At 58.0% G+C, this 108,312-nt stretch carries 90 protein-coding genes and 7 pseudogenes; 47 read left to right on the top strand and 50 right to left on the bottom strand.

Annotation, left to right across the window (positions count from 1 at the left end; genetic code table 11):
- Positions 1–281: 281 nt before the first annotated feature.
- Positions 282–509, bottom strand: a complete 228-nt coding sequence (locus C8K63_RS27555) for a hypothetical protein (RefSeq protein ID WP_108219561.1) — start codon at positions 507–509, stop codon at positions 282–284.
- A 95-nt stretch (positions 510–604) separates the two neighbouring features.
- Here C8K63_RS27555 and C8K63_RS27550 point away from each other — a divergent pair, with 95 nt between their 5' ends.
- From C8K63_RS27550 to C8K63_RS27535, 4 genes are all read left to right on the top strand, one after another.
- Positions 605–1,549 (top strand): chromate resistance protein ChrB domain-containing protein, encoded by a 945-nt coding sequence (locus tag C8K63_RS27550; protein WP_108219560.1) that lies wholly within the window; start codon positions 605–607, stop codon positions 1,547–1,549.
- Positions 1,542–2,900 (top strand): chromate efflux transporter, encoded by a 1,359-nt coding sequence (gene chrA / locus C8K63_RS27545; RefSeq protein WP_108219559.1) that lies wholly within the window; start codon positions 1,542–1,544, stop codon positions 2,898–2,900. The genes C8K63_RS27550 and chrA overlap by 8 nt, the downstream gene beginning before the upstream one ends.
- An 83-nt stretch (positions 2,901–2,983) precedes the next feature.
- A complete protein-coding gene (locus C8K63_RS27540; RefSeq protein ID WP_108219558.1) occupies positions 2,984–3,436 on the top strand; it encodes a chromate resistance protein ChrB domain-containing protein in 453 nt (150 codons plus the stop codon).
- Positions 3,437–3,753: 317 nt separating this feature from the next.
- On the top strand, positions 3,754–5,070 hold the full coding sequence (locus tag C8K63_RS27535) for an MFS transporter (RefSeq protein WP_108219557.1): 1,317 nt from the start codon (positions 3,754–3,756) through the stop codon (positions 5,068–5,070).
- A 78-nt stretch (positions 5,071–5,148) separates the two neighbouring features.
- Here C8K63_RS27535 and C8K63_RS27530 read toward each other — a convergent pair whose 3' ends face one another.
- The 3 genes from C8K63_RS27530 to C8K63_RS27520 form a co-directional block, all read right to left on the bottom strand.
- On the bottom strand, positions 5,149–5,451 hold the full coding sequence (locus tag C8K63_RS27530; RefSeq protein WP_108219565.1) for a metal-sensing transcriptional repressor: 303 nt from the start codon (positions 5,449–5,451) through the stop codon (positions 5,149–5,151).
- A 130-nt stretch (positions 5,452–5,581) separates the two neighbouring features.
- Complete coding sequence (locus C8K63_RS27525) at positions 5,582–5,974, bottom strand: YkvA family protein (RefSeq protein WP_108219556.1); 393 nt, start codon at positions 5,972–5,974, stop codon at positions 5,582–5,584.
- A gap of 102 nt (positions 5,975–6,076) precedes the next feature.
- Entirely contained in the window at positions 6,077–9,100 is a 3,024-nt protein-coding gene (locus C8K63_RS27520) for an FAD-binding and (Fe-S)-binding domain-containing protein (protein ID WP_108219555.1), read from the bottom strand.
- Between the two features lie 159 nt (positions 9,101–9,259).
- Here C8K63_RS27520 and C8K63_RS27515 point away from each other — a divergent pair, with 159 nt between their 5' ends.
- On the top strand, positions 9,260–10,144 hold the full coding sequence (locus C8K63_RS27515; RefSeq protein ID WP_108219554.1) for a LysR substrate-binding domain-containing protein: 885 nt from the start codon (positions 9,260–9,262) through the stop codon (positions 10,142–10,144).
- 3 nt (positions 10,145–10,147) lie between these two features.
- Here C8K63_RS27515 and C8K63_RS27510 read toward each other — a convergent pair whose 3' ends face one another.
- The 8 genes from C8K63_RS27510 to C8K63_RS27475 all read right to left on the bottom strand — a co-directional run bounded on the left by C8K63_RS27510 (position 10,148) and on the right by C8K63_RS27475 (position 18,548).
- Positions 10,148–11,692, bottom strand: coding sequence for an amidase family protein (locus tag C8K63_RS27510; protein WP_108219553.1), 1,545 nt, complete (start codon positions 11,690–11,692; stop codon positions 10,148–10,150).
- A 157-nt stretch (positions 11,693–11,849) separates the two neighbouring features.
- Positions 11,850–12,743: a glycine betaine ABC transporter substrate-binding protein gene (locus C8K63_RS27505; RefSeq protein ID WP_108219552.1), complete on the bottom strand. Its 894-nt coding sequence runs from the start codon at positions 12,741–12,743 to the stop codon at positions 11,850–11,852.
- 42 nt (positions 12,744–12,785) lie between these two features.
- Positions 12,786–13,454, bottom strand: coding sequence for an ABC transporter permease (locus tag C8K63_RS27500; protein WP_108219551.1), 669 nt, complete (start codon positions 13,452–13,454; stop codon positions 12,786–12,788).
- Between the two features lie 2 nt (positions 13,455–13,456).
- Positions 13,457–14,455 carry an ABC transporter ATP-binding protein gene (locus C8K63_RS27495; protein ID WP_108219550.1) on the bottom strand — a complete coding sequence of 333 codons (999 nt, stop codon included), beginning with the start codon at positions 14,453–14,455 and terminating at the stop codon, positions 13,457–13,459.
- Positions 14,452–15,141, bottom strand: a complete 690-nt coding sequence (locus C8K63_RS27490; protein WP_108219549.1) for an ABC transporter permease — start codon at positions 15,139–15,141, stop codon at positions 14,452–14,454. Before C8K63_RS27490 ends, C8K63_RS27495 begins: the two co-directional genes overlap by 4 nt.
- A 342-nt stretch (positions 15,142–15,483) precedes the next feature.
- The gene (locus tag C8K63_RS27485) at positions 15,484–16,479 is read right to left on the bottom strand and encodes a GlxA family transcriptional regulator (protein WP_108219548.1); all 996 of its coding nucleotides are present in this window, start codon (positions 16,477–16,479) and stop codon (positions 15,484–15,486) included.
- Positions 16,480–16,644: 165 nt separating this feature from the next.
- On the bottom strand, positions 16,645–17,619 hold the full coding sequence (locus C8K63_RS27480; RefSeq protein ID WP_108219547.1) for an alpha/beta fold hydrolase: 975 nt from the start codon (positions 17,617–17,619) through the stop codon (positions 16,645–16,647).
- A gap of 35 nt (positions 17,620–17,654) precedes the next feature.
- Positions 17,655–18,548 carry an amidohydrolase family protein gene (locus tag C8K63_RS27475; RefSeq protein WP_108219546.1) on the bottom strand — a complete coding sequence of 298 codons (894 nt, stop codon included), beginning with the start codon at positions 18,546–18,548 and terminating at the stop codon, positions 17,655–17,657.
- A gap of 253 nt (positions 18,549–18,801) precedes the next feature.
- On the opposite strand from C8K63_RS27475, the gene C8K63_RS27470 reads away from it, so the two are divergent.
- Complete coding sequence (locus C8K63_RS27470; protein ID WP_108219545.1) at positions 18,802–19,122, top strand: isochorismate lyase; 321 nt, start codon at positions 18,802–18,804, stop codon at positions 19,120–19,122.
- Positions 19,123–19,468: 346 nt separating this feature from the next.
- On the opposite strand, the gene C8K63_RS27460 is transcribed toward C8K63_RS27470, so the two are convergent.
- The 3 genes from C8K63_RS27460 to C8K63_RS27450 all read right to left on the bottom strand — a co-directional run bounded on the left by C8K63_RS27460 (position 19,469) and on the right by C8K63_RS27450 (position 20,625).
- Positions 19,469–19,798, bottom strand: a complete 330-nt coding sequence (locus C8K63_RS27460; RefSeq protein WP_108219543.1) for a DHCW motif cupin fold protein — start codon at positions 19,796–19,798, stop codon at positions 19,469–19,471.
- Positions 19,799–19,908: 110 nt separating this feature from the next.
- Positions 19,909–20,283 (bottom strand): tautomerase family protein, encoded by a 375-nt coding sequence (locus C8K63_RS27455; RefSeq protein WP_108219542.1) that lies wholly within the window; start codon positions 20,281–20,283, stop codon positions 19,909–19,911.
- Between the two features lie 6 nt (positions 20,284–20,289).
- A complete protein-coding gene (locus C8K63_RS27450; RefSeq protein WP_108219541.1) occupies positions 20,290–20,625 on the bottom strand; it encodes a carboxymuconolactone decarboxylase family protein in 336 nt (111 codons plus the stop codon).
- A gap of 109 nt (positions 20,626–20,734) precedes the next feature.
- Between C8K63_RS27450 and C8K63_RS27445 the strand changes: the two genes are divergently transcribed.
- A complete protein-coding gene (locus C8K63_RS27445) occupies positions 20,735–21,622 on the top strand; it encodes a LysR substrate-binding domain-containing protein (protein WP_108219540.1) in 888 nt (295 codons plus the stop codon).
- A gap of 352 nt (positions 21,623–21,974) precedes the next feature.
- On the opposite strand, the gene C8K63_RS27440 is transcribed toward C8K63_RS27445, so the two are convergent.
- Entirely contained in the window at positions 21,975–23,534 is a 1,560-nt protein-coding gene (locus C8K63_RS27440; RefSeq protein ID WP_108219539.1) for an MFS transporter, read from the bottom strand.
- Positions 23,535–23,677: 143 nt separating this feature from the next.
- Between C8K63_RS27440 and C8K63_RS27435 the strand changes: the two genes are divergently transcribed.
- On the top strand, positions 23,678–24,601 hold the full coding sequence (locus C8K63_RS27435; protein ID WP_108219538.1) for a LysR family transcriptional regulator: 924 nt from the start codon (positions 23,678–23,680) through the stop codon (positions 24,599–24,601).
- A 154-nt stretch (positions 24,602–24,755) separates the two neighbouring features.
- Entirely contained in the window at positions 24,756–25,244 is a 489-nt protein-coding gene (locus C8K63_RS27430; RefSeq protein ID WP_108219537.1) for a GNAT family N-acetyltransferase, read from the top strand.
- Positions 25,245–25,312: 68 nt separating this feature from the next.
- Here the strand turns inward: C8K63_RS27430 and C8K63_RS27425 are convergent, their stop codons facing one another.
- Positions 25,313–26,029, bottom strand: coding sequence for a class I SAM-dependent methyltransferase (locus C8K63_RS27425; RefSeq protein WP_108219536.1), 717 nt, complete (start codon positions 26,027–26,029; stop codon positions 25,313–25,315).
- Between the two features lie 276 nt (positions 26,030–26,305).
- Between C8K63_RS27425 and dapF the strand changes: the two genes are divergently transcribed.
- Entirely contained in the window at positions 26,306–27,112 is an 807-nt protein-coding gene (gene dapF / locus C8K63_RS27420; RefSeq protein ID WP_108219535.1) for a diaminopimelate epimerase, read from the top strand.
- A gap of 113 nt (positions 27,113–27,225) precedes the next feature.
- Positions 27,226–27,966 (top strand): Mut7-C RNAse domain-containing protein, encoded by a 741-nt coding sequence (locus C8K63_RS27415; RefSeq protein WP_108219534.1) that lies wholly within the window; start codon positions 27,226–27,228, stop codon positions 27,964–27,966.
- A gap of 7 nt (positions 27,967–27,973) precedes the next feature.
- Here C8K63_RS27415 and C8K63_RS31050 read toward each other — a convergent pair.
- The 3 genes and pseudogenes from C8K63_RS31050 to C8K63_RS27400 all read right to left on the bottom strand — a co-directional run.
- A pseudogene (locus C8K63_RS31050) lies at positions 27,974–28,081 on the bottom strand (histidine/lysine/arginine/ornithine ABC transporter ATP-binding protein); the annotation flags it as partial.
- A 42-nt stretch (positions 28,082–28,123) separates the two neighbouring features.
- A complete protein-coding gene (locus C8K63_RS27405) occupies positions 28,124–28,903 on the bottom strand; it encodes an ABC transporter substrate-binding protein (RefSeq protein ID WP_371920817.1) in 780 nt (259 codons plus the stop codon).
- A gap of 68 nt (positions 28,904–28,971) precedes the next feature.
- Entirely contained in the window at positions 28,972–30,141 is a 1,170-nt protein-coding gene (locus tag C8K63_RS27400) for a M20 aminoacylase family protein (protein WP_108219532.1), read from the bottom strand.
- Between the two features lie 96 nt (positions 30,142–30,237).
- Between C8K63_RS27400 and C8K63_RS27395 the strand changes: the two genes are divergently transcribed.
- Positions 30,238–31,227 (top strand): LysR substrate-binding domain-containing protein, encoded by a 990-nt coding sequence (locus tag C8K63_RS27395; protein WP_371920815.1) that lies wholly within the window; start codon positions 30,238–30,240, stop codon positions 31,225–31,227.
- Positions 31,228–31,430: 203 nt separating this feature from the next.
- Here the strand turns inward: C8K63_RS27395 and C8K63_RS27390 are convergent, their stop codons facing one another.
- Positions 31,431–32,300 (bottom strand): GyrI-like domain-containing protein, encoded by an 870-nt coding sequence (locus C8K63_RS27390; protein WP_108219530.1) that lies wholly within the window; start codon positions 32,298–32,300, stop codon positions 31,431–31,433.
- Between the two features lie 420 nt (positions 32,301–32,720).
- Positions 32,721–34,001, bottom strand: coding sequence for an HAD family hydrolase (locus C8K63_RS27385; protein WP_108219529.1), 1,281 nt, complete (start codon positions 33,999–34,001; stop codon positions 32,721–32,723).
- Positions 34,002–34,265: 264 nt separating this feature from the next.
- Here C8K63_RS27385 and C8K63_RS27380 point away from each other — a divergent pair, with 264 nt between their 5' ends.
- Together C8K63_RS27380 and C8K63_RS27375 are read left to right on the top strand one after the other, a co-directional pair.
- Positions 34,266–35,036, top strand: a complete 771-nt coding sequence (locus tag C8K63_RS27380; protein WP_108219528.1) for a DeoR/GlpR family DNA-binding transcription regulator — start codon at positions 34,266–34,268, stop codon at positions 35,034–35,036.
- A 291-nt stretch (positions 35,037–35,327) separates the two neighbouring features.
- Entirely contained in the window at positions 35,328–35,753 is a 426-nt protein-coding gene (locus tag C8K63_RS27375) for a GNAT family N-acetyltransferase (protein WP_108219527.1), read from the top strand.
- A gap of 68 nt (positions 35,754–35,821) precedes the next feature.
- Here C8K63_RS27375 and C8K63_RS27370 read toward each other — a convergent pair whose 3' ends face one another.
- A complete protein-coding gene (locus C8K63_RS27370) occupies positions 35,822–36,727 on the bottom strand; it encodes a hypothetical protein (RefSeq protein ID WP_108219526.1) in 906 nt (301 codons plus the stop codon).
- A 275-nt stretch (positions 36,728–37,002) separates the two neighbouring features.
- Between C8K63_RS27370 and C8K63_RS27365 the strand changes: the two are divergent.
- Positions 37,003–37,254: pseudogene (locus C8K63_RS27365) on the top strand (integrase); the annotation flags it as partial.
- A 174-nt stretch (positions 37,255–37,428) separates the two neighbouring features.
- Here C8K63_RS27365 and C8K63_RS27360 read toward each other — a convergent pair.
- The gene (locus C8K63_RS27360) at positions 37,429–37,818 is read right to left on the bottom strand and encodes a MerR family transcriptional regulator (protein ID WP_108219524.1); all 390 of its coding nucleotides are present in this window, start codon (positions 37,816–37,818) and stop codon (positions 37,429–37,431) included.
- A 73-nt stretch (positions 37,819–37,891) separates the two neighbouring features.
- Here C8K63_RS27360 and C8K63_RS27355 point away from each other — a divergent pair, with 73 nt between their 5' ends.
- Both C8K63_RS27355 and C8K63_RS27345 read left to right on the top strand, forming a co-directional pair.
- Positions 37,892–38,971, top strand: a complete 1,080-nt coding sequence (locus tag C8K63_RS27355; RefSeq protein ID WP_108219523.1) for an SDR family oxidoreductase — start codon at positions 37,892–37,894, stop codon at positions 38,969–38,971.
- 455 nt (positions 38,972–39,426) lie between these two features.
- Positions 39,427–40,326, top strand: coding sequence for a DMT family transporter (locus tag C8K63_RS27345; protein ID WP_108219522.1), 900 nt, complete (start codon positions 39,427–39,429; stop codon positions 40,324–40,326).
- Positions 40,327–40,759: 433 nt separating this feature from the next.
- On the opposite strand, the gene C8K63_RS27340 is transcribed toward C8K63_RS27345, so the two are convergent.
- Positions 40,760–41,653, bottom strand: a complete 894-nt coding sequence (locus tag C8K63_RS27340) for a LysR family transcriptional regulator (RefSeq protein ID WP_108219521.1) — start codon at positions 41,651–41,653, stop codon at positions 40,760–40,762.
- Between the two features lie 94 nt (positions 41,654–41,747).
- Between C8K63_RS27340 and C8K63_RS27335 the strand changes: the two genes are divergently transcribed.
- Positions 41,748–42,914 (top strand): MFS transporter, encoded by a 1,167-nt coding sequence (locus C8K63_RS27335; protein WP_108219520.1) that lies wholly within the window; start codon positions 41,748–41,750, stop codon positions 42,912–42,914.
- A 255-nt stretch (positions 42,915–43,169) separates the two neighbouring features.
- Here the strand turns inward: C8K63_RS27335 and C8K63_RS27330 are convergent, their stop codons facing one another.
- The 7 genes and pseudogenes from C8K63_RS27330 to C8K63_RS27295 all read right to left on the bottom strand — a co-directional run bounded on the left by C8K63_RS27330 (position 43,170) and on the right by C8K63_RS27295 (position 51,372).
- Positions 43,170–44,111: a bifunctional oligoribonuclease/PAP phosphatase NrnA gene (locus tag C8K63_RS27330; RefSeq protein WP_108219519.1), complete on the bottom strand. Its 942-nt coding sequence runs from the start codon at positions 44,109–44,111 to the stop codon at positions 43,170–43,172.
- Complete coding sequence (locus tag C8K63_RS27325) at positions 44,108–45,292, bottom strand: cysteine desulfurase family protein (protein ID WP_256595027.1); 1,185 nt, start codon at positions 45,290–45,292, stop codon at positions 44,108–44,110. Before C8K63_RS27325 ends, C8K63_RS27330 begins: the two co-directional genes overlap by 4 nt.
- Before the next feature lie 85 nt (positions 45,293–45,377).
- Positions 45,378–46,148, bottom strand: coding sequence for a sulfite exporter TauE/SafE family protein (locus C8K63_RS27320; protein ID WP_108219517.1), 771 nt, complete (start codon positions 46,146–46,148; stop codon positions 45,378–45,380).
- 1 nt (position 46,149) lies between these two features.
- The gene (gene selD / locus C8K63_RS27315; protein WP_108219516.1) at positions 46,150–47,199 is read right to left on the bottom strand and encodes a selenide, water dikinase SelD; all 1,050 of its coding nucleotides are present in this window, start codon (positions 47,197–47,199) and stop codon (positions 46,150–46,152) included.
- Between the two features lie 704 nt (positions 47,200–47,903).
- Positions 47,904–49,276: pseudogene (locus C8K63_RS27305) on the bottom strand (transposase).
- Between the two features lie 88 nt (positions 49,277–49,364).
- A complete protein-coding gene (fos, locus tag C8K63_RS27300; RefSeq protein ID WP_108219515.1) occupies positions 49,365–49,775 on the bottom strand; it encodes a fosfomycin resistance glutathione transferase in 411 nt (136 codons plus the stop codon).
- A 208-nt stretch (positions 49,776–49,983) separates the two neighbouring features.
- Entirely contained in the window at positions 49,984–51,372 is a 1,389-nt protein-coding gene (locus tag C8K63_RS27295) for an amino acid permease (RefSeq protein ID WP_108219514.1), read from the bottom strand.
- Between the two features lie 268 nt (positions 51,373–51,640).
- Between C8K63_RS27295 and C8K63_RS27290 the strand changes: the two genes are divergently transcribed.
- From C8K63_RS27290 to C8K63_RS31305, 3 genes and pseudogenes are all read left to right on the top strand, one after another.
- Positions 51,641–52,099 (top strand): Lrp/AsnC family transcriptional regulator, encoded by a 459-nt coding sequence (locus C8K63_RS27290; protein ID WP_030131065.1) that lies wholly within the window; start codon positions 51,641–51,643, stop codon positions 52,097–52,099.
- 141 nt (positions 52,100–52,240) lie between these two features.
- Positions 52,241–52,618: pseudogene (locus C8K63_RS27280) on the top strand (EamA family transporter); the annotation flags it as partial.
- A 215-nt stretch (positions 52,619–52,833) separates the two neighbouring features.
- Positions 52,834–53,304: an autoinducer binding domain-containing protein gene (locus C8K63_RS31305; protein ID WP_108219513.1), complete on the top strand. Its 471-nt coding sequence runs from the start codon at positions 52,834–52,836 to the stop codon at positions 53,302–53,304.
- 653 nt (positions 53,305–53,957) lie between these two features.
- On the opposite strand, the gene C8K63_RS27265 is transcribed toward C8K63_RS31305, so the two are convergent.
- The 4 genes from C8K63_RS27265 to C8K63_RS27250 form a co-directional block, all read right to left on the bottom strand.
- Positions 53,958–54,779, bottom strand: coding sequence for a DUF2092 domain-containing protein (locus C8K63_RS27265; protein ID WP_108219511.1), 822 nt, complete (start codon positions 54,777–54,779; stop codon positions 53,958–53,960).
- Positions 54,780–55,147: 368 nt separating this feature from the next.
- The gene (locus C8K63_RS27260; protein WP_223530233.1) at positions 55,148–55,366 is read right to left on the bottom strand and encodes a hypothetical protein; all 219 of its coding nucleotides are present in this window, start codon (positions 55,364–55,366) and stop codon (positions 55,148–55,150) included.
- Between the two features lie 290 nt (positions 55,367–55,656).
- Positions 55,657–57,111: a TrkH family potassium uptake protein gene (locus C8K63_RS27255; RefSeq protein ID WP_108219510.1), complete on the bottom strand. Its 1,455-nt coding sequence runs from the start codon at positions 57,109–57,111 to the stop codon at positions 55,657–55,659.
- 210 nt (positions 57,112–57,321) lie between these two features.
- Complete coding sequence (locus C8K63_RS27250; RefSeq protein ID WP_108219509.1) at positions 57,322–57,597, bottom strand: DUF2798 domain-containing protein; 276 nt, start codon at positions 57,595–57,597, stop codon at positions 57,322–57,324.
- A 131-nt stretch (positions 57,598–57,728) separates the two neighbouring features.
- Between C8K63_RS27250 and C8K63_RS27245 the strand changes: the two genes are divergently transcribed.
- From C8K63_RS27245 to lhpI, 8 genes are all read left to right on the top strand, one after another.
- Positions 57,729–58,670, top strand: a complete 942-nt coding sequence (locus C8K63_RS27245; protein ID WP_108219508.1) for a LysR family transcriptional regulator — start codon at positions 57,729–57,731, stop codon at positions 58,668–58,670.
- Positions 58,671–58,863: 193 nt separating this feature from the next.
- On the top strand, positions 58,864–59,739 hold the full coding sequence (locus tag C8K63_RS27240) for a MurR/RpiR family transcriptional regulator (RefSeq protein WP_108219507.1): 876 nt from the start codon (positions 58,864–58,866) through the stop codon (positions 59,737–59,739).
- A 13-nt stretch (positions 59,740–59,752) separates the two neighbouring features.
- Positions 59,753–60,508 (top strand): transporter substrate-binding domain-containing protein, encoded by a 756-nt coding sequence (locus tag C8K63_RS27235; protein ID WP_108219506.1) that lies wholly within the window; start codon positions 59,753–59,755, stop codon positions 60,506–60,508.
- A gap of 113 nt (positions 60,509–60,621) precedes the next feature.
- Positions 60,622–61,341 carry an ABC transporter permease gene (locus C8K63_RS27230; RefSeq protein WP_108219505.1) on the top strand — a complete coding sequence of 240 codons (720 nt, stop codon included), beginning with the start codon at positions 60,622–60,624 and terminating at the stop codon, positions 61,339–61,341.
- Positions 61,338–62,048, top strand: a complete 711-nt coding sequence (locus C8K63_RS27225; RefSeq protein ID WP_108219504.1) for an ABC transporter permease — start codon at positions 61,338–61,340, stop codon at positions 62,046–62,048. Before C8K63_RS27230 ends, C8K63_RS27225 begins: the two co-directional genes overlap by 4 nt.
- 49 nt (positions 62,049–62,097) lie before the next feature.
- Positions 62,098–63,339 (top strand): FAD-binding oxidoreductase, encoded by a 1,242-nt coding sequence (locus tag C8K63_RS27220; RefSeq protein WP_108219503.1) that lies wholly within the window; start codon positions 62,098–62,100, stop codon positions 63,337–63,339.
- A gap of 17 nt (positions 63,340–63,356) precedes the next feature.
- Complete coding sequence (locus C8K63_RS27215) at positions 63,357–64,145, top strand: amino acid ABC transporter ATP-binding protein (RefSeq protein ID WP_108219502.1); 789 nt, start codon at positions 63,357–63,359, stop codon at positions 64,143–64,145.
- A 138-nt stretch (positions 64,146–64,283) separates the two neighbouring features.
- Positions 64,284–65,231, top strand: a complete 948-nt coding sequence (gene lhpI, locus C8K63_RS27210; protein ID WP_108219501.1) for a bifunctional Delta(1)-pyrroline-2-carboxylate/Delta(1)-piperideine-2-carboxylate reductase — start codon at positions 64,284–64,286, stop codon at positions 65,229–65,231.
- A gap of 94 nt (positions 65,232–65,325) precedes the next feature.
- Here lhpI and arsN2 read toward each other — a convergent pair whose 3' ends face one another.
- Positions 65,326–65,775 carry an arsenic resistance N-acetyltransferase ArsN2 gene (arsN2, locus tag C8K63_RS27205; protein ID WP_108219500.1) on the bottom strand — a complete coding sequence of 150 codons (450 nt, stop codon included), beginning with the start codon at positions 65,773–65,775 and terminating at the stop codon, positions 65,326–65,328.
- Between the two features lie 351 nt (positions 65,776–66,126).
- Here arsN2 and C8K63_RS27200 point away from each other — a divergent pair, with 351 nt between their 5' ends.
- Entirely contained in the window at positions 66,127–66,942 is an 816-nt protein-coding gene (locus C8K63_RS27200) for a lytic transglycosylase domain-containing protein (protein WP_108219499.1), read from the top strand.
- Between the two features lie 247 nt (positions 66,943–67,189).
- Here C8K63_RS27200 and C8K63_RS27195 read toward each other — a convergent pair whose 3' ends face one another.
- Complete coding sequence (locus C8K63_RS27195) at positions 67,190–67,540, bottom strand: BON domain-containing protein (RefSeq protein WP_108219498.1); 351 nt, start codon at positions 67,538–67,540, stop codon at positions 67,190–67,192.
- Between the two features lie 480 nt (positions 67,541–68,020).
- Here C8K63_RS27195 and C8K63_RS27190 point away from each other — a divergent pair, with 480 nt between their 5' ends.
- Together C8K63_RS27190 and gfa are read left to right on the top strand one after the other, a co-directional pair.
- The gene (locus C8K63_RS27190) at positions 68,021–68,560 is read left to right on the top strand and encodes a hypothetical protein (RefSeq protein ID WP_108219497.1); all 540 of its coding nucleotides are present in this window, start codon (positions 68,021–68,023) and stop codon (positions 68,558–68,560) included.
- 320 nt (positions 68,561–68,880) lie between these two features.
- Positions 68,881–69,459 carry an S-(hydroxymethyl)glutathione synthase gene (gene gfa, locus C8K63_RS27185; protein WP_108219496.1) on the top strand — a complete coding sequence of 193 codons (579 nt, stop codon included), beginning with the start codon at positions 68,881–68,883 and terminating at the stop codon, positions 69,457–69,459.
- A 412-nt stretch (positions 69,460–69,871) separates the two neighbouring features.
- Here gfa and C8K63_RS27180 read toward each other — a convergent pair whose 3' ends face one another.
- The 5 genes from C8K63_RS27180 to C8K63_RS27160 form a co-directional block, all read right to left on the bottom strand.
- A complete protein-coding gene (locus tag C8K63_RS27180; RefSeq protein WP_223530247.1) occupies positions 69,872–70,591 on the bottom strand; it encodes an amino acid ABC transporter ATP-binding protein in 720 nt (239 codons plus the stop codon).
- Positions 70,592–70,659: 68 nt separating this feature from the next.
- On the bottom strand, positions 70,660–71,622 hold the full coding sequence (locus tag C8K63_RS27175; RefSeq protein WP_108219494.1) for an agmatinase: 963 nt from the start codon (positions 71,620–71,622) through the stop codon (positions 70,660–70,662).
- Between the two features lie 26 nt (positions 71,623–71,648).
- The gene (locus C8K63_RS27170) at positions 71,649–72,311 is read right to left on the bottom strand and encodes an amino acid ABC transporter permease (RefSeq protein ID WP_108219493.1); all 663 of its coding nucleotides are present in this window, start codon (positions 72,309–72,311) and stop codon (positions 71,649–71,651) included.
- Positions 72,301–72,981: an amino acid ABC transporter permease gene (locus C8K63_RS27165; protein ID WP_108219492.1), complete on the bottom strand. Its 681-nt coding sequence runs from the start codon at positions 72,979–72,981 to the stop codon at positions 72,301–72,303. The genes C8K63_RS27170 and C8K63_RS27165 overlap by 11 nt, the downstream gene beginning before the upstream one ends.
- Before the next feature lie 15 nt (positions 72,982–72,996).
- Positions 72,997–73,848: a transporter substrate-binding domain-containing protein gene (locus C8K63_RS27160; protein WP_108219491.1), complete on the bottom strand. Its 852-nt coding sequence runs from the start codon at positions 73,846–73,848 to the stop codon at positions 72,997–72,999.
- A gap of 128 nt (positions 73,849–73,976) precedes the next feature.
- On the opposite strand from C8K63_RS27160, the gene C8K63_RS27155 reads away from it, so the two are divergent.
- The 6 genes and pseudogenes from C8K63_RS27155 to C8K63_RS27135 form a co-directional block, all read left to right on the top strand.
- Positions 73,977–74,882 (top strand): LysR family transcriptional regulator, encoded by a 906-nt coding sequence (locus C8K63_RS27155; protein ID WP_108219490.1) that lies wholly within the window; start codon positions 73,977–73,979, stop codon positions 74,880–74,882.
- 118 nt (positions 74,883–75,000) lie between these two features.
- A complete protein-coding gene (locus C8K63_RS30410) occupies positions 75,001–75,177 on the top strand; it encodes a hypothetical protein (RefSeq protein WP_158273966.1) in 177 nt (58 codons plus the stop codon).
- Positions 75,178–75,215: 38 nt separating this feature from the next.
- Entirely contained in the window at positions 75,216–76,589 is a 1,374-nt protein-coding gene (locus C8K63_RS27150) for a sigma-54-dependent Fis family transcriptional regulator (RefSeq protein WP_108219489.1), read from the top strand.
- Positions 76,590–76,776: 187 nt separating this feature from the next.
- Positions 76,777–77,925 (top strand): iron-containing alcohol dehydrogenase, encoded by a 1,149-nt coding sequence (locus C8K63_RS27145; RefSeq protein WP_108219488.1) that lies wholly within the window; start codon positions 76,777–76,779, stop codon positions 77,923–77,925.
- A 79-nt stretch (positions 77,926–78,004) separates the two neighbouring features.
- The gene (locus C8K63_RS27140; protein ID WP_108219487.1) at positions 78,005–79,444 is read left to right on the top strand and encodes a hypothetical protein; all 1,440 of its coding nucleotides are present in this window, start codon (positions 78,005–78,007) and stop codon (positions 79,442–79,444) included.
- Between the two features lie 206 nt (positions 79,445–79,650).
- Positions 79,651–79,824, top strand: a pseudogene (locus C8K63_RS27135) (isochorismatase family protein); the annotation flags it as partial.
- Positions 79,825–79,839: 15 nt separating this feature from the next.
- Here the strand turns inward: C8K63_RS27135 and C8K63_RS27130 are convergent.
- Together C8K63_RS27130 and C8K63_RS27125 are read right to left on the bottom strand one after the other, a co-directional pair.
- Positions 79,840–82,350 carry a bifunctional diguanylate cyclase/phosphodiesterase gene (locus C8K63_RS27130; protein ID WP_108219486.1) on the bottom strand — a complete coding sequence of 837 codons (2,511 nt, stop codon included), beginning with the start codon at positions 82,348–82,350 and terminating at the stop codon, positions 79,840–79,842.
- Positions 82,351–82,805: 455 nt separating this feature from the next.
- Positions 82,806–83,711, bottom strand: a pseudogene (locus C8K63_RS27125) (LysR family transcriptional regulator).
- A gap of 116 nt (positions 83,712–83,827) precedes the next feature.
- On the opposite strand from C8K63_RS27125, the gene C8K63_RS27120 reads away from it, so the two are divergent.
- The 3 genes from C8K63_RS27120 (at position 83,828) to puuE (ending at position 86,652) form a co-directional block, all read left to right on the top strand.
- Entirely contained in the window at positions 83,828–84,670 is an 843-nt protein-coding gene (locus C8K63_RS27120) for a type 1 glutamine amidotransferase domain-containing protein (protein ID WP_108219485.1), read from the top strand.
- 213 nt (positions 84,671–84,883) lie between these two features.
- Entirely contained in the window at positions 84,884–85,756 is an 873-nt protein-coding gene (locus C8K63_RS27115; protein ID WP_108219484.1) for a GNAT family N-acetyltransferase, read from the top strand.
- The gene (puuE, locus tag C8K63_RS27110) at positions 85,756–86,652 is read left to right on the top strand and encodes an allantoinase PuuE (protein ID WP_108219483.1); all 897 of its coding nucleotides are present in this window, start codon (positions 85,756–85,758) and stop codon (positions 86,650–86,652) included. Before C8K63_RS27115 ends, puuE begins: the two co-directional genes overlap by 1 nt.
- 124 nt (positions 86,653–86,776) lie before the next feature.
- Here the strand turns inward: puuE and C8K63_RS27105 are convergent.
- Positions 86,777–86,911, bottom strand: a pseudogene (locus tag C8K63_RS27105) (MerR family DNA-binding transcriptional regulator); the annotation flags it as partial.
- 147 nt (positions 86,912–87,058) lie between these two features.
- On the opposite strand from C8K63_RS27105, the gene C8K63_RS27100 reads away from it, so the two are divergent.
- Positions 87,059–87,283 carry a GDCCVxC domain-containing (seleno)protein gene (locus C8K63_RS27100; protein WP_108219482.1) on the top strand — a complete coding sequence of 75 codons (225 nt, stop codon included), beginning with the start codon at positions 87,059–87,061 and terminating at the stop codon, positions 87,281–87,283.
- A 308-nt stretch (positions 87,284–87,591) separates the two neighbouring features.
- Here the strand turns inward: C8K63_RS27100 and C8K63_RS27095 are convergent, their stop codons facing one another.
- Positions 87,592–88,356 carry a tetratricopeptide repeat protein gene (locus C8K63_RS27095; RefSeq protein ID WP_108219564.1) on the bottom strand — a complete coding sequence of 255 codons (765 nt, stop codon included), beginning with the start codon at positions 88,354–88,356 and terminating at the stop codon, positions 87,592–87,594.
- Between the two features lie 454 nt (positions 88,357–88,810).
- Here C8K63_RS27095 and C8K63_RS27090 point away from each other — a divergent pair, with 454 nt between their 5' ends.
- The 4 genes from C8K63_RS27090 to C8K63_RS27075 all read left to right on the top strand — a co-directional run bounded on the left by C8K63_RS27090 (position 88,811) and on the right by C8K63_RS27075 (position 93,862).
- Positions 88,811–89,746 (top strand): LysR substrate-binding domain-containing protein, encoded by a 936-nt coding sequence (locus tag C8K63_RS27090; RefSeq protein WP_108219481.1) that lies wholly within the window; start codon positions 88,811–88,813, stop codon positions 89,744–89,746.
- Between the two features lie 168 nt (positions 89,747–89,914).
- Positions 89,915–91,369 (top strand): FAD-dependent tricarballylate dehydrogenase TcuA, encoded by a 1,455-nt coding sequence (tcuA, locus tag C8K63_RS27085; RefSeq protein WP_108219480.1) that lies wholly within the window; start codon positions 89,915–89,917, stop codon positions 91,367–91,369.
- A complete protein-coding gene (gene tcuB / locus C8K63_RS27080) occupies positions 91,356–92,513 on the top strand; it encodes a tricarballylate utilization 4Fe-4S protein TcuB (RefSeq protein ID WP_108219479.1) in 1,158 nt (385 codons plus the stop codon). The genes tcuA and tcuB overlap by 14 nt, the downstream gene beginning before the upstream one ends.
- Before the next feature lie 50 nt (positions 92,514–92,563).
- Positions 92,564–93,862 (top strand): MFS transporter, encoded by a 1,299-nt coding sequence (locus C8K63_RS27075; RefSeq protein WP_108219478.1) that lies wholly within the window; start codon positions 92,564–92,566, stop codon positions 93,860–93,862.
- Between the two features lie 482 nt (positions 93,863–94,344).
- On the opposite strand, the gene C8K63_RS27070 is transcribed toward C8K63_RS27075, so the two are convergent.
- A complete protein-coding gene (locus C8K63_RS27070; RefSeq protein WP_108219477.1) occupies positions 94,345–95,355 on the bottom strand; it encodes an NAD(P)-dependent alcohol dehydrogenase in 1,011 nt (336 codons plus the stop codon).
- A 151-nt stretch (positions 95,356–95,506) separates the two neighbouring features.
- On the opposite strand from C8K63_RS27070, the gene C8K63_RS27065 reads away from it, so the two are divergent.
- A complete protein-coding gene (locus tag C8K63_RS27065) occupies positions 95,507–96,421 on the top strand; it encodes a LysR family transcriptional regulator (protein ID WP_108219476.1) in 915 nt (304 codons plus the stop codon).
- A gap of 275 nt (positions 96,422–96,696) precedes the next feature.
- Here the strand turns inward: C8K63_RS27065 and C8K63_RS27055 are convergent, their stop codons facing one another.
- Together C8K63_RS27055 and C8K63_RS30245 are read right to left on the bottom strand one after the other, a co-directional pair.
- Positions 96,697–97,665 (bottom strand): tetratricopeptide repeat protein, encoded by a 969-nt coding sequence (locus tag C8K63_RS27055; RefSeq protein WP_371920816.1) that lies wholly within the window; start codon positions 97,663–97,665, stop codon positions 96,697–96,699.
- 69 nt (positions 97,666–97,734) lie between these two features.
- On the bottom strand, positions 97,735–108,279 hold the full coding sequence (locus tag C8K63_RS30245) for a VCBS domain-containing protein (protein ID WP_371920813.1): 10,545 nt from the start codon (positions 108,277–108,279) through the stop codon (positions 97,735–97,737).
- Positions 108,280–108,312 lie beyond the last annotated feature (33 nt).

Below are 108,312 nucleotides of genomic sequence, written 5' to 3'. Positions count from 1 at the left end.
AGGTTGCCCAGAAACAGAAGGCTGAAGCCGCTGTCGCCCAAAGCAAAGCCAAGGCGACCGACCGCAGCAACGGCTGATCGGTGTAGCGCGTCCCCGGGCCGACAGAAATGTGCGGCCTCAAGCCTCAAAAGCAGCACCCAAGGTGCTGCTTTTGCTTATCTAACCGAAATCCCGCTTACACAAAATCCAGTGTGTTGAATCCACGGTCGTCAGCAGCCTTTCGCGAAGGGCTGCTTTGGGGCCTGTTCTTCAGGTCTGTGCTCAGAAGCGATAGTTGGTGCTCAGCTCCAGCGACCGTGGGGCACCTGGCGCCCCAGCTCCGCACCATACAGCAGGTTATGGTTCATCCCGGCGAGCACGGTGCGCTGGTTGAGTTCGGTCTGGTTGAAATCGTCGTTGATGCGGTAATCGACACCGGCCGTGAACGAGAACACTTCACTGCGGGTGTAGTCGTCATCCCGGAAGGTATCACTGTTGTCCAGCGCGCCTATCCCAGCGTCGTCATCCATGCTTGCCAAAAATCCTCTGTTCTCAAGGACAGCTTTCCAAACATGTAAAACAGAGATAATGTAATTTTAATTACAAAATAAATTGCGATCTCTACATGAAAAATTGGCTGACTTTGATTCTAGGCCTGCCCACCGCGAATGCCACCGAACGCATGCGCGCTTGGCGTGCCTTGAAAGCCTCAGGTGCTGCGGTCTTGCGCGATGGCGCCTACCTGTTGCCTGACACCGGTTTGTGTCGTGAAGTGCTGGCGTCTGTAGAGCGTGACATCCTTGCCATCAAGGGCACCGCGTTCGTCCTGCCCGTCGTCGATCCTGATGGTGAGCGCTTTGTCGAGTGGTTCGACCGTAGCGGTGATTACGACAAGCTTCGTGCGCAGATCGAAGAATGCCGTGGACAGCTGAATGCTGAAAATGCGCTGGCGACGACCAAACAAATTCGTAAGCTGCGCAAAGCCTACGATCAACTGGCAAGCATCGATTACTTCCCAGGCAAGCCGAAGCAAAAGATCGATTCGGCGTTGCAGGAGCTAGAGACGGCGGTCAGTAGAGCCCTGTCGCCGGATGAGCCACACAGCAGCAACCACCCGATAACGGCACTCAATCCTGGCGATTATCAGGGCCGTATCTGGGCAACACGCAAGCGTCCCTGGGTCGACCGGCTGGCGTGCGCCTGGCTGATTCGCCGCTTCATTGACCCCCACGCTCGGATCCTCTGGCTCGAGCACCCCCAGGACTGCCCAGCCGACGCCCTTGGCTTTGATTTCGATGATGCGGTTTTCAGCCATGTCGGCAACCGCGTGACCTTCGAAACCCTGCAAGCCAGCTTTGAACTTCAGGAGCCAGGCCTGAACCGCATTGCGGCTTTGGTGCATTACCTCGATGTCGGAGGCATTCAACCGGTGGAGGCTGCCGGCATCGAGCGCGTGCTGGCGGGTCTGCGCGAAACCATTCTCCACGACGACCAACTGCTGGTTGCCGCGAGCGCCATCTTCGACGGCCTGCTCGCCGGGTTTGTAAAAGAGGAACAACCCAATGAATAAGGTTTTCGCACCAGCGGTTGAAGAGGATCTGTCGAAGCCAAAGCCGATCAGTTTGCGCGAGGCTTTCTGGTTCTGGTTGAAGCTGGGTTTCATCAGCTTCGGCGGGCCAGCCGGACAGATCTCGATCATGCACCAGGAACTGGTGGAGCGTCGGCGCTGGATCTCCGAACGACGCTTTCTGCATGCCCTCAATTACTGCATGTTGCTGCCTGGGCCAGAGGCTCAACAGTTGGCGACTTACATCGGCTGGCTGATGCATCGAACCTGGGGTGGAGTGATTGCGGGGGCGCTGTTTGTGCTGCCCTCACTGTTCATCCTGATCGCTCTGTCGTGGGTGTATATCGCGTTCGGCGAAGTGCCCGTGGTGGCCGGGCTCTTCTACGGGATCAAGCCTGCCGTGACCGCCATCGTGGTGCAGGCGGCCCATCGAATCGGCTCTCGGGCGTTGAAGAATAATTGGCTGTGGGCGATAGCGGCGGCATCATTTACCGCCATCTTCGCGTTCAATGTCCCATTCCCGCTGATCGTGTTGGGTGCAGCTTCAATCGGCTATGTCGGTGGACGCCTGGCGCCCGAGAAGTTCAGGACTGGCGGCCATAGCGCTGCCAAAAAGTCTTATGGTCCGGCGTTGATCGATGACGACACGCCCTCCCCTGAGCATGCCCGATTCAGTTGGTTGAAACTGGTGCCGCTCGCACTGATCTGTGCCGCACTGTGGGCGTTGCCAATGGGGATTTTGACCGCCCTCTTTGGCTGGGAAGGCACTTTGACCCAGATGAGCTGGTTCTTTACCAAGGCCGCGTTGCTGACCTTTGGTGGGGCCTACGCTGTCCTTCCGTATGTCTACCAAGGCGCAGTCGGTCACCATGGCTGGCTGACGCCGACGCAGATGATCGATGGCCTGGCGCTAGGAGAAACCACACCGGGGCCACTGATCATGGTGGTGGCTTTCGTCGGCTTTGTCGGCGCCTATGTCTTGCAAGTATTCGGTGCCGATCAAGTATTTCTGGCGGGAGCTGTGGCCGCCGCCCTGGTGACCTGGTTCACCTTCCTGCCCTCGTTCCTGTTCATCCTTGCGGGTGGCCCGCTGGTAGAGTCTACTCACAACGAACTCAAATTCACCGCACCGCTCACCGCCATTACGGCGGCCGTCGTCGGTGTGATCCTTAATCTGGCGTGTTTCTTCGGCTATCACGTGCTGTGGCCAAAGGGCTTCAGTGGCAACCTCGATTGGCCGTCTGCACTCATCGCCATTGCGGCGGCAATTGCCTTGTTCCGCTTCAAGCGGGGCGTCATCCAGGTGCTGATGGCCTGCGCGCTCGTCGGTTTGGCAGTCCATCTGCTGCGCTAGACCGCACGAGTGGATTAACAGTCTTTGGCGAGCATTGGGCTCGCCAGATCACCCAGCCTACCGAACCAGGCAGGAGGTGTTCCATGAGGTGGATTACACGTGAACGGCCCAAGATTGACCGCATCGCCTGTCCCTGGCTGATCGCGCGCTTTATCGATCCGCAGCCCGAGTTCTTATACGTGCCCAGTGGCGACGTACTGCGTCTGGCGGCGGAGAAAGACGCGGTGCCCTACGACATTCCCGGCGTAGAACTGACTCATGAGGGCGAGCTGTGCAGCTTCGACGCTTTTCTGAAAAAGTACCGGCTCAGTGAGCCCGCTTTGCAGCAGTTGGCCAGGATCGTCCGTGGAGCTGATACCTCCCGCCTCGATCTGACTGCGCAATCGGCTGGGTTGTACGCCATCTCACTGGGACTGTCGCAGCGATATTCCGATGATCATGAAATGCTTTCGCATGGACTGATCCTGTACGACGCACTCTATGCATGGTGCAAGGAATGCCAAGGTGAATCGCATAACTGGCCTCCACAAATGTGAGAAAGCCAGCTTGCATCAATGGTAGGAGCGAGTTGGCTCGCGATGGACTCAAGAGCGCCGCGTTTAGCCAGTAAATACGCGTTATCGTTAACGACCATCGCGAGCAAGCTCGCTCCTACAATTTCCTTAATCTCTCCCCGACATTAGATGAAAGGCTGGGCGCCTGTTTCTTGAGCTGTCCCTGCCTCTGGTTTAGGATAGCTTTATATCCCCCCAGGGGGGATATAAAGCATCTATAAACAACAAACTCTTCGCTGTCTTTTTCGAGTAAAGCCCGACAACCAGACAGGCGTTCGCCTCTTCCTGTGAGATTTCTCATGCTGACAATCCTGGCCAACCGAACCTACCGTCACCTCTTCCTGGCCCAGGTGATTGCACTGGTAGGGACTGGTCTTGCCACTGTCGCGCTAGGCCTGCTGGCATTCGATCTTGCAGGCGCCCAAGCGGGCGCTGTCCTCGGTACAGCGTTGGCGATCAAAATGACGGCCTACATTGGTGTTGCACCCATTGCAGCGGCTTTTGCAGAACGTCTACCCCGGCGAACAATGTTGGTCTCGCTGGATCTGGTGCGAGCCTTGGTCGCGTTGGCTCTGCCGTTCGTGACGGAGGTCTGGCAAATCTATGTGCTGATTTTCGTCCTTCAGTCGGCCTCGGCGGCGTTCACCCCGACGTTCCAGGCGACCATCCCTGACATCCTGCCGGATGAATACGACTACACCCGCGCCTTGTCGCTATCGCGTCTGGCCTACGATCTTGAAAGTGTCGCCAGCCCAATGCTCGCCGCCGCATTGCTGACGGTGATCAGCTTCCACAACCTGTTCGCAGGCACTGTCATTGGTTTCCTTGCCTCTGCAGCCCTGGTCGGCACAGTGCTATTGCCAAAAGCGAAGAAAACACCACGACGCAGCATCTACGAACGAACCACCCGTGGCATGCGCATATTCCTGGCAACGCCCCGGCTGCGAGGGCTGCTGGCTCTTAATCTGACGGTTGCGGCCGCCAGTGCCATGGTTATCGTCAACACAGTGGTGCTGGTACAGTCCCGCTTCGCACTGCCGCAAAGTTCTACGGCGTTGGCGCTGGCCGCGTTTGGAGGCGGCTCGATGATCGCGGCTTTGGTCTTGCCTCGGCTGTTGAAAGACATCAAAGACCGAACAGCCATGCTGTTTGGCGGAGCAATCCTGGTCGCAGGCTTGGCAATTGGCATCAACCTGACCACCTACAACTTCCTGTTACCTCTGTGGACGGTACTCGGCGTGGGCTATTCCCTGGCCCAGACCCCGAGCGGTCGGCTGTTGCGTCGCTCGGCACATGCCGAAGATCGCCCGGCACTGTTTGCCGCCCAATTTGCACTGTCCCATGCCTGCTGGTTGATTACCTACCCACTGGCGGGATGGCTGGGCGCCAACATCAGCCTCACGGCGTCGTTTGCCGGGCTCGCTGTCGTGGCAGGTGGCGCACTGGTGGTCAGTATCGTGATCTGGCGTCCTGCGCATGACCAAGAGTCGATCAAACACACCCATGAGAACCTGCCGGTCGATCACACTCACCTCGACGGGCAGGATGGTGTGGATCACGAACACCCGTACGTGATCGATGATCAGCATCGCCGATGGCCAGACAGACGACCGTAAGTTCCCAGGATTTGCCAAGGCTGGCTGGTCAGTCTTCAGACCAGAAACCGTAGCGCTTGCAGCGCGGGCATGGCAGGCCTAGAGGTACTTGGTGATCTGCTTGAAGGCTTCCAGTGGTGCGCGCTCACCATTGTTCAACGCCGAGACGGTGTCTTCCAGGCAGTGATCGATGTGATCCTGAATGAGCGTGCGCTTGGCCTGACACACCGCTTTTTCAACAGCGTGCAGCTGCTGGGCGATGTCCACGCACTGACGCCCATCTTCGATCATGGTGATGATGCTGCGTAAGTGGCCGTCCGCCCGCTTGAGTCGCTTGATGATCGCTTCGTGACTTTGGTGGGTGTGGGGGGTGTGGGGATGGTTGTGTTCGAGCTCACTCATCATTTGAGTCTTCGCGATTCATGAATGACGCGAATCTTATCCCCCCATGGGGGATGCAAGCAATTCAGTATCCGTCTGCACTTGGGTATTCGTCCGGGCGATCAATTTCTGGCTACTGCGACAGGCAGCTTCACGCCCTGAGGAAGCAAGCCCCCAAAATACCCGCAGCAACGAGCCAGACCAATACAACGATCACTGCAGCAAATCTGTTCGCTGGCCGCTTCACATGGCTTTTCTCCCACTCACTCGCTTTGTGCTGACAGTCCTCGAGCACCTGCGCCGGCATCAGCCGAATCGCGAGCAGAATCCCAAGCGGCAAAATGATCACGTCGTCCAGGTATCCAAGCACAGGAATGAAGTCAGGAATGAGGTCGATTGGACTCAGCGCATACGCCACGACAAAAACCGAAATCCATTTGGGTAACCAGGGTGTTTGCGGATGCTGATAGCAAAACCAGAGAACCATGGTTTGCCGTTTTAGCCTTCTGGCCCAGCCACGTAAACGATCAAGTATGCGTTTCATGTCGTAATTGTCAGTACCCGAAGGAGCGTGCCTGCGAGCGTAGCGCCTTAGGCGATTGACTGCTACGGGTCGAATAACGACGGTCTGGCATCGCGTTCCTCTTCACTTCGCGAGCGTACGCTCTAACACAACCTCCAATGGATGGCGCAATTGCAGGTTGGCAAAGCGCTTCACCTGACTGCGACAGGAGTATCCCGTTGCCAGCGCCTCGCTCTCTTTTTCCAGCTTGCCGGACCAGGACTGCTCAAAAATGGTTCGTGAGCTGCCTTGGTTTCGTGCTTCATGGCCAAAGGTTCCGGACATGCCGCAGCAACCGGTCGCCTCAGTCGTCAGCTTGAGCCCGAGCCGGGCAAAAACGGCTTCCCATTGCGAAGTGCTGGCCGGGACATTGGTTTTCTCGGTGCAGTGCGCCAACAAACGGAAGGTCCCGGTCGCGGGATGCGGGTTTTCCGGCAACGCATCGGACAGCCATTCCTGAGGCAGCAAGACCTTCGGGCAATCGTTGAGTCCTGGTACTTTTTGATATTCCTGGCGGTAGACCAGCGTCATCGCCGGGTCCAGTCCCACCAGCGGTACGCCGCAGTCGGCGAGCGCCTTGAGCTGATTGCCGTTGCGGATCGCCGCCTTGGCGAAGGCGCCGAGGAAACCCTGCACATGCAAAGGCTTGCCGTTGGCGCTATAGGGTGCCAGAAACACCCGATACCCCAACTGATGCGCCAACTGGATAAAGCTCGCCAGCAACGGCGTTTCGAAGTAACGGGTGAAGGCGTCCTGCACCAACACCACGCTGCGCTCGCGTTGTGCCGCGGTCAGTTCGCGCAGGGCGGGTACGCTGGCGACCGCGACCTTGCAGCGGGTCAGCGTGGCCTGCAAGTCATGGCGGTGGATCAGCGGGCTGTCGAGCATGCCGACCTGTCGCTCGAGCAGGCGGCTCACCCATTTCGAGCCCATCACTGCGTTGTACAGACCCGGCGCATAAGCCATGTAGGGAATGGTGAACTCCAGCGAGCCGATCAGGTAGTCACGCAGCGGTCGTTGATAGCGACCGTGGTACAGCTCCAGAAAACGCGAACGGAATTCCGGGACGTTGACCTTGACCGGGCATTGTCCCGCGCAGGATTTACAGGCCAGGCAGCCGGCCATCGCGTCATAGACCTCATGGGAGAAATCCGCCTCGCCACGCGAGCGCGCCAGGTTATTGCGTAACCGCGCCGGCAACCCGCTCAACCACGACAACTTGCCGCGGGCTGCTTGCAATACGTCAATATTGGCCGCGCCTTGCAGACGCAACCATTCGCGAATCAACGACGCCCTGCCCTTCGGCGAATGCTGGCGCTCACGGGTGGCTTTCCACGACGGACACATCGCATCAGAGGGGTCGTAGTTGTAGCAGGCGCCGTTACCGTTGCAGTGCATGGCGGTACCGAAGCTTTGCCAGACGCGCTCGTCGATCTGCCGATCCAGATCACCGCGCAGCGTCACTTCGTTGACCTTGAGCAAGCCTTGGGCAGCATCCGGCGGCGTGCAGATCTTGCCGGGGTTGAGCTGGTTGTGTGGGTCAAACGCGCCCTTGAGCGATTGCAGCGCCGGGTACAGCTCGCCAAAAAATTCGGGGACGTATTCCGAACGCAAACCCTTGCCGTGCTCGCCCCACAGCAACCCACCGTAACGTCGGGTCAATTCGGCCACAGCGTCGGAAATTGGCTTGATCAGCGCGGCCTGGGCCGGGCCTTTCATGTCCAGCGCCGGGCGCACGTGCAACACACCGGCATCGACGTGACCGAACATGCCGTAGCTCAGGCCGTAACTGTCGAGCAATGCACGAAACTCGGTGATGTAGTCAGCCAGCTTCTCCGGCGGTACGGCGGTGTCCTCAACGAAAGGCTGCGGGCGAACCTCGCCTTCGACATTGCCCAATAGCCCGACCGAGCGTTTGCGCATGGTGTAGACACGGCTCACGGCTTCGGCACCTTCGGCGAGCGTGTGGCCCAGTCGCTCGATAGACGTGTCGGTCTGCAGATGCTGCACAAACAACGCCACGCGAGCGTTCACATCCGCCACGTCTTCCCCGCTGAACTCCACCAGATTGATGCCCAGCGTCGGACGCTCGGCGTTCGCCGGGAAATACTCGGCGACGCTGTGCCAGACGATGTCTTTCATCGCCAGCAGCAACACCCTGGAGTCCACGGTTTCGATGGATAACGGCTTGTGCGCCAGTAACGCATTGGCGTCACGCAGCGCATCCATGAAGCTGCCGTAACGCACGTTCACCAGCACCGAATACCTGGGAATCGGCAGCACGTTGAGCTTGGCTTCGACAACGTAGCCCAATGACCCTTCCGCACCACACAGCACACTGTTGAGGTTGAAACGCCCTTGCTCGTCGCGCAGGTGTGCCAGGTCGTAACCGGTCAGGCAACGGTTGAGTTTGGGGAATACCGACTCGATCAGCTCGGCCTGGGTCTCCTGAATAGTGCGCGCCACCCGGTACACTTCGCCGATACGGCCGGACTGCGCGCAAGCCGCCTCCAGCTCCACTTCGGACAGCGGATGGCTATGCAGGCGCTCACCACCGAGCAGTACGCTATGCAGTTCCAGCACATGATCGCGGGTCTTGCCATAGGTGCAACTGCCCTGGCCGCTGGCGTCGGTGTTGATCATGCCACCGACGGTGGCACGGTTGGACGTCGACAGCTCCGGCGCGAAGAACAGCCCGTGCGGCTTGAGCGCGGCATTGAGCTGGTCCTTGACCACGCCCGCCTGCACCCGCACCCAACGCTCGGCGACATTGATTTCGAGGATGGTGTTCATGTGCCGCGACAAGTCGACCACGATGCCATCGGTCAATGACTGCCCGTTGGTGCCGGTGCCACCACCGCGCGGGGTCAGCTTGATCTGGCGAAAGCGTGGCTCGGCCATCAAGGTTGCGATGCGTGAGATGTCATCCGCATCCAGGGGGAACACCGCCGCTTGCGGCAGCCGCTGGTAAATCGAATTGTCGGTCGCCAGCACGGTGCGGGTGGCGTAGTCGGCGCTGAGCTGACCGCGAAAGCCGCTGGAGTGCAAGGCTTGCAGAAACTCCGGGTACTGGGCCGCGGGTGCAACGGTGGGCAACTGAGCGATCATCGCTGGCTGTTCTCTTGTCGGTCTAATCACGGAAAAACTCAAAACACTTGTCGCTTGAGCATTAATGGGTCAGCCTCAGGTCGTCGGCCATGCCAATGATCCTGCAGGCTCTGGCACCGGACAAACGGATAATCCTGCCGCTATCGATGACTTTTACGAATGAATTACCGTCACCTCACCCCTTCGATGTCGTTGCTGCTGGCCTTTGAAGCCGCCGCGCGCCATGAAAGCTATACCCGCGCCGCGATGGAACTGTCACTGACCCAAAGCGCCGTGAGCCGGCAAGTCCAGGCGCTGGAGCAACAACTGGGCCTGACGCTGTTCCGCCGTGAAGGCCGGCAAGTGCAATTGACCGATGTCGGTCGTCTTTATCAGCGGGAAATGAGCGAAGCGCTCGGACGCATCCGCAGCGCCACGTTGCAGGCCATGGCTTATCAATCCGGCAGCGGCACGTTGCGCCTGGCCACCTTGCCGACCTTCGGCTCGAAGTGGTTATTGCCGCGCCTGCATGACTTCTACAAAACCCATCCCGGCATGCTGGTGCACATCAATTCCCGGATCGATGCCATCGACTTTGAAACCAGCGGGATCGATGCCGCGATCATGGTCGGCAGCGCCAACCTGCCGGGCCTGATCAGCCATCGCCTGCACACCGAAGAACTGATGGTGATCATTTCGCCAGAAGCAGCCGAAATCCATGTCGCCTGGACCCCTGACCGCATTGCTGGCCAGACGCTGCTCAACGTCGCGAGCAATGCCAACGTCTGGGGCGAGTGGTTCAGCCACCACGGCCTGCCCCATCGGATGATGCGCCTGGGGCCGAGTTTCGAACTCACCTCGCACTTGATCCAGGCCGTCAGGGCCGGCATCGGCATCGGTCTGGTGCCACGGATCCTGGTGGCCGACGAGTTGGCCAACAACGAACTGATCAGCCTCGATCAGCCCTTCGCCAGCCAGCGCAGTTACTACCTGGCCTATCCGCCGCGCAACGAAATGCTGCCTTCACTCGTCGCGTTTCGCACCTGGTTGCTGGAACAGATCTGACGGTTACCGCCCAAGGAACGCATAGCCGAAACCCACCACCTTGGCGTCTTCGCCGTAGCCGCCCAGGAACGAAACACCCACCGGCAGGTTGCCCTCGATGATGCCTGCCGGAACGGTGATCTCGGGAAATCCCGTGGCCGAGGCAATGTACGACGACGCGTAGGTATCGCCGGACTTGCACACGTAACTGTCATCGCTCACACCGTGCACCACCGAAGCCGGGCAGTTGATGGTCGCGAAGAACAGGCTGTCGACTTTGTTCTGCTTCATGATGCCCATCAGCTGCGCGCGCAGCTGTGGAATCTTCCGGGAAAGAATGGAGATGTACTGCGGCGAATCGGCGCTTGTGGCATTCGCTACCGCTTCCAGTCCCGCCAGGCGTGCCGGGTTCATCCCATGCGCAGCGTTTTGCGCCTGATTTTGTTTGGCCAGGTCGAGAAACTGCGCAAGCGTTCGCGGTTGGCCCGGATTGAGGGTGGCGAGGTAGCGTTCGAATTGCGGCTTGAATTCGCTGTCCCCCACAGGGCCGAGCACGTCGCTCCACAGGGTTTCAAAGGTTTTTGGCAATTCGATGGAGACGACCTGCGCACCGCGCTTGACGAGCGTTTCCTGCGCAGCTTTAAAGACCGCATCCACTTCCGGGTTCGCCCCCTTGAAATTACTGACTACGCCAATGGTCTTGCCTTGCAGTGAGGTATGGCTCAGTGCCGGTTCGAACTGTATTTTGTCTGCAGCAAGGTCGAAGGTCGCCGCGTCGCTTTTGTCCTGGCCCTTGATCACATCGAGCACGATGGCCTGATCCAGCACGCTGTTGGTAATGACGCCTGCGGTATCGAACGCAAGCGACAGCGGAATGACGCCGCTACGACTGATCAACCCCAGCGAAGGTCGAAAACCCACCGTACCGGTGACGCTGGCCGGCGCGCGGATCGAGCCGCTCGTATCCGACCCCAATGCGAAAGGTGCGAACGCCGCCGCCACCGAGGCGGCAGAACCGCTGCTGGAGCCGGATGCATCGCGCTTGGTGTTCCGCGGGTTCAGCGTCTGCCCGCCAAACGAGCTGTAGCCAAACCAGCCAAAGGACGCGGCCAGTTCCGACAGGTTGGCTTTGCCGAGCACAATGGCTTGCCCGTCGATCAGCTTCTTGACGGTGAAGGCATCCTGGCTGGGCACCGACGAACGCAGTACAAAGGAACCCCCGGAGGTGACCATACCGGCGGTGTCAAAGTTGTCCTTCACCACGAACGGAATACCGGCCAGCGGTGCGTACCTGGCAGTGGGATTTTTCGCCCGCTCAGCATCCCACTTGCGGGCCTGATCGATCGCCTGTTCATTGATGGTCACCAGCGCATTGATGTTCTGGCCCTGGTGATTGTTCGCCTGAATGTTATCCAGATAGTGCTGCACCAAATGTTCGGAACTGAGAGTCCCGTTGTCCAACGCATGACGCATGTCGGCGAGGGTCATGCGTTCGATACTGTCATCCGCCTGAGCACTTGCTGCCATTAGCAAAAACGTGCACGCCACGAACTTTTTATTCAACTGCATTGTTATTCTCCGAGTGGGTACAGGCGAACGAAACCGGCTCGCACCTGATGTGGATGCAAGGGAATGAATGGGAGGCAGGAAAAAAAGGGCCGGGGTTATTCCGCCGGCCCTGGTAGGTTCTGAAGGCAACGTCAAAGATCGCAGCCTTCGGCAGCTCCTACAGCAATTGATTCTTTTGCAGAAATTCCCTGGACACGCTCTCGATGGATTCACGGCCGACATCGACCCGGGAATTTAGGCCTGCGATGGTGTCGTCATCCAGCCTGGACGACAGGGCGTTGAGCAACTCGCCGATCTTCGGATTCTCTTTGAACACTTCAGTGCGAATTACCGGGGTCAGCGCGTAGCTGGGGAAGAAGCCTTTATCGTCTTGCAGCACCACAAAGCCGAAGGCCGGAATTCGCCCATCCGTCGACAGGACCAAGGCCAGATCGACCTGCCCGTCCCTAAGCGCCTGATAGGTCAGCCCGCCGTCCATGCGGACGATGTTCTTGCGCTCAAACTCAAACTTGTAGGTCTCTTGCAGAGGACGCAGGCCATCGGGGCGGGAAAAGAACTCAGCGTTGGAGGCAAATTTATAGGACTTGCCTGTTGCGACCTTTTTCGCAAGATCGCTGATCGAGGCGATTCCATCCTTCTCGGCCTCTTCCTTGCGCATGGCAAAAGCGTAGGTGTTGTTGGCCTTGGAAGGGTTCAGCCAGGTGATGCCTTTCTGCGCATCCAGCTCGCTGATTTTCTTGTACGTTTCGTCGGCGTTGAGCTTGTCCGTGACTTTATTGTAAGTAATCAGCGAAGTGCCGGTGTATTCCCAATACACATCGACCTGACCGTTCTCTTGCGCCGCGCGCAATACGGAAGAACCCAAGTCCGGGCGCTTATCGACACTGTAGCCATTGGCGCGCAGGAGTTGAGCGGTCATCTCGGCAACCAATTGCTGCTCGGTAAACTTCTTGCCGCCGACCACAATCGTGCTGTTGGCAGAAGCACTGCCCACAACACCGCAAACAAGACTCAGGGTAAAGATCAGACTGGCCAGCATTCGATAAATCATCGTGCACCTCATATTATTGATTTTTGTCTATGGTCTTCAGATTCATTCGCGCCCGGCCAACCTCAAGCCCCGTGACACTGCAATGTTTTGAATCAAGCCGCAGCCCAGATCGACCGCAATCGCCAACAACGCGGTCGCCGCGGCGCCGGCCAGCATCATGCCGAAGTCGTTCAAGTCGATCCCGGTAAAGATCAACTCACCCAGCCCGCCGCCACCGACCAGGAAAGCCAGCGGCGCGGTCCCGACGTTGATCGCCAGCGCCGTGCGGATGCCGGCGAAAATCACGTTCATCGCGTTCGGAATTTCAACTTTCCACAGCGTTTCCCGAGGCGTCATGCCCATGGCCTCGGCCGCTTCGACCAAGTGCTGCGGCACCGCACGCAAGCCTTCGTAGGTATTGACTGCCACGGGCAACAACGTCGCGACAAACAAGCCGATGATGGCCGCGCCGCTGCCGACACCAATGAAACTCATGGCCAATGCCAGCAACGCAAGCTTGGGGATCGCCTGCCCTACGTTAAGGACCTGCATGCTGGCCATGGCGTAACGCTGGTTCGCCGGACGGCTCATCCAGACGCCCAACGGCAGCGCGATGACCAGCGCCAGCACCCCACTGACTGCCACGATCTGCAGATGCTGGACCGTCAGGTAGCTGATATCGCCCCAGTAAAATTGCAGCCCTTTCCACAATCCGATCAGTAAGTCAGACATTGTCAGTGCACCACCGGAGTAATGTTTTCAACCAGTCGCGCCAGAATGTCGGCCTGGTGGACATAGCCGATAAAACGTCCGTCGCTGTCATTGCAAAGCGCCCAGTCCTGGCCACGACCCAGCAATTGCGAAAGCACCTGGCGCAGGTCGTCCCCAGGCTTGACGATCAGGTGCGATTGCGAAACGACAGCGCTGTTGCCGCCCACGATCTGCATGTGTTCCCGTGGCGGGACCTTGCTGGCCACGTCAGACGCGCGCAGCAGACGCAGGCGCTTCATGATCCGGTCGCCGCCCATGAAGTTCGCCACGAACTCGCTGTTGGGCCGGGCCAGCAGATCATCCGAGCTGCCGAACTGCTGGATTTTTCCGTTATGGAACAGCGCAACGCAGTCCGCCATCTTCACCGCTTCATCGATGTCATGACTGACAAACAGCACGGTCTTGTTGACCAGGCGCTGGATGCGCATGAATTCGTCCTGGATCACTTCCCGGTTGATCGGGTCGATCGCGCCAAAGGGCTCGTCCATCAGCATCACCGGCGGATCCGCTGCCAGGGCCCGAGCCACGCCGACGCGTTGCTGTTGACCACCGGAAAGCTCACACGGATAGCGCTTGAGAAATTTCGACGGATCCAGCGCGACCACTTCCAGCAACTCCGCGGCGCGCTTTCGGCTTTTGGTTTTGTCCCACCCCAACAGATTGGGAACGACGCAGATGTTTTCCTCAACGGTCATGTTCGGGAACAGGCCGACTTGCTGGATCACATAGCCGATGGAGCGTTTGAGGGTGACGCTGTCCAGTTCGGACGTATCGCGACCTCCAATTCTGATCGTGCCGGAGGTAGGCGTGATCAGTCGGTTGATCATTTTCAGCGTCGTGGTCTTGCCACAGCCCGACGGCCCAAGCAGTACGCAGATCTGCCCCTCTTCAACATTGAATGAGACATCTTCTACTGCAGTGATTGAGCCGAATTGCTTGTTGAGGTTTTCGATCTGGATCACGTCGTAGCTTCCTTCATTCGGCCGGTGGCCACTTTGTTCTTGTTCAGGCCTTTTGGCGTCAGCAGGCGCTGCAAGCCGTACAACGCGTAATCGGCCGCAATGGCGATGACACTGATGACAATCGCGCCGGCCAACAACTGTCGGGTATCCGATTGCGCGATGCCGCGAATGATGAGGCTGCCCAGGCCGCCGGCGCCGATGTAGGCCGCGATGGCTGCGATGCCGATGTTGATGACGGTCGCCATCCTCACGCCCGCCATGATCAGCGGGACCGCAATCGGCAGTTCAACCTTGCGCAGTCGTTGCCAGGTCGACATGCCCATCCCGATCGCTGCTTCGCGCAAGGCCGGATCGATGTTGGAGATCGCTGTGGTGGTGTTGCGGATGATGGGCAATTGGGAGTAGAGGAACAGCGCAATGACCGCTGGTACGACGCCGATCCCGTAGCCGATCAGCGACAGGGCCGGAATCATCAGCCCGAACAGCGCGGCGGAAGGAATGGTCATCAGGACCGCGGCGAACGCCAGGACCCAACGGCGCGTTCTGGGGTGCTGGGAGATCGCGATCCCGACAGGCACGCCGGTCAGAATCGCCAGACCCACCGCAACCGCCACGATGAGCAGGTGCTGCCCGAGTAGCAGACTGATCAGCCCGCCGTTTTCCAGAATGAAACTCAAGGTTTCCATGTGTTATGCCTTCTGTACGTCATTGTTGTTTTTATCGGTCGTGCATCTGGAATTGAACGCCGGATCTGTAGGAAACATTACCGCGCTACTGCAGGTGCTCTGAGCTTCGAGTTCGACGATTTCTATCAAAAAACCGACGTCACGCGGCAAGCCAATGCGCAACGCAAAGTGCAGGGTCGATTGCAGACGCCAGTATGCGGGATCGCCAAATGACAAGGCTTGCCAGAGCGCACCGCCTGTCGGGGTGAGTCATTAGCTAGCTATGGGATTTTACAGAGAGGATTGGTTCAGAGGCTTTTCAGGGGATTGGCGTTTGTTGACCCATGCGCCCAGTAACTGAAATCAGGAGTGAGCATCATCAAATTTCCGCCGCTCTTCACCGGGCGTACATCCCCAGACACGACGGTAAGCAGCCCCCAGATGTGACGCTGAGACGAACCCACAGCTGTAGGCAATGGACGCAATGGGCTGGGTGCTTTCACGCAGCAACCGGCGTGCTTCGTTCAGCCTGAGCTCCAGATAGAACTTCTTCGGCGTCATGCCGAAGTGCTGATGCCAAAGCCGTTCGAGTTGACGATGGGACAGATTGCAACGGTCGGCGATCTCTTCGATGCCGACGATGTTCTCCAGATTGTTCTCCATGAAGGCGATGGCGGCTGTCAGCCTGCGATCGTGAATGCCGAACCGCCACTGAATCGACATCCGCTGATGCTCTTCCGGCGCTCTTATCCTGGCATGCAGAAATTGCTCGGCGATGCTCGCCGCGAGCTGGGTACCGAAATCAAGCGCGATTTGTGCCAGCATGAGATCGATGGCCGCCGTCCCCCCGGCGCACGTCCAGCGGTTGCCATGGTTGACGTAAAGCTCCCTGGTGACTTCGATCGAGGGGAATTCTTCCGAAAACTGGCCAATGGACTCCCAGTGCAGGGTGCAGCGCTTGCCTTCCAGCAAGCCGGCGCGTGCAAGGATGAACGTACCAGTGCTCAATGCGCCGACGGTAATCCCGCGGAACGCTGCGCGCTGCAGGAAGCGCAGCATTTTTGGTGGTTTCTGATGTTCGATGTCCAGGCTCGCCAGGACAAAAACGCGATCCAGCTCCGGCGCCTGATCAACCGGCACGGTCTGGATTTCGATACCGCTGCTGGAACTGACCGGTCCGCCCGACTCCGTGAGCAGGGTCCACTCATAAAGCGTTTTGCCGGACAGCCGATTGGCCGCGCGCAAAGGCTCGCTGGCACCCGCCAGGGCCATCATGGAGAACTGAGGAAGAATGAGCAGCCCGATTCGCTTGGTTGTGCTGCTATTCACAGACGTCGCCGATTCACTGGGGGCTGTCATCGCCAGATCCTTTCATGGTAGTTCCAGCCGTTCGAGTGAACAGCTCAGGCCACACCGGGGAAGTGGCTTTGGACACGCCATGTTAGGGGTTGGGCACGCATTCAGCCAGATTGAATCGCTGCGAGACTTCGGCACCCGAGGTCTCGCAGGACAATGGCGAGCGGATCAGCCGCGCGCGCGGATGGCTTCGTCGATGCTCTGGATCATCGACTTGAACACAGGGCTGTCGACCTGATTCTGCTGGCCATGCTGCATGTGCGAAATGATCAGCGCGTGCGGGCCGGCATCGCCCGGATAGTTCTGGTGCAGACGCACAGACTCCGACGGCATGTGCAAGGTATTGTCGGCGCCATGGATGATCAGCGCTGGCGGGAAACCTTTTGCACCTTCAATGGACTGCTCCGGGTCATAGGCCACATAGGACTTGTAGGACTTTGCCGTCACGCAGGTGCAGCCCGGCCAACGGTCCGCACCGCCCGCTTCGGTGTAGCCGCCCAGTTGCTGATCGACATAGGCTTGGGTTTCAGGATCCAGCGGGTAATAACCAAGACGGGTTGCATCAGTGCCGGTGTCGAACGGAGGGATCGGCGCGTCATCCGCGAGTTGCTCGATGGCCGCGTCAGCCGCAGCCTGATCAGCGCGCAAGGCTTGCAGTTTACGGATGTTGGTGTAGCTCATCGGCACCCAGAAGCGGATCTGTTCACCGCCGGCCGCGGCCAGTTCAGCCACCGCACCGAGGCTTGCCACCGAGCCCATCGCCCACGACGCGACCACCGGCATCTCGCCGAAATTCTCGCGCGCCCATTCAACGGCACCGAGCACTTCATCCTTCTGGTCTTCGAGGATGACGTTGGTGATGATCTTGTCACCTGACTCGATGGTGTTACGGATGTGCTTGTTGGAAAAAAAGCCTGCCACATCGTAGGTCATGACGCGATAACCACGGGCTGCCAGGGCGCGCCCGAACAACTGGCCGTACATCGTGACCCCGCCGGTGAAGCCGGAGTTGAAGATGACCGGTGGCAGTTTTTGCGCCGCAGCGTCGAGTTGTTCTGGCTGAAATACCGTGCCTTTGAGGCTCAGGGTTTCATCGCCGTACTTGACGGTGAAGTTGATGTCTTTTGTTGTAATGTTCGTCATTGCTGGTTATCTCGAAGTGGGAGCGTGGGCGTAGATCAACTTACCCATTGGCCAGATGCTCCTCGCAGAAGTTGGCCAACAGGAATTCGGGTTTCTTTGGAAACATGCAGTGCAACGGCATCGACAAAGTTGAAAGCCGTGCCCGGATTGAAAAGGTTGGAATACGGAACTCCCTTGTTGTCAGTTCCAACATGAGGTGCATCCGTTGCTTCCAGAAGAATCTTGTCCGCGCCGACTGCGCAAACAATTTGCGTCACGAAACGAGCGGTTTCCTCGGGGTGAACAGAGGTGCGATAACCAGGGCCCTTGAACCACACGTTGCCCCGTTCTCTGGCTTCGGTGAGCAGCGCGATGTAAGCCGGCTCAGTGATGTCACGCTCGCTGTGACAAGTGCCCAGGTGATCGATGATGACCCGCACATTGCGAGGGATCTGGCGCAATACACGCAGATTCGTCTCGGCTTCTTTCGCGTAAATGTGCAGATGCTGGCGCGGTAACAAGCGACCATAAAACGCCGACCACTGCCCATCGCTGAATTGCGTATCGGAAACCGTTTCCGGCCGTGCATCGTGCAGAACGATCCGGGCGCCAACCACCTGCGGGTGCGAGAGACGTTCTTGTGTGGCGTAAGCCGGTTCTGCCTTGATCGTCCCCACCAGTTTGACGTCCCCATAGCGCTGAGGGTTGGCCGCCTGGAGATGCTTGAGTTCGTCAAATGAAGCAAATACGTTTTCTGAATCCGGCAGAATACTTAAATGGACATTATTGAGGAGCGTCGGAGCAATTCCGGCATCGATCAATGTGTCCAGATAAGTCGTCAGCGGATGCGGTTCAGGTAATGCATAGGGCAGCGAACCGGCCACTCGGCGCAGGTCTTGCGATGTATAAAAATGAACGTGACTGTCTATTCTTTTGATCAACGGCAGCATGATTATTGTTTCCTGCTTTTGTGCGAAAACAATAATCGTCGTCAGCGCTTCGTCGCTCCCCCCAACTCGACGTGTAGTATCAAAATTTCGCCATGCGTGTTTTTTTGGCTAAGGCAGATCGGCGAACTCTTTAAACCACGTCAATCGATAAGGCAGCGGATTTTATGGTATTCAGGCTGTATCGCTCGTGGAAGACAGCGCGCCGATACTTCTTCCAAGGGCCCACGAACTTTCAGCAAACGGAGTCAACTACATGGACGTCATCAATCAGTTGCAGCCCGAAGAGTGTGCAGGCATGGAGGATATCCGACGCGAAATCGATGCCCTTGATCAGGTTGTTATCAAACTGTTGGGCAAGCGTTTTCACTACGTACTGGCGGCCTCGAAGTACAAGACCTCAGCGACTTCGGTGCGTGCTCCGGAGCGTTTCAAGGCCATGTTGGCGACACGACGCGAGTGGGCCGAGGCCGAGGGCCTGAGCCCGGATGCAATCGAGAAGATGTACAGTGACCTGGTGAACCACTTCATTGCAGAAGAGATGAAACACTGGGCGGCTCATCAATCCGACACCTGACTCTAGTGTCCGGATTGTCCGCCGTGGGTCGTTTTCTGCCTTTCGCGACCGGCAGAGAACGGCCAATTCTGTTGAAAAAGTCGCTCTGCCCAAACTGCCTGATCATTGACTGGTGATAACGTCTTTTTTGCACGCTGCCACGTGAAATCCGAGTCTGGAAGACTCTGCCAAAAGTAAAGATTTCAACCTTGGACGCGTACTTTTCTGATACGCAAACCATGGCCGACTTTTTCAACAGAATCGGCCAGAAGCAGTCATTCGCACACGTATACTTCGGACCCCATATTGTGGCCGCATTGGCCACAAACGAATTGGGTGGGCGCGTTATGCAGGTCCGCCCCCACGACTAATCCACAATGAACAACTTCGCCCCGGTGGTGGTGAATGATCGATGTCCCTCAGCATTATTGCCCACCTGATAACTCATGCCCGGCGACAGTGAGAACTGACGACCATCCTCCAGTTCAGTATGCAACTGACCCTCCAGGCACAACAGAATGTGCCCCCTCCAGCACCAATGATCGGCCAAATATCCAGGGCTGTACTCGACCATCCGCACACGCGTTGAACCAAACTGGCAGGTACGCCAATAGGCTGTGCCTGTCTGACCGGCATGCGCCACCGGCTCTATCATTGACCAATCGGTGGTACCGAACGGGATTGCAGTAAGATCCATGGTTGCCTCATCCAAATACAATAAATGCAGACCGTATCAATCTGGCGATGGCGCCGATAGACACAGACGGCCCGCGCTTATGGGATACAGGCGCTGTACAAACCCGAAGGCTAGTTGCCCCGCCCTCCTCCAAACGACCACTCATCGCCGGCCGTAGTGCTGATCACCACCATGACATCCTCCGCGTTCAGTCCCGTCGCCCGCCCCAGTTTCTCGACCAGGTCGCAGTAAAAACGTTGTTTGGTCTCAACACTTCGAGGACGGCCTGCTGTAATCGCGATTAGCACAAAGTCATGGCTACGCGGCCCGCCCAAGTAGTGGGGATCAAATATCAGCTCGCCGAGCTCATGTTGATGAATGGCCTGGAAGCGATCAGTCTTCGGCACTTCGAAGCTCTCGACCAAGGCGTCGTGCAATCCCTCAGACAATGCCTGTAAATACTCTACCGACTTCCCGCGGTGCAGTGAAATTCGTGCAAACGGCATCAAAAATTACTCCTGACGTTTTGGAAGGCAAGTCTGTAGTTCTCTGAGCAGATTCAGTGCCGAGGCAGCCGTCGGCCAACCGGAATAAAACGCCAGGTGGGTGATGACTTCGGCCAGTTCGTCGACACTCAAGCCGTTATCCAAAGCACGTTGCAAATGAAACGGCAGTTGCTCCAGACGGTACATCGCCACCAGCGCGGCCACCGTCGCCAGACTGCGTTCACGGGGCTTCAATTGCGTACGCGTCCACATGTCTCCAAACAATACGTTGTCGGTCAGCCCGGTGAACTTCTGCAGGTAGTTGCTCTGGTGTTCTCGCCCCGTGACAATCGATGCACTCATGATGTTTCCCCCCCTGATGTCCCAATTGACGGGAGAAAACTATCAAATCGCGATAATTCCAAATATCAGATTTAATAGCACCAATCATCCCGAATTAGTGGACTATTGAATGCGCCGCCCAACCTTCGATCTCGACGTATTGCACACCTTCGTCACCGGCGTGGAGTTCAACAGTTTTGCCAAAGCAGCGAATCGTCTCGGTCGGTCAACCTCTGCCATAAGCGCTCAATTGAAGAAACTCGAGGAGCAGGTCGGTACGCCGGTACTGGCTAAATCCGGTCGCGGACTGGTCTTGACCCCCACGGGAGAAACACTGCTCAGCCATGCCCGCCGGTTGCTGGAGCTGAACGACAGCATTTTCCAGACCCTGCATGAAAGCCAAACCGCCGGGACCATACGCCTCGGGCTTCAAGAGGACTTTGGGGAACATTTCCTGAGCGATATCCTGCGACGCTTCGTCCAGAATTACCCGAAGGTGAATCTCGAAGTCAGGATCGCCCGTAACGCCGAACTGCTTGCTCTGGTCGAAAGCGCCGATCTGGACCTGGCCTTGACTTGGGACACCGGGCACATGTCGCCCTATGCTACGCGTCTGGGCGAAACACAGATGCACTGGATCGGGGCCCGCGATACGCCATTGCTGACGGCCCTTGATGACTCACAGTTGCCATTGATCATGTTCGACGCGCCTTGCGTATTGCGCAACGCCGCCACCCAGGCGCTGGATGCCGCGCAAATACCTTGGCGGATCGCCCTAACCAGCCCCAGCATCGGTGGTATCTGGGCGGCCGTCGCCGCCGGATTGGGCCTGACGCTGCGAACCCGCATCGGGCTGCCGAGCCATCTCACCGTAGTTTCTGGCTTACCCCCCGTGGCAAGCCTCGGCTATGTGCTTCACAGCGATGGCGACGACCCAACACCAGCCACCCAACAATTGGCCGCATTAATCAAAACGAGCCTGCAAGAACAGGCGTACCGTTTCACGACTACGAAATAATCGAAGGCTCCCAAGGGTTCAATTCGAACGATACGGATGGAGAATAACGAAGCACTGAGGTGATCGGCCAACGACGGCTATGGGTCCAGGCTGTGTGAAAACGCTTACACCGTTTTGAAGTCTGCGTTGCTACGTAAAATCTGCCAGCGTTTGGTTGAACCAGCAGACCGGAAATTTGCGTAGGAACGCGATTTTCGTTCCAGTCCTGACTGTAAAACCTGCGCCAAAACGTTTTCACACAGCCTGGGTCGTTTTCAGCCCTTCGTGACAGACAGTAATCGGCCAATGCCCGCTAGAATCAGCGGCGTGAAGTGTGTGTTGGGCGACATCAGGCATGGCTCCAAAGCGCCTTTCAGGTACCCGATGAGAGACGGGCGACATCGGGCGTGGATTCGGCGCCGATGCAAATCTCGCTTTGACGTCCCAGGAATAGAAAGACCACGGCGGCTGTGAACAGCGTGAACATCGCCAGCAGTTGCAACAAGGTGTTGAACCCGGCGGTATAGGCCGAGCGCAGTATCGTCAGCGGGATTTGGCTGGCGTCGGTGCTCGCGTGCTGGATATCACCCATCACCAGGCGTTGCGCGATAGTTGAATAGTCAACGGCGGACAGTTTGACCGAGATACTGATGCTCAGATGGTGTGCAACCAGGGCCGTCAGCACCGCAACAGTGATCGCCAGGGCGACACCCTCGCTGGCCACCCGCGTCGTGTTGAAAATACCGGCGGCCATCCCCGCCCGTTCCTTGGGGATCACGCTGATCGACAAACCATCCATCAAGCCCCAGGGCAGGCCTGTACCGATACCGCTCACCAGCATGGCCGCGATGATCTGCGCGTGCGTAACGACCGGGATCGTACTCAGCCAGTAGAGCCCGGCCGCTGCGATCACGAAGCCGATTGCGCAGAGTACGCCCGCCGACAACCAGCGAGTTAGCGACGCGGCAATGATCGGGACAATCAGCATCGGGGCAGAGAGTGCCAACATCATCAGCCCCGCTTCAAAGGCACTGGCCCCTTCTACGCCGATAAACCGAAACGGCAGCAATACGATCAAGACGATGTAGCAATAGCAGGTGCCGATCGGCAGGATCTGTACACCGACAAAGCGCGGAAACAGAAATAGCCCCAGTTCCAGCATCGGATGTTTTGCCCGATTCTCAACAATGATAAACAGCAGCAAAAAGACCGCCGACGTTCCAAGTAGTGCATGGATGACCGGCGAACCCCAGCCTTGCTCAGGTGCCAGGATCACCGCCGTGGTAAACGTGATCAACAGGCCGGAAAACATCAGCACGCCGGGCGTATCCAGACGCTGTGCTTGCGGGTCGCGGCTTTCGCGCATTTTCGGCAGGGCAAATATCAAGGAAAGGATGGCGAGCAGGGCCGTGAAAAGGAAAATTGCGCGCCAGCCCAAGTACTCGATCAGTAACCCCGATAACAACGGCCCGAAGGCCAGGCCAACCCCGAAAGTGGTGCCCAGAAGGCTGAAAGCACGAGTTCTGGCATGCCCATCAAATTCCTGCGCCAGTGCCGCCGAACCGCTGGCCAGGGCTGCCGCCGCGGCAATGCCCTGCACGCCGCGCAACAGGTCCAGCCAGAAAATATCGGGGACCGCCGCCAACAGGATCGACACCAGTGCAAACAACGCCATGCCGCACATGAACAGTCGCTTGCGTCCGTAGAGGTCAGCGAGGGTGCCGGCTGCCATCAGCAGGCTGCCGAAGCTAAGCATGAAGGCATTGGTGATCCAGGCCAGTTCCGTGGGATGGGCATCAAAGGTTTGACCAATGAACGGCGTAGCCACTGCCCCGCCGGTAAAACTCATGGGTAATACCAAGGCGGCCAGGCAAATTGCAGCCAAGATGGAGTGCCGACCATGGGCCGGCAGCGGTTCGGTAGCTGAGTTCATTAGGTGATTCCCTGCATATCTATGAAGTATCCGTGCTGTCCAGGCCGAGGCGCGCGATCGTTCGTACACTCTAGTTAGGATACAATCGAAGATAAACGGGCTTTTATTCCACTTATAGCGAACCAAAAGGATGTAATTGAGTTGTGGACAGTCTTAGTGGGGTGATCTCATTCGTAAAAACCGCCGAGGCGCTCAGTTTCATCAGCGCCGCCAGGGCGTTGGGGATTTCTGCCTCGGCCGTGGGCAAAAACGTCGCCAAACTTGAGGCTTCGCTGAATGTGCGGTTATTGCACCGCAGCACCCGCAAAGTCAGCCTGACTGCGGAGGGACAGTTGTTTTATGAACGCTGCCGAAAGATCCTCGACGATCTTCAAGATGCCCGGGCCATGCTTTCCCATGCCACACAGGAACCCCGTGGAAAGTTACGCGTCAGCTTGCCCACCATCGGTTATCGCTTTCTCTTGCCCCATATGGCGCGGTTCCGCAAAACCTATCCGGAGATTGAGCTGGAACTGGACTTCAACGACCAGTTGGTAGATGTGATCGATGAAGGCTTTGACGTAGTGATTCGCAGCGGCGGCCAGGCCGACTCCAAGCTGATGGCCCGCAAGCTGGGGCCTTTTAAGTTTGTCCTGTGCGCATCGCCTGACTATTTGCAGCGTAAGGGACGGCCCGTCACTATCAGTGACCTGGAGCATCACGAGTGCTTGCGTTACCGATTTGTCACGACGGGTAAAATAATGGACTGGAGTATGTCTTCGGCCCCCCAGTTCACGCAGTTACGCCTGCCAACCGCCCTGACATTGAACAACATGGAAGCCATGCTGATGGCCGTGGTGGATGGGCACGGTATCGCATTTGTCCCGGACTTCCTGGCCCGCGAAGCTATCGCCCAGGGGCACCTGGAAACGGTGCTCGACGGTCACAGCGAAGATCAAGGGCAGTTCTGGGCGTTGTGGCCGTCCAGTCGCCATCTTTCACCGAAGATCCGCGTATTCGTGGACTTTGCTGCCGAGCATCTGTTTGCCATCCCTTCCGTCGACAGACCAGCTGTAACTCGCTCATGAAGCCGGTAATCGCTGACCGTCCGTTGTGGGTCGACTTCCGTCGGTCGTGGGAGGCACCGATCGGCCATTTGCGCACATGCCATTGCTCTCCATCACCCTGCGCCAGCCTTGGGACTCAGCTAAAGTACTGATTCATGGAGCTTAGAGACGAGCAATGAAACTGAACCACAGGCCAGTGAAGGCTAGCGACGTTAAAATGATCTGCGGCTTTCCTCAGAACGCTCAAGAGTTGTTTTTCATGTTTCCGAAGGCGCACTTCCCGCTAACGGAAACGCAGTTGATTACCGCGATCTCCCAACGCTTCGACTCTACCGTCGTGGAAATCAATGGGACTGTCGTTGGGTTTGCCAATTTCTATCGAGCGCAACGCAATGGCGTTTGCTGTATCGGCAATGTCATCGTCTCGCCGAGCGCTCGGGGCGAAGGAGTGGCGACATTTATCGTAGAGACGATGACCGACTTGGCATTCGAGCGTTACGACGCCCGCGAGGTGCAGATTTCCTGTTTCAACGAAAACACGGCAGGGCTGCTGCTCTACCCCAAGCTCGGGTTTGTGCCTTATGCCATTGAGGAGCGACCTTCTTTGGGAAACGGCCGATCGGCCCTCATACACATGACGCGCAGCAGAATCTCGACAGGTTGAATACACAGTTGATTGCTACCCTGGATGACAACTAGAAATCGGCCAGAAGCGGCCTGTCGCGTCCAGGTTCAAACCATTTTGCACGTCAACCAAGCACTCCAGAACAGGCTGCTGAAGAAACGGGTAGCGTCCCCGAATCCGGCGTCGTGTAACAGTTTTTGAACCGCCGCCTCAGAATGTGGAGGGTCAGCGCCTTGGAGGATTTTCCCCAGCTTGACCTTCACTTCATCCAGGCTGGCTCCATGCTGTCGCCACCGTTGCCCCCAAGCAGCAAGCAATAGCGGTTGGCTGGCATAAGCGTACTGATTCCCCGCGACAATCAGCGGCGCGCCCGGCTTTAGATGAGCCCGAATGGATCGTAAAACTTGTCGTTTGGCATCATTTCCATCGAGATGATGCAGTACACCGATCAAGGTAGCTGCGTCATATGATTGGTCTGCTGCCAGGTCTTCAACATGCCCAAGATGCATGTCCGTTCTTTCACGCAAGTTGTTTGCCTCTAACTGCTGCTTCGCTGCCTCCAGCATTGGCTCGGATGGATCAACGGCAGTGAAGCGCCAACCGGGCTCCAGCGTTGCCATCGCAATAATTTCCTGCGCCGTGCCGCCAGCGCCAACTACCAGTATCTTCGCCGAATTTGTATTGCCGAGGCTTGCCGCCAGCATGCACGCAACAAGATCGTGGCAGGCGTCATATCCTGCTAATGCGATACGGCTCTGTCGTCCGTATTCATTGGCCCGTGTGGTATCAAATTTTTCAGCTGAGTTGAGAGGTGATGATTTCAAGGCGGTTCTCCATGTCCTTGAATCAAGCTATGTCATATACGGCGATAATAAAAATTCATTAATTTTATTAACTGCATTCCTATGTGGAATACAACTCCCAATCGGAGTTTGCCTTGGCATAGTCAGCTTCACGCCCTGAGGAAGTCAGTCAACCTAAATCAAGACTTTTGAGGAGCGGTGACCCACGCTTCCACACAGCTTGCAAAAACCATGCGAATGGGGATAGATCGACTTTAAACATCAACTCATCCAATTTCTCATCGCCAGGGTCAATTCATGCCGCTGAGGTTTCATAAAATGCACGCCAATGGCGATGACTTCGTTATCGTGGACTCGCGTAACTCATCCAATCCAATGACAGACGGCATGGCTCGGCGCATGGGTGACCGGAACCGGGGAGTCGGGTTCAATCAACTCGCGGTGGTGCTCGATGACGATGCTGCAGATGCGCGCTTGATGTTCTGGAATGCAGATGGCTCCGCGCTGGACGTTTGTGGCAGCGCGACGCGGGGTGCCGCGGATTTGTTGATGCGCGAATCAAATACCAAGTCGATAACGCTGCGAACCAACCGGGGCCTGCTCACTTGCGAACGGACCTCAACCGGCGCAATTTCCGTCGACATGGGAGTACCACTTTTCGACTGGTCGGTTATTCCTCTGGCTCTGGAAATGGATACTGTAGGTTTGCCACTTGCGGGTAGCCCATCAGCTTGCAGCATGGGAAATCCACACTGCACCTATTTTGTGGATGATCTTACAGCTGTGGACATAGCGACAATCGGACCGACCATAGAAACCAACCCTCTTTTTCCCCTCAGGACGAACGTGCATTTCGTCCAGATCATTGACCGAAAGCACATTCGTTTGCGCATTTGGGAGCGCTGGGGAGCGATTCCGCTTGGTTCAGGTTCCTGCTCTTGTGGCGCTGCTGTAAACGGAATTCGTCGCGGCTTGTTAGACAATTCCGTTGAGGTTGAATGTGATGGCGGCACTGTAACGGTTCAATGGGATGGCGTGGGATCTGTCGTCCTGACCGGTCCGGTAGAGACGACTTTTTCGGGAATGATTTCGGGTGCCCTGTAACAAGCTTTGTAGTGGCTGAATCGTGATAAGCAGGTAAGTCGATCACCCCCAAGAGAGAGGGGTGATGTCCGGACCAGACTCGCACATCCCGCAGCCCTGCCATACTGTTGAGCATGACCCGTGCAACTTTCCGCTTCTATGAGGAGCTCAACGATTTCCTGCCGGCCGAACGTCGGCGGCAGTCCTTCACCTGCGAGTGCGCGCAAGGGGCGACGGTCAAGCACATGATCGAGGCGCTCGGAGTACCGCACACCGAGGTCGAGCTGGTGCTGCTCAACGGCGAGTCGGCGGGCTTCGAGCGGGTGATCCTCGACAATGACCGGCTGGCGGTGTATCCCAAGTTCGAAACGCTGGACATCAGCCCGCTGCTCAAGGTTCGTGCGCAACCTTTACGGGTGCTGCGCTTCGTCGCTGATGCGCACCTTGGCGGGCTGGCCAGCCTGCTGCGCATGAGTGGCTTCGACACGCTCTACGACAATGGTTTCGAGGATAGCGAGATCGCCGAGATCGCTGCGCAGCAAGGACGCATCGTGCTGACCCGTGACCGCGAACTGCTCAAGCGGCGGATCATCAGCCACGGCTGTTACGTGCATGCCCTGAAACCGTCGCTGCAGCTGCGCGAATTGTACGAGCGCCTCGACCTGGCGCGTAGCGCGCGGCCATTCAGCCTGTGCCTTCATTGCAACCTGCCGCTGCACGAGATCAGTCCGGAACTGGCTCGGCCGCTGGTACCGCCACGCATTGGCGTCCTCTATTCGCACTTCCTGCGCTGCAACGCCTGCCAACGGGTTTACTGGGAAGGTTCGCACTGGCGCGGCATGTGTGCATTCCTGGCACCGCTGCTGAACCGATAGCCGCGCGCATCGGGCACTCGATGATGTTTTTCGGCACAGTCATGTGGCTCCACAAATTGAAGTGCTGATACACCATCGACAATCGGCTGCGCAGGCTCCGTAACTGCCCGGGGTAGAGCGCTCGAACGAGCGCCCTGTTCAAGCTGACGACGACGCGTTACTGGGCGCCGTAGACGTCAAAATCGAAGTACTTGTTGTTGATCCGCGCGTAAGTACCGTTGGCAAGAATGGTTGCCAGGGCTTTGTTCAAGTCTTCGCGCAACGCGACATCGTCCTTGCGCAGACCAAGGCCATCACCGACGCCGAAAAAGCCCGGGTTATCCAGAGTGGCACCGGCAAATTCATAGTCACTACCCGCCGCGGTTTTCAAGAAGCCGTAACTGGCTTGAATGGAACCCTGCAACGAGGCATCAAGTCGCCCCACGACCAGGTCGGCGTACACCTGATCCTGATTTTGATAGGAAAGAACGTCCACGCCTTTGGCACCCCAAACCGCTTTGGCATAGGATTCCTGGGTCGAGCCCTGCTCCACACCAATGCGCTTGCCCTTGAGCGATTCGAGGGTCGGCTGTAATCCCGATCCACGTTTGGCCACTAACCGTGCCGGTGCATTGGACACCTTGTCGGTAAACGCAATCTGCTCCAGGCGTTTGGGTGTGATAGTCATCGAAGACGCCACCGCATCGAACTTGCGCGCCAGCAGTCCCGGGATCATCCCGTCCCAACTGCTTTCCACCCAGACGCATCGGGCTTTCAGTTCGGCGCACAACGCCTCGGCGATGTCGACCCCGAAACCGGTCAGCGTGCCATCCTGGTTCTTGTATTCCAGCGGTGGATAGGTCGGGTCCACCCCCAGCCTCAACACTTTGCCAGACCAGTCGGCCGCCCCCGCCAGGCTCGAGGTGGTCAGGAACACCAGGGAAACGGCTGCAATCATCTTGTTCATTTTTATTCCTCTTCAGGCCGCAGGTTTTTTACAGGCACAACGGGCGAAAATTCGCCATCTCAACACAGAAAACGTTCGACCAACTTGACCCAATAGCTCGCGCCCACCGGCAGGCAGTCGTCATTAAAGTCGTAGCCGGGGTTGTGCAGCAGGCACCCGCCTTCTCCCTCGCCGTTGCCGATCACCAGATAGCTGCCGGGGCATTTTTCCAGGACAAAAGCAAAGTCCTCGCTGGCCGTAAACGGTCGCAGGTCATCGATCAGGTGTTCCTCTCCCAGCCAGTCGCGGGCGACTTCATGGGCAAACGCCGTCTGTTCGGGATCGTTGATCAACACCGGATGGCAATGTTGGTAATCGATGTGGACCCGGGCGCCAAAACTCTCGGCCTGGCCCTTGACCAATTCAGTGATTCTGACATCCAGCAAGTGGCGAATCTCGGGGGTCAGGGCGCGTACGCTCAGGCTCAGGTCGGCGCTGGACGGGATGACATTCGAGGCGCTCCCGGCATGCAGGGAGCCCACCGTGATAATCGCCATCTCCTGCGGGTTAACGTTGCGCGAGACGATGCTTTGCAGGGCCATCACGATTGAGGCAGCGACCACCACCGGGTCGACGGCTTTGTGCGGCACCGCGCCATGGCCACCATTGCCGATGATTTTGATGTTAACCGTGTCGGCAGACGCCATGAACGGCCCGCTGTAAAAACCCAAATGCCCGACGGGATAACCCGGCACGTTATGCATGGCGAAGATCGCGTCACACGGAAACCGTTCGAGCAGCCCCTCCTCCAGCATTTTCCTGGCACCGCCCAGCCCTTCTTCCGCCGGTTGGAAAATCAGGTGCACGGTGCCATTGAACGCCCGTGTCCGGGCCAGGTACTGACCGGCTGCCAGCAGGACTGCAGTATGACCGTCGTGACCGCAGGCATGCATGACTCCGTCGATCCGGCTGGCATAAGGCAAATCGGAGGTTTCCTGTATCGGCAACGCATCCATGTCAGCGCGCAAGCCAATGGACCGACCTTCGCCATTTTTCAGGGTGGCAACGACCCCGGTCTTGCCCACCCCGGTGCTGACCTCAAAGCCCCACTGAGTCAAATACGCTGCCACCAGCTCACTGGTGGCGAACTCTTCAAAACCCAGTTCAGGGTGCGCGTGAATGCTGTGACGTATTGCAATCATTTCATCTTGCATCGCGGCAATACCAGGCAGGACCAGGCCGGCATTCATGGGTGTTCTCCTTCGACAGGGGCTGTGCAGTAGCGAAAGCGCTGTTGGGGTCGATCTTAGGGAACGGACGCTGGGCTGGGGAGGCGCAGTTTGGTTATGATGACAACCATTAGTTGTCACCAGGGTGAGCAGATGAAACTGCATCAATTACAGGCGCTGATTGCCAGCGCCGAAACCGGCAGTATCCGCGCGGCCGCGCGTTCGCTGGAGATTTCCCAGGCCGCTGTGACCAAAGCACTGCGCGAGTTGGAAACCAGCCAGCAGCTACCGCTGTTTACCCGAACCGCCAGTGGTCTGAACTTCACCGAATACGGCAAAGTGCTGCTGACTCACGCCCGGCTGGTGATCAAGCAACTGGAGCACGCACAGACCGAGCTTGATCACATGCGTGGCAAGGCTCAAGGCCGGCTCTGCGTCGGGATCACCCCATGGGTCGCCCTGACCTTCCTGCCCGAAGTCGTGCTGGCTTTTCGCGAACGTATGCCACACATCAAGCTGGAACTGTTCGAAAGCCTGATGGCCGTTGCCCAACCGCTGCTGCGCGACGGCAGCATGGACTTTGCGATTGGCCAACTCCATCCCACACAATCGACCCAGGAATTCGCCTGCGAAACCTTGCTCGATTACCAGACCTCGGTGCTGGTCCGCGAGGGTCACGCCCGACAGCATGCGCGATCGATCCACGAGTTACTGGAAGAAAACTGGACCCTGAACTACGCGCCGGACGGGCACGACGGGCTGATGCAGGAACTGTTCTGGAAACACGGCGCGCAGATTGATGAGATTCGAATCGTGCGTGCTCATTCATTGGCCATTTTGCAGATGATGGTCGAGCGGGCCGACATGTGCACCTGGGGGCCGTCCATCGTGAGCACAGCCCCGCCATTTCTGGGGCGTGTGGTATCCCTGGGGCTGACCGAGCAGTTCGAGCCCCGACAGCTGAGCATCGTGACGCGCCGCAATGGCGCACTGAGCAATCCGGCGGTCTGCTTCACCGAATGTCTGTTGCAGGTCATTCGGCGCCATGCGCGCTCAGCCAAAAAAGAAGACCGCGCGCTGTTTGAAACCTTACGGCTGAGGCTGTGAGGTGAGCCTACGGTTTTATGTCTGATACGTCAGGACGTCTTTGGGTCGAATCTGGCCGTAGGTACCGGCGCCAAGCGTTCACTACTGACTGATTTCTGCACGTGGCCAGAGGCGACTCTCGGCCAAAAGCTGCCCCTTGGCGAGAGGCAGCTTACAACGATGAACTCAACGACGATCGTTTCAAACCAGCAGCGACCTGTCCGCTATTGCAAAGGCACATAAATATCGGTCTGCCATTGATCCTGCGGTGTCTCGGGATAAATGCTTAGATAATCGAAGAACAGCGGCTGGTCTCGAAGCTCCTCGCCGCTGGTAGGGAGCCAGTCGCGATAGATCGGATAGATCGATTCGCCGATGTGATCCGTCGAGCCCACGTGACGCACCACGACGCAGCGCCCGCCAGGGATAACCCTCTCGGTTACGCCGAACTCATTCGCTGCTACCGCCTCGTGAATCTCGCCGCAGATTGCAAACCGGAACTCTTCGGCCGGGGTCGTATCGGGGTTGCCGAAAGGAATACCAAAGCTGCGACTTGATGCCACCGGCGACTGTCCGCTCTGCATGCGCCACTCGATAAATTTACGCACGCTCTCATTAATGAGCACGGGCGCTCCGCAATGCTCTAATGCTGCAACCCTGACTTCGCGAAACTCCACAATTCGTATCTGCATGATGATGCTCCTGGAAAAATGAGGGATGGTGAACACCGCACTCCAGACCTGCCAATTCGGTTGCTTCCTGAATGCACTCGGCGTCCTACCGAACGCCCGCCTGAACGCCCTGGAAAATGCTTCGGGGCTTTCGAAACCCGCACCGAAAGCGGCGTCCAGCACCGAGTAATCCGCGAGGGAAGACAAGCAATGCGCCGCGCGTCGTAGTCGCATCAGTTGTACATAACGTGAAACAGGCACGCCCACGAACGCGGTGAATTGTCGATGGAAGTGAAACGCCGAAAAATTCGCGACTTGGCTCAACATCTTCACGGACAAGTCACCTTCGAGATTGGCGTCGATGTAGGCGAGTACCAGGTCGAAGCGTTTTGTGTAGGCGGCGTTGCTCAGCAAGTCAGACACTGGATGGAGGCTCCGGGAAATACGGTAGGCAATAGAGTCGACTATACCGGCGTGCCCGCGCCTAGCCGTGTTTGCTCAGGTCGCGATTGAAATGCCTGTTCGACGTGGCCGCCTTGGATGCACCGTCTTGAAGGCTACCGGGCAGTTCATCTGAGCCTCCGATTGTAAATCCTGTACGACCGACAGCTATATTGGGTCGATTTCGGTCGGTCGTGACAGGCAGAAAGCGGCCAAAAGCGGCCTGTGGGGCGCGCCTCGAAAACCTGGGGCAACTCACAATTTTGACTCGATACTACTTACAGACTCACTCGGGCCGGCAGCGGTACCGATTTTCCGACGCAGAATCATCATTCCCGCAGATACAAGGCGAGTTGCACTGCGGCTCGCCGATGGCCGCCGGCCACCCGCGAGCCAGTGCCATCAAGCCAGCAGCTTAAGCTCGTCTTTACCGTACTTGAGCGATTTCTCGTCTGGAATCATCAGGCCGGTGTGCTCGTCGCGCCCCTGCAGGACGAAGCGGGCGTCCGGCTTGCCCAGTTGGGTAGCGGCCTGCTGGCTGTCGGTGCCGATCTCGCCCTTCTTCATGCGGTTGACGATCACCCCCACCGCCGTATCGTTGAAGTCGCGCAGCATCCAGGCATCGCCATCGCTGTCGCCAGCCACCAACACCGGGCCATAGCCCTTCTGTTTAACCAGCACGTTCTTGATGCCGACGGTCTTGCCCGGACCGTAATTGAAGTGCCAGTCTGGCTGATAGCGAGTGGTGTACTTGCCGTCTTCCATCGCCATGCGCAGGCCGATCACGTTCTCAGGCGGCACGCCGTATCCGTAATGAGGATTGCCCGCGAACACGCGTACCACATCGTCGATCGAGGCGGTGCTGACATAGACGTCGATGCCGTTGGCGCGCAGCGTGTGCATCAGGCCACGAATCTCCTCATGGATTCGAATGCCATGGAAGTGGGTAGCGGCCACCACCCCGGCCCTGCCCGGTAATGTGCGCGAACTCTCGTACTTGACCTTGCGCAGCGCGTCGCCGATGGCGTAGTTGTTGGAAGCCTCGGCCATCGCCTGCAACTCAGCCGTGGTCATGTTCTTGTAGAAATACAGAATCCACTTGTAGCCGATCTCCACGGGGTAACTGTCGCAGATCGCGTCGTACATGAAGTAGAGCTTGGCGAGAAAATCCTTGTACTGCTCGCTAGCCTGGATCTCTTCCAGGCTCTTGTCGCCAGCGAGCCCCTTGTAGTTGGCGTGCAACCAGCGGTAATCCGCTTCCACATCGCTGGCGATGTCTTCCATCTTGACCGGCTTGCCGTCCACCGTGGTGTAGTCCTTCATGAACGCGCCGTTCGGCACGTCCTGACGCACCACAGCAGCGAACTCATCAGGCGTCAGCTTGTACTGCAAATGATTGATCTGGTAGACCAGCAGCGCTTCTTCACAGTCGTTCATGATGCAGGTGTTGTCCCAGTCGAACACCGCGTATGGGCGCTGGTCAGGACGGTAGGACGCGCTTTTGACGCCGTGCTCATCGATCACCGCTTGCAGACGCTTTTGGTTAAGCGGCGACCAGCGCACTGGGTCCAGCGCACTCGGTGTGGCCGCAGGCGTGGCGGCTTGCGTTATACGGGATGACAACAACAGCGGAGAGACGACGGAAACGGTGGCGAGGGTGTTCAGAAACTGGCGACGCTGCATGGCATAGCTCCTACTTCTAGACGAGAGGTTACAACCGAGGCGATGGCGAAAGCGTGTTTCAAAATACGAACGAGGGGAAGAGCCCGTCCGGCCACGAGGCTAGCTCCAAATACACAAAAAAACAATATTGCCTCAATATTACACAAACATGACGCGCAGACCGTGTCAGCTCAATGATCCTGGGGCCGCGCCAAACTTGACAGCGACTGACGCCCCTCCACAATGCGTGCTCGGACAGCGACTCGAACAGCAGGGACACCCGGTATGTGGCAAGAAGAGCGTTACCAGCGGATCCGCGCACTGCTATCGACCTTGCAGCGCGTCACCACCGACCGCATCGTCACGGAGCTGAATGTTTCTCGCGAGACTGTGCGGCGCGACCTGGTCGCTCTGGAAGAACAGGGAGAGTTGAAGCGGATACACGGCGGCGCCATCCGCGTTGAGGACGAAGCGCCCATCGCCGAGCGGGCGCAAAGCAACGTCAAGTTCAAGCGTGACCTCGCGCGCGCCGCGGTCAGTCTGCTGTCACATGGGCAGACAGTGTTCATCGACGCGGGCACCACCACCGTCATCCTTGCCGAAGAGTTGGCCAAGCTGGGAGGGCTGACCGTGATCACCAACTCGTTCAACGTGGCACTGCAACTGCGCAACCCCGCGGCGTCGGGCGGTCGGCACAACGAGGTGCTCGTACTGGGCGGTTCACTCGACGATCGTGCGCCGGCGACGGTCGGCAGCACCACGGTGGCGGAAATTGCCCGCTATCGGGCCGACCTGGCGCTGTTGTCGCCGGTCGGCATCGACGCCCAGCGCGGTGCCAGCAGCTACGACCACCGCGAAGCCGAAGTGGCGCGCGCCATGGCCGACAATGCCGAAGGCGTAGTCATCCTCGCCGATTACAGCAAGATTGGCGTGGAGAGCCGCGTCGCTTTCTGCCCGCCAGAACGCATCGACGTGCTCATCACCAACCACAAGGCCAGTACCGAAGCGGCGTTCGCCGCACTGAACGCCAAGCTGAAACGTATTGTCCTGGTGTAGCGGTGGTTTGGCGGTTGCAACAGGCATTGACTCAGCGTGATGCTCAAGTGCAGGCAACCGGGTAGATCTTGCACGATGCGACTCTCGGCGCTGGCAAACTGACCGTAACTGTATTGGCTGCGATCGCCTGCAATGGGTCGATTTCCGTCGGTCGTGAGAGGCAGAGATCGGCCAAGAGCAGCCATCCAGCCCATCAAAAATCGGACGATTGATGCATTTGCCGATTTACCATGGGGTGACAGAAATGGGCTACCTTGTTGACCCAGTTACTCATAGCTCAGGGAGAGCGCCATGTCTGTAGAAATTCAGCTTTCGGAAAATGCGACTGAAGAAGAGCGGTTAGGCATTTTGACCCCTTTGCTGGCCCATAATCTGGCCAACGGTGGGGACGACGCCCATGAAACATTTGCCCTGTTGCTACGAGACCCTGACAGCAATGAAGTTATCGGCGGGCTGTACGGCAAGGTCTCATATCGATGGCTGCTCATCGAGCTTGTCAGCGTTCCCGAGTCGATGCGTGGCCAAGGTATCGGAGAGCGGCTAATGCGCATGGCCGAAGAGGTTGCACATAAAAAGAACTGCACTGGTATCTGGCTGGAGACCTTCAGCTTTCAGGCACCCGTTTTTTATCAAAAACTTGGCTATTCCGAATTCGGACGCCTGGCAGACTATCCACCGGGACATACCCGGCTCTATTACCAGAAGTCATTGCGCTGACAGCGATTTGGATCTTGGCCCGATCGCAAGCACACCGGTCTTTCCCCAAGCGACTACCGGCGCCAGCGTCAGGGCTCTGCTGGCCGCAGATAGGGCTCGATAAAGCCGCAGCCAAGGATCTCGTTCAGGCGTTGCGCATCGCTCATTCGGCGAAACAGTCCAATAGTCTTCCACGGCGCGTGACCATCGACATTGGGCGCTCCCAATCCGGCCAACAGGTCGGCGATGAGTATTGATCGGGTCTCGAAAGAGATGCGTGTCAGCCCGGTGCTATTGCCGACGCCGGCATGGGCATGAGCCCCGGAAAAGGCGATCAGGCTCCCCGGAGCAATATCGACGGCAATCCCCTCCTGCGGGCCGATCGCTTCCAGCAGATGCGGAATGGCTTCGTCGGCATCCACGGCATTGCGGCCGTGTCGATGGGATCGCTGCAAAATGGCGCGCATATCGAAATCTGCACTCGAATTACCCAGCGGTCGCTGCCATAGGCCTGGATACAAGGCGACGGTACGCCCTGCCGTGATGGGATAGATGGGCGCCCACCAGTTGGTTTGTGCATAGATATTCGACCCCCAGGTATCGCGGTGAAACGCGATGGTGGCCGTCGTGCGGGCACGCGGCGTTGACTGCCCTGGCTCGCAATGCGGCTGAAAACGCAAATGCAGGCGATCGCACGCCAGGGTATCAGGGGCGATGCCAAGGCTTTGCACGACGTCCCGCCAACGCTGCTGGACCTCAGCCGAGCCTGCGAAGTCGTTCTGAATTTTCGCAAAGCGCTCAATCTGCTCAGGGTGGCTCAAATGGCGATGGATCTGTTGCGGTGACCAGGGATGCAGCGCGTCTTCGAGGAACGCACGCGTATATTCCACCAGCGCCGTCATGGGCTGCAGGTCAGCGAAGCGAATGATCTCGCCAGCATAGATCCGGTCATGCAATTGGCGAGCGGTGCTCGGTAAGGCAAGCGAGCTGTACATGACTGGAAGTCCCCTGAAGGTGCGCCCCTGACTTTAGATCCACGCCGATTGTGGCGAAAGTGGCAGGTGGGGCGAAAAAGCGCGGATCAGGCCCTGGGGACGTGAGCAACAGGCGACCTTCAAGCCATGAATGGGGTGCTTATGGCAATTCTTGGCAGGTAGTTAACTGCCAGGAGCGGTCCCTCGCGGCCGGTTTGCGAAGGTCCGCTTCTGGCCGGTTAGCGACCATTGCTCTGGCTAGCCATCCTTGTACTCCCACACGTGGAGGACTTGCCATGAACATCATCGCCGCCTGCAGCCGTCAGCCTTGGAACAAGGGAAAATTGGTCGGGAAGAAAACCCCGCTTCGACTGAGAGATATCCGGGCCATCCGAGTAAGGCTTCAAATTGCCGAAAGAACCCGGGATCTGGCTCTCTTCGATCTAGCCATCGACAGCAAGCTTCGAGCCTGCGACTTAACCAAGCTCCGTGTTCGCGACGTTGCCCATGGCGAGCACGTGTCATCACGAGCCATGGTGATGCAGCGGCCGAGTGAGATTATCGAGTTGCTGCCGCATAGATGGGCGCCCGTTTAACCACGCAAGGTCTTTTGGGCGGACGCTTACTGTCCAGGGCCTGGCCAGAAGGTTTTAGAAAATGCGTAAGCGATGGGCTTGAAACTGGAAGCAGGCTGCAGCTTCCGTTTCCCAGATGCTGACAGTTCAGTTGGAAGAGTTGTTCAGCTGCTGAAGCTCAAGTTGCTTGGCAGCACTGGCTTCGAGGTTTGCACGCTCTTCATCCAGATACCGATAAATGTTTTGGAGGTTGGCGATTTTCTGTTTGATTTCTGCCATCTTCTTTTCAATTAGCTTAGCGCCGTCAGCACAATCGATCAGCTTGTTCCGCTGCGCATCCAGAATCTCGCCTATTTCCCCCAGGGAAAACCCCATGCTTTGCGCGCGCTGGATAAAGTCCAGATCCTGCAGAGTTTGCACTGTGTAATGGCGATAGTTGTTAGTTCCCCGCAGCGCTGAGATCAGGCCGATTTGTTCGTAGTAACGCAGCGTATGGCGGCTGGCGCCGCTGCGGGCCTCGAGTTCGCCGACTTTCATTAAAACACCGCTTGACTATAGAGTTGGGTCGATAGTTTACGATCGATTTCTCACCTTAACAAGGAACAGGGAAATGAGCGTGGAGTGCTTTGTCACGGGGGGTACCGGCTTCGTCGGTCAACATTTGGTGGCGTACCTGAGTGCAAAAGGTCACACCATTCGGGTGTTGATGCGTCGCCCAGAGCGACTGGCTGCACTGCGCGAGCAAGTCGACAGTTTGGGAGGGTGCGCAACCCGGGTATTTGCCGTAGCTGGCGATCTGGAACGGGACAACCTCGGGCTGAGTCTTGCTGACCGAGAAGTGCTAAGGAGCGCCAGAGTCATATTCCACCTGGGCGCCCACTTCGCATGGGGGCTTTCAGTGGAGCATTCTCGTGCGGTGAATGTGGAAGGGGCAAAGCGCGTGGCGCTGTTGGCGGCTGAGCAAAAAAGCCGGTTAGTGATGATTGGCGGCTACATGCTGAAAAATCATGAACATCTGCAACGCATCGGGATTGATCCTCGTTATCCGGAGTTGACGAATTGGCCTGCCGTCTACCGGCATGTCGGTGGTTACGAGGGGAGCAAGTTGGAGGCGCATTTTGCGACCCTGGAGGTCATGTTCGCCAAGGGCGGGGAGATTACCGTTGTCCACCCCGCGACGGTTTGTGGCCACAGCCGCACGGGGCATATCCTTGATGGTCAGCCGCTGGTGGAGCTGATACGCAACCTTGTACAGGGAAAGCTGACTGCAGTGCCCGGTACCGCCGAGCACTGGCTACCACTGGTTACCGTGGATTACCTGGTTGAACTGGTGGCGGTTTGTGCTTTTGATCCTGCCATGGTGGGTCAGGAACTGCTGGCGCTTGATGACCAGACTCCCAACTTGCGAGAACTCCTGGTACAGGTGGCAAAACCCGTTGGCGTAAAGTCTCCCAAGCATCACATTCCGCTGCGATTGCTGAAGTTGCTACTGAGTATTCCTCCCGTCGCGCGTTTTTTGAATACAAAACCCGAAGCCTTGGACTTTATCCAGACCACTCGTTTTGATACAGCGGCGGTCGAGCAATTTGCCAACAGGCATGGAATAGCCAAACCGGATATACGCCAGTCTTTGCAGCACACTGCAACGTTCGTCAACTCATATTGCATAGCCAAGGGCAAGGCCCGCTGACTTCTCTTGGGGGCGACAAAGCCGTTAGCCCCCGATTAAATGGACTTTCCTAAGGTAAGTAATGCGGATTCATCAACTTAGAAGTGCAACCATCGTGCTTGAAATCGGCCCTTGTCGAGTCATTGTCGAGTCATTGTCGATCCTATGCCGGGAGAACAGGGTGCATAATCGCCTCTGGCTTGGGGGTATGTTTAACTAACACTCAATCGCCTCAGCCATACGCTTGAGCACTACTTCACAGCGATGCATGGGAGTGAACGTCCACCTGATCCACTATCTTTTTTCTGCCATTTCGTACTGGAACTTCAAGAAGGCCTACAGCATCCTACTGGGCGAACCAGCTTATGCCCCAATAAATACTGGGGTTGGTGGGATCTTCGTATCCTCAAACTTTGCGCCGTCGATGTGGGGCGGCATTCTATCGAACGACAAATCAGCGACAGGGATCGTCATCAATGCAATCTACTTTCAGCAAAGGCGTCATGTTTGCACTCTCCGCTGCGGCACTGAACGCAACGATCGGTGTACTCAGCAAAGTACTCATGAGTAATGGTTTCACTGCCAGCAGTGTGGCCGTCATCAAGACCCTGCTGGGTTGCCTGCTACTTTCAATCCTGTTGCTTTTCCTCAAGCGCCCGGCGTCTACGGCCAAATGGACTCAGGCGGCTATCTGCGCCTTCCTTGGCATCTTCGTGCTGTTCCATTTCGAAACGTCCGCCTACCGGCATTACGCCGCAGCAGGTGTAGTGGTGGTGCTGATGGCCAGTGCCTCGATTTCCTCGATCATCCTGGGGCGCATTTTCCTCAAGGATGCCATCACCGCGAACGCGACCGTGGGCGCCGCACTGGCCATCGCCGGGATCGCGGTGATCTTTGGCGCCGACCTGCAACAGGGCTTTACCCTGCAAGGCGCTGCGCTTGCCTCCATGGCCGGCTGCGGTTATGGGGCCTTTTCGGTTGCCATGAAGCGGATGGGCGTATCCGGGGGGCTGCACCTCACCCGGCAATTGCTGTTTTTTGGCAGCCTGTACCTGCTGATGCCGGCTGCGGCCGATGGTTTCGTGATCGGCGAGCTGTCGCCATTGGCGATCGCTGCACTGCTGGCGCTGGCCGCGCTGCCGACCATCCTCGGCTTCTTCTGCACCACCAAGGCCATCGAATATCTCAAGCCATCCCAAGTGCAGGCGCTGGAACTGACCGAGCCGCTGTTCGCCGCGCTGCTGGCGTTTGTGGCGCTCCATGAAGTACCGCGCGAAAGCCTGTACGCGGGAGCGGCACTGATCATCGTCGGGCTGTGTTTCTCCAATGAACTAATCCGCTTGGGCAGCAAAGCATCCGTCCCTTCGACCGAGTGAGCTATTTTCGGATCCTGATTACTTTGGCAATCAGTGGTTTTTAAGTGTTTTGAGCGACTGACCGCTTCTGGCCCAGAGTGTGTAAAAACGCAGACACCGTTTGGAAGTCTGCGTTGCTACGTAAAATCTGCCAGCGCTTGGCTAGTTAGTCGACCTGAAATTTGCTTAGGAACGCGATTTTCGTTCTAGTTGTGACCGTCAAACCTGCTCTAAGACGTTTTTACACAACCTCGGCCGAAAGCGGCCTCTCACGAATAGCCATCGGTCAATCTCGGCCATTTACGACGTGCAAACGAGACATCAATGCCATGGCTCCCGATTGTTCCAGTCAGGCAGACCACCCACTGATAGCGCGCCCAACGATGTGTTGGTCACTACTTGCTTAATGCGAACAGCATCACGAGCACCCGGAAGGATCAAGTGACGCCACCGCTTACATCCGGTGATGTTCCAACAAGAAGTCCACGAACAACCGCACCCGCGCCGGCATTGCCGAGCCACCTACGAACACCGCATGAATCGGTTCCTGGTCGCCGGGGTTCCAGGCTTCCAGCAGCGGTATCAGGTCACCGCGCTGCAGATCTTCGCTCACGCTGAACTCGCCAATACGCGCAATGCCGGCACCTACTCGCGCGAGTTGTGCCAGCGCTTCACCACTGCTGCATTCGATGTTGCCGCTGACCTTCAGGGAAAACTCTCTTCCGTCGCGGATGAACGGCCAGTTGGGTTCGGCACGCCGGAAGTTGAAGCGTAGGCAGTTGTGCCGTAGCAGGTCTTCCGGTTCCTGGGGGATGCCGTGGCGCTGCAGATACTCGGGCGATGCCACCACTACCTGGCCGGTGTCGCCGATCCTGCGCGCGGTCAGCGGGCTGTCGGGCAGATGGCCAAAGCGTACCGCGACGTCGGCCTGGCCGCCGAGAATGTCGACCACTTCGTCGCCGAGGGTGAGGTCGACGACAATGTTCAGGTAACGGGCGCTGAATGCTGCCACCAAGGGAACGATGGCCAGCCGCCCATGGCCAAGGGCGGCGCTGACCCGCAATCGGCCCCTTGGTACGCCCTGGTCGGCGATGGCTTCTTCGACCTCGGCCATGTCGGCCAGGATACGCCGGGCGCCGCGCAGGAAAGCCTCGCCCTCGGCGGTGAAGGTGATCGCTCGGGTGGTGCGCAACAGCAGGCGGGTGCCAAGACGTTGTTCGGTACGCGCGATGATCCGACCGACCGCCGAGGGTGTCAGCCCCAATGCACGCGCGGCGGCCGACAGACTGCCTTCCTGCGCCACGGTGGCGAACACGCCCATTTCACCTGACCTGCCGTTGAAGTCCATTTGTGCTCCTTACGCAAAGGTGATTGCCAGAAATGCTATCTACCGCCTGAAAAGGTTGGATCGTAGCATTAGCGGCATAGATAAGGAGCCTTCCATGCGTATCAATCCACCACTTGTCGCACTCGCCATTGGTGCCTTTGGCATCGGCGTTACCGAGTTCGCCCCCATGGGCATGTTGCCGGGCATCGCTGCGGATCTCGGCGTTTCCATTCCCGCCGCAGGTCTGTTGGTCAGTGCTTACGCCTTGGGCGTGCTGCTCGGCGCGCCGCTGATGACCCTGACCACCGGCAGGATTCCCCGGCGCTATCTGCTGATCGGACTCATGGCGATTTTCACCCTGGGCAATCTGATGTCAGCCCTGGCTACCGATTACTACAGCCTCATGGTCGCCAGGGTGGTGACCTCACTGAACCACGGTGCGTTCTTTGGCGTTGGCTCCATCGTCGCCGCTAGCGTGGTCGCCCCGGAGAAACGTGCCGGGGCGGTTGCGGCAATGTTCATGGGCCTGACCCTGGCGACCATCGGCGGTGTGCCGCTGGCCGCCTGGTTTGGCGAACTGTTCGGCTGGCGCACCGCATTCTGGGGTATTACCGGTCTCGGCGTGGTGGCCATGATCGCGTTGTGGTTCGCCTTGCCCAACCTGCAGGCGCCGCAAAGCGTCGGTGTACTGGCCGAAATTCGGGTACTGGGCCGTGGCCCGGTGCTGGGGGCGTTGGCCCTGACCGTAGTCGGCTCGGGTGCAATGTTTACCGTCTTCACCTACATCGCGCCGATCCTCAGCAGCGAGACCCATGCGTCCACCGCCTACATCACCGCCATGCTGGTGCTGTTCGGTGTGGGGTTGACGCTGGGCAACATGTGGGGCGGCAAGGCCGCCGACCGCTCGATAGATCGCACCCTGATCGTTTCGCTGAGCGTGCTGATTCTCGTCTTGCTGGCGTTCACCGTACTGATGCGTTGGCCGCTACCGGCCGCCGTTGCCATCCTGATATGGGGTATCGCCAGCTTCGCCCTGGTGCCGCCGCTACAGATGCGCGTCATGGAGGCTGCCAAGGACGCGCCCAATCTGGCCTCGGCGGTGAACATCGGTGCCTTCAACTTCGGCAACGCGATTGGTGCGGCGCTGGGTGGAGCGGTGATCAATACCGGGCTGGGTTATCCGGCGATTTCCCTGGCCGGAGCGGCAATGGCGGGTCTGGGGCTGCTGATGGTGTTGGCTTTTGCTTGGCGTTCCAGAACGATTGCAGCTGCGGTGGTGTGACGATGATGTGAGGGGGCTGTTAGTCACCATTGATGAGTGACGGCTAGCGGCCGATTCTGTTGAAAAAGTCGACCCGGCCCGGCTACCTATTCATTGAACTGTGAAAACGCCTTTTATGCGCGCTGCCACGTCAAATCTGGGCCCTGAACCTTCTGCGCAAAGCACGGATTTCAATCTCGGACGCGTACTTTTCTGCAATGGAAACCGAAGCCGACTTTTTCAATAGAATCGGCCAAAAGCAGCCCTTCGATGTGGCTACAAAACCAGAGGCGGTTTACTCACAACGGAGATGCGGGCCAGCCCCAACTTCAACAGTTCCTTACGTAGCAGTGAGCGCTCAAGCACAGCCATTCCGGCCTGCCATTCGATCGACAGCAAATGGCTCAACTTTTGTTGGCTGACCAAGGGCTCAGCCAGAAAGTAGCTTTTGCACTCGCGGATGCTGATGACGTTCAACAGCCAGTCTCCACCCTGCGCCGCCAGCCAGTGACCGATCGTTGAACGATGCGTTTGGATCAGCGCACTGGCATCCCACACCGCCATCTGCGCGAAAACCTGCGGCAGGTTGCTATCGGCTTTCAGCCGTTTCATATCAACCGCCAACGCGCCAATCAGGTCTGACTCGATAGTGGCTTGACACTCGGAGAAGTACCGCTCGGGCCAGTCCGCTTCCAGTTTCGCCCGCCGTGCGAGGACTTCATAAGCCCGGATATCCGATTGGGTGGTCAACTGCCCTGTAAAATTCAGGGTATTGTCCAGAATTGCCGTGGCCAGCAACACAGCACTTTTTTCGCTGATTAGCGGCAACAGCTCTGCCGCTTCCCAACGCTGAAAAATCAGAGTCGCCGCTGCGCCGATCGGCAGGATGTCTGCCGCAGATCCGAGATTCTGCGCCCAATAGTTTTCAAAGCCTGGGTGATGGTCAATGACTTCCACCACCTGTTCAAGAACCACCACCGGGTCGAAATAGTGGTAGTCGGAGACATCCACCAACACGAACTCATCACCCGCTCTCGGCAGATAATCGTCCAGAGATGATTGCCATCCGAGCACGGTCCTGGAGATGCTGACATTGAGCGGGGCGCTACTGACGGCCCGAGCATCAACGCCTTGGTGATTCAACAGCTCGGCGTACGCAATGCAGCAGGCATACGCGTCGATGTCCAGGTACGCCGAGCCTGAGGTCACCACCCTCATAACATGTGGGCCACAGCGTGAGCTGCCGAGACAGTCGAAGACAGCTTCAACGCTTGAGCGATACCCTCCAGAATCCGCTCATACGCGAATTGGCACTGTTCTTCGTCGATGGAAATGCGCACCGTGGCCCCGGCGATCCGGTCGGAATATCCCAGTTGTGTAACCGTGTTGGACAGGCTGAGCGTCTTGTCCGAGCATGCCGACCCACCGGTTATGTAGATCGACTGCGTGTTCAAGGTCCACTGCAGTTTTTTTGTATTGACCCCCGGCAATGCAATAAAACTCACACAAGGTACACGCGGTGCTTGCTGACCGATCACGACCACTTCGCCCAGCATCGCTTGCAGCGTACGTTCAAACGTTTCCCGGCTCTGTTGTACCGCGACTTTACCGTTGCCGTACTTGTGCTGTTTCTCCTGCAACGCGGTTTCAATCGAAAGAATGCCCGGATAGTTCTGAGTACCACCGCGCAACCCGCCTTCCTGGCCGCCGCCAACAATTAATGGCGACAACCCGTAGCGGTTTCTGGCGTACAGAAAACCGGCACCGGGCAACGCCCCGAACTTGTGCCCTGACGCAATGGCGAAATCAACGCCGGATGCGTGCAGATCCACAGGGATTTTGCCGATGGCCTGGGTCATGTCCGAAAACAGCAAACCACCCCCAGCCTTCACTTGTCGGGCGATTGCTTCGATCGGTTGAATCACGCCGGTTTCGTTATGCACTGCCATAACGCAAACCAATGTCGGGCGACCCGCATGGGCACGGAGCAACTGCTCCAATTGTTCAGTGTCGAGCAATCCGTTCATTTGATGCCCGATCGCTATGGCTTGCAGGCCTTCCAGACCGTAGCGGTTTATGTTCTGCAGGGTGCAGGAGTGTTCGATCGCTGAGTACAGCACCAAGGGTTGCTCATGTTTGTAGCGTTCGAAAAAATTATGAAACACCTGGGCACAGCCCTCACTGGAGCCGCTGTTGAAAATCAGGCAGTCGGCGTCCACTTTCAAAAGGCTGGCGATGCTGCCACGCGCCCGTTCGACTCGTTCGAGCAACTGAACGCCGAGGGCGTGATTGGCATTGGGGTTGGCGCATTGGCGGGTCGAAAACAACGCCTGAAGCATGTTGCTGACACCCATTGAAACCGGTGCCGAACCACAGACGTCGGCATAAACTGCATCCACAGCAATATCCATATCAAACACTTCCAGTTTTCTGTTTTATGTCATTCAGGATGCTGCTTGCAAAATGCGAACAGAGACTCACAAGTCAAATAAGCAAGCGCAGCATGAGCTGGATCGAGCACAGCAAAACGAAAGCATTCAGCGCCTGTTTCAGATGCCTCGAGTCCAGCCGATGAGAAAGCATGGCTCCGAGGAAACCACCCACCAATATCCCCAGTACCAATTCACCGGTGTAACCGAGAAAATCCATGGTTGAACCCACTCTGCCGGATAACGCCCCACTTGCTCCGATGATACCGATCAGCGCCGAGGTCGAAATGGCCTGCTTTATCTGCAGACCAAACAGGCTGATCAGTACAGGCAGGTAGATGAACCCGCCGCCCTGCCCGACCAGCCCGCACAATACGCCAAGCACCAGCCCTATCAGTGGCAACGACAGCGATTGATGGTTGCACAACAGGGCCACCGGTTTATGGAACAGGTACGTCACCACCAACGACATCAACCCCAGTAGTCCGAAGACGAACAGGATGAAGTTTTCGCTGAATGCATCAGCATGGAGCGAGGCAAAAAAGTTGGCGACAGCCATCGGTACGGCAAAGCTTCTGATCACTCGCCAATCCGGCTGAAATTTGACGCGGTGCAGCGCGAACGACACGAGGGACGAAAAGAAGCCCTGTGCGGAAGACAGCCCTGTCACGACTTCAATCGGCAGTTTCTGACCGGACAATATCGGGTAAATCAGCACCAACAGGGGCGTCACGATGATGCCCCCACCGATACCGAACAGACCTGACATGAAACCAGCCATCACGCCCACACCGACCATAACCGGGTGGATTGTCACGGCTACCATCTCAGCAGACCTTGATCTTGCCGGTCCCTTCCGTCATCCGACCGATAACAATCAGATCAGGGCAAAGCGCCTGCCACTTCTGACGGTTCTTTTCAAACCCTTCGGCACTCACAGTGAACAGCAAACCGCCATTCGTTTGCGGGTCATGCAACAGAAACTTTCTAGCTAATGGAAGATCAGCCAGGTAGTCCACGTTCTGCGCGTACTTTTTAATGTTAGAGAAAATACCGCTGTCAGCCGAAGTCACCGCCACCGCCAATGACTCTGTGCCGTCATAAAAAACCAGACCGCTTGTATCCAGGTCAACATCCAGTTGCCCCAGCCCGACCATCTCACTGATATGGCCGATCAAACCGAACCCCGTGATGTCAGTCAAACTGCTAACCTCAGGACTTTCGCTCAGCGTGCGGCCAAACGCGTTGTCGCCGGTAATCTGGGTAAGCGTCGACGCAGGAATATCCTCTTGTTCAATCACTCCGGTCTTCAGGGCATTGGCGAGGATGCCGACACCGATTGGACGCGTCATGACCAGCAAATCACCGGCCCTGGCCGTGTTATTTTTCTTCAAACGGTGTTTTTCCACCTCACCAATGATCGAGAAGCCGTACAAGGGCTGGCTGTTCTTGATCGTATGGCCACCGACGATGCTGACATTGAACTTGTTCATCACCGACTGGGCGCCAAGGATCATCTGCGTTACTTGCTCGACCGAAACCAGTTCCGGGTCGAACGCCATGATCGAGTTGGCAATAAGCGGACTCCCGCCTGAAGCAAAAATATCGCTTACAGCATTGCTGGCTGCCAATTGGCCGAAGACATAAGGATCGTTGACTATCGGGGAGAAAAAATCGGTGGTGAATAAAAGATATTTTTCACCTGCGTCATAGACGGCGCAATCATCAGAAGACTCAAAGCCCAATACCACCTTGTCATCCGAAACCGTATTGGCTGCTGCAGTTTGCGACAGAATCTTCGTTAACACACAGGATGGGATCTTGCACCCGCACCCACCGCTCTCAGATTTATCCATGATCTGACAAAACATCGACATCGGCTTTCCTTAAAATCCATTTTCCATAATTAAAACAGCGCATTAGCGTGCTGAAACATACTGTTACGTCCTTTTTCTGCCGACAAGACTTGCATGCTTTCATTGCAAAAACATGACGGAATGGAGGCATTTTGAGGTCATGTGGATGTCAGCGCGCAATGGTGTATGAACCATTGCCTCACTGCTCTACATTGCTGAATCGAGCGAAGGTAAATGAAACTGCTCTCTGCTGACGGTGCTAGGCCACCAGCCCGAGCGTGTTCTCAACCTGGGCTACCACTGGTATGGATGAGCAACGCTATGAAAGCCACGAAAGGAGCGAACAGCACCAAGCCGCCGACGGCGACTGCCCAGCCCCAGGCAACCGCTTTCTCCCTTGAAACGGCCGCCACTCAGCAAGCCAAGCACGTAAACGCCAATCCTATGAGCCAACAGGTTGATTAAGGTATCAAAGATGAAATCCATTTTTGATCCTCGTGGCTCCTTGTCGGTTTTCTTGAGCGTTCTAGCCGAAAGCAACCCTTGTGCAATGTCCGCTATTGGCCGATTCTGTTGAAAAAGTCGGATTTTCAACTCGCCTGAACTCAGGCACGGCCACCACCGGAGAACCTACTCACCACATTGCGTGGTTATTCGGACCTTCGTTGACCATTGCCGCTCTGTTGGTGGGTCAGTTTTAGGTTTTTTGCATGGTGCAGGCGCACCTATCCCGTGAGCGGTGGCCCTTGAGATGTAAGTTTGGCCAGCCGTCGCAGGTTCTGTGCCGCAGCGGCCAGCGTGAACTCATCGGTCGCACCACTCATGCCACGTAGTCTCAGACGATCCAATTTCAGGATGCGCTTGAGGTGGGCAAACAACATTTCAACCTTTTTGCGTTCGTGGCGAGAGCGCACGTATGCAGGTGTCGTTCCGATGCGCCGAGCCACATCACGCGCGGCTTCATGGACGCTGCGAGCAATCTTGCGGAACGATGTGTTCGGGCAGCACTTGGCTTTCATCGGACACGTAGCGCAGTCGGTCTGCCGGGATCGGAAGATGATGGTGTTGGCTGTGGTGACGTGCGAACGCTCATTCTTGAAGGCTCGCCATTCGCTGCGCAATGCCTTGCCGGCCGGGCAGCGGTATTCCTCGGCCTCTTCATTCCAGTGGAAATCTTTGCTCGAGAAACTGTCGTTCTTGCGCTCGGTTTTATCCCACACCGGCACATGCGGCTCGATGTCTTTTTCCTCCACCATCCAGGCCAGCATCGGCGCTGTACCGTACGCGGTATCGCCGATGAGGCGTTCTGGCTTGATATCGAACTGCGCCTCAACCCGGTCGATCATGATCCTGCTGCTCTCGACCTCGGCCGTGCGATGAGCCGGTGTGGGTTCCACATCCATGATCACGCCGTGCTCGGTGTCGATCAGATAATTCGTGGAGTAAGCGTAGAACGCCGGACCACCTGGAGCTGCGGTCCAGCGGGCTTGAGGATCAGTCAGCGATAGGCGCTTCGGCAGCGTTTCGACCAGAGCCTCTTCATCGAGTGCCTGAAGGTACTCACGCACGGCGCGGGTGCTCAGGGACGGATCGCTCCAGTTGACCGGTTCATCACCCGGCACGCCACGCTGCCGACTCGCATCCGCTTTGATGATGCTGGCGTCCACGGCGAAGCCTTCGCCCCTGACCAGACCTGCCTCCATGCAGCGACGCAGCACCTCATTGAACAACCAGCGAAACAGATCGCTGTCCCGAAAACGGCCGTGTCGGTTCTTGGAAAACGTCGAGTGATTGGGTACTTCATCTTCGAGGCTCAACCGGCAAACCAGCGATACGCCAGGTTCAAATGGGCCTCTTCGCACAACCGCCGTTCTGAGCGAATGCCGAAGCAATAGCCCACGATCAGCATGCGGATCATCAGTTCAGGATCAATCGACGGACGCCCAATCGGGTTATAGAAATCGGCGAGGTAATGGCGCAGCTCGTTCAGATCGAGACACTGATCAATGCTGCGCAGAAGGTGATTGGCGGGGATGTGATCTTCAAGGTTGAACGAGTAAAACAGCCGGTCCTGCCCACTCGATAACTGTCCCATCATGCTGCGTGCTTCCCTGCTGGCCAATGCATAGATTTTGCCGCAGGCCGGATAGCAGAGCTACTTCTTCAATAAAATCAGACGAAAACGGTCAGTCAAAGAACTCCATGCCTGCATACGGCTGGCGCCGGCATTGCTCAAGCCTTGAAGCCAGGCTGCCTACATGCACTTCCAGGCGATGCCCATCGGGATCCGAAAAATAAAACGAGTTACCTTCGCTCGAATTGGATTTCCACTCAATAACGTTACGAAGCCGCAAGTAAGCGGTGACTTCTTCAAAGTCGTCCTGCCCCACCGAAAACGCATAGTGGGTGTAATCAGGCTGTTTTTCCGCCACGCGACTCTCATCGAGAGACAGACAAAGCCAGAGATCACCGAGGGAAAGATAAGCCCCCGTCTCCCAGCGGGCAGCCAATCTAAAGCCGGGTAGAGCCACATAAAACTCGATACTGCGAGTGAGGCTCACAACCGCCAACGTAAGATGATTCAAGCCAGTCAACATAAGCATCTATCCAGACCCCATTCAAGAAGTGTTGCAATCCTCACAGCGGGTCTTGATAGCAAGTTCTGTTCGCTTTGACAAAAAGCAGGATAAATGAGGTGAGGATTGCCAGGCGAATGCAATCAGGTGCGCAACTGGAATGCAGTTTCGCACCTGAAAACTATTGGAGGTTGATTGACCCGCCAAAGAGACCTGACGAAATGCCGGATTAATGCAACAAAGAGCGGCGTCTTGCATAGGCGAAGTAGATCACCAGGCCAATTGCCAACCACGCCCCAAATACCAGCCAGGTCGTCTGCTTGAGGAAGGTCATCAAGGTTACGCAGAACGCGATGGCGAGCAACGGAACAACGGGCACGCCCGGGCATCTGAATGCGCGAGGGAGATCGGGTCGGGTCTTGCGCAATACGATCACTGCCACCGAGATCAGACTGAATGCGGCCAACGTACCGATATTGATCAGCTCGGCGAGGACGTTCAGCGGAATCAGTGCCGAGATCAGCCCGAAGACTATTCCGACCATCCAAGTGGCGAAAAATGGTGTGCCGAATCGTGGATGAACCCTGGAAAGGCGCCGGGGAAGCAGTCCGTCGCGCGACATCGCGTAGATGATCCTGGTTTGACCGTACGCCATGACCAGAATGACAGTCGTCATGCCAACGATTGCGCCTAAATCAACGAACCCGGCAACCCAGCTTTCACCGGCATATTGCAACGCCAATGAGACCGGATGATCAACGCCGAGGAATTGGGCATAGGGCACGATGCCGGTCATGATCATTGAAACGGCAACGTACAACACCGCACAAACGGCCAAGGAACCGATAATGCCGATGGGGAGGTCACGCGCCGGTTTTTTCACTTCTTCGGCGGCAGAGGAAACCGCATCGAAACCAATAAAAGCAAAAAAAACCAAGGCCGAAGCACTCAAAATGCCTTGGCCACCGAAGGGCGCGAAAGGTTGCCAGTTAGCCGGCTGAACATGTCGCGCACCAACGGCGATGAAGAGCAGCACCACGGCGATCTTGATGATCACCATTACGTTGTTTACGCGCGCGGATTCCTTGATGCCCATGGAAAGCATCCAGGTAATTGCCAGCATAATCACCAGCGCGGGTAGGTTGAACCAGGTTTCCACACCGGGCAAAGAGCCTGGAGCCGCCGTAAGCACAACCGGAAGACTCAGCCCAAATCCGCTCAGCAGGGACTGGAAGTAACCCGACCACCCAACAGACACAGCCGAACTGGCCAGTCCGTATTCGAGCATCAGATCCCAGCCGATCATCCAGGCCACCAACTCTCCCAGCGTCGCGTAGCTGTAGGTGTAAATCGAGCCTGCTACCGGTACAGATGAGGCGAACTCGGCATAACAGAGCGCTGCAAATGCACAGGCTAACGCCGCTAACAGGAATGAAACCGTGAGGGCCGGTCCCGCAGTCAATGCGCCGGTTCCGGTCAAGACAAAGATGCCCGTCCCCACGATTGCACCGATACCGATCAGGACCAGATCCATCGGCCCCAGCACTTTTTTCAACCCGGCAGGCGCTCGGGCAGCAGCAATCATTGCGTCCAGGTCTTTTGTTCTGAAAATGCTCAATATTGCCTCCGTTGTTACTTGTTTTTATTGTCAGAGCCAGTGGCCAGGGTGTCGGAAATGACAAGAAATTGTATTTCAGTACCTCGAAAATTAACGTTCGAAACGGATCTGTATTTAATTATTTTTCAGACGTTAATTATCCAAAATGTGTTCTTTATGTAATTTCCTTTCTAATATTTGTCGTTCCTGGAAATGGATGCTTGATCAAGGACCTGCGGGATGGGGCCAATCGCCCTACCGCGTACTCATTGTTAAAGGGAGAGAACACATGGCGGAAATGGATAAGGTTGATCGTTCAATTCTGGAAATTCTGCAAATGAATGGTCGCCTGACGAACGCCGAGATCGCCGTTCGTGTCTGCCTGTCAGCGCCAGCCTGCTGGAAGCGCCTGAAGCGCCTGGAAGAGGAGGTGATTGTCGGGTATCACGCACACTTGAACCCAAAGACCATGGGGCTTGGACTTTTTGCTTTCATCAGCGTCACCCTCGATAGTCACTCCGAGGACGCCATGGAGCATTTCGAAGCGGGCGTTCTGGCGCTGCCCAACATAATTGCCTGTCACAAAGTGTCGGGGAAATACGACTACCTCTTGCAGGTAGTCGTCAAAGACATGGAGGCATTCCATGAACTCGCCATGCATCGCATACGTACGCTCGGCAATATCAAGGAAATGTACACCGGGTTTTCGCTCAAGGAGATCAAGCACTGCAATACCTTGCCACTGTAAGTGCCTGGACTTGCCCCTTGTTCAGGACGAGTCACACAATCAATGCCGGGGTTGGCGGGATCTTTGTATCCTTGAACCTGGCGCCGTCGATGTGGGGCGGCATTCTATCGAACGACAAAGCAACGACAGGGACCGTCATCAATGCAATCCAGTTTCAGCAAAGGCGTCATGTTTGCACTCTGCGCCGCGGCACTGAACGCGACGATCGGTGTGCTTAGCAAAGTACTCATGAGTAATGGTTTCACTGCCAGCAGTGTGGCCGTCATCAAGACCCTGCTGGGTTGCATGCTACTTTCGATCCTGTTGCTTTTCCTCAAGCGCCCGGCGTCTACGGCCAAATGGACTCAGGCGGCAATCTGCGCCTTCCTTGGCATCTTCGTGCTGTTTCACTTCGAAACGTCCGCCTATCGGCATTACGCTGCGGCAGGTGTAGTGGTGGTGCTGATGGCCAGTGCTTCGATTTCCTCGATCATCCTGGGGCGCATCTTCCTCAAGGATGCCATCACCGCGAACGCTACCCCCGTCACTACCTTGCCGCCCCACTTTAATGGCAGGGCTCGATTTCCCTCGTGCCATCTCAGGAAGAGAGCACCGTCGAACGGTGTGACCATGGAAGGGAATGACCATGCTGGTAATGGACGATCTGGTACAACCCGGCAAGACGGAGCGCTTCGAGGACTGGTTGGGGAGGAACCTGAAAACACTGACGTGTAGACTGGGTTACTCGAATTTCCTTGTTGGGCGTAAAGCCTGGTCCTGGTACGCCCAACCAGCAGGTATTGATTCAAGGCAACTACCCGGTTACCTGGCGCAATCATTACAACAGCCAGGCCTATGCTGCGATTGACCCGATCGCGCATCACTGCCTCAACTCTAACCTGGCGTTGCTCTGGAACCGGGAGAACTACCGACAGCCCGCGGAATCGGCGTTCTTCGAAGAAGCCGCGATGCATGGGCTCCAGTTGGGCTGGCAGCCATTTGCAACGGATTTGACCCGCACCCCTTGCAACCAGACCGGTAGTGAACGGCCAAAAGCCGCCTTTCTCGATATCGGCAGATTGACGTGTCGAGGTTTTATTCCGGCATTGGTACAACGGTGTAATAAACTCCATTGGCCCCGTAGGCCGGTCGCACCCAGGAATCCCCGCACTGATAGTACGTGCGACTGGAAACGGTCCTCAGCCCGCACCCCGTTGGCAAGCTAACAAATGTCGAACCCATGGGCATGGCAGGCGGTGCTGCGGTCATCATTCCGGCGTTGTAGCCTTCCCCATAGGCATTGTTGCTCGCATTCGTATTAGCAGCATCAGCGATGGCGGCACCGGTAACCGCTCCAGCGGCTGCGGCGGCGGCAGGACTTACGCTGTCGTTGTAGCCACAGTTATAACAACCACTGCTGGCATAGACAGCAGTTGGCGGGTGGTAGTAGGTGGTTCCGTAGGTCGATGGATGGTAGACCGTCGTGCCATAACCGTCCGCATGATAGCCACTGGCACTGCCCCCATTTTCACCCTGGGCGTGCCATGAGCCTTCGCCGCCATAGGCCGTTCCGCCTTCGGCCCCAGTGCCATGCCAGGAGCCCTCGCCCCCGGATGCGGTCCCGCCATTCTCGTCTCTGGCACTCCAACTGCCATCCCCCCCGGAAGCCGAGCCGCCGCGATAGCCTGAGCCACTCCAACTGCCCCCCCCTCCTGAAGCCGAGCCGAATTCACCGGAGTGGCTCCACGAGCCACCGCCTCCCCATGTGCGCCCAAAACTGGAAGCGTGCGACCAGGCCGCAGCCTGATCACAGGTGAATGCCACAACCAACAGGCCGGCAAGCCTCAAGGTTGATCGGGTCATGGTTCATCCTCCTCACTCAGGGTTTTGCTTGCGGCGGTTTAGCCCCAACCGGGGCGCGCATGTCTGGCGGCGGGGCAAACTCGATCTGTTGGGCCTTGTCGATGTGTTCTGGTTTGAAGTTGTCCGCTGACAACGCCGAGGCAAGCTTCCAATCGCTGAACGCGACCTGATGCCGGGATTGGGTGGGATCATCGCGAAACACTGCACGCAGCATGCGAGGAAGCTTGTCCTGCGCGCCGATCCAGGCTTGGACGAATACGATGTCATTAGCGTAAGCGATCACATCAGTCGTGGTATCCCCGATCACCGTGGACTGTCCGATGAAAAACGCCAAACGCATATCCCTGGCCAAATCCTGATAAGGATTGGCGACGATCACATCGGTAAAAGGAAAGTAGATCGCGGCACGCTGGTACGCAGCCTCAAGGGTCGCATCAATGGTGGGTGGCGCATCCGCTTGCGCCAGCAGGTTTTCCGTCGGAGCAAAGGCATAGGCACGCTTGCCGTCATAGTAAAACTCGGTCGCCGGGCCATCACCCGAAGTCATTACGCGTAGGTGATCAGGCCGTTGCACGTTGACTTGCGCCACCGTGCTGTAGGCCAAGGGCGGCCCAAGCCGACTAGGCTTCTCGTAGGTCGTGATGGCTGTGAAGCTCATACCCTGTGCGCCAGCCAACTTCGCGCTCATCGCCTGCAGAACTTCCAGCGCCTTGGGTTCCAGTTGAACCGCAGGCGCAGGAGGAGTGGTGGGTTTTTCTGCCGCCTGCAATGGCGCTGCGAACAGGCCGATCAACAGGCCAAACGAGAGCAACCGGACATGTTGATGGAGTGCCAACATCGTTATTCTCCGCAGACGCAAAGACAGGACTTAAAGTCTAGCTTTGCAGCAAGCTTTGGGGATGGATATATTTTTTTAAATCTAAAGGCCTATAACGTGTCGATTTTAGTCGGTCGTGGAAGACAGAAATCGGCCGACTCTGTTGAAAACAGTCGGCCATGGTTTGCGCATCGGAAAAGTACGCGTCCGAGATTGAAATCTTTAATTTTGGCAGAGGCTTCCCGGACTCAGATTTCACGTAGCAGTGTGCAAAAAAGGCGTTTTAACCAGTCAATGCCCAGCCTGTTTGGGCGAACCGACTTTTTCAACAGAATCGGCCAATAGCAGTCATTCGGTTTGTCTGCGCAATATGCGAGTTCTCCCTGGCTTCAGCTGTCACAGAGGTTCAAGCCCGTACGTACACGCCGATCAATTGACAGTTCAAAAATGTCAGGTCGCAGATAATGCCCCGTCACATCGAGATCATGGTGCTGTGCGTCGATCTGCGATAGGTCGATTTTGGCTAAAACAATGCCAGGTTCGCCAAAAAGCGGTGCCGTCACCCACGAACCGTCTGGCGCGATGACCGCCGAACCGCCATTGAACAAAAACCCCCTTTCCGGAACGTCCCCTCCCACACCACGTCGATATGCAGCCAGCAAGTCAGCGGGGATGTCGTCTGTCGAAAGGTATTGGCCTGCGCACAAAACGAAGCACCGGCCAGTTGAGTCCACAGTCGACTGCAACCCTTCGCGACAGGCAGAAACCGGCCAACAGCGGCAATCCAAACGACGACTGATCTCTCCATGGAAGTACTCGCTGCCCCTTCGGTGGGTATCGACAATTTTATTTTCGTCCCCCCCATGGCCCCTTTAGATGCAGACCCCGACAAGGTTGATCAATATCTCCAGAAAACCGGAGTGACGAGCACCAACACAGTCAGGATTTCGAGCCTTCCCAGAAGCATTCCAACGGTCAGTAGCCATTTGGCTGCATCCGGTAATGATGAGAAATTACCGGCCGGCCCAATGATCGTGCCAAGCCCTGGCCCGACGTTACATACCGCAGTAGCTGCGCCGCTCAATGCTGTTGTCCAATCAAGTCCAATGAGAGCCAGGCCCAGGGCGATGGCAGCAATGGTGATGGTGAAGAAAAACGAGAAGGTCAAAAGTGAGCGCACGATCTCCTCGTCAATGGGATGACCGTTGTAATTCTTCTGAATCACGGCTCGAGGATGGATCAACTGCTTCAAACTGCTTACCAGTAGCGCGGCAGCCACCTGAAAACGGAAGATTTTGAGACCACCTGCGGTGGAGCCGGAACACCCACCGACAAAGGTCAGATAGAAAAAGAGCAAGACAGCGAAGCTGCCCCATAACGTGTAGTCGCCAACCGCAATTCCGGTGGTCGTGACCACCGAGGTCACATTGACTGCCACGATACGAAACGCATCCCACCACCCGTAATCGCTGTGAAAACAAAGCCAGGTACCCACAACCAGCGATGTGACGAGCAAGAATCCAATGAATCCGCGTACCTGGTGGTCCTTGATCAGTGCACGCCGATCGCCCCGCAATGACGCGACGTACAAGGTGAATGGCAGGCTGCCCAGAATCATGATGGCCACTGCCACCCAGTGAATCGCAGGTTGCGTCCAATGCCCAAGTGAGGCGTCCGACGTTGAGAACCCCCCGGTAGAGATCAAAGACATTGCGTGGTTGACCGCTTCAAATGACGTCATTCCGGCAAGCCAGAGCGCCAGGGCTCCGATGCCAGTAAGCCCCAGATAGAACAATAGAATGTACTTGGCTGCCACATGGGAACGCGGGGTCACTTTCTCCGACCAGTCTGAGGACTCTGTCTGGAACAGACGCATGCCGCCTACTCGCAACAGTGGAAGGATCGCCACAGCCATGCCGATAAAACCGATGCCTCCCAACCAATGCAGCATGGAGCGCCATATCAATAGGCCAGGGGATGAGCTATCCAAACCGGTGAGTACAGTCGAGCCCGTGGTTGTGATGCCAGACATCGTTTCAAAGAATGCATCGGTGTAGCTGATATGGCGGATGAACACCATTGGCAATGCGGCGAAAGTGCACACAACGACCCAACTACCGGTAGTCAGCAGGTACATATCCCTGGGGCGAAGCTGGGCAGCATCCGGGCGCCCCCGCACAATCAACAACAAGCCGCAGATGAAGGTAATCAAACTCGACCAGAGAAAGGCCGACAGATCGTCGCTACGCTCATAGGCCACCAGTGTGATCATGGGAATTGCCATGCTTACGGCCAGCGTGATCAGAAAGATGCCCAGGATAAAGCCAATAAGCCGGATAGCTCCGAGAGACATAACAATAGTGTTCCAAATTAGCACCGCGCAGTATCGGATGCCCAACCTGAAGGCCCCGTAAATTTTGCGTAAAACTTCTACGAGGAATCAGTCAGGCTGTGTGCGTCCAAGAGCAGTTTTGGGTCGACTCCGGCCTTTGACGGCCGGCAACAGTCGACCCAACAGGGTTGTCCACGACGCCCCATCAATCGGGCCGCTGAGCGGCCGCCCTTAATGATGGGGGTGTACAGTCAAAGACACCAGTTTAAGCACAATGGGACGAACGACGAGTATGCACAGGAATGCCACTGGCATGGCCAATTTATAGGCGTGCAGCGCATTACTTAGATAATCAATCTCAATTCCGGAATTTGCCGCAGTGATCACGAGTGACATCAAGAGCGCCATGATTGTGGCCATATACAGTGCGAAAACATAAGGAGTAGCGCGAGCCGAGAGCTTACGCTGGTTGAAAAATAGAGTTTTAGAGGATGTTTTTGGATTCATATCAGACCTTTTTGATCTTCGATTGATAGGGGATGAACACCATAGCAAGATCAAAAATCAGCAACTAGACGGCTAGCAGTGGTTGCTTTATAAAGAAAATCTTATGAATAACTCTTCTCGCTGGGCCAAAGATGAACCTGTTAGGGGCGATTGCCAGCTTTATCAAAGTGGTTGAAGCGGGCTCCATCGTGGGCGCGGCCAAAACCCTGGGCGTCAGTGCGGCAGCCGTTAGCCAGACCATAAATCGCTTGGAAACCCACCTGGGCACGCGCCTTCTCCAGCGCACCACTCGCAGCATGGCGTTAACCGAAAGCGGCGTGGTGTACTACGAAAAAGTGAAACGCATAGCGCGTGATCTCGAATCGGCGCAAAGCGCGATCACCAGCGCGCAGACTCATCTGCAAGGGCGACTGTGCATCGCTTCTACCTCCGCTTTCGGGCGGCATGTGTTGGCATCACTAATCGCCGGCTTCGCTGCACGTTACCCACGCCTGACACTTGAACTCTCAACCACAGATCGCAAAATCAATCATATTCAAGAAGGCATTGATCTGAGCCTTCGGATCAAACCACAACTGGAAGAGGGGATCGTCGCTCGCAAGATCGTTTCAATCCCTTTTATCATCTGCGCGTCGCCCACCTATTTGGAACGAGTCGGCTGGCCACACGCCCCTGAAGAACTCCAACACCATGCCTGTCTAGCATTTCGCTACCCGCTAGACGGACGCATTCTACGTTGGGGTTTTATCCGGGATGGGCAACGTTACGACGCTACTCTCAATGCGACCGCAATCAGCGACGATATTGACGCTCTAGCCCAAATGGCCATCCGCGGCGCGGGAATAACCCGATTGGCAGAGTTCGTGGCGGCGCCCTATATCGAAAGTGGCCAACTCATTCCTCTATTTGAACATCGCCACGCTTCAACTTATGCCTATGCTGAACCGCTCGATATTTATGTATGCGTCCAGGAACGCGCCGCTATCACACCCAAGGTCAAAGCTTTTATGGATTATTTGACTGAGCATCTGGAAATGCGCTGGCCGATGAAAAATACCTTTACTGCGTCCTGATACGGTGCTTTGCCGCCTTCATAAATTCAATGGTCGAGCTTTGCCTGGGACATCCTGAACCTCCAACCGAGTTGTCGATGCTGCGTACCAGAGTGACGATCATCGGCAGTGACAGTTATCTGTCATGTGTTGACTTTATGCCAGAAAACACGCATTTTCTTTCGTAAGCGCTGAAAAACAACAGGAAGCAGCCTTGAGCCAGCCCATCAAACAACGCCTTGAAAGCAGTCTTTCAACCGCCGCCGCCTCAGGCCGGGTGATTGCTAACTATATGCTGGCCAACCTCTATGAACTGCCGTTCCAGACTGCGGCTGATATTGCCGCGAAATTGAACGTCAGTGAATCCAGTGTGGGGCGCTTCTGTCGCTCCCTCGGATATAGCCACTTCAAAGACCTGAAAAACGACCTCAAGGTCGACCTGGGCGATGGCCCATGGCTGGTGGGCGATCGCTTGCAGGAGTTTCGCCATCAAGCCAGCCAGGGCCCGCAAGGCCTGCCGCGCAGCTTCGAGTTGGAAGTCGCGGCCCTGGTCAAGGTTTACGAATATAGCCTCACCCCTACCTGGCACAACGTCAGCCAGCGCCTGGCCACCCGGCGCAAGGTGTTCGTCGCCGGGTTCCAGACAGAGCGTGGCATCGCAGCATCCATGGTGCATCTGTTGCAGTACCTGCGCGATGACACACACTGGGTCGACGGTGCCGCCGGGCATTACGCCGACGTGTTGCTCAGTGCCCCCGAAGACAGTGCGCTGGTGGTGTTCGAAGCCCGCCGCTATTCCCGCCACGCCCTGACCCTGTGCCGCAAGGCCCGCGATGCCGGAATCCCTGTGACGCTGATCACCGACACCTTTTGCGACTGGGCCGAACAGAATGCCGATGAAGTGTTCCGCGTGCCCACCGAGTTCAACCTGTTCTGGGAATCGACAGCGGCGATGCTGTCGCTGGTCCACCTGCTGGTCAACGACGTCTGCAAACAGCTGGGGCCCGAGGTCGAAAAGCGTCTTGAATCCATCGCGGCCTTACACAACGAGTTCGTTGGATACACATCGTCACCAAACTTAAAACAATAAAACGAGGTGCTGGATGAAACACGTCATTCGCTTTGCCGGTGTATGCGCAATGGTCCTGGCCGGGGCCACCAGCGCGCAGGCTGAAGTACTGAAGATTGCTACCGAAGGCGCTTACCCGCCGTTCAACTACGTTGACTCGGACAACAAGCTGCACGGTTTCGATGTGGATATCGCCAACGCGCTGTGCGAACGCATGAACGTGCAATGCAGCATCGTCGCCCAGGACTGGGAAGGGATTATCCCGGCGCTAATGGCGAAGAAATACGATGCGGTCGTGGCTTCGATGATCGCCACCGATGAGCGCAAGCAGAAAATCGATTTCACCCGGCACTACTACCGTACCCCCCTGTCCGTGGCGGTATCCAAGGACTCGAACATCACCGACGCCCAGACCGACTTCAAGGGCCGCACGGTCGGTGCCCAGTCATCCTCGACCCAGGCGATCTATGCCGAAGATCATTACGGCCCGGCCGGTGCCGACGTGAAGCTCTACCCTACCCTCGATGAAGCCAACAGCGACTTGGCGACTGGCCGGATCGACGGGGTGATTGCCGACAAATTCCCGCTGCTGGCCTGGGTCGACAGCGCTGGCAAGGACTGCTGCAAGATCATCGGCGACGTCAACGGCACCACCGCGGATGCGTCCATCGCGGTGCGCAAGGGTGACGATGCCCTGCGCGAGCGCTTCAACAAGGCGCTGGATGAAATCGTCGCCGACGGCACCTATAAGAAGATCTCCAGTCGCTACTTCGCCTTCGATATCTATTGATCCCCCGAGTCCTCAGGCGCGTCTGAGGGTCGTTACTTGCCGACATGCTGCACCGCACCCGCACACGGGTGCGGCGAGGGCGTGCGAGATTAATTTACCGAGAGGGTTCGAGCATGTTCGAAAACCTGTCATTGCTATCCTTCGCCAGCGGCGGCTGGGGTTCAGCCTTGCTGGCCGGCGCTCTGGTGACCATTGTCCTGGCCCTGAGCTGCCTGCCGATTGGCCTGCCGCTGGGTCTGGGCCTGGCTTTGGCCGCCCGCTCCCGACGTCGCTGGCCGCGGGCCATGAGCACGGTGTTTGCCACCGTGTTCCGCGGACTGCCCGAGCTGCTGACCCTGCTTATAATCTATTACGGCTGCCAGATCGGTGCGCAGAAACTGTTGGCCGCGATGGGCTACGAGGCCGAAGTCGCGATCAGCCCCTTCGTCGCCGCGATGATCGCCTTCAGTCTGGTGTTCGCCGCGTTCTCCAGCCAGATCTGGCTGGGCGCCTTCAAAACCGTGGCCAAGGGCCAGTTCGAAGCTGCAGCCGCCCTTGGCCTATCCCGACGCACAACCTTTACCAAGGTGGTACTGCCGCAATTGGTGCGCATTGCTTTGCCGGGCCTGTCGAATAACTGGCTGTCACTGCTCAAGGACACCTCGCTGGTGTCGACCATCTCCCTGGTCGACCTGATGCGCCAGACCAACCTGGCGGTCAGCGTCACCAAGGAACCGATGCTGTTCTACACCGTGGCGTGCTTTGGCTACCTGTTTTTCTCGGCCATTTCCGGCCGTCTGTTCCAGTTCCTCGAGCAGCATTTCAGCCGCCATCAACGGAGCGTTCGCCCATGAGCTTCGATGAATTGCAAAATCTGTTCCTCAGCCCTGACTTGTTGGAGCGTTACGGTCCCCGTTTCATCGAAGGTCTGTTGGTGACTGCCAAGCTGGTGGCCATTTCCTTCACCCTTGGCGCCCTGCTCGGTCTGCTGATCGCCCTGGGCCGGTTGTCGAGTAACCGCTTTATCAGCCGTTTTACCAGCGTCTACGTGTATTTCTTCCGCGGTTCGCCGCTGCTGGCACAGCTGTTCATGCTCTATTACGGCCTGGGTTCGTTCAAAGGCTTCTGGCAGGACGTGGGTTTGTGGTGGTTCTTCCGTGACGCCTGGTTCTGCACGCTGCTGGCCTTCACGCTGAACACCGCGGCCTATCAGGCCGAGATTTTGCGCGGCAGCATCCTGGCCGTGACCCAAGGCCAGCGCGAGGCCTCGAAAGCCCTCAGCCTGTCGCGCTGGACCACCTTTCGCAAAGTCATCCTGCCGCAATCGCTGCTGGTCGCCATTGGCCCGCTGGGCAATGAACTGATCCTGATGATCAAGGCCAGCGCCATTGCCTCGCTGGTGACCATCTACGACTTGATGGGCGTGACCAAGCTGGCCTTCTCGCGCAGTTTCGACTTCCAGATCTACCTCTGGGCCGCCGTGCTCTATCTGCTGATTGTGGAAGTCGTACGGCGCAGCCTGAAAGCGCTCGAGGGCCGCCTCGGCCGTCACCTGCAGTAAACCAAATTGTTTCGGGCTGCCGTGCGCGCCCCTGCATCAGGGAAATACCATGCATTGCGAAACCATCGTTCTGGGCGCAGGGATTGTCGGCGTCAGTACCGCACTCCAGTTACAGGCCCGTGGCCGTAAGGTCGTGCTCATCGACCGCCAGCAGCCGGGTAACGGCACCAGCCACGGCAATGCCGGGCTGATCGAGCGCGCCAGCGTAATTCCCTACGCGTTCCCGCGCCAGTTGTCGAGCCTGTTGCGCTACGCGGGCAACCAGCAATCGGACGTGCGCTACAGTCTGAAGTACCTGCCCAAAGCCATTCCATGGCTACTGCAGTACTGGCGGCACTCCGGGACCAAGGGCTTGGCCGCCGCAACCCAGGCCATGCTGCCGTTGGTGGAGCGCTGCGTCAGCGAACACGACCTGCTCTGTGCACCGGCCGGCATGGATCACTTGATCCAGGCCAGTGGCTGGGTCGAGGCCTACAATTCTCCACCGGCGTTTGCCAAGGCCCAACGCGACGCTGCTGCACTCATGGACTATGGCCTGAATTACGAAGTGCTCGACCGCGACCAGATGCATGCCCATCAACCGGGCATGCACAGCTGCGTGGTCGGCGGCATTCACTGGCTGGACCCCAAGACCGTTAGCGACCCCGGCGGCCTGACACGCGGTTATGCCGAACTGTTCGTCAAACGCGGCGGCGTGTTCGTCCTTGGTGACGCCCTGTCCTTGCGCCAGCGCGTGGGTAAATGGGAAGTGCAGAGCGAACAGGGCCTGGTGATCGCAGACGAAGCCGTGGTCGCCCTCGGCCCGCAAGCCCGGGGCATTTTCGAGCCACTGGGGTATGACATTCCACTGGCGATCAAGCGCGGTTATCACATGCACTATGCCGCCCTGCCTGGCACGCGCTTGCAACAACCGCTGCTTGACCCGGTGGGCGGTTATGTCCTGGCACCCATGGTCGGCGGCATTCGCCTGACCACCGGAATCGAGTTCGCCGACAGCCAGGACCCGGTCAACGAAATCCAGCTACGTCGCTGTGAAGAGCTGGCGCGCGCCTTCTATCCGCTGGGCGAACGCCTGGATGCCGAGCCTTGGCTGGGACGCCGTCCATGCTTGCCGGACATGTGCCCGGTGATCGGCCCGGCGCCACGACACAAAGGTCTGTGGTTCAACTTCGGGCATGCCCACCACGGCCTGACCCTCGGCCCGGTCTGCGGCCGTCTGCTGGCCGAGTTGATGACCGGTGCCACCCCCTTTACCAACCCTGCCCCGTACAGCGCCGAGCGCTTTCACTGATTGCCGGAGACAAGACCATGCACGCCCTCTCTGCCCTTGTAGACACTCCGCTCGCCGCAAGCCCGGACACCCGTAAGGTGGTGGTTGATATCGCCGGCCTGAATAAGTTCTATGGCGCCTTCCATGTGCTGCACAACATCGATCTGAAAGTGCGCGAAGGCGAGCGCATTGTGCTCTGTGGGCCTTCCGGCTCCGGAAAATCGACGCTGATCCGCTGCATCAACCGCCTGGAAATCGCCGAAAAAGGCCGCATTCTGGTCAACGACACCGACTTGGCCCAGACCAGCCGCGAGGCCGCCAAGGTCCGCAGTGAAATTGGCATGGTGTTCCAGCATTTCAATCTGTTCCCGCACATGAGCGTGCTCGATAACTGCACCCTGGCCCCGATTTCGGTGCGCGGTATGAGCCGCAAGAAGGCCGAGGAACTGGCCCGGCACTTCCTGCAAAAAGTCGGTATCGCCAGCCAGGCCAGCAAGTACCCCAGCCAGCTCTCGGGAGGCCAGCAACAGCGCGTGGCCATCGCCCGGGCGTTGTGCATGGAACCCAAAATCATGCTGTTCGACGAACCCACTTCGGCGCTCGACCCGGAGATGGTCAGCGAAGTGTTGGATGTGATGGTTAACCTGGCCGGCAGCGGTATGACCATGCTCTGCGTGACCCACGAAATGGGCTTTGCCCGGCAAGTGGCCGAGCGCGTGCTGTTTCTCGATGGCGGCCAGATCATTGAGGACGCACCGCCTCAGGACTTCTTCAGCGCCCCGAACAGTGCACGGGCCAAGGCCTTTCTTGCGCAAATTTTACACTGAGGCCACATAAGAGCACGGCCGGCCAGCGATGGCTGTGCCGTCCATACGCCAGGCGCAGGCCGTTTATCAACGCACTTGCGCGCACAGCAGTTTCGTTCCGACATCCGCCACTACTGATCTCAGCAAAAGGAATATTCAATGACTAATATGCTGGCGAATAATGCCGCCCCGAAAAACCTTTCGGTTACCGTCTGTGATCAAGCGCAGACAGCGGCACTGCTGGATTTCAAAAAACTCGTTGACGCTATTGCCCAAGCCGCAACCGAGCTGGAAGCCGGTTCAATTCTGAGCCCTGAGCGCTTGGTTGTACCCTTGGGTGACGGCGGTGTTTTGCTGAGCATGCCCGCCACCGCCCAGGACATCGGCATCCACAAACTGGTTAACGTCCAGCCGGGGAATGTGCAGCGTCAGCTGCCCACGATCAACGGCACGGTAACCGTATGTGATGCCGTAACCGGACAAATAAAGTGCTTGCTCGACGGCCCGGAGGTCACAGGGCGTCGTACTGCGGCAGTAACCCTCCTCGCGATTCGGACGCTGTTCAAGCATGAACCGAAACAGATCTTACTGTTCGGGACCGGCGCGCAAGCACGTCATCACGTACAAGCTATCGATGCCCTTTACCCACAGTGCATGCTGTGGGTTCGAGGGATTGACGCGCAAGCGACGGCAGACTTCTGCAACAACAATCGAGACCTGCACGAGCATTTGCAACCGTGTGGCGACAGCATTCCCGACGTGGATGTGGTGATCACCGTAACCACCAGCACAGAGCCGGTCTACAACGAGCCAGCCAAACCTGGTCGATTGATTATTGGTGTAGGTGCTTTCAAGCCTGAGATGGCGGAGCTTGGCAAAGTCACTCTGGACGGTAGCGTTCTCTATGCTGACGATACTGCCGGTGCGCAGCACGAAGCAGGTGACCTGTTGCGGGCAGGTGTGGATTGGTCTCAAGTCAGATCGCTGGCCGCAGCCATTCGCGGCCCAATCGATTCGTCACGGCCCGTTGTATTTAAAAGCGTTGGTACCGCGGCTTGGGACCTGGCAGCTTCACGGGTCGCGCTCCACGCCCTTGCCAGCCAATAACCCAATTTCGGAAGCTTTGAATTATATAAATAGCACTCAGCCATCGCTCGCGTGACTATCCACGCTAGCGATGGCCCGGAAGCGATTCGATGGGTTACTTCGCACAATTGGAAGCGCTTAAAGTTTTCCGCAGGTAGCTTGCCGAGGAAGGGCACAAATGCTTGAACTGAGCTGTCTGGGTAATTGCGGCAGGCGCCTTTTCCCTATCAAGCAGTACGTACCCATTGGTTGCAAAAAAATCAACCGCGTTTTGGGTCAACAAATGCAGTCGGGCTGCGCCTTGGGAGGCCGCTGATTGTTCCAGTTCCGACAACACCGCTTTTCCCAGTCCCGCTCCACGATGCTCCTCGCAAACAACTAGAGAGCGCAGCAGAAGATCGGGACCAGCCCCCTCCAATCCTCCATAGGCTACCCATTTCCCATCCACTTCAAACCGGTAAAACTGCCGTCCTGGATAGCTCACATCGTCGTAAGGCAATCCAGCCTGACGCAATGACGCACGGAGATGATTCAAACCACTGCCCCCTACTTTAATCATCTGCATCGTCAGTACTCTTGTCGGCTAGCTGACACTCAAGGCCAGCAGGCTCTCGCTGCTTGATCTCGTCCACTATGAGTTGTGGATTCAACCGGTCGAGACAGGTAGAAAACGGCCAGAAGGAGACATCGGTTTGCGTCGGGATGCCCCCTATCCATTCGTCAGGCATTAAGCACTGTTGGCCTGCGCCTCGCCTGGGAACGCCGGCAGCCCGTACGTCAACACAAGTTCCAAGGCCGGTTACAAGGGGTATAACTATCAGAACAACAGGCGGGTCACCCGGAATAGGCCCTCCAAAGGCAGCGCCCGGGCCAGGTGCCCCAGACCTGATCGGCACCTGCGGCGTGGAGCGATGTGATGAATTCCAGAGCATGGCAATGGGCTCGCAAGGGCCTTCTTGGCTGCATCGAGCTGGCCTTGCTGGTCGCTCCATTGTGCGCCAGCGCCATGTTCAAGTGCCAGGCCAGGGACGGAGCCATCAGCTACACCAGCCAAGCCATCGCCAGCGCCCGCTGTACTCGCCTCAATGGCATGGCGGGCGCCGGTGTCGGTGGTGTCGGTGCCAAGGCAATGGCCCTGCCACGGCTTGTGCGGGACGACGACTCAGGCGCGGTGCGGATTCGGGTGTACACCTTCATCCACAAGGGTATTCGTCAATTTGTGAGCCGGCGCCCCGTCGGGATCTCCGCACGGGTCGATGTCCTTGAGCTCTATTACATCAAGGGCTGCTATCTGTGCATGGCGTCGAAGGATTTCAAGGTCGCCTCACTACGCCTGGACACCCATTCCTATCGGCGGGAGATCGAAGCCGCTTCGGGTCATTATGGTGTCGACAGGGCGCTGATCCGCGCGGTGATACATGCCGAATCGGCGTTTCGCCCCAACGCCATTTCCGAAGCCGGCGCCCAGGGGCTGATGCAGTTGATGCCCGCCACCGCCGAGCGCTTCGCCGTGGACGATCCGTTCGACGCACGACAGAACATTCGTGGCGGCGTGCGCTACCTGGCCTGGCTGCTCAAGCGCTTCAACGGCAACCAGGTGCTGGCGTTGGCAGGTTACAACGCTGGCGAAGCGTCCGTGGTCGAGTACAACGGGGTGCCTCCCTACGCAGAGACGCAATCCTACGTCACCCTCGTGCAGTCCTTGACCGAACGCTATCGCAACCATCGCTAGTACTGTTGCGAAATTGCACCCCACTTGACCACCCGCTTGCATTCGACCTGACCAGTCATTTGCATTCGTTCTGACCACCGATTGCATCGGATTTGACCAGCACGCTTTGTAATCATCATCGGCCATAAGCAGCCAGTCGCAAATGTCCACGAAACCATGGGCAATTCACTCTGGGGCACACAGGCATTCAGCTTCCCTCCGCCCTCGGTTCCCGACTGGGAGCGCGGCGCCTACAAAGTTACCATTATCATTTGTCGTCCATCTTCGTTGACGATTGTGGCCGGCGCTCAGTGCTCTCTTCAGCGTTGGGCGCTTCTGGAAAACTCCCTGGCGTGAACACATGGGTCTGCAATTCGGTGGCATCGACTTCGGCGACACCATGAACCGAACGGGCCAGACCAATGGCCTGTTCACACTGTCTATGAGTGTTGACGCGGCCGCTTAACGCCACTATGCCCGCATGGGTTTTGACATTGATATGCAGGCTAAGGGTCGGATCGGAAAATGCCAGGGCCGACTTCACCTTGGCGGTAATCCATGCATCGTGAACGGCCATTTCCAAACCATGAGCGTAATGCTGGAAGGAGTGATTTTTCATGGCTGAACCCTCTCTCGCGTAATCAGACGTACTGTCCATCCCATTTGCTGTGCCGCCCGCTGCCTGTCAGGTGAACGCTATGGATACCTGATTCGTTTTGGAGCGCTCGTCACGCAAACATTGACAGACATTAATTATAGTACGGCCGTTGCCTTCGGTCAGAGGGCTGTCCCCCGTGAACGCCCGCCTTGGTCGCTCTGTGCCAGGCGCAACACCTGCAGAGCACTCCAAACAGTCCTTATTGCGATCAGCCCTGATTAACCCATAGCTGCCGATCTCGGCCAAGAGCGGACCGTGAGCACCATGCTCAAGACGCCTTACGAGCACAAAAACCTGTCATTGGTTCTCGTGACTCTGTGTTGCGTTTTCTGCCGCTACACTCAAGCGGAACAAGGCATTACACATGGACAAGGCGCGTCATCAGACACAAATGGCGCAAACATTACGCAACTTATATCGTCCACTTATAGTGAGTCGCCCATGAACCGTCGACTGCTCACCGTTTTCATCGCGATGTCACTTTCATGGTCGAATCTGCATGCCGGTTACTGGAAGGATTCAAATGGCAATCCATACCCAGACACTGAGTCAAGACGATCCGTCGGCGAGTTTGGTGGCTCACTATTAATCACCTCCGATCCCGATTGGGAAAAAAAGTGGGATACTTCGCCCGAAACCATTCCCGTATTTAACGAAGCAAAGGTTGCTACCCAAGGTAAATGGATCTTTACGCTGATTTTTTTTGCCAACCCGAAGCTGAATGCCAATCACGAAGCAAACATAACGTGCGATCTGAAAGTCATCAGGCCGGATGGTACTGAGTCGATCAATCAGCGAGATATCGTTTGTTTTCAAGGACACCTCAAGGGGGAGTCGAATCACCTGTACCACGCCGCCCCCGTGATCAATTTCATCGGAGAACCAGGCGATCCCACAGGTATCTGGACGGTAGATATCACGCTTAAAGACAACTTGCGCAACGTTGCCATACCGCTCAAAACAGCATTCACCCTGAGATAGGTACGTGGCACTCCTGACGATGCAGGAAAACATGCACCGATCCAACGATTGCGCGAATGACCGCCATGGGTCGGATAGCGTTGCGCTGGTCCTGGCCGCGCTCGAGACGTCATCGCAGACTACTCTTGATCTGGGTAACCGATCGGTCGCACCGAAGGAGGTCACTCGTTTATGCACTGTGTCCTTTTCGAAATCCGCCGCGGTTCGATCGGATGCATGAAGGCAAATCGATCCGCGCGGTCATGGAGTTCCGATGAACTACCGATCTGGGGCACGGCCCCAGGCACTTTTGTCTGACACCCTGAAACGGAGACGCCAGCATGAGCACCTTGCAACTTCACCCTGCACTGGACAATGGTATCCAACCCGCCGCCGCGAATTTCACAGGTGGCACCCTGCAATGCCTGTGCGCGACCGACAAGGTCGAAGTCAAGATCGACTCGCAAACCCTGTATAACCACGCGTGCGGCTGTAGCAAATGCTGGAAACCAAAAAATGCAATATTCGCCGTCATCGCCGTGGTGCCTCGAGATAAGGTCAGCGTCATTGCCCACGGCGAAAAACTGGCGATTGTCGACGAATCCGCCACCATCCAACGCCACGCCTGCAAGCAGTGTCACGCCCATCTCTTTGGGCGCATCGAGAACAAGGACCATGCGTTTTATGGCCTGGACTTCGTCCACACCGAGCTTTCGCCACAGAGCGGATGGGCTGCGCCGGGATTCGCGGCGTTCGTGTCCTCCATCATCGAAACCGGCACACCGCCAGCGCAAATGAAGGCTATCCGCGAGCGCTTGCGCTCGATCGGCCTGGAACCCTATGACTGCCTGTCCCCGGACTTGATGGACGCACTGGCGACTCATGTCGCCAAACAGAAAGGCCTGCTCCCCGCCGCCTGATTGATCGGTCGCCGCGGTTTCTTTTCCGGACCGCGGCTCCGGTTCACCTTTGATGTTGTGCGCCCCACATAATTAACGGGGGGCTGTGGGCATCAAGACAATGGATTACGCCAGTTTTCAATTCCGCTTGTACCAATTTTGTTCCTCCAGGCTCTCTCAACCCACCTTTTCGCTATGGCTAACTGCATCTACATCAGGCAGATAACGGCCAATAGCTACCCTTGCAACAGACTTCCATCTTGAGTGGATATCCGCATTTTTATCGTTTAACTGTTGGTTGTAGATATTGTCACGCGATGCGAAGCAGATCTAATACGAAACGCGTCAGTCAGCAGGGCAATCCATAATCGATACCTGCTGACCGCGCTTTAATTGACTGACTCCGTATTGAACGCTGGATACAACGTGGAACTTAGTGCCCCAGTATTTTCGACAGGAAGAGCTTTGCCCGCTCCGAAGACGTCCCGTTAAAGAATGCTTCAGAGGATGTGTCATCAATGATCATCCCCTCCTCCATGAAAACCACCCGATCCGCCACGCGCCGAGCAAAGCCCATCTCATGGGTGACCACCATCATCGTCATGCCGTCCTTGGCCAGCGACACCATCACGTCCAGCACCTCGTTGATCATCTCGGGGTCCAGCGCCGAGGTTGGCTCATCGAAGAGCATGATGACCGGATCCATCGACAATGCCCGGGCGATGGCAACACGCTGCTGCTGACCACCAGAGAGCTGCGCCGGGTACTTGTGGGCATGTGCGCTGAGGCCCACACGTTCAAGCAATGCCAGACCTTTGGCTTTCGCATCGTTTGTCGGACGATGGAGCACCTTCGTTTGTGGCAACGTGAGGTTCTCGATGATCGACATATGGGGGAACAGTTCGAAATGCTGAAACACCATGCCCACTTGCTGGCGCAACTTTGGCAGGTCGGTTTTTGCGCTACCGATCGACTGCCCATTCACCAGGATCTCGCCTTTCTGAAAAGACTCCAGACCGTTGACCGTCTTGATCAATGTCGACTTGCCTGAACCTGAAGGCCCACACACCACCACAATTTCGCCTTTACTGACGTGCGTCGAGCAGTCTTTGAGGACTTGCAAATTTCCATACCATTTATTGATTCCGCGCATTCTGATGCAGTGGGGCTGAACATCTGCAGCGAAGCGTGAAGCCGATGACACCGCGGCTGTAGTCTGAATCATTTGTCGAAGTACCCCGCACGAATAGAGGCGCCGATCAGATTGACAATCAAGCGTCCCGCCGTCACGCAGGTGAGGTTACTTGCGTTGTCTTTGCCCGGCTGGATTTCAACGATATCCATACCCACTACCCGTCCTTTTTTCACCAATCCGTGAATAAGCTTGCGTGCCTGTAAAAAAGTCACGCCACCTGGGGCCGGACCATCGACAGCGGGCATGATGGTCGGGTCGAGACCGTCGGCATCAATGGTCAGGTAGTAGTTTCCACCATCGGGAATACGCGAAAGTACCGCGTCCATGCCGATCTCGTGCAATTCATAGGCACTGATCAACTCCGCGCCATACTCGCGCGCTACCTCGAGATCCTCGGGGCGTGCGCTGCCTTGGGCGCGCAGTCCGATCTGGAAGATCCGGCCGACATGGGCCATTTCGGAGGCACGACGTATCGGACTGGACAACCCTTCCCGGATCCCGTTTACGTCGTCGCGCCAGTCAAGGTGCGCATCGATATGGATGATGGTGATCGGGTCGAGACTGTCGTAGGCCCGTAGAACCGGCGTAGTAATTCCGTGGTCACCGCCAAGAATGACTGGCAGCGCTCCAGCTTTGAGAAGCTGCCGTACGGCCTGCTCGGCACGTTCATAGTGCTCACCTGGTTTGGCGACATCGGGCAACACATCACCACAGTCGATGAATCGAATATCGCTACGACCTTGCAGCAGTGGGCCATCGATATCGAAATCGTAATGCCGCGGATCACGCACCATGCGGTCGGTGAGCTGACGAATTGCCAGCGGCGCATTGGTCTGGTCGTTGGTGTATGAGCGCGGGCCGTAGGGCGAACCGAAAGGCATGCCAAGCACGGCAATATCCGCCTGTTGAAGGTTTTCCAGATCGGTCATCAATTCTGAATAAAGCAGGGTCTGATGGCTGGTACGTGGTGCGACGGTCAGATTCTTCATAAAAAACTCCTGAATGATGGGATTTTCTAGCGATGCCGCCAGTGTCTTTCACGGGCTTCCAGAACTTGGCCAAGTGCATCGAGGACAATGCTCGACAGCCAATAGAGCAATGCAGCGGTGCCAAGCACTTCGAGGTAAGCGAAGGTGTCAGCGGTCATCAGATTGCTCTGATAGGTGAGCTCAGGAAGACTGGTTACCGAGAAGATCGCGGTGTCCTTGAACATCATGATGATCAGGCTGGTAGTAGGCGGGATCAGGTAGCCAAAGCTTTGTGGCACGACCACGTAGCGCTGAACCTGCCAGACGGAAAACCCCAGTGACCGCGCTGCGCGCGCCTGGCCGGCCGGCACGCTCTTCAAGGCGGCGCGCAGAATTTCGCTGAAGTACCCGGCCGTATAGAACGCCGTGGCACCAATGGCGATCGCAAAGGATGAGGCTTGCACTCCCAGCTGCGGCAGGCCGAAAAACAGCAGGTACACCACGATCAGGAACGGTACATTTCGTACAAGTTCGACATAACAACGGGCAAACAGCCTTGGCAACCAATGCTGGGCATCGGCCATGTAAGCGAACAGCGTTCCGATCAACATCCCCAACGGAATACCGATGGCACTGACCGTCGCGGTAATTTTCAGTCCCTGCAGCAATGCGGGGATTACGTGACTGACCACTTCAAGATCAATGGGCATTTGGCATCACCTTGGCAATGCGGCGCTCGATGAGTCGCGAGATCGACGAAGCGCACAGCAAAATAAGGAAATAGACGACCGCTGTTGCGCTGAACACTTGCAGTGGAAGATCGCTTTGCAGCGTCGCGTTACGAGCCACGGTAGCGAGCTCACTGACGGCAATGATCGACAGCAGTGATGAGGCTTTGAGCAGTACGGTGTACTCGTTGGTCAGCGGAGGAATGGAGCGATGGAACATCTGCGGCAACAGCACGTAACGCCACTTCTGATGAGCGCGCATCCCCAGTGCCTGGGCTGCTGCCACCTGACCTCGAGGAATCGAAGTCAAAGCACCCCGCAGGATTTCACTGATGTAGGCCGCCGTATTGAAAGACAGGGCCAGGATCCCCGCCTCCAGTGGTGTCAGCGAAATACCGATCAGGCCCGGCACAACGAAATACGCGATAAGCAATTGAATCAGCAGCGGTGTGCCGCGGATGGCACTGACGTAGACCATCACCGCGTATCGGCAAATGGGTCCCGCCGCGACTCTCAGCAGAAGTAAAAGCACGCCCAATCCGAGCCCTATGAGAAAAGCCAGACTGCTCGCGATAAATGTTGTTGCCGCACCTTGTAGCAACCCATCGAAAAACGGACCCAGCGCGGTGTGCGCACTCAACCAGCTCATCATTACCTGGCCCTCCACTTAGAGGGCCGCGTCAGGGAGGTACCCTGAAGTCGGTAATGTCAGCGTTTCGCCGAACCATTTTTTCTGCAACTCGGCCAACTTGCCCGTAGCGCGCATCTCATCAAGCGTTTCGTTGATAAACGTGCGTACTTCTGGATTCTTGGCATTGACTACCCAAGCCAAGAGCTTGGAATCGCCGACTTCGCCCACCGTTTTATAAATGTCCGGCTGACGGCGCATCTGCACAGCCAATACGTTGCTGGGTAGAACACCTGCATCGATCGAGCCATTGGCAATCGCCAGGCCGACGTCGGGATAGCCCTGGAATAGTTTGAGATCCGCGTAGCCCTGCCCTTTGCTGGCTTTGAGTTCTCGATCGTATTCCTGCAGTGCTTGTTGGGCTGAAGAACCCATCTGGGTCCCCACCACTTTGCCTGCTACATCTTCAGGCTTGCTGATGGTTGTGTTGTCCGCCTTGACTACGAATAGCGAGCGGACAATGCCGATGGGCTGGCTGAAAGCGAACCGCTTGGCACGCTCAGGTGTGATCCCGACGGAAGTGGCCACGAAATCAAATTTGTTGCTCATCAGACCCGGAAGCAAGCCATTGAACGGCAAGTTCAACTGCTCCAGCTCGACGCCGAGTTTTGCGGCCATTTGTTCCAGAATATCGTGGCCATAACCCACAACCTTGCCGTTTTCAACGAATTCATAAGGTTCGTAAGCGGCTTCGGTACCCACAGTCAGCTTGCCACGCTGCTTGATGTCGGCAAGCGTGCTTGCCTGGGCTAATGCGAAGGTGGAAGTACAGATAACCAGCGAGGTAAAGAGCACGGTTTTCACGATGCTTCGGCGACTGTGTGTAGTCATGATGCAGTTCCCCCATTTCTTGGAGTGTTGTAGTTGTGAAGGTTGCTGGAACCAAATTAGCCAGTGCGAAAGCGCAAGTAAAATCACTTTATTAGCGATATGGTCTTGGAATCTGATACCTTTTATCCATGAACCGATTCGACCTTACCGAGCGTGACTTACGCTCTCTGCGTATTTTCTGTGCCGCCGCTGAAGCCGGGGGATTTGCTGCGGCTGAACGCCGGCTGAATATGACCAAAGCCTCGATCAGCAGGCATATCAAGGAGGTCGAGGAGCGCCTGGGTGTGCGTCTGTGCGAGCGAGGTCCGGCAGGTTTCAAGCTGAGCGCGGCCGGGAGAGTGGCGCTGGAATTGACGACCAACGCACTCAATTCCCTTGAACGGATCAAGCCGGAAATTGATGCGGTACGTGCCGTGATATCCGGCACCGTCTCGATTGGAACTGTCGAGCATATGCTCGCCGATCCGAATTGCCGACTGGTCGACGCGCTGAAAGAACTGAGACGCAGGGCCCCTAACGTTCAGGCAGAAGTGGCCGTGATGACCTTTGCCAATTTGAACCAGGCACTGCGCGAGCGCCGGGTGCAGGTGGCTATTCGTGGAATGTACCGCAAAGAGCGAGCCTTCCATTACCAAAAGCTGTTCGTCGAAGATCATCGGGTGTATGTAGCGAATCAAGCGCCGGGCGAGAAACTGCTCCGACCTCAACTGGTTTATCGACCGCATCCCTTCGTCGAGGAAACGCTGGCTACACATGGTTTTGAACGAGGGCCCGAAGCCGCAGGACTGGAAGCGATCGCGATGCTCGTTGAAGGTGGAGGTTATGCCGGGCTACTACCGGAGCATTATGTCGAACTTATCGCCCCGCGCTTCGACTTGCGGGAGTTACCGGACAGCCCCGTGTTCCATAACACCATCTGCGCAATAACCGAGGCTTCTCGCCCTTTGTCACGAAGCGCAGAGCTTTTTCTCGAGATCCTTGAGGAATTGCATGCAAGCGACTCCTCCCTCTCGAATCGAAATAGCGCCAGATAGAAAACGAATGGTTCCGGCACAATGAATCATTTCCAGCGCTCGATTCAATTGACTCAAGAGGGTACGCAAGGCTGCCAACTACTACCCCACACGCATTCGCTTCACGAGGATCAGCTTGATGACGGGCGGCGCGCGGTTCGGCGCGTATGGCGGCGGTCTGCTGTTGGGCTTGAAATGGAACCCGGTGCAATTGTTCATCCTGCTGATCGTGCCGATCTTCATCGCTGCGATAGCGGCGCGGCTGAAAAACCGCAGCGATCGATCGAACATGACCGGGGGTGACGCATTAAGCTAGCGCTCTAAACACCCCACTATGCTGTCCTGGATTCCTGCATGAACGTCAATGACGCAAGTTTCGAAGAACTGTTGGACGCCCTGCACGACGGCGTCTACATCACCGACGGCGATGGCAACACACTCAAGGTCAACAAGGCCTACGAACGCTTGACCGGCCTCAACAGTGCCGAACTGGTGGGGCGCTCCATGCAAGTGCTGGTCAATGAAGGGACGATCTCTCAGTCCGCCACTCTGCGGGTTTTACGCGAAGGCTTGCCCGTTTCGGTGATGCAGAGCGTGAGTCACGGGAAAAAACTGTTGGTCAGCGCCACACCGATCTTCGACAGCGTCAAACGTATCCGTTACGTGGTCAGCACCGTACGCGACATGACCGAGTTGTTGCGCATGAAGCATGAGCGTGACGAACTGCATCAGCTCAAACAACTGCGCAACAGCACCGCGCAATTACATGCCGGTCAACGCGACGAACTGTTGAACTCCCTGCCCGTGGCGGACCAAAAGGTTTCCGGCCGGGTCTTCGCCCTGGCGCGCCAGGTGGCCAGCAGCTCGGTGAAGGTGCTGCTGCAAGGCGAAACAGGTGTCGGCAAGACCCTGGTCGCGCAATACATCCACAATGCCGGCCCCCGTGCCAAAGAGCCGTTTTTGGCACTCAATTGCGGTGCACTGCCGGAAAATCTCATTGAGGCCGAACTGTTTGGCTATGTCCCCGGTGCCTTTACCGGCGCCGGGCCGAAAGGCAAGCGTGGCCTGCTCGAACTGGCCCACCACGGGACGTTGTTTCTGGACGAAATTGGCGATCTGCCGTTACCGGTCCAGGTCAAGTTGCTTAAGGTGATAGAAGAAAATCGCTTCATTCCGGTTGGCGGGCTGGAGCTCAAGGAAGTGGACGTGCGGATCATCAGCGCCTCCCATCATGATCTCAAACAGCGGGTGGCACAGGGGCTGTTCCGCGCGGACCTGTACTACCGACTCAACGTCGTCCCCATCCACATTCCCGCCCTGCGCGAGCGCAGTGAGGAAATCCCGGCGCTGTTGCATTTCTACCTGGAGACCTACAACGGTCGTTACGCACGCCAGGTGCAGTGGAGCCTGGAAGCGCTCGACCTGCTGTGTGAGTACGCCTGGCCAGGCAATATCCGTGAGTTGATCAACGTGGTGGAGCGGCTGGTGGTCACCACCCAGGGCGACACCATCGAGGCGCTGGATCTGCCCGAAGAGATACTCAACCTCAGCCCGCAGGACACCGACCAAGGCCGCCTGCCGCTGCGCAAGATTGTCGAGAACGCCGAACGCGCGGCGATTCGCGCGGCACTGCGCTTGCACAAGACCACCCGCCTGGCGGCGAAGGCCCTGGGTGTGAGCCAGGCCACCGTGGTGCAAAAAATGAAGCGCTGGGAACACTCTGACTGACAACGTTTGATCAGTATTCCAATCAAACAGCCCCCGGGCGATCAGGATACTGATCGCAACCCCCTGCATTAATCCCGCCTGTTTCCCGCAAAGCCCCGCCGTCCGGGGCTTTGCGCATTCTGGCACGCCATTCGCTATGTCCGGTTGACACGCCCTTGCGCAAACAACAACTACATAGGACGAGCCAATGACTGCCTCAGCGTTCAAAATCGCCAATCGACTGATTACCGGAGAAGCCGCCATCGAGCAGCTATCCGTTGAACTCACCCGCCTGAATATCAACTTTCCGCTCATCGTCACCGATGCGGTGCTGGTCAAGTCCGGCACGGTAGACCTTGCCCTTGCGCAATTGGGAGGTCGGCGTTACGGCGTCTTTGATCAGGTCAAGCCAGAACCCGAGATCGCCATCGTTGAAGACTGCACCCGCGCCTTCCACGAAGGCGGCTATGACGGCCTGATCGGCCTCGGAGGCGGCAGCGCCATTGACATCGCCAAAGGCGTCGCGGCTTTCGCCGGGCATAACGGCCCGCTGGCCGAGTTGTTCGGCGTCGACCTGGTCAAGCAAAAGGGCCCTGCCCTTATCGCCATTCCGACCACCGCCGGCACCGGCTCGGAAGTGACCAGCGTCGCAATCTTTTCCGACAAGCAAGCGCAACTGAAAAAGGGCATCGTCAGCGACTACCTGCTGCCGGATGTCGCCCTGGTCAGCCCGGCCATGACCCTGACCTGTCCGCGCAGCGTCACCGCCGCCAGTGGCGTGGATGCCCTGGTTCACGCCATCGAAGCTTATCTGTCGGTCAATCGCTCGCCGATCACCGACGCACTGGCACTGGGCGCCATCAAATTGATCGCCAAGGCCCTGCCCAAGGCTTATGCCAACCCGGCCGACCTGCAAGCTCGCGAAGACATGGCCACCGGCAGCCTCATGGGCGGCATGGCCTTTGGCAATGCCGGTGTCGGCGCGGTGCATGCGTTGGCCTACCCGTTGGGCGGTCGCTTCAACATCGCCCATGGCGTGAGCAATGCCTTGCTGCTGCCGCACGTGATGCAGTGGAACAAGTTGGCCTGTGTCGAGCGCTTGCGCGATATCGCCGAAGCGATGGGCCTGCGCGTGTCCCACCTGAGCGACCCGCAAGCCGCCGATGCCGCTGTGCAGGCCATGGCCGATCTGTGTGAGGCGGTGGAGATTCCCAAAAGCCTGCGCGCCTTTGATGTTCCTGAGGACGCCATCCCGGCCATGGCCGAAGAGGCCAGCAAGATCGAGCGCCTGATGCGCAACAACCCGCGCCGCCTGAGCGCCGTCGATATCGAAAAAATCTATCGCTCGGCGTTTTGATTGGCGCCCCGCAAACCGTTCAGCGCTCGATGCCCCATCAAGCGCTCACCCTACAAGACCAATAAAACAGGTGCAGCCCATGTCCAGTTCCCCTGAACCACGCTATGAAAGTCCGTACATCGCCCTTGGCCCGTTCAAGGTGCGCTTGCCCTTTATTCACTACAAATTCGAGTTGCCGGACTACCTGCAAGGTTTGCTGATGTGCGCAGTCGATCTGGCGGCGATCCCGCTGATGACCGAATTGCTCGGAATGCCATTCGAAGTGGCACTGGCGGTGGTCATGCTCAACGGCTTGCTGTACCTCACCCATCACTTGCTCGGCGACCCGACCGTACCGGGCTGGATCACCCCGGCGGTGCCGCTGTTGATGGCCTATTGCGCAACCTTTCCGGTGGGCCCGGAACGTGTCCATGCCTTGATTGCGTTTCAATTGATGCTCGGCGTGTTCTCCATTGCGCTGGGGGCCACGGGGATGGCGAAACGGGTGTTCACCTACATACCGGCGGCCATGAAATCCGGGATCATCGTCGGCGCGGGCCTGAGTGCCGTGATCGCGGTGTTTCAGGTGGGTGGCAAGTTTGACGCGTTCCCATGGACGATCTCCATCGCGGTGGGCCTGGCGTTCTACCTGATTTTTTCCCAGCACTTCCAGGTACTCAAGCAGAAGAACGCGTTCTGGTGGAATTTCGCCAAGCTCGGCATCCTGCCGATTGTCCTGCTGGCGGTGGTCATCGCTCCGTTGTTCAACGAGGCGCCGTGGCCGACCATTCAATGGGGCATCAGCCAGCCGGACTTCATTGGTTTGTGGACCCACTACACGGTGTTCGGTCTCGGCATGCCGCCTTTGTCGATGTTCATCTCGGCAATTCCAACGGTGCTGGCGGTGTACATCATCGTGTTCGGCGACGTGCTCAGCGCCAAGGTACTGCTGGACGAAGCTGAACAGATCCGCACCGACCAGAAGATCGACTACAACCCGGACCGCGCACACCTGATCTTCGGCGCACGCAACGCCTTCATGAGCATCTTCGGCCCCGACGTCGCCATGTGCGGACCGAAGTGGGCAGCCATGCTGGTGGTGATCATCGAACGTTTCAAGGGTGGGCCGAAGGCAATGGGTTCGATCATTGGCGGTGTCGGCTCATTCCGCTGGGGGACCAATACCGGGCTGCTGCTGTTGCCAGTGGTAACCCTGGTTCAACCGATTCTTGGCGTCGCGCTGTCCCTGACCCTGCTGATCCAGGGTTATGTCAGCGTGCGTCTGGGCATCCTGGAAGCGCGAAGCCAGCGTGACCTGGGTATCGCCGGGGTGATCGGTGCGGTGCTGGCAATCAAGGGCGCGAGCTGGGCGTTCGCTATCGGCGTGGTGTTGTGCTTGCTGATCTACGGCAAGAACTTTTTCCGTGGCGAAAACGACAGGACCTTTGCCCGTGACCTGAACACGCCGCAGACTTCGCCCGAGACGCCATTGAAACCGGCCACGGTTCAACGTGTGGCCGAGACGGCGGCAGTCGAATAAGGCTTCGATCTTCGTTCATGGCGCGCGGCGTAGTGCCGGCGCCATGAACAGGGTCCGCATTTACCACAAATAGCCAAACTTGACGGGCGCCACCCTTGAACGAACCAAGCTAAGCCACTTCCACGAAGTCTTGGCGCAGACGCTGCGAGCTGACGCCCTGAGGGCGAAAAAATCGCCGCAGTGCTACGAGCTCATAGCCTGAGATGTTGTTTATCGTCAACGCCATGGACGATGAGAACTTCGCCTCGGCGGTCAAGGCTACGGGGCGCAAGAAACTGATCATCGCCGGGGTCACCAATGACGTCTGCACGGTCTATCCGGCGCTGAGCCTGGTGCGCGATGGTTATGAAGTACAGGTGGTTGCTGATGGCGGCGGTTCCCAGGCACCTGCGAAGTTATGGCGATTTAGTCTTGGTCCGTGGGAAATCAGTGCTCGCCATTAATCTTTCGTGAACATACGCCTCAAACTGTTCGGCTGGCAGTGGCGGGGAAAACAGGAAGCCCTGGTAGGTCTGGCAGCCATGCTTGACCAGAAAGGTGCGCTGAGCTTCTGTCTCCACACCTTCTGCAATCACCGAAAGCCCCAATATCTGGCTCAGGCTCACAATCGCGCAGGCGATGGCGGCGTCGTTGGGATCAACCAGCACATCTCTGATGAAGGACTGGTCGATCTTGAGTTGATCCAGCGGAAGGCTCTTCAGGTATGACAGTGACGAGTAGCCGGTTCCGAAATCATCCAGCGAAAGGCCTATGCCGATCTCTTTCAACTCGATCATTTTGGCGACAGTACCTTCCATATCCTCTATCAGCAGGCCTTCGGTCAGTTCCAGTTTCAATTTCTTCGGATCGGCCCCCGTGTATCTCAGTACTTGCAGTACCTCCTCGACGAAGTCCGGATGGTGAAACTGGCGGGCGCTGACATTCACAGCCATACCCAGTCGGGCGGTTTCCGAATGCTTTGCCCAGGCAACCAGCTGAGTGCAGGCTGCCTGCAGCGCCCAACGGCCTAACGGCAGAATCAACCCCGATTCCTCTGCCAATGGAATGAACTCGCCTGGAAACACGACTCCGCGCTCAGGATTCTGCCATCTCATCAGTGCCTCTGCGCCAATGATACGGCCCTCACTATTCACCTGCGGCTGGTAATGAAGAAGGAATTCGTTGTCCTGCAAGCCTTGGCGCAAGTCTACTTCCAGTCTGGCGCGTGCCATGGCAACCGCCTGCATTTGCGGATCGAAGAAGCGCATGGTATTGCGGCCCGCCGCCTTGGCGCGATACATCGCCAGGTCAGCGCGCTTCATAATATCGTCCACTGTGCTCAGCTGCCCCTGGAACAGCGCAATGCCGAGGCTGGGGGTGCTGTGGTGCTCATATCCATCCAACTGGTAGGAAATGTTCAGAGAGTTGAGAATCTTTTCGCCAATAGCCTTGGCCTGGATAGCTGCTCCTGGAGGATTCTCATTAAGGCCATCCAGCAGGACGACGAATTCGTCTCCGCCCAGGCGAGCCACGGTGTCGCTCTCGCGTATGCAGCCGCAAAGGCGCAGAGCAACTTGCTGCAGCAACATGTCGCCTCTGTCATGCCCCAGCGTGTCGTTCAGTGCCTTGAAGTTATCCAGGTCAATGAGAATTATCGCGTTCGTATGCAGGCTACGGGAGCTGCCCGCCAGCAGATGCTGTAACCGGTCCAACATGAGCCGCCTGTTGGGCAGCCCGGTCAACTGATCGTAGAAGGCCAAACGCTGGACCTCTTGCTCAGCGGTCTTACGGTGGGTGATGTCAGTATTGATCGACAGAACGGATTGCGGCTGGCCATCATCGTCTCGCACCAGGGTTCGATGACTTTCGAGCGTGATGATGCAGCCATCCCGGCGTCGAAGTGTAACTTCGTCCGCCCAGTCACCCGTTTCTATCAGGCTGTTAGTGGCCGCATTGAAAGCGGCGCTACCCTGGTAGATCAACTCCTGTGCCGATTTACCGAGTGCCTCTTCCTTTGACAGACCGTAGAGACGCTCGGCACTTTTGTTCCAGTACAGGATGCGGTTATCCATCCCGTGAACGACAATGGCGTCCTGGGCCTTGTCCAGCAGCGATGCTTGCTGGCGGGCCTGCTTCTCGCTTTCGCGCAGCACTGCCAGATAACCTTCCCTTTCGGCTGCTTGCGACTCCATTTCGCGCCTGATCTTGCCCCCGTAGATAACGGCCGCACTGACCATCAGTAGCACGAACACCATGATCGCGTATTCGACCCGGCGCAGTTCTTCGACCGACTCAAGCTCCTCCTCCAGGAGCCTGCTTTGAATCAGGCCAACGCGATCCCGCACGGTACTGAGTGAGGCGAGCAACAGGGCATACTTCCTGTCCATCGTTGCCATGCGTTTGCCGGCATTATCCGACTGCCCCTCCCTGAAGTAGGAAAAGATCAGCAAGGCCTCGTTCACCATTTCGACCATCGCGGCATCAATTGCACCCACCTCATCCTTCAATGCAAGGGTAAAGGCTTGTATATCAGCACTGTGTTCAGCGTCATTGGCGATCCGTACTTCCAACTGTTTTTTGGCCATTGCCAAATGCTCGCTGAAGGCGCGCAAGGCTTCATTCATGTTCCGCGATTCGGCTTCAACATCATGTGTATCGAACACATTATTGCCCGGCGCATTGACTTTGGAAGCCAGGCTGCCCAGCGTTGAATAGCTCGACAGCTGTTGGACCCACGACTGGTTTGCCGTGATGGAGCGGTGATAGGTATCGACGATCAGGTGATTCAATAGCACGCTCAGCACAACAACCAGCACGTCGAATCCCGCAAGAAAAAAGTACATGCGGTGCCATTTGGTCGAGCGCGGCTTATTTGAACGGGTGGGTATGGCTTGCTTTGCGGTGCTTTTATTCCTGAAAAAATCCATTTCACAATCTCCAAACATAATCCTTCTAAATTGACCAATAGAAGCGGTATTCGGAAACCAATCAACCTTTTGTGCCCACACCTGAACCTGAGAACACACCGCACGTAGCATTAGCCAAATTTTTTCTCTGCTCTGGATTCACGCTGGTTTTCGTGAGCGAAGCTCCCGAGACAAGCAAAAGCTACCGAAGCTATACGTCTTAAGTGTCACGCCAACCAACGATGGGTGACATAGGGCACGTTGCGGGTCATTTCCGCGCAGCCTGCCGGACTGCCTGATCAGTTTCGACAGCAGACCAAGCATAGCCACTAATTTGCGATTATTCTGTTCGCCGACTGTTCCAGGTCGGTAGCAGCCCTTGATGGTCGGCAGCTTTCCATAGTGTTTTTCAGCACGCACACAACCGGACCAAGAAGTTCGATCGCTCACCCTCTTGGGTGTCTGGATGATGAAGCTCAGGACTGAGTCCTGGCTAAAATGAAGTCGATCAGCGCTCTGGATGCGGCTGACAACTGCCGGTGAGGCGGATAGATAATCGAGAATGGCCTGCTGCGCCCACTCAACTGCACAAGGACCTCTACCAACTCTCCGCGCAACACCTTGTCGCGGATGATGAAGTCATAGGTCTGGCAGATTCCCAGACCGCTTTGTGCCAGTGAAACGATTCCGAGGACATCATCCGACACCACTACATTGGCGTGCGGTACCCACTCCAGGTTTTCCCCGTCAAGACAAAACAACCAAGGCCCGATCTTGCCACTGCTGGGCATGATGAACGGCAAGCAAGCGTGTTCGCTCAACATCTCCAGTGTCGCTGGGACACCGGCGCGAGCCAGGTACTCGGGGGAGGCAACCAGAGACAATCGAGCATCTTCCAGCTTGCGTCCGACCAAGCCACTGTCAGGCAAATGTCCCAAACGAATCGCCAGATCATAGCCCTCGGCAATCAGGTCAACGTTTCGATTGGTGATGCTCAGCTCCACCTAGACAGCAGGATACTGCCGGGTAAATGCGCTGAGCAGCGGTGGCAGACGGTGATGCCCATAGGTTGTCGGTACGCTCATGCGCACGCGTCCACTCAACTCGCCTTCTTGGCCTCGAATGGTTCGCTCCGCCTCTTCGATCTGTGTAAACGCCAGACGGGTCTGTTCCAGGTACAACCTGCCGGCGTCTGTGAGGCTTAGCCTGCGGGTGGTACGTCGCAACAGTTGTACGCCAAGGCGCGACTCAAGCCTGGTCAACGCGCGGCTGAGCACTGAAGGTGTGGTCGCCAGCGCGACGGCCGCAGCGCTGACAGTGCCCTGCTCCACTACCCGTATAAAGGCCTCCACATCGCCGAGATGGTCGAATCTACGCGCCATTATTGCTTCCTAGGTCCAAATGAATTCCATTGGCGATAGTTTATCGCCATATCACACATCAATAGAGTATCCAGGCAGGAGCGGCAACCGGTCGCCCGATTAATTCTGGACACGACATGAAGACACTGACCCGTATTGCCCTGACCACAGCATTGCTCGGTACCAGCCTGACAGCGAGCGCCAGCAATGTGCTTGTGGTGCTTTCCGATTCGGCGACACTCGATTTGAAGGATGGCAAGGTCTTCGCGACAGGGTTCTACCTGAACGAGCTGTTGCAACCGGTGAAGATGCTGCTCGACGCTGGCCACTCCATCACCTTCGCGACCCCGAATGGCAGGGTCCCGACCGTGGACAAGACGTCTATCGACAAAATGTACTTCAACAACGATGAGGTCGTGCTTGAGACCTACAAGCATCTGCTCGACCAATTGAAACTCACTGTGCCGGATCAATCACCGGTCATCAGCCTCGCCCGGGTGGAACAGATCGGCTATGCGCATTTCGATGCAGTCTACATTCCTGGTGGCCATGCGCCGATGCAGGATCTGCTGCACAGCCGTTCGCTGGGTCGCTTGCTGATGGACTTCCATGCTCAAGGCAAGACCACTGCCCTCGTCTGCCATGGCCCAATCGCCCTGCTGTCGACCTTGCCTGATGCGCAGGACTTCACCCGCCAACTCCAGACCGCAAAACCGGTGAACGCCAGCGCCGACTGGATCTATGCGGGCTACAAGATGACCGTTATCAGCAACAAGGAAGAGGAAGCAGCCAAAGGCCTGCTCAACGGTGGGGAGATGAAGTTCTACCCGCAAACCGCGCTTGAGAAAGCCGGTGGGGTGTACAGCAGCAACACGGAAAACTGGACGCCCTATGTCGTCGTCGATCGCGAGTTGATCACCGGCCAAAATCCTGCCTCGGCCACCGAGGTCGGCAAGGTATTGCTCGGCCGATTGAAATAAAACGCCCGCTGCGAATGCGTAATACGACAACGCCCGACACTCCTACGGGGAGCTCGGGTGGCCGGGCCTCGCGCTCAGGACAGTTCAATGGCAATGAACATGTGCTGCAGATGACATGACGACCTGGATCAATACTCGGGTTGAAGCTATACCGAAAGGGTTCAGAGCGGGGATGGACCACACGCTCGATTAGCGACTGAGGAGAACTTCGCGGTGTCGAATCAGCTGGTCATACGCAACATGACCCGTCCCGAACTGGACGAGCTCGTCGATTGGGCTGCCCGTGAGGGTTGGAATCCCGGCCTTCACGATGCCGAGCTGTTCTGGGCTACGGACCCTGCCGCCTTCATCGCGGCGTACCAGGGCGGCGAATTGATCGGCGGCGGTGCCATCACCTCTTACAATGGCGAATTCGGTTTCATGGGCTTTTTTATCGTCCGGCCTGAATATCGCGGTCAAGGTCTGGGCAATACCCTCTGGCACGCACGCCGCGAGCGACTCCTCGCCCGCCTGCGCCCAGGCGCGAGCATCGGCATGGACGGCGTCTTCGCGATGCAGGACTACTACGCCAAGGGCGGTTTCGTCTTCTCCCATCGCAACATGCGTTTTCGTGCCGATCTCACCGAACGCCCGGCGACCTCGCAGGTAGACGGCCAGGACATCGTCCCGTTGGCCACCTTCCCGTTCGATCAGGTTGTCGATTACGACCGCACCTGCTTCCCCGCCGCACGCACAAGCTTCCTGAGCGGGTGGATAGCCCAGGCGGATGCACTCGCCGTGGGTTGCCGGCGCGAGGGCGGGCTAAGCGGCTATGGCGTAGTAAGGCGCTGCCGGGAAGGCTACAAGATCGGCCCCTTGTTCGCCGATGACGCCCTGGCAGCCAATGCCCTCTACGCACGCCTGGCGGAATTTGCCGAGGGTGGTCCGCTGTTTCTCGATGTCCCGGAGAATAACCCCGCCGCGATGGCGCTCGTGCACCAACAGGGCATGATCGAGGTCTTCGGCTGCGCACGCATGTACCTCGGCCCTCCTCCGGCGATCGCGCACGAACGTGTGTTCGGCGTCACGACCTTCGAGCTGGGCTGATGTCCGCTCGCGACCTCATCGGTTATGGCGGCTGCCCGCCCCACCCGCGATGGCCCGGTGAGGCGCGCGTCGCGGTCCAGTTCGTCCTCAACATTGAAGAGGGCGCGGAGTCCTGCATCTTCAATGGCGATGCACAGTCGGAGGCCTGGCTTCACGAGCTTGCGGGCCGCCCGCCGCGTGTGGGGGAACCGGACTTGAGCGTCGAGGGCATGTACGAATACGGATCGCGCGCAGGTGTGTGGCGGATTCTGGAGCTGTTCAGCGCCCGAGGCCTGCCGCTGACCGCCTTCGCCGTCGGCCGGGCGCTGGAACTCACCCCGGCTATCGGCCATGCGCTCTGTGCTGCCGGGCATGAGATTGCCGGGCATGGCTACCGTTGGCTGGACTATCGCGACATGCCTGAAGACCAGGAGCGGCGCCATATCCGCCTCACCCTCGACGTGATCGAGCAGATCTGCGGTAAACGCCCCACAGGTTGGTACACAGGAAGGGTCAGCCAGAACACCCGCCGCCTGTTGCGTGAAGAAGGCGGGTTTCTCTATAGCTCGGACGCCTACAACGATGATCTGCCCTATTGGCTCCCAGGCTCGCCCGCCCACCTGGTGATCCCTTACACACTGGTCAACAACGACGCCCGCTATCTGCTGCCTAATGGTTTCGCCTGCGGTGAAGACTTCTTCCTGCTGCTCAAGGATGCTTTCGACCTGCTGTGGCAAGAGGGCGCGCAACACCCGAAGATGATGAGCGTCGGCCTGCATGGGCGGATCAGTGGCCATCCTGGTCGTGCGATGGCGCTGGCGCGCTTTCTCGATTACGTGCAAGGCCACGACGCGGTGTGGGTCTGCCGGCGCGAGGAGATTGCCAGGCACTGGATTGCCCGATTCCCGCCTGAGTGATAATGACCCTGAGAGCGAAGCATGGGGGCTTGAGCTTTCCCCCCAGGGCAAGGAATAAGCTACGTTTTAGCGTGAATCCCGGCGCCTGCACCCTCTTGATGAAACGCAACCGTTTGAGCTGCTACGGTAGATAGCATCGATAACCGCTGAGCGGCTTTGGCGGCTCATCCAGCAAGCCACGTCGCTGGTAATAGCGAATAGTCTCGATGTTCACCCCGGCAGTCTCCGCCGACTTGCCGATACTCAGCCCTGTCGCCATCACACGCCCCTTGATTCTGTACTCAGGTACGGAGTGTAAAGTGACCCTGGGTTAGAACGGTTCAATGGAGAACACGACGGCTCCGGCACCAGCGGAAACCGACGACGAAGGCGGGTTATCCCTCCACCATTCACAAGTGAGGCAACCATGAGCGCCGTCATCCTCGAGTCCGTGTTGACCTGCCCGCATTGCGGTTTCGCCAGGCAGGAAGTCATGCCCACAGATGCCTGTCAGTTCTTCTACGAGTGTGGCAGTTGCAAAACCCTGCTACGCCCGACCCCCGGTGACTGCTGTGTGTTCTGTTCGTTTGGCACGGTGAAGTGCCCGCCGATTCAGGAGCAGCGCGGATGCTGTGGTACGGGCTTGACCTGAGTTCATTCGGTTTATCAGACGCCCCTGACGCGCCTCAAACCGTGGTTATGGGAGGTCAGTGTCATGTGGAATCACTCTCTGTTGCTCGTGGTGATCTACCTGACTATCACCCTCAGCATCGGCTGGTTGTATACCATTGCGCTACTGTATTGGCTTTGATCCAATTGATGACGATCGGTCAGTGCGCATTTGGTACCGTTTTCGGCAGGTAGCTTTGTCCCGATCACAGTCGTTGGGCTATGGCTGCAATGGGTTGTGCAGCCCTTCGCGACGATCAGCCCCCTAGCCAGAAGTGGCCACTCAGAAACTCAACCGCGCACCAGATAGGCTCCTGACGGAACCCGATATCGCAGTTTCTTGCATTTGCCGGGTGCGGGCTGATGCCCCGGCGGACGATCAGGAAACCAGATTCGGCATTTACCCGGAGGCGGCATATGGCCGCGGGGGATCTCAACCTCAGCGTACGCCCGCTCTGGCTCGACATTAGCCATTTGCAATTTTCCTTCGGGCCCGGCTCTTCCGGCCATCGGCGCATCCGAAACCCGATCTGTCTCTGCGCTAGCGTAGTTGCCTACGTCACGCTCAGTGACCGGAATGGATTGTTCAGCAACGGCCTTTTCTGCTTCGCGGCGCCTTTGGGTCTCCTCTTCCAGCCCCTTTTGTACTGCGACCAGATCCTCTTTGGCATTGGGTGGGGTACCCGAAGATTGGGCCTGCTGCGCCGCCTGGATCAATTGGAAGTTGCGGTTGCGCAACTCGACGTTGCGACCAACCCGCATGTTCGAGCGCGCCGCCAGGGTTTCCGCCTGCTGGTACTGCCCCTGCTGAAGACGCAACACACCGAGGTAATGCAGCGTCGCGGGATTGTTCGGCTGGATATGCAGAGCGCGCTCCAGCGTGGCGGCGGCCTGGTCCAGTTGGCCATTTTCATACTGCCGCGAGGCAGTTTCGATCAGGGTGGTCGATGCGCTGTTGCTTTGCGCGGGCACGCTTCGCTCGGCAGCGACCGAACAAAACGACGCGACGGCGCAGAACGCCAGGATGAGACCCGGCAGAAAACGCTTGGTTGGCATCAGTGGCGGACGCTGGCATGCCAGCGAAGGCGGCCTTGAATTGTGCATCGATCTTTCGGGCCTCTTCGCTGGCAAGCCAGCTCCTACAGTAAAACAGACCACAGCGCTGTTCGGCATCTGCGATACAGGGCCCCAATTGACCTGGCCAATACCCTGAAGTTTCTGCTGCAACGGCCGTTGCAACCAGTATCATTTTTACCACCCCCAACATCTAAGCATGATCTGTTACTGCACTTCACGCAGGGCAGAAAACGGCCAGGAGCAATGGGATGAAATACAGGATCAGTGGCCACAGTCTCGATGACAGCTTCGGGTCAACTGCTACCAGTCCTCGACAAAGCGCACGCGCTCAACGGTCAACCCAAACCTGCGACAATGCTGCCTCTTCGGGCTTCGTAACTTGCGTGGCAGACGTTCAGGTATTTGAATAACAAATTCGCGGGGAGCAGCCACATTGGAATTGAGACAACTGCGTTATTTCGTAAAAATCATCGAGCTTGGCAGCCTGGGGCGTGCGGCACTTGAACTGGACGTTGGTGTGTCAGCCCTCAGTCAGCAAATCTCCAAGCTGGAAAGCGAACTGTGCACCCGCCTCCTGAATCGAACCTCCACCGGTGTGACGCCCACTGGCGCCGGACTTGCGTTTTTACACCATGCCCAATTGACGCTACGCCAGGCGGAAAACGCAATCATGGCCGCCCATCGCGGGCGAATGAGCGGTTATGTCAGCGTCGGCTTACCACCGACTACCGCGACAGTGCTCGCGTTGCCGTTGATCAGCGCAATGCGTGCGCGTTATCCGGACATACAACTGCATTTGGTGGAAATGCTTTCCGGCCACTTGGCGGCGCAGCTCAACGCACGGCAAATTGACTTGGCCATCCTGTTCCAGCTCGAAGGGGGTAAACGCTGGAGCGTGACTCCGCTGCTGGATGAAAAGCTGTTTGTCATTGCCTCGCCCAGCCTGCCTCAAGCGCCTTCTGGTGACAGCGTGCAGTTAGCCGACCTCGGCGGCCTGCCGCTGGTAATGCCCAGTGCGCAACATGGACTGCGCTCGGCATTGATGAGCGCGTTCGAGCGGGTCGGGCTAACACCCAATGTCATTATGGAAGTCGACGGTCTCGCTGTTTTGATGAACGCCGTTCGGGCCGGTCATGCGGCGACGATACAACCGGGGGCGGCCGCTGCATTGAAAGACGGGTCCGGACTTTCACTGATCAGGATTGCCGATCCCCATGTTGGCCGGCGTAATCTTCTGGCGACGCTGGCTGACGACGAACTCTCTCCGGCGGCGCTGGCAACGCGGTTGGTCATCGTCGATGTGGCGCGACAGTTGGTCGTCGACAAACAGTGGCCTGGAGCTACGTGGATAGAAGGGGTAGACGCGTAATCCTCGTTCAACCCCGGACACATAAATCTCTCCTGACGACAAAGCCTTTAGAAAAACTAAACACCCCGCGTCAAAAGCAGCCTTTCGGCCACTCCTTCCCCACCCTATCGTTCTCCCCACTCGCAAGGAGCACTTCGTTCCCGCTTCCTTGCAAATCGAGGAGCGATAATGATCGATGTCTTAATCATAGGGGGTGGCAACGCTGCCTTGTGCGCCGCTCTGATGGCGCGAGAAGCGGGCGCCAGCGTGATGCTGCTGGAAGCCTCTGCGAAAATCTGGCGCGGTGGCAACTCCCAACACACCCGTAACCTGCGGTGCATGCACGACGAACCGCAGGACGTGCTGATCGATGCCTATCCGGAAGAAGAATACTGGCAAGACCTGTTGAAGGTCACCGGTGGCCTCACGGATGAAAAGCTTGCACGCATTGCAATTCGGGCATCGTCTTCTTGCCGCGATTGGATGCGTTCACACGGCGTGCATTTTCAGCCACCGCTGTCCGGCGCGCTGCACGTGGCGCGGACCAATGCATTTTTTATGGGCGGCGGCAAAGCGCTGGTCAATGCGTATTTCCGCAGCGCCGAGCGCCTGGGTGTAAAAGTTCGCTACAACACGCAAGTGACCGACATCGAGTTGGATGAGGGGAAATTCGTCGCCGCCCATGTGGGCGAACATGAGGTCGATGGTCAGCGTTTCGCCGCAGAACGCATTGAAGCCCGGGCCTGCGTGTTGGCGGCCGGCGGCTTCGAATCCAACCGTGAATGGCTGCGCGAAGCCTGGGGTCAGAACGAACGCGGTGAATGGCCATCGGACAATTTCCTGATCCGGGGCACCCGATTCAACACCGGTATTTTGCTACGGCGCATGCTCGACCTTGGCGCAGATGTGATCGGCGATCCGACGCAAGCACACATGGTCGCGATTGATGCCCGCGCGCCACTCTACGACGGCGGCATCTGCACCCGAATCGACTGCGTATCGCTGGGTGTGGTGGTCAATCGTGATGGCGAACGCTTCTACGACGAAGGCGAGGATTTCTGGCCAAAACGTTATGCGATCTGGGGGCGTCTGGTGGCCGGACAACCCGGTCAGCAGGCGTATTCGATCATCGATCAACAAGCCATCGGCTGCTTCATGCCGCCGGTCTTTCCCGGAACCACCGCCAATACTCTGCAAGACCTTGCCCGCCAGTTGAAGCTGCCTCAAGAAAAATTCGTCAAGACGGTCGAGGACTACAACAGCGCCTGCCGCGTTGGCACGTTCGATCACACGGCGTTGGACGACTGCCACACCCAAGGACTGATGCCCGCCAAAACCCATTGGGCGCGGCCATTGGTGAAACCACCTTTCTACGCCTACCCGCTTAAACCGGGTGTCACGTTCACCTACCTCGGCCTCGCCACCGACGAAACCGCTGCCGTGCATTTCAACGGCAAAGCGAGCCCCAACCTGTTCGTCGCGGGAGAAATGATGGCCGGCAATGTTCTGGGCAAGGGCTACACCGCCGGCATCGGCATGGCCATCGGTACCGCGTTTGGCCGCATCGCCGGTGTGCAGGCGGCCGCTTCGGTGGGCTATGGCGTTTCATTTGCAAACACGGAGTCTCGACATGCAACTGTTTGATCCCCAAGCGTCGGGCGGGTTGATCCCGGTGTTGAATCTTGACGAAAGTGAAGTCCAGCGGCAGATGACCATCTGCAATGCCTGCCGTTATTGCGAAGGCTTTTGCGCGGTATTTCCGGCGATGACCCGGCGCCTGGAATTCACTCAGGCCGACATCCATTACCTGGCGAACTTGTGCCATAACTGCGGCGCGTGCCTGCACGCCTGTCAGTACGCCGCCCCACACGAATTCGACGTCAACATACCCAAAGCCATGGCCAAAGTGCGCCTGGATACTTACGCCGAATACGCCTGGCCGCAAGTGATGGGCAGGTTGTATCAGCGCAACGGCCTGACCCTGGCGCTGGCTTCCGGTGGGGGACTGGCCTTGTTTTTATGCCTGACCCTGATGCTCATGGGCAACCTGTTCACGGCCATTCCCGGTGGCAACTTCTACAAGATTTTCCCGCATAACACCCTGGCGCTGATGTTCGGCTCAGTGTTCGGCTTTGCGGTACTTGCCCTGACCATGGGTATACGGCGCTTCTGGCGCAATGTTTCACCGGTCGCAGCGCCACTGCCGCTGAAAACGTCTGCTGCATTGGAGGCTACGGCCAACGTCGCGAAGCTCAAATACCTGGACGGCGGCCATGGCGAAGGCTGCAACAACGCCGACGATCAATTCACCTTGTGGCGACGCCGATTCCACCACCTCACCTTCTACGGCTTCATGCTGTGCTTCGCCGCCACCGGTGTCGCCACGCTCTTTCACTACCTGCTGAAGTGGTCGGCGCCTTATCCGATCTTCAGCTTGCCGGTGATGTTGGGTATTGCCGGTGGCATCGGCCTGCTGATCGGCCCGGCGGGTCTTCTTTGGCTGAACCTGCGTCGCAATCCTGCGCACGGCGATGAGAACCAAAAACCCATGGATCGCGGCTTCATCGCGCTGCTGTTTCTGGTCAGCGCAAGCGGCCTGGCGCTACTGGCTTTGCGTGAAACCAACGCCTTGGGCTTGATGTTGGCTATCCATCTCGGCCTGGTCATGGCGTTTTTCTTGACCATGCCCTACAGCAAATTCGCCCATGGAATATTCCGCAGCGCAGCGCTGCTCAAACACGCCATCGAGAAGCGTCAACCCAACCCGATCAACGCCGGAAGCGACTGACGGTTAAAGCACTCATTCCAAAAACAATAGCGAGCATAACGGTAGCCATAATGAAAACGACAACGGCAACAACCCGAGCCAATGGGTCCAAATTGGGCGCCATTTTGCGGGTCACCAGCGGTAACTTTCTCGAGCAGTTCGACTTCTTTCTGTTCGGGTTCTACGCGACCTACATTTCCCAGACTTTCTTTCCAGCCACCAGCGAGTTTGCCTCGCTGATGATGACCTTCGCGGTATTCGGCTCCGGATTCCTGATGCGTCCGTTAGGCGCCATTGTGCTGGGGGCGTACATAGACAAGGTGGGCCGTCGCAAAGGGCTGATCGTGACGCTGTCGATCATGGCCGCCGGTACCGTATTGATCGCCCTGGTGCCGGGCTATGCCGCCATCGGCGTTGCGGCACCGATTCTGGTGTTGTTGGGCAGGCTGCTACAGGGCTTCTCCGCCGGCGCGGAAATGGGCGGTGTTTCCGTGTATCTGTCGGAAATTTCCACCCCCGGTCACACCGGTTTCTACACCAGTTGGCAATCGGCCAGCCAACAGGTGGCGATCGTCGTCGCAGCCGCGTTGGGCTACACGATCAATGCCACGATGCAAGCCGCTGAAATCGCCGATTGGGGCTGGCGTATTCCGTTCTTCATTGGCTGCGTGATCATCCCGTTCATTTTCATTATTCGCCGCTCACTGGAAGAAACCGCTGCCTTCACTGCTCGCAGCCATCGTCCAACAACTCGCGAAGTTTTTCGCTCGATGCGTGACAACTGGCGCACCGTACTGGCGGGCGGCTTGCTGGCGTCCATGACCACCACCACGTTCTATCTGATTACGGTCTACACACCGACGTTTGGCAGGACAGTGCTGAACCTGAGCACCACCGACAGCCTGGTGGTCACACTGCTGGTCGGCATCAGCAACTTTATCTGGCTGCCTATCGGCGGCGCTCTCTCCGACCGCATTGGCCGTCGGCCACTATTGCTGGCGATATCGTTGCTGTGCATCTTCACCGCCTATCCCGCCATGCACTGGCTGGCAGAGGCGGCGAGCTTCGAACGACTGCTCGCTGTGCTGCTGTACTTCTCATTCTTCTTTGGCATTTACAACGGTGCCATGGTCGCAGCACTGACTGAAGTCATGCCACAGAACGTGCGGGTAGTCGGGTTTTCACTGGCCTTCAGTTTGGCCACCGCGGTGTTTGGCGGTTTTACCCCGGCAATCTCGACGCTGCTTGTCCAGGCCACGGGCGACAAGGCATCACCTGCCTACTGGCTGATGTTCGCGGCGGTGTGCGGGTTCTCGGCGACGACGATTCTGTATCGTCGGCAAAAAGCTTTGGCAGTCAGAACCGTTTAGTTCCTCGATCGCCGACGCTACCACGCGTCGATGCACGGCGGGAACCAAATTAGGTGCCTTGGCCTCGATGTTCACCTTGGATAAAGCGCTTCATGGGCGATCCCTGCGATGAAATCCTCAGAAATCATAGCAAGGGTTCGCGCAGGCGTTTTTACACACTCTGGGTCGACTTCTGCCGCTCACGACAGGCAGAAAACGGCCGTTTCTGTTGAAAAAGTCGGTTCGCCCCAACAGCCGGGTCATTGACTGGTTAAAACGCCTTTTTGCACACTGCTACGTGAAATCCGAGTCCGGAAACCTCCGCCGCAAGTAAAGATTTCAATCTCGGACGCATACTTTTCTGCTGCGCAAACCATGGTCGACTTTTTCAACAGAATCGGCCAGAAGCGGACGTTCGAGGCTGAGTCTCGCCCGGCTCAGACTTCGCAATTGGATCTACTGAGGTAGGTGAAAAAAGGCGCCATATTGGCGCCTTAACGGTATCAAGCGATTTTAATTACAACCTTTCCAAATGCTCCCTTCGCAAGATGCTCGTAAGCGTCTCGTGCTTTCTCGAACGGATATACCCGATCAATCACGGGACGAATCTTGTGTTCGTCAAGGAACGCATTCATCCGGTCGAACGATGAGCGCGGCGCTACGGCAATACCGCGAATGGTCGTCTGGCGGAAAATCAGTGGCATCAGATCGAGTTCAACGGTCTGCCCGGTCAAAAAGCCGATCTGCGCAATACGCCCGGATGCCTTGGTCGCTGCGACCGATTGATTGATGCCGGCGCCACCGGCCACATCGAGCAGCAGATCCACGCCCTTCCCTTCGGTCAACCTCAGCACTTCGTCTGCCCAGTTCGGAGTAGTTCTGTAGTTGACGCCCGCTACGGCTCCCAGCCTCTTCACGGCTTGCAGATTCTCGTCGCTACTCGACGTTGCGATCACCTTCGCGCCAAGCGCAGTAGCGATCTGCACGGCAAATATGGACACACCGCCAGTGCCTTGAACCAACACGGTTTGCCCGGGCTGAATTTGTCCAAAGTCTACCAGCGAGTACCACGCCGTGAGCGCGGCAATCGGCAGCGTCGCCGCCTCCTCATCGCTCATGTTGTCTGGCGCAGCCACGGCGCTGTCTTCGTGGATGATCATGTATTCGGCCAAACCGCCAGGCAATGGCGAACCGAAACAGTAATCCGGTTCATTCGGCCCAGGCTCGCCATCCAGCCAACGGGAGTACAAATGCGAGTTGACCCGATCATCGACTTTAAAACGCGTGACGCCGTCACCCACCGCGACCACTGTGCCGGCTGCATCACTAACCGGGATGAGGGGTTTGGGCACCCTATGCGGCTCATAGATACCGTCAACGATCGCCTTGTCACGAAAATTGAGCGAGACAGCGCCGACCTTTACGAGCAACTCACCGGCCTTGGGTTGCGGGGTCGCTGTCTCTCCCAGTTGCAGGTTGTCGAGCCCGAAATCTTTCAATAACCAAGCTTTCATTGCGAATCTCCAAAACGAGTCAATGGCTGCAAACCGCACCGGGTTCGCCTTGGACATATCTTTCGCTGTTTAGGATGCGCAATAAATACGTAGAAAAGGACATGATTGTTCTATCTTAAGACAACAATTGTATTCGGTCAGGTAAGACATTATGGAATTGCTTCAATCAATGCGACTGTTCGCCAGGCTTGCTGAACTCGGCAGCTTCACTAAAGCCGCCGAGTCGCTGGACATCGGGCGGCCTCAGGTCACCCGTTACATCCAGGAGCTGGAGACGTCTTTGGGCGTACGCCTGTTTCAACGCACCACGAGAAAGGTGGCGCTCACCACCGAGGGCGAACGGTTCTATGAGCGAGTGCAGGAAATTCTCGCGGATATTTCTGCCGCAACCTCGATGTTTGACCGCACAGGAGCAACGCTCGTGGGCCGACTTCGCGTCGATATCCCGACCGCTTTCGCGCAATTAAAGTTCATCAAAAGCCTGAAAGAATTCACTGGCATCTTCCCCGGCATCGACATGGTACTGGGCGTGACCGACCGGGCCGTTGACCTGATAGGTGAAGGCATCGACTGTGCATTGCGTATAGGCGATTTGCCGGACTCGACATTGATCGCTCGCCCCATCGCGATGGCAACCATGGTGACGTGTGCGGCACCCGAGTATCTGAGCGAGCACGGCGAACCCGAGACACCCGACGACTTGACCTCCCATCGAGGCGTCAACTTCTTGTCCGGTCAGAGCAACAGAACATTGCCTTGGCACTTCTCTGTAAAAGGTCAGGATCGGGCTTTTGTGAGTAACTCCGGTGTCACAGTCACCGAGTCGAATGCCTACGTTCAGTGCGGCGTGTCGGGCTTCGGAATTATCCAGGCGCCAGGAATCGCCGTGGCTGAGTATCTGGACAGCGGCGTTTTGGTGGAGATTTTAAGACCCTACCGGCCGGCCCCTCGCCCTGTGTCGATGCTGTACCCAAGCCGGACGCACTTGGCGCCGCAAGTGCAAGTTTTTATCAAATGGCTGCAAGAGCGCTTTGCGCAGGTTCATCGTGACTGGCTGGAACAATAGCGATCATTCAATCGGTGTCGTCAACGACCGGAATGGGTCGCCTTCTGCCGGTCACGACAGGCAAAAAACGGCCGATTCTGTTGAAAAAGTCGGTGATCCAAAACTGCCTGATCATTGACCGGTGAAAACGCCTTTTTTACACGCTACTACGTAAAATCTTCGTCTGGAAACCTCTGCCGAAAGTAAAGATTTCAATCTCGGACGCGTACTTTTCAGCTGCGCAAACCATGGCCGACTTTTTCAACAGAATCGGCCAGAAGTGGACACTCAAAAACTCAACCGCGCACCAGGTAGGCCCCTGAGGGAACCCGATATCGCAGTTTCTTGCATTTGCCGGGTGCGGGCTGATGCCCCGGCGGACGATCAGGAAACCAGATTCGGCATTTACCCGGAGGCGGCATATGGCCGCGGGGGATCTCAACCTCAGCGTACGCCCGCTCTGGCTCGACATTAGCCATTTGCAATTTTCCTTCGGGCCCGGCTCTTCCGGCCATCGGCGCATCCGAAACCCGATCTGTCTCTGCGCTAGCGTAGTTGCCTACGTCACGCTCAGTAACCGGAATGGATTGTTCAGCAACGGCCTTTTCTGCTTCGCGGCGCCTTTGGGTCTCCTCTTCCAACCCCTTTTGTACTGCGACCAGATCCTCTTTGGCATTGGGTGGGGTACCCGAAGATTGGGCCTGCTGCGCCGCCTGGATCAATTGGAAGTTGCGGTTGCGCAACTCGACGTTGCGACCAACCCGCATGTTCGAGCGCGCCGCCAGGGTTTCCGCCTGCTGGTACTGCCCCTGCTGAAGACGCAACACACCGAGGTAATGCAGCGTCGCGGGATTGTTCGGCTGGATATGCAGAGCGCGCTCCAGCGTGGCGGCGGCCTGGTCCAGTTGGCCATTTTCATACTGCCGCGAGGCAGTTTCGATCAGGGTGGTCGATGCGCTGTTGCTTTGCGCGGGCGCGCTTCGCTCGGCAGCGACCGAACAAAACGACGCGACGGCGCAGAACGCCAGGATGAGACCCGACAGAAAACGCTTGGTTGGCATCAGTGGCGGACGCTGGCATGCCAGCGAAGGCGGCCTTGAATTGTGCATCGATCTTTCGGGCCTCTTCGCTGGCAAGCCAGCTCCTACAGTAAAACAGACCACAGCGCTGTTCGGCATCTGCGATACAGGGCCCCAATTGACTTGGCCAGTACCCTGAAGTTCCCGCTGCAAAGGCCACCGCAGCCAGAACTTTACCGCCCGCAGACCCCATCGCGGATTTACCCGCGATGGGGACTGCAACCGCGTAGCAACGTGCGGCCAGCAGCAAAAGCATCATGACATCAGGATAAAGTCCGCCTGATCGATGCCTGCGCTGTTAACACCGACAAGGCGAATAGAGTCCAATCCGATCCCGATCACCGTGTCCGCCCCGTCAGCCGCAATGCTCACGCTGGTAGCGAACGTCTCGCTGCTGATCCCCAGCCCCGCGATATTGAGCAAGTCCTGCCCTCCGGTCGGGTTGACGTCGAAGCCCTGGATCGAGTCGTTTCCGAAGCCTGCGGCAGCAAACGCGAAAGTATCGTTGCCAAGGCCGCCGTTGAGTGTGTCGTTGCCCAGCCCGCCGAAGAACAGATCGTCACCCGCACCGCCGAGCAGAATGTCGTTGGCCTGGCCGCCCAGCATAGTATGGTTTGCCGCCGCTGCATCGTAGGCCAGCTCACTGCCACTGCCCTCGGCGTTCGCCTGCAAACCCGCCGCCGCGTATTGGCCATTCAGCGCGACCTGCGACACATGTGTGCCGTCGCTCACGGTCAGCATCCCGCCGGTGCCTGTGTCATTCGCGGCATAGGTGATCTGCGTATTGGCGCCGAACGCGACATCGCCAAAGTCCAGCGTGTCACCCGCGGCAAAACCGCTGACGCTGCCGCTGAACGCCGTCGACACATCGAGCTTGAGCGTGCCTGCCGCGCCGCTGTCGAACGTCACATGCTGATCGGAGGCAGCAGCGAATTGCAGTATCGCCGAACCGCTGATAGTCGCGCTTCCCGCACCTGTGGCATCTGCGTGGATGATGATATTGCCATCGTTCGCCCACAGGCTGCCGCTGTTGACGAGCCCACTTTCAATCACCAATCCGCCGCTGCCGGTGGCTTCCAGCACGCCAGTGTTGGTGACGGCGCTGCTACCGGTATCGATCACCAGCGCATTGACGCCGCTGGCAAGGATCAGGCCCGAGTTGACCAGCATCATCTGCCCCGCGCCCAACTGGCCGGCACCCGAAATGGTGTTGTCGGCATTGGTGAGCAGCGTGTCCGCGCTGCCACCAAAGATCACGTTCTGCGCGCTGTCGGACAGCACCACTTGCCCGCCACCGCTCAATGTCGCGCCACGGAACAGAATCTCAAGATCGGTCCCGCTGCCGGTGGAGCCGAGCGCTATGGTGCCGCTGTTGTCGATGCTGCCACCGAACGGCATGATCGCGCCGTCGGCAATGGTGATGGTGCCCGTATTGGTCGTGACCGGGTTCACATCGAACTGCAGGTTGGCTACGCTCAACGCCGCCGCATCCACGCCGTTGACAGTGATCGTCTGGTCGGCACTGATGCTGAGCACGGCATTGCCGTTCGCGTCGTTGGCGATACTCACATCGGCAAAACTGTTGACGCCCGTGAAGCCGATCAAGTCGATCTTATCCACCGCCGCATCGAAGCTGTGAATGACGTTGTTGCCGATCGGCTGGGCGAACACGAACAGGTCGGCGTCGCGGGAGCCGGTCAGGTTGTCGTCCGCCGACAAGGCGAAGATCGGCGAGCCAGTGGCGTAGGCTTCGACGTTGTCGGAAACGAAGGCATTACCAATGCTGCCATCGGCGTTGGTCCAGAACATGCTGACGCCGAGCACCAACGCACCGGCGAATTCGCTTGGAGTTGTCACAGTCAATGCGCCGGGATCGCTAGTCTGCACTGTCCAGGTGCCGTCGCCGTTGTCGGTTCCTGCATTGAACGTCCATCCCGAGGGAACACCGCTGATGGCCACCCTTATTGGGCCGCTGATATCGGCCGACGGAACGTTGAGGGCTAGATTGATGGGTTCGCCAGCCACACCTGCCGGGAGATTTGCGCTAGAGGTGAACGCAACACCCGTATTACCAGCCAAGTCCGTGTAGGTGTTTGTAACGCTGGCTTTTACAGATCCATTGCCATTGTTATTGCCGAATCTGGTGAAGTCCACTGTATAAGTAGTGCCGCTACCGGAGAAGTTGCTGAGGGTTCCGCGGCCTGCGGTGACACTGAAATCACTGATATCGAAGTTAATCACAGCTTCACTGAACGTGATGGTTATTTTGCCGCTATCGTTGTTCCCTAACATTGGGGACGCAGTAATGGAAGTCACTGTTGGAGCCACGGTATCAACTGGCGTCTCAACGACGTTCTGCACGTTTACCGTAATGGTCTGCGTGTCGGTTCCGCCATTGCCGTCGGCCACCTGAACATCCACAACGTAGGCGTTGTCGCCGTCGGTGCCACCGATATCCTGGGGATTCTCGTAATCGGGCGCCGAATTGAACGTCAGCACCCCACTCGAACTGATCGAGAAATTGCTGAAGTCCGTCCCGGCCGTATTCAGGATCGTGTAGCTCAGCGTCTGCGCTGGTAGATCTGCATCGATCGCCGCCACTGTCGTGACCGCCGTGCTGTTCTCCGCCACGTTGACCGAAGCCGTTGCACCGCCACCGTTGGAGGTGATCACCGGGGAGTTGTCGTTGACGCCCGTCACGGTTACCGCGATCGCCTGGTCGTCAAACAGCGTGCCGTCCGACGCCCGCACAATCACGTCATAAACGTTGTTCGTTCCCGAATCAGTCGGTGCCTCAAAGTTGGGTGCAGAGATAAAGCTCAGCACGCCTGTGCCTGAAACGATCGAGAACTTCGCAGCATCCGCTCCGCCGACGATGTTGTAGCTCAGCGTTTGTGCCGGCAGATCAACATCGGTTGCCACCACCGTCGTTACCGCCGTGGTGTTCTCCGCCACGTTGATCGAAGCCGTCGCACCACCACCGTTGGAGCTGATCACCGGTGAGTTGTCGTTGACGCCCGTCACGGTTACAGCGATCGCCTGGTCGTCAAACAGCGTGCCGTCCGATGCCCGCACAATCACGTCATAGACGTTGTTCGTCCCCGAATCAGTCGGCGCTTCAAAGTTGGGTGCAGAGATAAAGCTCAGCACGCCTGTGCCTGAAACGATCGAGAACTTCGCGGCATCCGCTCCGCCGACGATGTTGTAGCTCAGCGTTTGTGCCGGCAGATCAACATCGGTTGCCACCACCGTCGTTACCGCCGTGGTGTTCTCCGCCACGTTGATCGAAGCCGTCGCACCGCCACCGTTGGAAGTGATCGTCGGTGAATCGTTGCTGCCGGCGATATGCACGGTGACCGAAGTGAGGGTGCCGTCGGCACTGCTCACCGCGAAAGTGTCGGTGTAGGTGGTGCCGGTGGCGAACTCGTTGTGAGCGGAACTGGCGACGTAGGTCCAGGCACCGCCGGTGCCGATGGAGAACTGGCCGTAGCTGCCGGCGGTGTTGGTTTGGGCGACGAAGGTTGCGGCGCTGTCGACGTCGCTGATGGTCAGGGTGCCGCCGGTGGTCAGCGCAGCATCGGTTTCGCTCAGCGTAACGCTGGCCGAGGACAGCACGGCCGCATCATTGGTGCCGAGGATATGCACGGCGACCGAAGTGAGGGTGCCGTCGGCACTGCTCACCGCAAAGGTGTCGGTGTAGGTGGTACCGGCGGCGAACTCGTTGTGGGCGGAACTGGCGACGTAGGTCCAGGCACCGCCGGTGCCGATGGAGAACTTGCCGTAGCTGCCGGCGATGTCGGTTTGCGCGACGAAGGTCGCGGCGCTGTCGACATCGCTGATGGTCAGGGTGCCGCTGGTGGAGATGTCGGCGGCGGCATTGGTCTCGGTGAGGTTGGCGATGTTGGCGGACAGCACGGCGGCATCGTTGGTGCCGAGGATATGCACGGTGACCGAAGTGAGGGTGCCGTCGGCACTGCTCACCGCGAAGGTGTCGGTGTAGGTGGTACCGGCGGCGAACTCGTTGTGGGCGGAACTGGCGACGTAGGTCCAGGCACCGCCGGTGCCGATGGAGAACTTGCCGTAGCTGCCGGCGGTGTTGGTTTGGGCCTGGAAGCTTTCCGGGCTGTCGATATCGCTGATGGTCAGGCTGCCGCCGGTGGTCAGCGGAGCATTGGTTTCGCTCAGCGTAACGCTGGCCGAGGACAGCACGGCGGCGTCGTTGCTGCCGGTGACGGTGATCGTCACCAGCTGGGTGGCGACGCCACCCAGGCCGTCGCTGACCTGCACCGTGAACACGTCATTGTGGCTCTCGCCCGCCTTCAGCGACTGCACCGCACTGGCGACCCCGTTGGTGCCATTGGCCAGCGTGTAAGTCCATTGGCCGGTGCTGTCCACCGCGATCGCGCCGTAGGTGCCTGTATTTGACCCGGCAATGCTCCAAGTGGCGGTGGCATCGTGATCGATGTCGGCCGAGCTGAACTGGCCGCTGACGCTGAGCGTGGTGTCTTCCTGCACCGCGCCCGCCGCATTGCCGGTCGCGAAGCTGAGCACCGGCGCGTCGTTGCTGCCGGTGACGGTGATCGTCACCAGCTGGGTGGCGACGCCGCCCAGGCCGTCGCTGACTTGCACCGTGAACACGTCCTCATGGCTCTCGCCCGCCTTCAGTGATTGCACCGCACTGGCGACCCCATTGGTGCCATTGGCCAGGGTGTACGTCCATTGGCCGGTGCTGTCGACGGCGATCGAACCATAGGTTCCAGTTGGCGAACCATTGATGGTCCAACTGGCGGTGGCATCGTGATCGATGTCGGCCGCGCTGAACTGGCCGCTGACGCTGAGCTTGATGTCTTCCTGCACCGCGCCCGCCGCATTGCCCGTCGCGAAGCTGAGCACCGGCGCGTCGTTGCTGCCGGTGATGGTGATCGTCACCAGCTGGGTGGCGACGCCGCCCAGGCCGTCGCTGACCTGCACGCTGAACACGTCATTGTGACTCTCGCCCGCCTTCAGCGCCTGCACCGCACTGGCAACCCCATCGCTGCCATTGGCCAGCGTGTAAGTCCACTGGCCGCTGCTGTCCACGGCGATCGAGCCAAAGGTGCCGGTATTTGACCCGGCAATGCTCCAAGTGGCGGTGGCATCGTGATCGATGTCGGCCGCGCTGAACTGGCCGCTGACGCTGAGCTTGATGTCTTCCTGCACCGCGCCCGCCGCGTTGCCCGTCGCGAAGCTGAGCACCGGCGCGTCGTTGCTGCCGGTGATGGTGATCGTCACCAGCTGGGTGGCGACGCCGCCCAGGCCGTCGCTGACCTGCACGCTGAACACGTCATTGTGACTCTCGCCCGCCTTCAGCGACTGCACCGCACTGGCGACCCCATTGGTGCCATTGGCCAGGGTGTACGTCCATTGGCCGCTGCTGTCGACGGCGATCGAGCCATAGGTGCCAGTTGACGAACCATTGATGGTCCAACTGGCGGTGGCATTGTGATCGATGTCGGTCGAGCTGAACTGGCCACTGACGCTGAGCTTGGTGTCTTCCTGCACCGCGCCGGCCTCGTTGCCGGTCGCGAAGCTGAGCACCGGCGCATCGTTGTTGCCGGTGACGGTGATGGTCACCAACTGGGTGTCGACGCCGCCCAGGCCGTCGCTGACCTGCACGCTGAACACTTCGTTGTGACTCTCGCCGGCCTGCAGCAATTGCACCGCACTGGCGACCCCATCGGTGCCATTGGCCAGGGTGTAAGTCCATTGGCCGGTGCTGTCGACGGCGATCGAGCCATAGGTGCCAGTTGGCGAACCATTGATGGTCCAACTGGCGGTGGCATTATGATCGATGTCGGCCGCGCTGAACTGGCCGCTGACGCTGAGCGTGGTGTCTTCCTGCACCGCGCCGGCCGCGTTGCCCGTCGCGAAGCTGAGCACCGGCGCATCGTTGCTGCCGGTGACAGTGATGGTCACCAGTTGGGTGTCGACGCCGCCCAGGCCGTCGCTGACCTGCACGCTGAACACTTCGTTGTGACTCTCGCCGGCCTGCAGCGATTGCACCGCACTGGCGACCCCATCGGTGCCATTGGCCAGGGTGTAAGTCCATTGGCCGGTGCTGTCGACGGCGATCGAGCCATAGGTGCCAGTTGGCGAACCATTGATGGTCCAACTGGCGGTGGCATTGTGATCGATGTCGGTCGAGCTGAACTGGCCACTGACGCTGAGCTTGGTGTCTTCCTGCACCGCGCCGGCCTCGTTGCCGGTCGCGAAGCTGAGCACCGGCGCATCGTTGTTGCCGGTGACGGTGATGGTCACCAACTGGGTGTCGACGCCGCCCAGGCCGTCGCTGACCTGCACGCTGAACACTTCGTTGTGACTCTCGCCCGCCTGCAGCGCCTGCACCGCACTGGCGACCCCATCGGTGCCATTGGCCAGCGTGTAGGTCCACTTACCGCTGTTGTCCACGGCGATCGAACCGTAGGTACCCGTATCCGTACCCGCAATGCTCCAGGTCGCCGTGGCATCGTGATCGATGTCGGCCGAGCTGAACTGGCCATTCACGCTGAGCGTGGTGTCTTCCTGCACCGCGCCGGCAGCATTGCCCGTCGCGAAGCTGAGCACGGGCGCATCGTTGCTGCCGGTAATGGTGATGGTCACCAGCTGGGTGTCGACGCCGCCGAGGCCATCGCTGACCTGCACGCTGAACACTTCATCGTGACTCTCGCCCGCCTGCAGCGACTGCACCGCACTGGCGACCCCATCGCTGCCATTGGCCAGCGTGTAGGTCCACTTACCGCTGTTGTCCACGGCGATCGAACCGTAGGTACCCGTATCCGTACCCGCAATGCTCCAGGTCGCCGTGGCATCGTGATCGATGTCGGCCGAGCTGAACTGGCCGCTGACGCTGAGCTTGGTGTCTTCCTGCGCCGCGCCGGCCTCATTGCCCGTCGCGAAGCTGAGCACTGGCGCGTCGTTGCTGCCAGTGAGGGTGATCGTCACCGTCTGCGCTGCCGAGGTCGCGTTGCCCGTACCGCTGTTGTCGGTGGCCACCACGGTGTAGGAGAAGCTGATGGTTTCCCCGGCGCGCAGGAAGTCCAGGTTCTCGCTGCTGCTGTAGGTCCAGCCGGCCTGATCGACCGAGAAACCGGCCACCAGCGCCGCGGCTTGCGCCGCACCGAGGGTGCCGCCGCTCCAGACGAGGTCGTGGTTGGCACTCTGGCTGACCGTCACTCCATCGTTGACGTCCAGATCGGCGAAGCTCAGCGCGCCGCTGTCGCTCAGCGGGGCCGCGCCGTTGCCTTCGTTCATCGCCCCGGTCGGGTCGGTGATGGTCAGCGTCGGCTGGTCGTTGGTGCCGGTCAGGGTGATCATCACCGTCTGCGCTGCCGAGGCCGCGTTGGCCGCGCCGCTGTTGTCGGTGGCCACCACGGTGTAGGAGAAAGTGATGGTTTCACCGACGCGCAGGAAGTCCAGGTTCTCGCTGCTGCTGTAGGTCCAGCCGGTCTGATCGACCGCGAAGCCGGCCACCAGCGCCGCGGCCTGCGCCGCCCCGAGGGTGCCGCCGCTCCAGACGAGGTCGTGATTGGCGCTCTGGCTGACCGTCACCGAGTCGTTGCTGTCCAGGTCGGCGAAGCTCAGCGCCCCGCTGTCGCTCAGCGTGGCCGCGCCGTTGCCTTCGGTCATCGCCCCGGTCGGGTCGGTGATGGTCAGCGTCGGCCGGTCATTGGTGCCGGTCAGGGTGATCGTCACGTCCTTGGTCACCGCCGCCCCGACGTCGTCGGTCAGCGTCACCGTGAACACTTCGGTCTTGGTCTGGCCCACGGCCAGGTACTGCGCCGCGCTGTTGTTCAGCGTATAGCTCCAGCCCACGCTGCCCACCGCGTCGCCGGTACTCTCGTCGCTCACACTGGCCAGCAGCGTACCCAGCGCCCCGGCCGGTGCGCTCACGCTGGCCACATGGGCGTGATCGGCCAGGTCCACGTCGCCGAAGGCGAAGCTACCGCTGGTCAGCGGGGTGCCGTCTTCGGTCACCGCCCCGCTTTCGACCTCGGCCGCCGTCACCGTCGGCGCGTCATTGGTGCCGGTGACGGTGATGGTCACCAGTTGGGTGTCGACGCCGCCCAGGCCGTCGCTGACCTGCACGCTGAACACTTCGTTGTGACTCTCGCCCGCCTGCAGAGATTGCACCGCACTGGCAACGCCATCGGTGCCATTGGCCAGCGTGTAGATCCACTGGCCGCTGTTGTCCACCGCGATCGAACCGTAGGTGCCGGTATTTGACCCGACAATACTCCAGGTGGCGGTGGCGTCGTGATCGATGTCGGTCGAACTGAACTGGCCGCTGACGCTGAGCATGGTGTCTTCCTGCACCGCGCCGGCAGCATTGCCTGTCGCGAAGCTGAGCACGGGCGCGTCGTTGCTGCCGGTGACGGTGACGGTCACCAGCTGGGTGGCGACGCCGCCGAGGCCGTCGCTGACTTGCACCGTGAACACGTCAGCATGACTCTCGCCCGCCTGCAGCGACTGCACCGCACTGGCGACCCCATTGGTGCCATTGGCCATGGTGTAAGTCCATTGGCCGGTGCTGTCGACGGCGATCGAGCCATAGATTCCAGTTGGCGAGCCATTGATGGTCCAGGTCGCCGTGGCATCGTGATCGATGTCGGCCGAGCTGAACTGGCCGTTGACGCTGAGCGTGGTGTCTTCCTGCACCGCGCCGGCAGCATTGCCCGTCACGAAACCGAGCACTGGCGCATCGTTGCTGCCGGTGACGGTGATGGTCACCAACTGGGTGTCGACGCCGCCCAGGCCGTCGCTGACCTGCACCGTGAACACGTCATCATGACTCTCGCCAGCCTTCAGCGACTGCACCGCACTGGCGACACCACTGGTGCCATTGGCCAGGGTATAGGTCCACTGGCCGGTGCTGTCGACGGCGATCGAGCCATAGGTTCCAGTTGGCGAGCCATTGATGGTCCAGCTGGTCGTGGCATCGTGATCGATGTCGGTCGAGCTGAACTGGCCGCTGACGCTGAGCGTGGTGTCTTCCTGCACCGCGCCGGCCTCGTTGCCGGTCGCGAAGCTGAGCACTGGCGCGTCGTTGCTGCCGGTCAGGGTGATGGTCACGGCCTTGGTCACCGTCGCCCCAAAGTCGTCGGTCAGCGTCACCGTGAACACTTCGGTCTTGGTCTGGCCCGCGGCCAGGTACTGCGCCGCGCTGTTGTTCAGCGTATAGCTCCAGCCCACGCTGCCCACCGCGTCGCCGGTGCTCTCGTCACTCACAGTGGCCACCAGCGTCCCCAGCGCCCCGGACGGCGCGCTCACGCTGGCCACATGGGCGTGATCGGCCAGGTCCACGTCGCCGAAGGCGAAGCTGCCGCCGGCCACCGTAGTGCCGTCTTCGGTCACCGCCCCGCTTTCGATTTCTGCCGCCGTCACCGTCGGCGCGTCATTGCTGCCGGTCAGGGTGATCGTCACGGCCTTGGTCACCGTCGCCCCGAAGTCGTCGGTCAGCGTCACCGTGAACACTTCGGTCTTGGTCTGACCTTCGGCCAGGTACTGCGCCGCGCTGTTGTTCAGCGTATAGGTCCAGCCCACGCTGCCCGCCGCGTCGCCGGTGCTCTCGTCGCTCACACTGGCCAGCAGCGTACCCAACACATTGGCTGGCGCGCTCACGCTGGCGACATGGGCGTCATCGGCCAGGTCCACGTCGCCGAAGGCGAAGCTGCCGCTGGCCAGCGGGGTGCCGTCTTCGGCGATCGTAGCGCTTTCGACCTCGGCCGCCGTCACCGTCGGCGCGTCGTTGGTGCCGGTAATGGTGACGGTCACCAGCTTGGTGTCCACACCACCCAGGCCGTCGCTGACCTGCACCGTGAACACGTCATTGTGGCTCTCGCCCGCCTGCAGCGACTGCACCGCACTGGCAACCCCATCGGTGCCATTGGCCAGCGTGTAGGTCCACTGGCCGGTGCTGTCCACCGCGATCGCGCCGTAGGTGCCCGTATTCGTACCCGCAATACTCCAGGTCGCCGTGGCATCGTGATCGATGTCGGCCGAGCTGAACTGGCCGTTCACGCTGAGCGTGGTGTCTTCCTGCACCGCGCCGGCCGCGTTGCCCGTCGCGAAGCTGAGCACGGGCGCGTCGTTGCTGCCGGTGACGGTGACGGTCACCAGTTGGGTGGCCACGCCGCCCAGGCCGTCGCTGACTTGCACCGTGAACACGTCATTGTGGCTCTCGCCCGCCTTCAGCGACTGCACCGCACTGGCGACCCCATTGGTGCCATTGGCCAGCGTGTAGGTCCACTGGCCGCTGTTGTCCACGGCGATCGAACCGTAGGTACCCGTATCCGTACCCGCAATGCTCCAGGTCGCCGTGGCGTCGTGATCGATGTCGGCCGCGCTGAACTGGCCGTTGACGCTGAGCGTGGTGTCTTCCTGCACCGCGCCGGCAGCATTGCCCGTCGCGAAGCTGAGCACGGGCGCGTCGTTGCTGCCGGTGACGGTGACGGTCACCAGTTGGGTGGCCACGCCGCCCAGGCCGTCGCTGACCTGTACCGTGAACACGTCATTGTGACTCTCGCCGGCCTTCAGCGACTGCACCGCACTGGCGACCCCATTGGTGCCATTGGCCAGCGTGTAGGTCCACTGGCCGGTGCTGTCCACCGCAATCGCGCCGTAGGTGCCCGTATTCGTACCCGCAATGCTCCAGGTGGCCGTGGCGTCATGATCGATGTCGGCCGAGCTGAACTGGCCGTTCACGCTGAGCGTGGTGTCTTCCTGCACCGCGCCGGCCGCATTGCCCGTCGCGAAGCTGAGCACGGGCGCGTCGTTGCTGCCGGTGACGGTGACGGT

Source organism: Pseudomonas sp. GV085, from assembly GCF_003050925.1.
GTDB lineage: Bacteria > Pseudomonadota > Gammaproteobacteria > Pseudomonadales > Pseudomonadaceae > Aquipseudomonas.
Note: the sequence above shows the minus strand (reverse complement) of the source record. Positions and strands in the feature narration are given on the sequence as shown.

Bases quoted from the DNA above. Each gene is read 5' to 3' on its own strand.
- C8K63_RS27555 (WP_108219561.1), bottom strand. From the start codon at position 509: ATGGATGACGACGCTGGGATAGGCGCGCTGGACAACAGTGATACCTTC.
- C8K63_RS27550 (WP_108219560.1), top strand. From the start codon at position 605: ATGAAAAATTGGCTGACTTTGATTCTAGGCCTGCCCACCGCGAATGCC.
- chrA (WP_108219559.1), top strand. From the start codon at position 1,542: ATGAATAAGGTTTTCGCACCAGCGGTTGAAGAGGATCTGTCGAAGCCA.
- C8K63_RS27540 (WP_108219558.1), top strand. From the start codon at position 2,984: ATGAGGTGGATTACACGTGAACGGCCCAAGATTGACCGCATCGCCTGT.
- C8K63_RS27535 (WP_108219557.1), top strand. From the start codon at position 3,754: ATGCTGACAATCCTGGCCAACCGAACCTACCGTCACCTCTTCCTGGCC.
- C8K63_RS27530 (WP_108219565.1), bottom strand. From the start codon at position 5,451: ATGAGTGAGCTCGAACACAACCATCCCCACACCCCCCACACCCACCAA.
- C8K63_RS27525 (WP_108219556.1), bottom strand. From the start codon at position 5,974: ATGAAACGCATACTTGATCGTTTACGTGGCTGGGCCAGAAGGCTAAAA.
- C8K63_RS27520 (WP_108219555.1), bottom strand. From the start codon at position 9,100: ATGATCGCTCAGTTGCCCACCGTTGCACCCGCGGCCCAGTACCCGGAG.
- C8K63_RS27515 (WP_108219554.1), top strand. From the start codon at position 9,260: ATGAATTACCGTCACCTCACCCCTTCGATGTCGTTGCTGCTGGCCTTT.
- C8K63_RS27510 (WP_108219553.1), bottom strand. From the start codon at position 11,692: ATGCAGTTGAATAAAAAGTTCGTGGCGTGCACGTTTTTGCTAATGGCA.
- C8K63_RS27505 (WP_108219552.1), bottom strand. From the start codon at position 12,743: ATGATTTATCGAATGCTGGCCAGTCTGATCTTTACCCTGAGTCTTGTT.
- C8K63_RS27500 (WP_108219551.1), bottom strand. From the start codon at position 13,454: ATGTCTGACTTACTGATCGGATTGTGGAAAGGGCTGCAATTTTACTGG.
- C8K63_RS27490 (WP_108219549.1), bottom strand. From the start codon at position 15,141: ATGGAAACCTTGAGTTTCATTCTGGAAAACGGCGGGCTGATCAGTCTG.
- C8K63_RS27485 (WP_108219548.1), bottom strand. From the start codon at position 16,479: ATGACAGCCCCCAGTGAATCGGCGACGTCTGTGAATAGCAGCACAACC.
- C8K63_RS27480 (WP_108219547.1), bottom strand. From the start codon at position 17,619: ATGACGAACATTACAACAAAAGACATCAACTTCACCGTCAAGTACGGC.
- C8K63_RS27475 (WP_108219546.1), bottom strand. From the start codon at position 18,548: ATGCTGCCGTTGATCAAAAGAATAGACAGTCACGTTCATTTTTATACA.
- C8K63_RS27470 (WP_108219545.1), top strand. From the start codon at position 18,802: ATGGACGTCATCAATCAGTTGCAGCCCGAAGAGTGTGCAGGCATGGAG.
- C8K63_RS27460 (WP_108219543.1), bottom strand. From the start codon at position 19,798: ATGGATCTTACTGCAATCCCGTTCGGTACCACCGATTGGTCAATGATA.
- C8K63_RS27455 (WP_108219542.1), bottom strand. From the start codon at position 20,283: ATGCCGTTTGCACGAATTTCACTGCACCGCGGGAAGTCGGTAGAGTAT.
- C8K63_RS27450 (WP_108219541.1), bottom strand. From the start codon at position 20,625: ATGAGTGCATCGATTGTCACGGGGCGAGAACACCAGAGCAACTACCTG.
- C8K63_RS27445 (WP_108219540.1), top strand. From the start codon at position 20,735: ATGCGCCGCCCAACCTTCGATCTCGACGTATTGCACACCTTCGTCACC.
- C8K63_RS27440 (WP_108219539.1), bottom strand. From the start codon at position 23,534: ATGAACTCAGCTACCGAACCGCTGCCGGCCCATGGTCGGCACTCCATC.
- C8K63_RS27430 (WP_108219537.1), top strand. From the start codon at position 24,756: ATGAAACTGAACCACAGGCCAGTGAAGGCTAGCGACGTTAAAATGATC.
- dapF (WP_108219535.1), top strand. From the start codon at position 26,306: ATGCCGCTGAGGTTTCATAAAATGCACGCCAATGGCGATGACTTCGTT.
- C8K63_RS27415 (WP_108219534.1), top strand. From the start codon at position 27,226: ATGACCCGTGCAACTTTCCGCTTCTATGAGGAGCTCAACGATTTCCTG.
- C8K63_RS27405 (WP_371920817.1), bottom strand. From the start codon at position 28,903: ATGATTGCAGCCGTTTCCCTGGTGTTCCTGACCACCTCGAGCCTGGCG.
- C8K63_RS27400 (WP_108219532.1), bottom strand. From the start codon at position 30,141: ATGAATGCCGGCCTGGTCCTGCCTGGTATTGCCGCGATGCAAGATGAA.
- C8K63_RS27395 (WP_371920815.1), top strand. From the start codon at position 30,238: ATGATGACAACCATTAGTTGTCACCAGGGTGAGCAGATGAAACTGCAT.
- C8K63_RS27385 (WP_108219529.1), bottom strand. From the start codon at position 34,001: ATGCAGCGTCGCCAGTTTCTGAACACCCTCGCCACCGTTTCCGTCGTC.
- C8K63_RS27380 (WP_108219528.1), top strand. From the start codon at position 34,266: ATGTGGCAAGAAGAGCGTTACCAGCGGATCCGCGCACTGCTATCGACC.
- C8K63_RS27375 (WP_108219527.1), top strand. From the start codon at position 35,328: ATGTCTGTAGAAATTCAGCTTTCGGAAAATGCGACTGAAGAAGAGCGG.
- C8K63_RS27370 (WP_108219526.1), bottom strand. From the start codon at position 36,727: ATGTACAGCTCGCTTGCCTTACCGAGCACCGCTCGCCAATTGCATGAC.
- C8K63_RS27360 (WP_108219524.1), bottom strand. From the start codon at position 37,818: ATGAAAGTCGGCGAACTCGAGGCCCGCAGCGGCGCCAGCCGCCATACG.
- C8K63_RS27355 (WP_108219523.1), top strand. From the start codon at position 37,892: ATGAGCGTGGAGTGCTTTGTCACGGGGGGTACCGGCTTCGTCGGTCAA.
- C8K63_RS27345 (WP_108219522.1), top strand. From the start codon at position 39,427: ATGCAATCTACTTTCAGCAAAGGCGTCATGTTTGCACTCTCCGCTGCG.
- C8K63_RS27340 (WP_108219521.1), bottom strand. From the start codon at position 41,653: ATGGACTTCAACGGCAGGTCAGGTGAAATGGGCGTGTTCGCCACCGTG.
- C8K63_RS27335 (WP_108219520.1), top strand. From the start codon at position 41,748: ATGCGTATCAATCCACCACTTGTCGCACTCGCCATTGGTGCCTTTGGC.
- C8K63_RS27330 (WP_108219519.1), bottom strand. From the start codon at position 44,111: ATGAGGGTGGTGACCTCAGGCTCGGCGTACCTGGACATCGACGCGTAT.
- C8K63_RS27320 (WP_108219517.1), bottom strand. From the start codon at position 46,148: ATGGTAGCCGTGACAATCCACCCGGTTATGGTCGGTGTGGGCGTGATG.
- selD (WP_108219516.1), bottom strand. From the start codon at position 47,199: ATGTCGATGTTTTGTCAGATCATGGATAAATCTGAGAGCGGTGGGTGC.
- fos (WP_108219515.1), bottom strand. From the start codon at position 49,775: ATGTTGACTGGCTTGAATCATCTTACGTTGGCGGTTGTGAGCCTCACT.
- C8K63_RS27290 (WP_030131065.1), top strand. From the start codon at position 51,641: ATGGCGGAAATGGATAAGGTTGATCGTTCAATTCTGGAAATTCTGCAA.
- C8K63_RS27265 (WP_108219511.1), bottom strand. From the start codon at position 54,779: ATGTTGGCACTCCATCAACATGTCCGGTTGCTCTCGTTTGGCCTGTTG.
- C8K63_RS27255 (WP_108219510.1), bottom strand. From the start codon at position 57,111: ATGTCTCTCGGAGCTATCCGGCTTATTGGCTTTATCCTGGGCATCTTT.
- C8K63_RS27250 (WP_108219509.1), bottom strand. From the start codon at position 57,597: ATGAATCCAAAAACATCCTCTAAAACTCTATTTTTCAACCAGCGTAAG.
- C8K63_RS27245 (WP_108219508.1), top strand. From the start codon at position 57,729: ATGAACCTGTTAGGGGCGATTGCCAGCTTTATCAAAGTGGTTGAAGCG.
- C8K63_RS27235 (WP_108219506.1), top strand. From the start codon at position 59,753: ATGAAACACGTCATTCGCTTTGCCGGTGTATGCGCAATGGTCCTGGCC.
- C8K63_RS27230 (WP_108219505.1), top strand. From the start codon at position 60,622: ATGTTCGAAAACCTGTCATTGCTATCCTTCGCCAGCGGCGGCTGGGGT.
- C8K63_RS27225 (WP_108219504.1), top strand. From the start codon at position 61,338: ATGAGCTTCGATGAATTGCAAAATCTGTTCCTCAGCCCTGACTTGTTG.
- C8K63_RS27220 (WP_108219503.1), top strand. From the start codon at position 62,098: ATGCATTGCGAAACCATCGTTCTGGGCGCAGGGATTGTCGGCGTCAGT.
- C8K63_RS27215 (WP_108219502.1), top strand. From the start codon at position 63,357: ATGCACGCCCTCTCTGCCCTTGTAGACACTCCGCTCGCCGCAAGCCCG.
- lhpI (WP_108219501.1), top strand. From the start codon at position 64,284: ATGACTAATATGCTGGCGAATAATGCCGCCCCGAAAAACCTTTCGGTT.
- arsN2 (WP_108219500.1), bottom strand. From the start codon at position 65,775: ATGCAGATGATTAAAGTAGGGGGCAGTGGTTTGAATCATCTCCGTGCG.
- C8K63_RS27200 (WP_108219499.1), top strand. From the start codon at position 66,127: ATGAATTCCAGAGCATGGCAATGGGCTCGCAAGGGCCTTCTTGGCTGC.
- C8K63_RS27195 (WP_108219498.1), bottom strand. From the start codon at position 67,540: ATGAAAAATCACTCCTTCCAGCATTACGCTCATGGTTTGGAAATGGCC.
- C8K63_RS27190 (WP_108219497.1), top strand. From the start codon at position 68,021: ATGAACCGTCGACTGCTCACCGTTTTCATCGCGATGTCACTTTCATGG.
- gfa (WP_108219496.1), top strand. From the start codon at position 68,881: ATGAGCACCTTGCAACTTCACCCTGCACTGGACAATGGTATCCAACCC.
- C8K63_RS27180 (WP_223530247.1), bottom strand. From the start codon at position 70,591: ATGCGCGGAATCAATAAATGGTATGGAAATTTGCAAGTCCTCAAAGAC.
- C8K63_RS27175 (WP_108219494.1), bottom strand. From the start codon at position 71,622: ATGAAGAATCTGACCGTCGCACCACGTACCAGCCATCAGACCCTGCTT.
- C8K63_RS27170 (WP_108219493.1), bottom strand. From the start codon at position 72,311: ATGCCCATTGATCTTGAAGTGGTCAGTCACGTAATCCCCGCATTGCTG.
- C8K63_RS27165 (WP_108219492.1), bottom strand. From the start codon at position 72,981: ATGATGAGCTGGTTGAGTGCGCACACCGCGCTGGGTCCGTTTTTCGAT.
- C8K63_RS27160 (WP_108219491.1), bottom strand. From the start codon at position 73,848: ATGACTACACACAGTCGCCGAAGCATCGTGAAAACCGTGCTCTTTACC.
- C8K63_RS27155 (WP_108219490.1), top strand. From the start codon at position 73,977: ATGAACCGATTCGACCTTACCGAGCGTGACTTACGCTCTCTGCGTATT.
- C8K63_RS30410 (WP_158273966.1), top strand. From the start codon at position 75,001: ATGACGGGCGGCGCGCGGTTCGGCGCGTATGGCGGCGGTCTGCTGTTG.
- C8K63_RS27150 (WP_108219489.1), top strand. From the start codon at position 75,216: ATGAACGTCAATGACGCAAGTTTCGAAGAACTGTTGGACGCCCTGCAC.
- C8K63_RS27145 (WP_108219488.1), top strand. From the start codon at position 76,777: ATGACTGCCTCAGCGTTCAAAATCGCCAATCGACTGATTACCGGAGAA.
- C8K63_RS27140 (WP_108219487.1), top strand. From the start codon at position 78,005: ATGTCCAGTTCCCCTGAACCACGCTATGAAAGTCCGTACATCGCCCTT.
- C8K63_RS27130 (WP_108219486.1), bottom strand. From the start codon at position 82,350: ATGGATTTTTTCAGGAATAAAAGCACCGCAAAGCAAGCCATACCCACC.
- C8K63_RS27120 (WP_108219485.1), top strand. From the start codon at position 83,828: ATGAAGACACTGACCCGTATTGCCCTGACCACAGCATTGCTCGGTACC.
- puuE (WP_108219483.1), top strand. From the start codon at position 85,756: ATGTCCGCTCGCGACCTCATCGGTTATGGCGGCTGCCCGCCCCACCCG.
- C8K63_RS27100 (WP_108219482.1), top strand. From the start codon at position 87,059: ATGAGCGCCGTCATCCTCGAGTCCGTGTTGACCTGCCCGCATTGCGGT.
- C8K63_RS27095 (WP_108219564.1), bottom strand. From the start codon at position 88,356: ATGCCAACCAAGCGTTTTCTGCCGGGTCTCATCCTGGCGTTCTGCGCC.
- tcuA (WP_108219480.1), top strand. From the start codon at position 89,915: ATGATCGATGTCTTAATCATAGGGGGTGGCAACGCTGCCTTGTGCGCC.
- tcuB (WP_108219479.1), top strand. From the start codon at position 91,356: ATGCAACTGTTTGATCCCCAAGCGTCGGGCGGGTTGATCCCGGTGTTG.
- C8K63_RS27075 (WP_108219478.1), top strand. From the start codon at position 92,564: ATGAAAACGACAACGGCAACAACCCGAGCCAATGGGTCCAAATTGGGC.
- C8K63_RS27070 (WP_108219477.1), bottom strand. From the start codon at position 95,355: ATGAAAGCTTGGTTATTGAAAGATTTCGGGCTCGACAACCTGCAACTG.
- C8K63_RS27065 (WP_108219476.1), top strand. From the start codon at position 95,507: ATGGAATTGCTTCAATCAATGCGACTGTTCGCCAGGCTTGCTGAACTC.